Here is a 106,864-nt window from a genome sequence, read left to right as displayed (position 1 = left end):
GGCTACCCCTAAACATTTTTTCAAGTATTTTATGTTGTTTTTCACTTAGTTTTATCTCGACAGCTTGCTTAACCATTTCCATTCATCCCCTTGGTTATTTTTTACAAGTCAAGAATAACATGGAAGGAGGAGTGAATTCAGCCGTTCTGCACTAGTACGTCCTGGGACTGCGGTTACTCGCCCCATCAAAACCGTTGTACGTCGGAAAGCAAAACGTTCCGCCGCAACGGTGATTGACACCTTACCTTCTATTCTTTGTCAAGAGAGTTAACAAAGGAAAAATCAACTCTTGTTTCTCTGGAAATGAAGTTACTTTTGAAAGTGCGAAGTTGGGTTTTATGTAAAAGCCGCTCATTCCTTTTGAATAAGCGGCTTCTTTGGATACATTTATTCCTTATCTGCAACTTTGACCAGCTGCTTCCCAATATTCTCACCGGAAAACAGGCCTAAAAAGGCATCCGGAATCGCATGAAATCCTTCATGAATGGTCTCTTCAAACTTCAACTCATCATTTGCTACAGCTTCTTCCAATGCTTGATATGCTTCATCATAATGTTCTGCGAAGTCGCCAACCAGCAACCCTTGCATTTTTACACGAGATTTAATAAGAAATTGCTGTACACGCAGACCGATGTCTTGTTCTCCTTCTTCTAAGTTATAAGCAGAAATAGCACCGCATACAGGCACACGTGCAAACACATTTAATAATGGCCACACAGCATCTGAAATCTCCCCGCCGACGTTTTCATAATAAACATCGATGCCGTCCGGACATGCCTTTTGTAATTGCTCGCTGACATTTCCTTTTTTGTATTCTACCGCAGCATCCAGTCCAAGTGTTTCGGTGATATATGCGGCCTTTTTCTCGGACCCGACGATTCCAACAACACGTGCTCCTGCTTTTTTAGCCAGTTGTCCGGCAACTTGTCCGACAGCTCCTGCAGCTCCGGAGACAACAACTGTTTCTCCTTTTTTCGGTTCGCCAATATGCATCATTCCAAAATATGCAGTCAATGCTGGCATTCCCAATACACTCAAAGCATTGCTGGGACTTAAACCGTTTGTTCCAACTTTTCGAACCTGATCTCCTTTGACAACATTATACTCTTGAAAATCAAGGTTCCCTGTTACTAAATCACCTTCAGTAAATTGATCGCTGTTTGACTTCACTACTTGGCTGACATTCCCGCCTTGTAATGGAGAGCCGACTTCAAAAGGCGCTACATAAGAAGGCCCGTCAGACATTCTGCCTCGCATGTATGGATCGACGGAAACATAGAGTGTTTTTACTAACATTTCCTCTTCCGCCGGTTCATTTACTTCTACTTCTTTAAACTGGAATGTATTTTTATCTGGTAATCCATTTGGACGTTCTTTTAATAGTAATTGTTCTTGTTTCATTTCTATTTTCCTCCCAATGTTTGCTTAATCGATAAATTCCTTGTATATATATTTATCCTATTCCCCTTTTCCTTCTTAAATAAAAGTGTAAACATATGACATTCATTCTATTTATAATTTTTTCTGCATTATCCATGCATAAATACGTCTTATCAGGTAAAATAAGGGCTTCTTCTATTCAAATAGAAGTATTTACAGAAAGAAGGTTTTGATAGATTGAGAAAACAACAAATGTCTCCTATGCCTTTTTTAATCATAGGGGTATTATTTTTCATCTTATTTGGAACAGTTTCCTGGGGAGTATATTTTGATAATAATTGGGTTAACACATTGGATATTACGTGGATTGAGCGCATCCAAGGTACGATTTCGGAAGGACAAACAGCGTTTATCATGAAAATAACGGAACTTGGAAGTATGGAGCTGGTTATTGCTTTAACTATCCTCATTGCGATTATATTATTTTTTAAACGTATGTTTGCGGAAGGACTATGGTTCGGGGGTACCATCCTTTTTTGTGCGGCAATCGGAGGAAAAATACTGAAAAAAATATTTGACCGCGATCGGCCGGAGTTTCTGCAGTTAATTGAAAAAACGAACGAAAGCTTTCCAAGCGGTCATGCCACTGCAACAACAATTTTCTACGGATTAATCGGAACCGTGCTTGTTCTCGCCTCTGTACAACTGTGGAAAAAAGTAATTGTAAGTTTTATCACACTCATATGGATTGGTTTTATATTATTTACAAGAATTTACTTAGGTGCTCACTTTCCAACCGATGTACTTGCCGGCTTTTTATACGGAGCAGCAGCTGTATTGATTTCCATAGGTGTCTTTTTACTTGTTCAAGAGCCGCTTCGTCACCTGCTGCGAAAACTTCATTTAGTGGATCGAAGTAAGATTCTTAAAAGAGACAGGTAATCGAAAAAAGGCATCCGTACAAAATACGGGTGCCTTTTTTCACGAAATTTGCGGCGAAAGAACAGGCAGTTCACATCTGCCTATCATACGTTGTCTCTCGTCTTATGCAAATCAGCTCATCGCAACATAAAGTATAGCATTATTTTAGTTCAAACACCATACTTATCTTTCATTTCATACCTCATCATAAAACCTTACAACTTCAACAATCAACAGCTTAGCTATTGCTCTCATGCCATTTTTTCACGTACTCTAATCTTTCTTTAAATTTTTTCTCTTGCCCTTGCTCTGTCGGAAAATAATATTGCTGCCCTTCCAAAGAAGGCGGCATTGTTTTCATCGTTGTTAATTTATCTTTTTCATCATGGGAATATTGATAACCCTTTCCATAATCCAGTTCTTTCATTAATTGTGTCGGCGCATTTCTTATTTGCAGCGGAACAGGTTCATTAATCGATTCCTTGACGTCTTTTTTCGCTTTTTGTCGCGCTTTGTACACAGCATTTGATTTTGGCGCCAACGATAAATAAATGACAGCCTCTGTAAGATGGACATCACATTCCGGCATTCCGATATAATGGCAGGCTTGGAATACATCCGTGGTAATGGTTAAGGCTTTTGTATCAGCCAAACCGATATCTTCACTTGCAAAACGTATTAATCTTCTGGCTATATACGTCGGATCTTCCCCTGCTTCCATCATTCTGGACAGCCAATAAACCGCCGCATCCACATCACTGTTCCGCATAGATTTATGCAATGCAGAAATGATATTATAGTGTTCTTCACCGTTTTTATCATACAGAAAAGAAGTCCGGTTAATCAGCTGTTCCAGATTGTCTTCACTGATGTTTATGCCTCCGGAATGCGTATCGCTGTTTAAAACCGCCATTTCTAATGTATTTAAAGCTGTCCTGGCATCTCCGCCAGCAAATTGAGCAATCGCTTCTAGACTTTGATCTGTTATACGAATGTCCAGATCACCAAAACCGTCCGGGTGATGGATGGCATTTTTTAAGAGGCTTACAATATCAGACAGCTCCAGCTGATTTAAAACAAAAACCTTGCTTCGCGATAACAAAGCGGCATTCACTTCAAAAGAAGGATTCTCGGTGGTTGCTCCAATGAGTATAATACTCCCATTTTCTACATAAGGCAGAAAAGCATCCTGCTGCGCCTTATTAAACCGGTGTATCTCATCAATGAAAATAATTGTTTTTTCACCCAGGTCACGTCTTGTTTCCGCTTCTTTCATCAAATTTTTAATATCCTTAATACTGCTGTTTACAGCAGATAAATTAATAAATTTCGCTTCCGTCTTTTCAGCTATAATTTCAGCCAATGTTGTTTTACCAACTCCAGGCGGACCCCAAAAAATAATAGAACTCATCTGATCGTTCTCAATAATTTCACGCAAAACTTTTCCGCGAGCCAATAAGTGCTGCTGACCAACAAATTCATCCAGTGTTCTTGGACGGACACGGCTGGCCAGCGGCGCATTTCTCTTATTATCTTCTGAAAAGAGCGATTCCTGTTTCAATGGCCTCACCTCATGTTTATATAACTTGCCTTCAAAAGAACGCTTGTTCCTATTCTAACATATTCATGTTACCAAAAAAACGGTGCATGAAGAAAAAAGCTGTATAAAGGGTTAAACACAGCTCTTTTCTTCTATTCGCTTTTTTATTTACTCGACTTTCGAAACTAAGAATAAGCATATAACTCTTGCTGTATCAGGATGAACATGATTTCTATTAGCATGCTTGCTTTGATTTAAATCATCTTTTTATTTTTGAACAGGATATGGTGTATAGCGCCCGCTCCGGCCAACCACTACGCTTTCCGCCGTAGCGATCGCCTTACACTTTACCACTTTACCTTATTATTTTTGTCAATTCTTATTCTTTTGGAACGGAAGCTACTTTTTCAAGCGACAAAGTTGAGTTATTTAGTATTTCCTCATTCATTTTCCTGTTTTTTATTATAAAAAACTTCGAAATGCTTTACCCATCCCTTGGAACCTTTATTTTCCTACTACATGAGACGTCTGATAGGAATCTGGGGTAATTGTTAAACAATTCAACCTGCCTCCATACGCACACGCACCATCAATATCAATTTTCTTATTCCCGAAAAACACCCTGTTATCCTGTTCACCGCGAATGAACTGCGTTGGTGTATGTCCATGCACGATAGTGAAATTATAAGGATGATCAGATTCTAAAAATGGATAACGAATCCAAATTTTATCGTAGTCAGGCGTGTCCTTCCAATCATCTAACGTTGGATCAATTCCTGCATGGATAAAGAGATGATTTTCAGTTTCATAGTAATAAGGCAGATTGGACAGAAATTCCACATGATCTCTGTCATTTTCTTTAATCTGTTCTCTGACAGAAGGTAAATCCGCTCTGGTAACCCTTTCTGGAAAATGTTCTCTGCCAATATAAGATTTCAGCGTATCCATCCCGCCATTCATTAAATAAAGCTGCTCTTTATTTGCATCTTCGCTATTTATAAAATCCAAAAACATCTGATCATGATTTCCTCTTAAAGCAATAGCACCCTCTTCTACCAGTTCCATAATATAAGCAACGGTGCGTTTTGGCTCCGGTCCTCTGTCAATATAGTCTCCAAGTAAAATAAGCTGATCTTCTTCGGGATTATAATTATTTAATTGCAATAGCTCTACAAGCTCCTGATAGCAGCCATGAACATCACTGATGGCAAGGATTCTTTTATTGGACATGATAATCGCTCCTCCTCTCTTTGCGTATGTGTTTGACTAATTTTAATCACACGATGGCGCAATTTCCTGTATGAAAAATGATATTATTTTTAGAAATTAGCTTCCCTTTCTAGTTACATACTCCCTTCTTTACTATACCCTTATTCGCCCTCATATTAATCTTCAATCACTATTTCATTCCGTTTGCAGGTGTTTTCATTCAATCTGACTATTCGGCAACGACACAATAAAATGTACTCTGGTTATACTTCTCCTCCCTTTCCAGCCTATAAAGCTCCCTAAAATACAATCCTCCTACAATCACCAACTTGTCCTAAACGCTTACAAAGAAGGCATGCAAAAGCAAAGGAGAGCCGTGTATCGCAAGAACACAGCTCTCCTTCATTAATGACTATGTCCGTGATGATGTTCTGCACTTATTTCATAATCATTCTGACACATAATCGAATTTCCATGCGGATTATTTTCCGTTTCCACTTGAATCGTAATATGACCAATTCCTTGTTCGTTCAGAACATTCTCTACGTTACGAAGCAGTGCTTGACTTTCCTCCACTTTCATTTGACCATCTACAATAATATGACATGATAAAGCATTTAAACCACTGGTTATACTCCATACATGTAAGTCATGAATACCTTTAACTCCATCCACACGTTCAATAATTTTCACAATATCTTTTACATCTATATGAAGCGGTGTTCCCTCCATTAAAATATGGACGGAATCCTTTGTAACACGCCAGCCGCTGATTAAAATCAGCACCGCAACCAGTACACTGGCAACTGTATCTGCCCATGTCCATTGAAAAAACATAATAAGCAGTGCGGCCGCAATAGCACCGACGGAACCTAATAAGTCCCCCAAGACATGCAGAAATGCAGCACGCATATTTAAATTCCCCTTTGTGTCTCCACCACGCATCATTGTAAATGCCACAATGATGTTCACCAGTAAACCAATGACAGCAACTACAAGCATACCTGACGATGCCACTTCCGGCTGCTCAAACAGGCGATGGATTGCTTCATAAAAAATAAATATGGATACAGCCAGTAATGTTACCCCGTTAATAATGGCCGCTAAAATCTCAAAACGTTTATAGCCATATGTTTTTGCATAATTGGCAGCTCTTTCTCCCATTATAAAAGCAATCAGTGCAATAAATAGGGAAATCGAGTCACTTAACATATGTCCTGCGTCTGCTAAAAGCGCTAAGCTGTTGGTCAGGATTCCACCGATTACTTCCACAATCATAAACACAGTAATAATAATAAAACTGATCATCAACGTTTTTTTATTGGCACCATGCGTGTGATCATGATGATGTCCCGCTCCCATAGAAAAACCCCCTTCACAATTCGTTTAGAATAAAACAATAGATGAACTAACTATGACTCGCATGATCGATCATTTGTTTCAACAGCAGCATGACGTGTTCATCATCCGGAGAATAATAAATCGTCGTTCCTTCCCGCCGCTGTTTGACAAGTCTCAAATTCTTCAGAAATCGTAACTGATGGGAAACAGTAGATTGCCTAATATCCAACGTCTCTGCAATGGTATTAACAGAGCATTCTTTTTTATACAGCAAATGGAGAATACGGATTCGCGTCGGGTCACCTAATGCTTTAAATGTTTGAGAAACGATAAACAGCGTTTCACTGTCCAACACTTCAGAAGAATGATTTTCCATTGTATAATCCTTCAATATATACTGCCTCCTTGATTATAAGTTTGCGCATTTATGCGATGATGCAACCTGATTTTCTTTATATGAACATATTAACATATAAGCATATAACAACCAAGTATAAAAAAGTTTCCACCTTTGCTTTATTGATCACAATGCCTGCTTCTTAAAATGTTCTATCCAAATAATATTCCATTCTTCTGGACATCCTAACGTTATCCAGTTTTTTAAAAAAAGAGGGATAAACCATGAATAAAGTATTTACGATTTTCGTTTTCATCGGGCTGCCGCTTTCCATCATCGGTACGATCTTTCATTGGTCTGCCATCATGATGTTTCTCATCTATTGCTTAACAATTATTGCATTAGCAGGCTTTATCGGCAGAGCCACGGAAAGTCTAGCCATCGTCTTAGGACCACGAGCTGGCGGCCTGTTAAATGCCACTTTCGGAAATGCCGTGGAACTTATTATTTCTATTTTTGCATTAAAAGCCGGGCTTATCGGAATCGTACTAGCGTCACTAACAGGTTCGGTATTAGGTAACTTGCTGCTCGTCGGCGGCCTTTCCTTTTTTGTGGGCGGCTTGAAATATAAAAGACAGTCTTTCAGTGTTTACGACGCACGGCATAATGCAGGTATGTTAATTTTCGCTGTTATTGTTGCATTTGTTATTCCAGAAGTATTTACGAGTAGCATGAATACTCGTAATACAATGATTTTAAGTGTCGGTGTATCCATTATTCTAATTGTATTATATCTGGCAGCCTTATTATTTAAATTCGTTACCCATCGCGGCGTGTATCAAACAGAACATGCACCAAAAGAGTCTGAAGAGAAGGAAAAACCAGAATGGGGAAAAGGAAAAGCCATTGTCATCCTGGCACTTGCAACTGCGGCTGTTGCATACGTTTCCGAACATTTGGTATCAACATTTGATATTGTTGGCGCTACATTGGGATGGTCCGAATTATTTATCGGGGTCATTATTGTTGCTATTGTGGGAAATGCGGCAGAGCATGCTTCTGCAATCATCATGGCTTACAAAAATAAGATGGACGTGGCTGTTGAAATTGCCGTCGGTTCCACCTTGCAAGTAACCATGTTTGTTTTGCCAACTCTTGTCTTGTTATCTCTTTTCTTTCCAACATCCATGCCGCTTGTCTTTACCTGGCCGGAACTTATCAGCATGGTGACAGCCGTATTTTTAATGATTACCATTTCCAATGACGGGGATTCCAATTGGTTTGAAGGACTTGCACTGTTAGCTGCATATGTCATTATGGGAATCGGCTTTTACTTTATTTAAGGTATTAAAACGAACCAGAAAAGCCTGTACTGTACATAGACCACAGGCTTTTCTTTGTTTCGGCAGCGACTCTCTGCATACAGCACTTTTCAACTATATTTCCAGACCATTATGAAAGCTCTGTCCGTAATTCCCAAAGTTCCGGGAAAAAATATTGATCCAATACTTTTTTCAAATAACTCACACCGCCCGATCCGCCTGTTCCCTTCTTAAAACCGATAATCCGCTCGACTGTTTTCATATGACGGAAACGCCACTGTTGAAATAAATCTTCTATGTCCACCAATTTTTCAGCCAGCTCATATAACTCCCAGTATTGATTGACATTTTGATACACTATCATCCAGGCTTGTTTCACACTTTCATTGGATTGATGGGTTATGCGCATATCTCTGTTCAATACTTCTTTATCGACAGGTATCCCCGATCCAGCCAGTGCTTGAATAGAAACATCATAAAGGCTTGCTGCCTCGTACGCTTCTATTAAAGCTGAATGCCGTTCGGGATCATTTTCATATATTTTCAGCACATATTCCGTTTTATATCCGAAAGCAAATTCGATTAATCGATTCTGATAAGATTGAAATCCCGATGCATTCCCTAACTTATCGCGAAACTCCATATACTCACTTGGAGTCAGCGTGGAAAGCACATCCCATACACTTTTCAGCTGTTCCTGAATTTGCGCAACTCGTGCAAGTTTTTTAAAGGATGCCCCCAGCTGATTTGTCCGGATATTTTCCCTGGCAGCATGGACTTCATGCAGAATTAACTTCATCCACAGCTCACTGACATGGTGGACGATAATAAATAACATTTCATCATGATGGTTGCTTAAACGGTGTTGGCTCGACAATAACGTATCCAGACTCAAATAGTCTGTGTATGTCATTTTCTCTTTAAAATCTGTTTCAATCTCCGTTTCGTTTTCAAAAGCTTGGTGCCGATTAACTGATTTCATTTTACCACTCCCCTATTGGTTTGATAACAGCACGAACCGGACTTCCATCCCCTTCTTCCAGCGCCAGCGGCAATGCAATCAGTTCATAATCACCCTCTTCCACTTGATCCAGCATCACATTTTCTAAAATATAAATATCATGACGATATAATGCATGATGTGCTGTTAAGTCTTTACTTGAAATGGAATCGACAGAAGGGGTATCCACGCCTGCCAGTTTGACACCCAGCGACTTCATATAAGCAGCTCCATCCGCTGTAATCGCTGTTACTTCTTCCGGAAAACGCTCCGGCTTATTCGGAAGTACCGTTTTGATTAACAAGCGTTCGGCATATTCGATTTTTTTTGTTTTCAAAGCTTCTTCACTAATTTCATCAAAATCACTTAAATCAATAACCTTACAAGGGCCAATATAGCGCTCGATATCCAAGTCAAATATCCGCTTGCCATCATTTAAAAAATGAAACGGCGCATCCACATGTGTGCCAATATGGGCACTTGTTGTAATCCTGCCAATATTCACAGAGCCCGACATTTCTTTGGTTACAGGGGTATCATAGTGAAATGGCTCATCTTCCGGCCAATGTGCCAGCTTATTATTCAGAACTTGAGAAATATCTATCCATTTAGACATCAAGAAACAACCTCTCTTTCATTGGAAAATTGCTCATATGCTTTTTCTTCCATTATATTTTTCAGAGTTTGTACGCAGTGATAAACATCTTCAAAAGAATTATATAAAGCTACAGGGGCAAGACGGATACCGGACGGTTTTCTGAAATCAGGAATAACATTCTTCCATTTTAATGCTTTACAAATACGCGCCGCTTCCGGATGCTCCAGATAAATGTGCCCGCCACGTTGCTTTTCATTGATGGGATTACAAATAATAAAGTCAAATTCCCCCAGTTCATATTCGATTACATCCATCATATATGCTGTCAACTGCAGCGATTTTCTGCGTATTTTACCTATCCCTGCTTCCTGAAAGAGCTCCAGCGCACCAATCAGCGGAGCGGCACTTAACACATGCGGTGTGCCAATTTGGAATGCTCCAGCATCCGCTGCAGGTGTCAGTGTATGTTCCATATCAAACTGTTTTTCTTTATCGGAACTGAACCAGCCTGCAAGCCCCGGCGAAATACCGAAATGATTCTCATTCACAAAGAGCGCAGCTACACTGCCGGGTCCGGCATTTAAATGCTTATACGTACACCAAAACGCAAAATCAACATTCCAATCATGTAACTCATGCGGAATAGCTCCAATCGAATGGCATAAATCAAAACCTATTTTTATACCGCGTTCATGCGCAGCCTTTGTCAGCATTTCCATATCTAAGACTTGGCCGCTCCGATATAGCACACTCGGCAATACAATTAACGCGACCTCCTCTGTCATGGCGTTGATAATCGCTTCTTCATCCAGTGTATGGCCATCCTCGCTTGGAACTTGAATAAGGTGCGCGTCATCATATCCTTGCAATGCTAACTGCGCCTTTAAAGCATAAATATCACTGGGAAAATTAAGCGCATCTGCCAATATTTTGGTCCGTTTTCCTTCGGGTTGATAAAATGTAGACACAAGCTGATGCATATTGACTGTTGTCGATCCGGTTACGATAACTTCTTCTTTTTTCGCCCCAACCAGCCCAGCCATATTATCACCAAGTAATTCCGATAAATAGTACCAGGGAATCTCTCCTCCCGTCCATCCGTCAATGGCATGTTCCTTCCATGAGGCCATTACATCATAGACAGACTGCTCTGCTCTTTTACTCATCAACCCTAACGAATTTCCATCCATGTAAACGCATTCATTTTTGAGGTAAAATTCATTGCGAAAAGTCCGCAATGCATCCGCTGCATCCAATTTTTCAGCATAAGCTTTGGTATATTTTTCTTGCATTTTCTCCACTTCCCTTAGCGATTATTTGGAAAGGTTCATGATTCATCCTATTGTAGGATACCTCTTCATTTTACAACAGCCATGGGAGGAGATACAACTTCTGAGCAGCATCTCCTCTGCTTGGATAACTATTTCCTGTAAAACGGATCCTTTTCTACCTTTTTAGTCCTTACGTGCCACAAAACGTTTGATAATCCTGTTCTGGCGGGTCGGCAGCATATTTTTCTTGTTCTTCCGTATACGCATAAGGGTTTTCCAGTGCTGCTAACAAAGCTTGGAAAGGTTCATAATCTCCTTTTTCCACCGCTGCGGTCAATACCTCTTCCACCAGATAATTCCTCGGAATAATCGATGGATTATGCCGTTTCATTACTTGATAAGCTATTTCTAAAGATGCCGATTGCCTTTCAAGCTTATCCTGCCATGCTTGGTACCACTCTTTAAAAGCTGTTGATTGAAAAAGCGCAGAATCCACATCAAACTGCTCCAGGGTTAAGGAACGAAAAGTGTTCGTAAAATCGGCATGATATTCCTCCATTAAATCCAATAAATTTTGAATCAATGTTTTATCATTATCCTTTTTATCCACAATACCAAGCTTTTGTCTCATCCCGTCTAACCAATATGCTTCTACAGACTGAACGTATGTTTCTACAGCCTTTTTCGCCTCAGGAATCGCCTGTTCTTCATCCTCATCCATCAGAACTAACAAGGATTCTGCAAAGCGTGCCATATTCCAAGCGCCAATGCCCGGTTGATTGCCGTAAGAATAGCGCCCTTGATCGTCAATGGAACTAAACACCGTTTTCCGGTCATATTGATCCATAAAAGCGCACGGACCATAATCAATGGTCTCTCCGCTGATGGAGACATTATCTGTATTCATTACCCCGTGGATAAACCCTTTTAACTGCCAGTCTGCAATCAATGCAGCCTGCTTATCTGCTACCTTATATAAGAATGTCAAATAACGATTCTCATCCGCTGCAATCTCTGGATAATGCCGCTTGATACTATAGTCTGCCAATGCTTGTAAATCTTCTTTACTTCCCCATTGCCTTGCATATTGAAACGTTCCCACCCGAAGATGACTTTTAGCTACTCTTGTTAATATAGCGCCCGGCAGCGGAGCCTCACGCAATACTGTTTCACCTGTTGTGGCTACCGCTAAACTGCGGCTTGTCGGAATGCCCAGTCCATGCATTGCCTCACTGATTAAATATTCCCTGAGCATCGGACCAAGCACAGCCCTTCCATCTCCGCCGCGGGAATAAGGCGTTCTGCCAGAACCTTTCAATTGAATATCATAACGCTCTTCCTTTGGAGTCACTTGTTCACCAAATAATACAGCCCGGCCGTCACCAAGCATGGTAAAAGAGCCAAATTGATGTCCTGCATAGGCTTGGGCGATTGGTTCACTTCCATCGGGAAGCTGATTGCCTGCAAAGATTTCCGCTTCGTCTTTCAAAGCGGAACTGTCCAACCCTAATTCTGCTGCGAGCTTTTCATTATATACGACTAAAACTGGAGCGTCTGCTTTCGCTGGTTTTACATTTTTGTAGAAAAGATCAGGCAATTGCTGATAGGTATTTTCTAAATTCCAGCCTTGATTCTGTTTATCAGTCATCGTATCGCCTCATTTATTTAAAAATTTGTTTTCTTTAGGATAACATATGAATGGTTTAGGGAAAGAATCTGGTGTTTTGTGCTGTGTGATGAAACCTCTGAAGTCCCATACAAAGAAAGAAACAGAAAAAGCAACAAAATAAAAAAGCTATAACAAACCATCTAACAAACTTTATTAGTGTTATAGCGAAATTATTTTATGGAGTTGTTTTTTTGTCACTTTCTGACAGAGCAGTTTTTCTTGTAGAAAAGAACGAAAGAAGTTGAGAACCACTCCAACTTCTTTTATCATAATTTTTTTACCGCTCTTTTTCTTTTAAAAGAGCGGGTTTTTTTGCATAAAAAAAGTCGGGAGCCACCCAACTTTTTTCCGTCACCCTTGGGACGTAAAAACACCTAGTTCTAATAGACCCTTATTTTAATCCAAATATAAACTTGTGTCAATTCGATTTCAGCGGACAAAATGTCATGAAATACTTGATAAAATAAGGGTTCTATATATCTATTCCCTTTATCCTCTAAATTATTCTTAATCACAAAAGTTAGAAATACCTAAACCTTCTTTGTCGAACTACAATTTTTTAGCAGAAGTGATTAATCAAACTTTAAAGAGCAAATAAAGCGAGTAACAGCAATGACTTTCAACCTATAATAGTTATTAAGAATAGTACTGTCCTGCCTAACAGCACTACTCTTTTGTATTCTTATATCCAAAGAACTCATAGAGCAGAATGATGATGGCAGTTACAAATCCTATTACTATAAAAGTATTTACTTTAGGTATATCAAAAACAAACACTACAATAATAAATACAATTAAAACCATGAGTATCTGTCCATAATCTTTCTTTCTATTTTTCCTCTTATTACTCATAATGTATTTCAGAGCTCCTTTGGTTTTAATCTTTCCAGAAAAAATCAAATAATAAGTGTACATGTCAGTTATTTACCCGGTATATTATACTATAAACAAATGCATCATTTTTATTTTAAAGAAATACCTGCTCCACAAGATATCTGTATAATTAATCGAAGAAAGCGTGATAATATGGCAATCCTTCCTAACAAACTTGGAATTACCAGCCAAACTGAACTCAACCGTATAGAAGAGAAGGTTTCGAAGCAAAAAGCAAAACATCTCTTTGACTCTGGTGATATGAACTTTATAGAAATAGGAACTTTCAAAGGATTAAGCGAAGTTCATAGATATCTTTTTGAAGACATCTATGAACTTGCCGGTATGATGCGCGATGTAAATATAGCTAAGAAAGATTTCCTGTTTGCCCCCATCATGTATCTAAAGGATTCTTTGGATTATATAGACAAGATGCCTCAGCATTCCTTTGATGAGATTATTGAGAAATATGTTGAAATGAATGTTGCGCACCCCTTTCGAGACGGGAATGGCAGAAGCGCAAGAATCTGGCTTGATTTCATGTTAAAATCGGAAATTCGCAGCGTAATTGACTGGAATGTAGTAGATAAAAAAGATTACTTACCAGCTATGGAACGCAGTCCAGTACAAGATATTGAGATAAAACAAATCTTAAAAACCGCTTTGACGCCCAAAACAAATGATAGAGATCGGTTCATGAACGGAATCGATGCCAGTTTCTATTACGAGGGTTATTTTGCATACAAAATAAAAGAATTATAAGGAAACAGCGCTCATTTCAGAGTTGAAATAAGCGCTGCAAGAGAGTGCTCTTTAAACCACTGGAAAAGCAGGTAAATCATCCACAAAAGCAGAAATATCCTGCCTCGCTTCCTCCTCCGTCACTAAACAAGCATCCAACGACGCCGTAATTCCTTCCTTATCCATCTCACTGCCAATCAAAACAAGCTCTGTCATCCGATCCCCGGCCTGTTCATCCCAGTCCGCAAATAAAGAGGGGTCCTGTTCGTTTAATGCTTCCTGTTCTGCTTCTGAATAACTTGCCAGCCATCTGCCTGCTCCTTCCAGCGTCATCATCGAGCCAGCCTGTGATAAAAATCCTGCTACATCATTTCTGGTCACTAACCAGAAAAATCCTTTCGCCCGGAGAATTTGCTCCGGCCAATTTTCCAGCCATGCTTGAAAACGCTCGGGATGAAACGGTTTTCTGCTGCGATAGACAAAGGAACTGATTCCATACTCCTCTGTTTCCGGAATATGCTCTTCATTCAGTTCCTTGATCCAGCCAGCGCCATGCTTTGCTTCTTCAAAGTCAAATTGACCGGTTTGAAGCACCTGTAACGGGTCCACTTTTCCGAAGGCTGCTGTGATAAACTTCGCATCCGGGTTTAGCTTATAAAGTAAACTCTTTAATGAAGTAATCTCTTCCTCCGTCATCTGATCTGTTTTATTTAAAATAATCACATTGGCAAATTCAATCTGGTCTACCAGTAAATCGACAATCCCTCTTTCATCATCCTCAGCAACTTCCATCCCGCGGTCCATCAGCAGATCCTCTGATTGATAATCCTTCCAAAACTGATGACCATCGATGACCGTTACCATCGTATCAATCTGGAAAAAGGCATTTAAGTCGATTCCCAATTCATCATCCGCATAGACAAAGCTTTGCGCGACTGGAATTGGTTCCGACACACCGCTTGATTCAATCAATACGTAATCAATATCGAGTTCTGCTAATTTTTCCAGTTCTACAATCAGGTCTTCTCTTAATGTGCAGCAAATACAGCCATTAGTCATTTCCACCATATTTTCTTCCGTACGGATAAAACCGCCTTCTTTTACCAATTTGGCATCCACATTTATTTCACTCATATCATTCACGATAACGGCTATTTTCAATCCTTGCTGATTTTGAAGCAGATGATTCAGCAGGGTTGTTTTTCCCGCACCTAGAAATCCGCTTAAAACCGTTACTGGTATTTTCTTGCTCACTTTATTTCACGCCTTTCTTACAGATAGACTGCCTGCAATACCTCCCTTTCCAAACATGGAAAATGACAGTATTACAGTCACCTAAAAATCTTAATACCTATTTAGAAGATTTCTCTCCACGAAGGAAAGAATCAACCTCTTTCCTGATCTAAATAAACACGGCTCGGTGTCGTCCCTTGCTGATACAAATACTTTCCACTGTACCCTTTCGTTTTCTGATCCACCTTGGCAATCACCAGTTGGCAGATACGCATATCTGCTTGCAATTGAACAGGAACGCGGTTGGCATTAAACAGTTCCAAGGTAATTTGCCCGGAAAAACCCGGATCAATCCAGCCCGCATTTTGAATGAAAACACCAAGCCTTCCAATGGAGCTCCTTCCTTCCACAAAAGCTGTTAAATAATCAGGAAGTCCGATTTGTTCCAAGGTCGTACCTAATACAAAACTTTGTGGCGGAATAGTGATTGTTTCTTTATCTCCAATCTGTATTTCTTGGTAATCTGCTGGTTGATCAATCGATAAATAAGGTGTCGACATATCATCGACAACTAAAAATTCTTTCCCTAACCGTAAATCAATGGAAGCAGGCTGCACGCTTAATTCCTGAAAAGGGGTTACAGACAATTGCTTATCTTCCACATATTTTTTTATCGTTTGTCCAGATAAAATCATCTTACACGCTCGGATAACCGCCACGGGAATGGGTTTCTAAACGTGGACCAGTCCTCACCCATTTCTGATTCACTCAACAGGCAGCGTTCTAAATCCTCGGTTATCTGCTCCTTATCCAAGTCCATGCCGATGAATACTAGCTTCGTATGCCGGTCTCCAAATTGCGGATCCCACAGCTCTCTGACTTCTGGATTATTCTCTAATATTTCTCTCTGCTGGGCTTTTGGCAGCGAATCAACCCAATAAGCTAACGGCTCCACCTCGACAGAAGGACCTGCCTGTGATAATAATAAGGCCAGGTCATTATGTGTCGCACACCAGACGACGCCTTTCATGCGGACGATTTCTTTTGGTAAATCCTGATACCAGCTTACCAGCCGTTCCGTATGAAATGGCAATCTGGACCGGTACACAAAGGAACTGATTCCGTATTCTTCGGTTTCCGGCGTATGATTTTCCACGCCTGCATTTAACTCCTGTAACCAACCGGCTGACGCACTGGCCTTCTCAAAATCAAATAAATTCGTATGGACAATTTCCTGTAAATCAACCTGACAATGCTGCGTACGGATGATCTTTGCTTCCGGCTGTAGGGTACGAATCACTTTCTCCAGCTTTTCCAAATCCTCCGCTTTGACTAAATCGGTTTTATTCAAAATCAAGACATTACAGAATTCAATCTGATCGATTAATAAATCCGCAATATTTCGTACATCCACATCGCTCACTGCCTGTTTCCGGTCAAGCAGTGAATCGCCTGAACCGAAATCATGCCAGAAACGGTTCGCATCGACAACAGTAACCATCGTATCTAAATAGCAATATTGGGTTAAATCAATATCCAGGCTTTCATCAATATAAGAGAAAGTCTGGGCTACCGGAATCGGTTCACTGATACCAGAAGACTCAATCAATATATGGTCGAACTCTTCTTGTTTTACGAGTTTTTCCACTTCCACTAATAAATCCTCCCGCAGTGTGCAGCAGATGCAGCCGTTAGACATTTCAACCAGCTTTTCCTCTGTTCGTGAAAATCCGCCTTGCGATTGAACCAGCTCACTATCAATATTGACCTCACTCATGTCATTGACGATGACAGCCACCTTTAACCCTTCCCGGTTATGTAAGACATGATTTAATAACGTTGTTTTTCCAGAGCCTAAATACCCGCTTAATACAGTAACAGGAATCTTCTTCATATGTTCGCCCTCCTAATCGTAATCGTTACGGTTTGTTGACCAAAAAATTAAGCAAGGCAATATTGAAAGCCTTTTTCCAATTCTTGATGGTCCAAATGCTTCCCAATAATAACAACCTCGCTTTTCCGCTTTTCGTCCTTTGTCCATACATCGCCCTCTGTACCTGCAAACAACATATGCACTCCTTGAAATACCACTTTTTGATCCATTTGTTTAATGGAAAGAACACCCTTATAACGGTATAGACTCTCTCCTTTTATACGAACTAAGTACGCAAACCATTTATTCACTTTGTCCAAATCAAGCGGTCGTTCATCTTGAAATACAAAGGATGTCACGTGATGATTATGATGATGGTGATGCGCTTTTGTTAACAGGTCAGGGTCAATGTTTAACACATAATCTAAATCAAACGATTTTTTCCCGATTAAATCCTTGGTATCTACCTTTCCATAGGTTGTATAAAACTGCGCAGCATTTGGATTCATATGCGTCAATTGTGTTTCCAGCTGCTTTTTTTCATCTCCTGTAATCAAGTCTGTTTTGTTTACCAGCAGAATATCGGCAAATGCAATCTGCTGCTCCGGCTCTTCTTCCTGCAGGTGCTGCTCGATATGCTTGGCATCGACCATCGTAATCACACTGTCGATTTCAAAGGTATCAGCCATTTGCTCGTCCATCAAAAACGTTTGAATAACTGGAGCCGGATTTGCCATCCCTGTTGTTTCAATGACAACCCGATCCACCTTTTCTTCCTGTTCCATTAAATTAGTTAACAAGTTAATCAAATCACCGCGTACATTACAACAAATACAGCCGCTGTTGATTTCAACAATTTCTTCCTTTGTTCGTATCACCAGCTGACTATCAATCGATGTATCACCAAACTCATTAATGATCACAGCCACTTTCTCATCTGGCATATCGTGCAGCAGATTATTTAACAATGTCGTTTTGCCGGCACCTAAGAAACCCATTAAAATAGTTATCGGAATGGGCTTTCCTTCTTATCTAAGCTAAGCTTGTCCTATGTACATGAAAGAAAACAACTTTCCGCCAATCACTGACAAAAGCTTTTAATTCCCTTCATGTCTTGCTCATCAAAATAACGAAGGAGGCAAATAGGGTATTATTCTCCGACCCGATGTAATTACCAGCTTGCTTTTTTTACACCAGGCACTTGTCCTTTATGCGCATATTCTCTAAAAGCAATACGAGACATGTTGAATTTACGCAGATATCCACGTGGTCTTCCTGTAACCTCACAGCGGCTTTTTAAACGGGTCGGCGAAGAATCCCGAGGCAGTTTGCGAAGTGCTTCATAATCTCCTTTTGCTTTTAGCTCTCTTCTTAATTCTGCATATTGTGCAACCATCTGCTGGCGTTTTTTCTCTTTTACAACTTTCGACTTTTTAGCCATTTTGGATCTTGCTCCTTTCAACGTTATTATTTATTTTGTATTTCTTAACAATTTAAATCGTAATGACTACGAATAAAAATCATTATAAACTATTTTGTCAATCGTGTAAACAGTAATTATTACGTTTTATGTTTACCTGCTTTGATTTTCAAACTTCCCCTCCTAAAATGTTTAACCCCAAAGAAAGGTTGTTGAATTACCAACAGCCTTTCTTTTGGGTTTTGATTTTCCTTATACCATTCCCAAAAAATGCATTCTTTTTACGTTATCTGTGAAATAAACATCGTCGCAATCCCGAAGTATATCAGCAATGATAAAATATCATTGATTGTTGTAATCAATGGACCTGATGCAACAGCGGGATCTGTTTTAAATTTATGAAGAATTAATGGAATAATCGTTCCAGCAAGTGTTCCGATAATTAATGTAACTAAAAGAGAACTTCCTACAACAAATCCAAGCACCCAGCTTCCTCTCCATAGATAGGCTATAATAGTTATAATAATCGCACATGTGATGCCGATAATAATTCCTACCATGAACTCTCTCCATAAGAGCTTTGCAGTATTTTTTAAATTGAGTTTCTCAGAAACAAGACCGCGTACAACAACTGCAAGAGATTGTGTACCTGTATTCCCTGTCATCCCAGCAATCATCGGCATAAAAAACGCCAAGGCAACAACACTTTCTAATGTTTCTTCAAAACTGTCAATAATTCCTCCAGATATAAGTCCGATAAATAATAATAGAATAAGCCAAGGAAGTCTTCTTCCCGCTGCGATAAACGGACTTGTGTGAAAATCAATTTCTTTCCCTGATGCAGTAAGTTTTCCAATATCTTCATCCGCTTCTTGATGAATAACGTCAATAATGTCTTCTACATGGATGATCCCCATTAATTGTTTCTTATTATTGACCACCGGAATAGAAACCAGATCTCGATCACGAAAGACTTTTGCTGCTTCTTCTTGGTCTAGATCAACCGGAAAATAAACCAGACTCTTTTTCATAATATCGGAAATAATTGCTCTATCATCTGCTTCAAGTAATTCTCTTACCGATAAAATTCCGGTTAATTGTTGCTTCGAATTGATGATATAAACATAATGAATATTCTTTTTTCCCTGTACTTGTTCTCGCAAGTGAAAAATAGCTTCATTTACTGTATACGACTCATTCAAAGCAGCGTAACCTTGTTTCATTAATAATCCAGTTGTTTCTTGTCCATATTGATCAGGCTTCATTTTGAAACCTCCTTTCTACAGAAAATATGGAGAATAAAAAGTTTTATCTGCCATTTGCTTTCATCTTATCAAGTCTAATACAATTTTTAAAAATAAAGTACTTTTTAGGAGGATTCCAAATACAAATAATGATTACAGTACTTCTATTGATCTAGAATTTCCTGTTCAATACTTTTCTATCCCATAAATAAAATGAAATTTGTATCAAAATAGCAATAAGCAAAAGAACAGTAATAATTATACCTAAATATGCTAAATCAGCAGAAAGATCTCCACCACCATAAATCAAACTGAAATAACTGTTCACCCCATAAGTCGCCGGCAATATATCACCTATCTTTTGATAAAATGATGGAAGTAATTCGCGGGGAACGATTGCTCCAGAACTAACCAGCTGTGTTGCTGTTAAGGCAATATTAAAAATCATTCCTGGATTACCAAACAACATTACAAAAACTTGAGAGATCGTTAAAAAACTAAAGAGCAATACTGCTTGGAATCCCCACAGTGCGAAAAAGTGCTGGTCCATTTCTATATGAAATAGGTACATAAGGGAGACTGTCAATAAAGATATTCCAACCGCTAATAGAACATTAATTGCTTGCCTTCCAAGGAAAAGAGAAGTTCGTGAATAGCTGTTGGTTAATTTTCCATTAGCAAACTGTAAATATTGACTGATCAGCATGGCACTTATATAAGAAGCTAATACAATCAATAGTGGAACCATTGTAACAGCAAAGCCCTCTTTATCATTTGTTTTCACTATGTTTTCCTGTACAGGATTACCTTGCATGTTTTCCTCTACCAACTGCACTACTTGCGTTGCTATCTCCTCAGTCATTGCTTCCATCTCTTCATTTGGAGCTTCTGCTGCTGCCATTTCTGGAATACTTTCTGCCAATTGGCTGTCTCTTATTTCTCTGACTTGTTGATTGAATGAATCATTTAATTGATTTGCTGCTGTTTCCATCATTTGTTTTGTCAATGTTGGAGCTGACTGATTAATATAGTAATCAAACGTTATGTTTTCGTTTTCTGCTATTTTTTCCATTAATTGACCTGGAAGATGAATCAGCATATTGATATCTCGCTGATCTAATGCTTGTTTTGCTTGATTTAATTCTTCATACACCTCTACTTGAAATAAATTTCTCTCCTCTAATTCATTTATTATCTCTTCTCCCAGGGCAGCATCATTATTGACCATTCCAACCGAAAATTGATCTGTACGATCATAAACCCCATCGTATCCTGTTAACCAGACAATCACAAAAATAAGTTGAAACGCAATCGCTACCGAGATACCTAATAACGTTTCTTTCTGTTTGAAAAAGCTTTTTAATACGTTCATTGTGCATTCCTCCTTTTATTAATGTAAGTACTTGCTTGCATAACGTTCAAAAAAAATTATTGAAGCATTTGAATAAAGTATGCGATATTTTTATTTATAAAATCATCAACCGATAATTCCTCTGATCCAGAATTAATTCTGGTTTTTGTTAGAAAATAACCGAAATTAATAAAAACGAAATTGGTGGCAACAATATAAGGATCTACTTTTCTTATTTTTTCTTTTTCTACCATTTGTGTAAAATAATTTGTAATAATTTCAATATACTTTTGCGGTACTTGTTTTAATAAATTATTTAATTCTGCAAATTGTTCAGACTCTCTTAATGCTAATAAAATAACGTTTTTCTTTTTATCCAATAAAGCTTGATACTCTCTTACAATCATGTTTAAATCTTTTTCTAAGTCCCAAACTATTTTTTCTGCAAATGTATTTTCCAACAGTTCTACAAATGCATATTTTTGCATAGCTGCTTCCACAATCCCTTTCTTATTTCCAAAATGACGAAACAATGTCACCTCATTGACACCTGCCCGTTCAGCAATTTCTCTGGTTGTTGCCCCTTTGTATCCTTTTTCATAAACCAATTCTACTGCTGCTTCAATAATTTTATCTTCTGTTGATAATTCCAAACTACTTCCCTCCAAGATAATGCAAGTAACTACTTGCATATAGTATAGGAATAATTTTATGTGTTGTCAATCGTTGAATTAAAGGAAGCAACCTACTTCTTACCAAATAAGATAATCATTGCTGTAAAAAATAAATATATGGCAATCAAAAGGAGATGGAGTAATCTATCATACCATTTATGAACATATTATTCTTGAAGTACGCCAAGATGTTGTAGAAGATATTAATCTTCATGTTGGTATATATGATAAAAGACTTTGGCTATGGAGATATAAACGGACTGCTTGGTCTAGATCTGTTAATGAAAGCAGGGTTTACAATAAACTTTTCACAATTGAAACTACATCGTTAGAGTAGACTTTGTGAAAAAAACTTCTTTTACTCCATTCTGTTAACTATGGAAAATCTCATCCACTGTTGTTATTTTAAAATCATGTCATACATTTATTCAAAATAAATCCATCTATAGAAATTCCCACAAATTCTCCTACTCCTGTAGGTCAAACAGGGCGTTCTCATGTTCACTTACGGTTTTAATCATTAATGACAATCCACCATTTATCATCCTTCATAAATTTAAACCGTGATATGCATGAAACACACCACGGTTTAAAAATCATTTCTAATAAAGTCTATTTACTTGGTTTAATATCTTATAGGGTACAGTCAATGTTTCTTACTCTGACTCTTCATCTTCACCATCATCATCACCGTCATCTGAATCCTCTGCTTCTTCATCATGGTCTTCTTTGACTTCAAAATAGGAATCTAAAATTTGCTCACCTACTTTTAGATTAATTTCATTCCCTTCCCCTATTCCGACATGCGGGACAATAACAGCATAAGCAACTTCCGGATCATCAAACGGCGCATAGCCAACTAATGACAAATTATTAAGGTCAAAACGTTCGCCATCAACGTATTCAGCAGACTCTGCTGTCCCTGTTTTCCCGGCCGGATTATATGATTTATCATCGAAATAATCATTACCTGTTCCTTGTGATCCTTGATAGGAGAGACGAAATCCGTCCTGAACACGGCTGATTTCATCATTTGTCATTTCTATTCGATTCATCACCGTTGGATTGGTTGCATAATATAATGGCCCAAGCTCGTCCATCGAAGCAACTGGATCACGGGCCTCTTTTAAGAAATGAGGCTGAACACGATAACCGTCATTGGCGATGGTAGATACATATTGTGCCAGCTGTAAGGCTGTGTATGTATCATACTGCCCGATAGCAAAATCAAGAAGTGTACCCGGATCTTCCGGTGTTTGTCCTCTTAATCCGGTACTTTCATTCGGATAATCAACCCCTGTTGTGGAGCCTAGTCCAAATTGATTGAAATAATTTTGCAGGGTTTGCAGGGTTTCTCCCATATTTAAATCTATATTGGCATTTTGAGGCATCGGATGCCGATTGTCACCGCCCAAGCGCAAGGCAACATAGAACATATAAACATTGGACGACCTTTCCAGCGCCGTTAAATCATTTACTGTCCCCATATCTTGAACCGAACTTTTCGCTTCCGCTCCTGCTAAATTCATCGGTGCATCCCTAAATGTATCTCCCGGAGATATAGCACCTGAATCATAGCCCGTCAGGATTGTCGCCCCTTTAATACTAGATCCTGGTTCATGCGCATTATTAAGGGCCCCCAATCCGGCGTCATTATATTCATCATTCTCATCATCATATTCTACTCCAGAAACAGCTAACAGTTCTCCGGTTTGTGGGTTCATTACTACAGCATAAGCATTTGTAGCAAACCGATTTTCATAAGAATTGCTTGCTTTCATCGATTGAAATTCATCTAATAAAATGTCATCAACCTCTTGCTGAAACTCTAAATCTGTCGTTAATACTAAATCTTTTCCTCGTTCTCCATCAACAATCGTCTCTGAATCAATAATCGATCCATTTTGGCGTGTTGTATATTGAATTTGTTCCTTACGTCCGCGCAAAAAGTCTTCATATTGCTCTTCCAGTCCGCTCCTGCCAACACGATCATTCCTGCTGTATCCCTTTGTCAAGTAAGCACTCATATCTTCAGCAGGAATACCTTCTTCCTGACTGGAAACATTTCCTAGAATACTAGTTAATGTATCTCCATTTGGATAATTACGATCCCACTCTGTGGTAGCATTGATACCAGGCAATTCATCTAAATTTTCAGCTACAGCAGCATATTCCTCCGCTGTTACATCTTCATTTTTCACAACCTGTGGAGTAAGAGCGTACGCACTATCCAACTCTTTTTTGATCGCAATAAGTTCTAACTCTTCATCTGTGAAATCGGAAATTTCTTCATCCGTAATTAAGTCCAGCGTAGCATCATATACTTCGGAATTTTCCATTTCTTCTGTATTTACTGCTTCTAACCGCTCTTCTATTTCTTCCTCATGATGCAATAAATAATATTCTCTTCTATCTCTTTCTGTAATTTGATCAATATATTGGTCATCACTCATATCAATATATTGCGATAACGCTTCGGCCACCTCTAGACGATCCTCTGCTTGAACGTCATTCGAAGGCGTATACGTAATAGAATACAACGCTTCATTATCTACAATAATTTCTCCATTGGTATCAAATATTTTCCCTCGGGGTACTGGTACGCTCGTCGTATCTAAATTCGTCCTCTGAATTTCTTCTTGATAAGACTCCCCATTTAAAATCTGAACAACACCTAACTGAAGTACGAGTGCAGAAAATAAAAGGAAGATGGCAAAGAAGAGGATATTCATACGAACTGGAAGCAAGGCACGTTTTTTATTATTCTCCTTTTTGTCTTTCACTTTTCTCCTCCTTATTTTATATCAGGTATATTATCAATACGAATTCTCTGTAAACAGTTTTAATAACAAAACGAAAAGCATATCTATTTGTTGCTCTATATATTCATTTACGAAACTTACATTAACATATATGAACTTGAGAACCCAGTTTTAACTTTTTTTCAGAAATCTTATTTAGGCATGGCTGGATTTTTATTTTTGTCTATTCCTTTACCAATATTATAAGTAAACATACTTCATAAAGGAAACTTTAGGTCAATCAATTAGGCTATAATTTTAAATCTATCCTTTACAATAGATAGACTGCATCGTTTCTTGATCCTTGCACTTCACCCTATGCCTATGGAAAGGAAATTACTTTTAAAGTGCGCAAGTTGAGTTATAAGTAAAAAAGGTTATCCACTTTGTATCGCATTAAGCTCAAAGCAGATAACCTAAAGATGTTTTATTACTGTTTTACAGCATACCGGATCCATAATGTATCATGCGCTAATTCCTTAACAGATTTCAGTTGAAAAGCTGTCTCTTTTATACGGGAGTACGGGGATTTTGCGGCAAAGAAACGATGTCCATTTGGATCTCCATTTGCAATAGGAGCCAAGATAACACTCACTTCGTCTACCAAGCCATTCTGAATAAATGACCAGTTCATGATACCGCCGCCTCCAACCATCATACGCTCGATGTGGAACAGGTTATAGAATTTATCCAGCATGACATCATAGTCAATTTGCTCTTTCCCAGCAATAATATAGGATATTTCTTTCTTCCTGAGAAAAGCTTTATAAGCATTGGATGCCTGCTCTGTTAAGATTTCCACAATATGCGAAGGAACACCGCCATAGCCAAAAGTATTTTCTTCAAAAGCCAATTCCCCGCGTGGATCTATCGATAAATAATACATAGGCGCATCAGCATCCGCCACATAATCTCCTTCCGGAACAGGGGGTGCATTTTCATCTAACACTGGTGTTTTATAATGAGTAATGCCGTCTTCTGTCGTTGCCTTCCCGTTTAAATAGCCTTGTATCCCAAACCGCTGTTTTTCAGGATCTAATGCAAGCTCTTGATATTGCCTGCTTGCTTCTTCAAATTCGCTTAGATTCATAATATCCAGATTACCATCAATCGAGGTATGGGTGTGTATAATAATATATGGTTTATTCATTTTGCATCCTCCTAGTTATTAAATCAGTATGGAGACTGTTTCTTTGGCTGCATAATTTCATGTTTTTAACGAAATGCAGCAGGCTTGTCGCCATCTGTATTTGGCTGACTGATGCCAACATTCTCATTTTTGTAACGCTCCGGATTTTCAACGATTTCTGATATAAATTGAGCAAGACTGGCCCGGGAAGTCTCCGTTCCTTTGTACATTTCCCCTTTATCCGTCAATTGAACGTCTGTGATTGGTTTATTCGTGAGCCAGACAGGGCGTAAAATAGTATAATCCAACGAAGAATGTTCGATAGCTTCTGCTGCTTTTAAGTTTATTGGCCGTGTAGAACCGACCATTTCAAAGTCCCAGGTGTTAAAAGGTTCTGGCAATTCATCATAAATACCCCCTGCATTGATCGCAATGATTCGTTTGACGCCCGATTCGGTCATTGCTTGTCCCAACGTCTCTGTGGTATCTCCTAAATCCATTCCGCCCATCGCATTAATAACGATATCCTGTCCTTTAAGGGCTGCTTTCAATTCTTCTATATTTCTAGCATCCCCATCCACTATTGTTATATCTTGACTGGCTTTATCTTGCACTCGTTCAGCCTGGCGCAAAAAGAGCGTCAGCTTTACATCTATTTGTTCTTGTAAACGGGGGATGATTTCTCTGGCTGTACGACCGTTCGCACCGATAATCATAACGTGTTGCATGAAGGTATCCTCCTTTTTCATTGCGTTGCATCCAATTCTGTCTCCTTTTGGAAGGGCAGCTGGAAAGGCGGACTTTCCAGCTCCTGTCTCTCTAATGACAGTCCACATGTCAATCGTGTTGTTTAATCTCTTTGATGCTTTCTTCCAGAATAGAAATTCCTTTTTCTATTCCCTCTGCATCGATAATTAATGGAGGCAATAATTTAATGACATCATCATCCGCTCCAGAAGTCTCGATAATCAGTCCTTTTTCAAATGCTTTTTGCGTTATTTCTTCTGCGATACCTGGTGTTCCGCAGGCGATTCCCTGCATGAGTCCTCTTCCTCTTAATGTTCCATTCATAAATGGATACGCGCTGATTATTCTGGACAATTCTTGTTGGATAGTTTCTGCTTTTTCTTGAATATCTAGGCTGAAACGATGATCTTTCCAATAATTCAACGCTTCCGTTGCCGCTATAAATGCCAGATTATTCCCTCTGAAGGTGCCATTATGCTCTCCTGGGTTCCATCTGTCCCATTCCGGTTTAATCAATGTAACCGCCATTGGTAAGCCTATTCCTCCTATGGATTTGGATAGACATACAATATCCGGATTGATCCCCGCTGGCTCAAAGCTGAAAAAGGTGCCTGTCCGGCCGCAGCCTGCTTGTACATCGTCTACAATGAGAAGGATTTCTTTTTCTTTACAAATCTGTTCTATCTCTTGTAACCACGTATAGCTGGCTGTATTTAGTCCGCCTTCTCCCTGAACCGTCTCTAAAATAATCGCTGCCGGTAAATCTACCCCGCTTCCATCATCAGAAAGAAACCTTTTTACATAATCAATGGTATTTTCCCCTTCTACATAATGATCAAAAGGCATCACCGTTGCATTATTTAAAGGTATTCCGGCTCCTTTCCGTTTCATTGCATTGCCGGAAAGAGCAAGCGAGCCTATCGTCATCCCGTGGAATGCGTTACTAAAACTGATAATATTTTCTCTTCCAGTTACTTTACGGGCAATCTTGATGGCAGCTTCCACCGAATTCGTTCCCGTAGGACCTGGAAACATGACTTTATAATCTAGCCCTCTTGGACGAAGGATAATTTCATTGAATGCTTTTAAAAATGCTGCCCGAGTTTCTGTCCCCATATCCAAACTATGAATAATCCCGTCATTCTTGATATGCTCTATCAAAGCATGCTGCATTTTTTCATTATTATGCCCATAGTTTAATGCGCCTGCTCCAGCGAAAAAATCGATATATTCTTTTCCGTTTGTATCCCATAAATGGTATCCTTTCGCCTTTTCAAATACAGCAGGAAAACTCCGGCTGTAGCTTCTGACTTGCGATTCCAAATCATTTATTGTCTCTAATGTAGATGATATATTTACAGACATTCTGTACACCTCTTGCTTTTTATAATTTAACTGCTTATCTCAGATAATTTTTCATCCTTATGCATTTATCGTCCCTGTTCGATCCGGTAATCCAATTTATTTTCCATCCTGCTAATTTTATTCATCACTTCTGCATACCCTTTTCCTCTAATAATTGCTGTGGCCAAGTAACAAGATTCAAAATCTTTTGGAGGTAAAGCCACTTCATCCTGGATTTGCTTAACAGGAATAATCAAAATCACATCCTCATCCTCCATGACATCATCCAAACCGCGTATATCCGTAATAACACCTTCTTGATCTGCTAAAATTTCATAGTGACATACGCTATATGAGCTGATTTGGTCAAAATCCGGCCAGCTGTCCTGGATGCTTTCTCCAACAGCTACTTTTATAATAAACTCTAAATACGAAATGCCCGAAGCTTGTTCAATGACATGCGATGCAATAAAACCGCCTGCAGGACGACCCGCAACTTCTATCACTTTGAATCCCTCAGCTGTTACTCTGCCTTCCAAGTGAAAAGCACAATTATTGAATCCCAGCTCTTTCACTGCTGTTTCCGTACATTTCTTTATATTCTCGACAGTTTCATTATCTTTTTCAGATGGGAAAATCTCCATGTAATCCAATGAATAACCAGATGACACCAGATTATCCGCGACACCTGTCATATAGACATGATTATCCTGAACCACTCCGTCAATCGATACTTCCGAGCCATCCAAATATTCTTCGTAGATATATTCATTCGGATAGTAGGTATAAATTTTATCTTCTTCAGGAGAGGTCGATGCAATCATGACGTCATATATCTCACGAATATCCGTATCCGCTTCTATTTTAAAAATACCTTTACTCCCTGCTGCACCGACAGGTTTAAAAATAGCCGGTGTACCAATTTCTTCAGCTGCTTGTTTCAAATCATCGAAAGATTGAACACGTTTAAACTTGGGACAAATTCCAGGGACCTGACTTAGCGCATCTCTCATAAAATATTTATTCCTGGCTCTTTTGGCAGCTTCTACGCTAATAGCTGGTAAGTCTAATTCGGAACCGATTTTTGCCACCAGCTCCACATCTTTATCAGATCAGGTTAATACCCCTGCAATCATATGATCGTTTGCATAGTCTATACCCGCCTTAACGGACGCTTCCATATCATACGTATCTACTATAATAAGATCATCAATTAACCCTGCATCCAAGTCAGGATCTTCATCTGCCATCAAGGCGACCCGATAACCTAACTTTTTTGCAGCATAAATTGGTTTCATTCTTTCTACTTTATAGTTTCTTATATTTACATATATCAACGTCTTCAAAATAGATTTCTCCTCTGTACTTTGAATGGAATCTCCTCTAACAATAAGTTGAACCGTTACATTTTGTGACCCTCTTTTATATTCTCTCTGTATCTATGCTCGACGTTCTAACCGTAAAACAAAACGCCATTCAGCGGGATTTTTCAACCAAATATCTCAACCACAAGGCATCGTTTTGCTGATAAACAGGTAATTTGATTAAAACCCAATCCCCATTAGCATCCATCTCACCATAAAGCAAGCGGCTGCTTCGAAGCAGGTTTGGGAGAGACCGCATCGATATATTCAAGATCCTGTTGGGTTAATGGAATTTCAGCTGCCTTTACATTATTTAATACATGATCAGGATTACTTGATTGCGGTATAGCAATGGTTTCTCTGTTTCGGATACACCAAGCTAATAAAATTTGAAAAATATCTGCCTGATGCTTTTCGGCAATTTCCTTTAAAACACTTTGCTCTGTTAATCGGGTGCCGGAGCTATCATGCCGGTCAACCGGTGCATAAGCAATGACTGGCATATCCTGCTTGCTCATGAAAGGAACCAGGTCATATTCGATTCCCCGGTCCGCTAAATTGTAACGTACTTGATTTGCCGCACAATTTGCGCCTTCTGGAAATGATACTATTTTTTCGATATCATCTGTATCTAAATTAGAAACACCCCAAGCCTTGATCTTACCTTGGTTTTTAGCTTTTTCCAGTGCTTCCACTGTTTCTTGAAGCGGGATGTTGACGTGCCAGTGAAGCAGGTATAAGTCCAAATAATCCACATTTAATCGTTTTAAGCTATCATCCAGACTAATTGGCAACTGCTTTTCGGAAGCGTTGGAAGGAAGAACCTTGGAAATAAGAAACAAACCCTCCCGTTTTTGGAGATAAGGTTTAATAGCTTTACCCACCAAGCGTTCAGAATTACCGCTTCCGTACATTTCCGCTGTATCAATGACTTGAACCCCATTATCCAATCCGGCTTGTATGGCTTTTATTTCTTGATCAGCTTTATTTGGTTTATCTCCCATATTCAACGTACCTAAACCGATAGGAAACACTTCTCTTCCGGCAATTTTCACTTTTTTCATCTGTTATCTCTCTCCAAACTTTTATATCATATTGGAAAATCCTTATTATTTTCATCGTTCGGAATGACAGTTACTCTAATTCGGAAAGTGCAATTCGATAAAGCCTGTCATCACTATCCTCAGGCGAACCTCTGCCATCTCCGTTATTACTTACAAAATAGAGATAATCATCCTCGACCCGCACATCACGAATTCTTCCAAGATCACTTATTACTTCACGATAATCTCCTGTTTCCAAATCAAATGCTAATACAGCAGACCCTCTTAATGCCGCAACATATAAGGTATCATCGTCATAATCCATGCCTGATGGTGCCCATGTTTCTTCATTCCCAGAAGTGAATAACGGGGAAACGAACCCTTCTTGCTCTTCTTCCCCTTCAATAATTGGACAGCCATAGTTTTCACCAGGTTCAATCACGTTTACTTCATCATTGGCATTGTCCCCATGCTCACTGGCATACATCGTACCATCTTCAGCCCATGTAATTCCTTGTGGATTGCGATGGCCAAAGCTATAGACATAGGAATCAGAAGCAGGATTATCATCGGGGATGGAGCCATCTAAATGCATTCTTAAAATGTTCCCGCCCAATGAACTCTCATCCTGAGCTAGTTGCGTATCAGAAGCATCTCCTGTGGTTGCATAAAGCATTTCATCCGGCCCTATTTGAAGTCTTCCCCCATGGTGATAGGCACCGCTAGGGATTTCATCGAGAAGCAGATCATCTTCTCTCCATACCTCATCTTCCAACTGCAGGGTTACAATGCGGTTAAATTGCCCCTCGCCATTTTCATAGGTATAGTAAGCATAGGCTTGATTGGACTCAGAAAAATCAGAAACCAGTGTAAAACCCAGTAATCCCGCCTCTGAAGCTGTTGAAATCTCATGTTCTAATTCCACCTCTTGCCTTTTTGCTTCACCATCTTCTATTCGGACAATACCGCCCGTTCTTTCTGTTATATAAAACATATTATCCTCTACCATTTCCATCGACCATGGTACGTCTAAATTTTCTGCTATAATTTCTAAACCTTCCACAGGCATCGTTGTCTCTTCCTCTTGCGTATCTCCGTCATTATCAGTTGCAGCAGGATCCTCTTCATTTGCCAAGCATCCAATCAGTAAAAACACTCCGAGCAGATACCCTGATATGATTTTCTTCATGCACATTTCTCCTCTCCAATTTATTAATAACTCAACTTTCGCACTATAAAAAGTAGCTTCATTTCCAGAGAAACAGGAGTTGATCGTTCCTTTGCTAACTCCCTTGACAAGGAATAGAAGGTAAGGTGTCAAGCTACCGCTGCGGCGGACCGTTTTGACTCCTGAGGGATCAGCACCATCTGAAGATCCACTTTTGCCAAGCGACCTTCTTTGCAAAAGTTAGCTGAAGAGCGTGCCCCTATGCAGACTAAAGTCGCAACGTCCTGGGGTTGCGATTACTCACCCCATTAAAACCGTTGTTGCAACGTCTGCACTAGTACGTCCTGTACGTCGGAAAGCGGAGTGGTTGGCCGGAGCGGGAGCTACACTCCAAACCCTGTTCAAAAATAGAGGGATGCTTTAGCTAAAAGCAAGCATGCTAATAGAATCCATGTTCATCCTGGTACAGCAAGAGTTATATGCTTATTCTTAGGTGCAAAAGTCGAGTTAATAAAAAGCATAAAGGTATTTTTTCATTAAACCCTCTATCTCACTTTCTTTTGTTGGGATTCATGATACCCCATCAACCTGACTTTAGGGCAAATCATTTGCGCATATTTTTAGATAATTCATTTTGACACTCGCCAACTAGTATGATAAACTCCTTTCAACTATTAAGTTTACTTTAGGTTTATCTTTGAAAAGAGGCGATAAAATGACTTATTCTATTGGAGAAGTAGCAGAAAAATTAGATCTTACTATCCCCACCTTACGTTATTATGATAAAGAAGGACTCATTCCTTTTGTCGAACGCACCGATAATGGAACGCGCGTATTTAAAGATTCCGATATCGAGTTACTAAATGTTATTCAATGCCTGAAATCCAGCGGTATGTCTATCAAGGATATCAAGACATTTATTGAATGGTGTTCTATAGGAGACGCTTCCTTACAACAAAGATATGACTTATTTATCAATCAAAAAGCAGTTGTAGAAAAACAAATGGAAGAATTAAAAAATACCATGGCTCTCATCAATCATAAATGTCATTATTACAAAGTAGCGTTGGAAGCAGGAACGGAAGATGTGCATAAAGACAACAAAATAGGAAATACCGTTTTTTAATTCCTAAAAATAGCTGCACTTTATTATGTTATATATAAAGTGCAGCTATTTTTAGGTCTCGAATTCAGCAAACCCTTAAGAAGAGATGAATAAATTTGAAAGTGCACCGAGAAAATATATTGCAAGACAGCTTTGCTGAATTAGGAGCAGGCATTGATTTTAACGACGACAACCAACCATTTTATACCGAGAATTTTTTAAATGACCAATGGTTATACTAAAGTCAAGAAAATACGATAAAGCGCTAAATCTCCAATGATTCCGGAAGAGAAGATATCTATTTTGAACGAAGAAAGACTGTATATTGTTCTTCTCTTCCTACATAGAAGTAATCGGGAACATATTTAAAGGCTCCACGCTATGTTTAAGAGGTGAAAACACATGAACTTACAAAAACTGCTCCAAACAATCCGCACACAGATAAGCCTACCGGATAGGATCATTCATAACATAACAACAAATTCGCAATCCGTAGAAAAAAATGATTTATTCATTGCCATAAAGGGATACAGCTTTAATGGCCATGATTTTATTAACCAAGCAATCGAAGCTGGAGCTGTTTGTATTATAGGGGAAGAGGATATTCAAGAGCTGCCCGTGCCATATATTAAAGTTCCCAACAGCCGCATAGCTCTGTCTGAACTCGCTTCTGCGTTTTACGGAAACCCAGCAAAAGATAAAAAAATAATTGGGATTACCGGTACAAATGGAAAAACCACCACAGCATATATGATAAAACATATTTTAGAGAATGCCGGTCATACGTGTTCTATGTTTGGTTCCGTAAATACGATCATTAACGGGGATACATACCCTTCCCTGAATACGACACCTGATGCGCTGAACTTGCAAAAACATCTGGCCATAAGCAATGATGAATTTATTATTATGGAAGTATCTTCGCATGGAATAGCACAAGGCAGAATACATGGGATTACATTTGATTTTGGCCTGTTTACCAATTTAGATCATGACCATCTTGATTATCATGGTGACATGGAAGGTTATTTCTTAACCAAAGCAAAAATGTTTGAAAAATTAAAGGATAATGGATGTGCAATCATCAACAATGATAATGCATGGGGAGAAAAACTTAGCGGCATGCTCCAATCATGTGCTTTTTCATTCATTACGTTAGGAAATAAGGAAAACGATGAGCTGACGATAAATAAAATAACTCCTGGATTTTCTGAAATCTCTTATAAAGGACGGAACCTTCCCCTTCAATTAGCCATCTTAGGCCAGCATAATACGTATAATGCAGCAATGGCATTCCTGACAGCTTCACAAATAGGCGTCCCCGTCCAGCAAATTATGAAATCATTACGTACATTCTCTGGTGTCCCCGGAAGATTTGAAGTATTCAGACGTTCAAATGGGACGACTGTCGTTGTCGATTATGCGCATACTGCAGAAGCTTTTTCTAACTGTTTAACTACAGCTAAAACCCAAGGAGCAGGAAAAGTCTTTCATGTTTTTGGTTTTAGAGGAGACAGAGATGCAAGTAAAAGGAATAAAATGATCACCATTTCTAAAAAATTGGCGGATGAAACCATTCTTACATTGGATGATTTAAACGGCGTCCCTCCTGCTGCTATGTTGCAGGAGCTGAAAGAATGGAATGAAGGACAGGTTATTTCAGATCGTACATTAGCTATCCAGTATGCCCTTGAAAAAGCAAAGGAAAATGACTGGGTAATTATCACTGGGAAAGGGCATGAACCTTATCACTCCAAATTCACTTTGCCAGCGAACTCGGATAAAGAAACCGTTGAATATATTTTGCAGACAGATAACATCTATAATAAAACCTTATAAAGGCGAGAGAAACGTTATTGAAAAATGAAATGAACAGGCAATGTAAATAAGGATACTATTTTCCGTTATTGTCCTTTTTTTTCTCTCCTATCCATTACAAAATAAATACAGCGAATACAAAAGCATCAGATTAAAATCACTTTCGCATCCGCTGTTTTCATTCCATTTTACTTTATAAAGTATGTCACATTATCATACGACATCAGTTATTCCACCGATTCACTCTCATAAACAGGGGAAAGTTCCAGCTGTACTTCTTCCACATCTCCGCTGATTCCTCCACTGGATATCGGCCCTTCTGTATATTGCAGTTCCTCCCAAATCATGGTGGCGCCGCCGGACATATGATAGGAATGAGCAATGATAGCGCCTCGCACCGCTGCTCCGCCGGTCAGAGAAACTTCCGCATTGGGGGCAAATATAAGTGTAGGTGCTGCCCAGGAACCGCCGCTGATTTTTATATGATTACCACCTGAAAATATATTCCCTTTGACTCCTGCGCCAGCTCCCAAATCAATCTCTCCATTTTCGGCATAGACTGATCCGAATATTGTTTGACTGCCGGCCAACTTTAACTCCTGGTTCCCTTCCAGAAAAATATCTAGCTGTTTTACATCGCCATGATTATTTATTGTACTGCCGGAACCGAATGTTATTCTGTCCGTCACATAGATGGTAAGCTTTCCTGTACCTGTTATATTGATATGTCCATTTTCCATGTCAAGATGGTCAACTACGATTGCTTTATCTGAATCTCCGGTATGGATGTTCAACACTCTATTCGCATTGAAAGCCATGTTCTTAAATGCCAGATTGTCATCCATATTTAAAGTATAGTTATTCGCCCGATAATCTGTAATAAGCAGACTCCCATCGTTTACAACATGAAATCCATTCACTTCTGTATCCGGTAATACGCTATATCCTGCAGGAATATCCGGAAACGGAGGCAGCTCCGGATATCCTCCTTTTTCTGCTATATCATTGGCTCCTGGATAAAATACACTCCCGCCCCGATTAAGTATTTTTGCAGCACGAGCTTCGGATCCTCGTGGAGCAAAATAATCTCCATTTACTATTTCTTCTCTGCTGATGACCATCGTATCGTCACCCGGCATGACCGTGCCGATGTCTCCGGTAATCGTGCCATTATCTGCATAAATCGTTTCTTGCACCAAAACAGCCATTTCCGGGATGCTTCCCTCATTATTTTGTGTCCGGTTGACTTCAAATGTTTGTTCTAATTTCCTTGCATTCGTACCAATATGGCCGGCGGAAGTCATCACATAGGTCCCAGTATTCTCTTGATCAGCGACCTCTTCAATCGTAATAGCAGCGTAGGGCCTTTCGGAAATTCCCGAGACCATTTCAAATTGATTATATTCTTTATCAAGCTGTTCAAATGCTTCGAAGAGATTTTCAAAATAAGCAGAGGAATCGCTGATTACCTCCGTGTTGTCTATGATTTGTTTGACTTCTTCCATTTTCACTGTTAATCCAGCCTCGGCAATATAAAACGCAGATTGATCATGCTGTTCTCTCGTCGATGTTTTTACAGAATTCAACGTCATACTGATAATACTGACACCAAGTATCGCAATAATCGTGATGATTAAAACAACTGTCACCAACATATATCCTGATTCATTTGTTGATATGTATTGATTTTTTATCCATTTTTTCATAGGAACCAACCTTTTTATAGTAAGGGCGTGTTTCATTATATAATATCCATCATCGAAAGAGTGAGACGATCTGCATCTGCTGTTTCCCGCTTTGGCAGTCTTTCTGATAATCCTTGGTCTCCTGTCCTCTGTACAATTACCTCTGAATTAATTCGGTCTCCACCAATTTTCCATTGGCATTGCTTATTCGGACGACGTACATATCATCTTGCTTTGATACAGTAAAATCGGTCACTTCTCTCACAAAAGGAGTCCCATTTTTATACAGTATTTGTCCTGTTGCATGATAATGATAAGAAATTTCCGTACCATCCGGCTTCACAAATGTTACCTCTCCAGAGCTTTCTCCATCTGTAATTACTGTTTCAGCCATTCTGAAGTCTTTGGTTACTACTTTTGCTGCATAGGTCACATCGAATAGGGATTCCGATTCTGCGGATTGTTGTGTATACTGTTTTTGAACGCCTGTCATGACTTGAGACAACAACAATATGAAAATAGCACCAATGACGAAAACAGCGAGCAGTTCAACAAGTGTCAGACCTTTTTCATTTGTCAGCAATTTTTTCATCGTGGCTCCTGCCCCCATGCTAATACATTTTGCATTTTCACCTGTTGAGCATCGTCATTCTGCTGGTATACTTCCACGACAACGCGATGAAGATGATCAGCGCCGTCCTTTTCTAATCTTATTTGGGTATAATAATCCTCCGTCTCTGGATCATCATGATGAAACGTATAATACATCCAGTCACTATCTTCCTCTACTTCTGTATAACCAGCGGCTTCCATCGCCGTCCTATAATCGGTTGTTCTCTGACTGAGAGCATACAGATTTTCCATTTCTTTTTGAGCAAGATAAGATGCATCTACTACTTCCTCCGATGTTTTATTGATTGCAGCTGACTGTGTAAATACAGTTAAAAATATTGTCAGTACCAAGCCCAGGAGAACAACGGAGACAAGCGTTTCCACCAGTGTGAAACCTGACTCGGCAATTATCTTTAATCGATGCTTTGCTTTCAACAGCTCCCTCTCCTGTTCTTGAGATAATACCTTCCCTATCCTAAATCGCATTGACCAAAGGCTATCAACTTATTCTTCTCCTTCATAATAAAACGTTGTAATATCAACGGTAGCCGTCATGGTTTCGCTGCTTTCTTCTATCACCAGCTCCCGTTCTGCCGGTTTTTCAAATTCTAAATTTGTCACGAACATCGCTCTTTCTTGTTTTTCAATTTCTTGCAGAAACATTTGAAACTGTTCATAATCAGGGGATTGTATCTGTAATGTAACAATAATCGGTTGTAATCCTGCAGGAGTTTCTGTCATGTCGATGACCTGATTCTGTTCCTCATTGGCATTCTTCGTCTCTTCTTCTGCTGCTTCCACTGCTTCAGACGCTTCTGATTCTTCCGTATTCTGCTTGTCTTCAGCTTCTTCCTCTGTTGCTCCTTCTTCCTCTTGCTCTTCTGACACTTCACGCTCTGGCACTTCTCCGTCATACCCGAATGACATTTCATTAATCCGGCTGTTACTGAGCAACTCTATTTCATTTAAAGTAAGAAGAAAAGATTCAAGTTCCGCCGTATCTGGAATGATTTGCTCCTGCTTCAGCTTTTCCGCTTCCTTATTTTCTTCCGCAGTATCCATCTCCAGCTGTTCTTCCCTGGCTTCTAACTCGGCAATTTCATTTTGTATCGATGCTTCTTGGCTCGCAGCGTCTTGCAAATCTGCAGCTAATGGCCGGACAAAGAAAAAGTAAGTCGTAAAACTCAGGACAAACAACAGAATCAAAATGAGCAGGAATGCATTTCTATTCTCCTGAAATAGCTGTTTCATCGTTTTCTTCCTCTCCTGCTAAGCTTTGATGATCGACTTGTAACGAGTACGAGACACGGTAGCGGGGAACAACATCGTACATATCGTTCTGCAGTTCGGTTTCTTCTGCCTCTTCTTCAAGTGTAAATGTTTCCATATAATCCATTTCCACATTGTTCATATAAGCTGAATCATTCAAATGTCCAATATAGGCAGATGCATCCGACATTGTCTCAAATTCCGTTTCGACGGTGACAGAATCATAATCATATGCATATTCGCGGACATAACCGTTTTCCGGTAATAAGGTGATAAATGCATCAACGAATAGAGACGTTGGAGAATCATAATTTTCGACAAAAACAATCGCCTGATCGAACGCTGTTGTCTGCTCCGATTCCAAATTATTTATTTCAGCAGAGAGAATGTCTCGTTCTTGCGTCAGTGCATTTACGCTTTCCTCGGTATCTGCCAATGTCGCTTTTGTTGAAAAATAAAAGTAGCCTAGTACCGCAAACAGCAGAACGCAAAGAATCAATCCAGCAATAAATACCTTAAATAATATCGATTCGCCTCGTTCGTATTTAGGCAGTAAATCAACTTCTGGAAGCATCTTTCTTACCTCCTCTAAGCGCCAGACCAAAGGCAGGGATAAATACCGTATCGATTTGTTCTCCTATCGCCGGCGTCCACCGTTCCTGCAAGCGAGTAACAGAAACCCCTTCAAATCGATTTCGCATTGATTTATAAATGGTGTGCAATGCAGGATAGTCTCCTAATAAAACCATATCGGTAACGCTTTTTTCTCCTTTATGCAGAGAGAATCGATAAAAATTCATAACCCGTTCCAATTCGTTCACTTGATCCTGCATCACTTCCGCAACTGTTTCCTCATCCTGCACATATGTCCAGGCATGCCTTTGCATTTCCCAGTCCTGCTCCGGCCGTATTAAATCCAAATCCAGATCCTGATAGCGTAAAAATTCCAGCTGATGTTTATGAAATATCCCTAAATGAACCGATGTGACATTACATTCAATGATGAGATAGACACGGTCTTCCTGAACTTGATCCATATGTTCAAAATAACGGTAATCCCCAAGGATCCCGACATCGGCCGCAATTGGCTTTAAATCAGCGTCTGCAAATATTTCTGTATACTTCCTTAACTCTTCTCCCGGGGCGGCAAAAAAATAAATCTGTTCTGTTTCACGCTGTTCCGGATCAATCAAATCAATAATCGGGTCGGAAAATGGCAGGTGAATATGTTTTCCAATTTCCATTTGCAGATATTCTCGAATTTCTTCCTTCGCTTTCAATTTGGACGGAACCTCTGCTTGCCGCATAATCACAATCGGGTCAGGCACATTAAAACGCACTTGCCGATTTTTAATTCGCAGTTCTTTGACAGTCGTTTTCATAAATTCATAGAATGCTATTTCATCTATTATTTTCCCCTGCTCTATGATGCCGGCAGGGAGTACTCTTTCTTCTACAAATTTAACCAGGGAAATATCACGTCCATTGGTTTCCACCAGACGTATGGCATAATCTTTTATCGAGATATGAATCATTTTTTTGGATTTTGTTAAGGAAAACATTTCAAACACCTCTGCTTTGTTACGTTATAAGGAAGATTAGCAAGCCATCCTTTTCACCATGCCGCCAGCTATTATGACGGCATCGTGGAAAGAATTGCTTGTATCATGACAAGCATTCTCAGCGCAGCTTGCCGCTTGCGCTGAGAATACATTATGTTTTACAGCTTAATCACAAATATCCCGGCCTTGATCAGCTAATTCCGCTTTTGTACTTGCTCCAAACGTACATTGGCTCTGACTTGACTCCACCAGTATTTCGCCACTTTGTTTGCTTATGGAAAATACACTCAAGCCGTCTGAATTGCTGTTATCCCAAGGGTCGATAACTTCTTCGATTGTGTTCATATTACTATAATCATTCGAAGGAGAACTTCCTACCTCTCCCCCGCTGGCTTCATACAGCTCTCCTGCAGAGATGACTTGCTGCGCATTCGCAATATGTGCATCTTCCCTGGAATTATCAATAACATTCCCGATTGCCACGAACGCAATAACCCCGACAATTGCTAAAATAACTACTACTGCAAGCAGTTCAACCAGCGTCATTCCACGTTCATCTTTTTTTAGTCTTTCCATCCATCTTATAAGTGCTTTTTTCATTTTTTTCTCCTCCAAATCATGTACTCCGTATGATTGATCCTCAACAAATACTTACACATTCGCCTCTTCCGTTTACTCCAGCCTCACCTCCTCAAGTACCTTTTTCTACATCTGCTCAAAAATGGAGAACATCGGCAGCATCACCGCAATAACGATAAACCCGACGATACAAGCCAAAAGTATAATCATCATCGGTTCAATCAATGATTTGAGTGTATCCACCGTCCGCTCCACATCCTCTTCATAAAAATCAGCGACCTTTGCCAGCATGTAATCCAACTGTCCCGTCTGTTCGCCAATGGCTATCATTTGTCCGACAAGCGGCGGAAATACCCAGCTCTCCATGATGGGAGCCGAAAGCGGCTTTCCCTCTTCTAAATTTTCATAAGATGACCTGATGACTTTACGTATAACAGAGTTGCCAGCCACTTTTTCAACAATAGTCAACGCTTGTAATATAGGGACGGAGCTTGCAAATAAGGATGATAACGTCCGCGTCATTTGAGCAATCGCAGTTTTCTGAATCAATTTTCCGAATACAGGCATTTTCAGTACACCAACATAAAAGGCATGCTGGAATGCAGGGCTCTTTTTAAACAATGCTATCAGCAGACCAATCAGACCCAGCGATAAGAAAATAATGATATACCAGGAATGAACCATAAAATCACTCATTGCCATGACCATCTTGGTAATGGCAGGTAATTCTGCTCCAAATTGTTCAAAAGAAGAAACAATTTGCGGAACAATGGAAACCATCAAGAAAATAACAACGCCTATAATGACCACAAGCAGTACAGCAGGATAACTAAGCGTGGATTTAACTTTCTTCATAATGGCATGTTGTTTTTCAAAATGATTGGCCAGCCGATCAAGCGTCGCATCCATATCTCCAGAAACTTCCCCGGCACGCACCATGTTGATAAAAAGAGCCGGAAAAGCTTTAGGGTGTTTCGATGCAGCTTCTGAAAACGCGTGTCCCTCCCGGATATCGGCTTCCACTTCCAGCAACACTTTATGTAATCCTTTACTATCGGTTTGCTGCGCTAAGATATTCGTAGCATCAACAATGGAAATCCCCGCTCTGATTAACGTTGCAAATTGACGACAATAGACAACAAAATCTTCATTTTTTACTTTTTTTCCGCCAATAGCTAAATCCTTATTAAATAGATTCGCTTTCGTTTCAGTTAATTCCCGCGGACGAATCCGTTTTTCACGCAATGCCGCAAGGGCCTGATTTTTGGTTGCGCCCTCTACCGTTCCCTTTTTTAACTTTCCTTTTTCGGTACGCCCGACATACTTATACAATGCCATCAAAAACCACCAATGCCTGTTGCAAAACCAGCAGCATGCTCCGGATGGATTCTTCCGCTTGTCGTGAGCGCATGCAATGAGGCTTCCAGGGTATGCATTCCTTCAGCACGGCTGGTCTGCAGCACATTATCAATCTGTTCAACTTTTTCATTACGGATTAAGTTTGCAATCGAAGGCATATTGATAAGCACTTCCGTTGCTGCTACTCTGCTTTTTCCATCCATCGTCTTTATCAGCCGCTGCGATAAAATACCTGCCAGTACCATAGATAATTGCGTACGAATTTGGCCTTGCTGATAAGGCGGAAATACATCAATAATTCGATTGATTGTCTGTACAGCACTGCTTGTATGTAACGTAGCTAACACGAGATGGCCGGTTTCCGCAGCCGTAATAGCTGTAGAAATCGTCTCATGATCACGCATTTCTCCAACTAAAATGACATCAGGATCCTGGCGGAGCGCTGCTCGAAGACCACTCGCGAACCCGTCTGTATCTACACCGACTTGCCTTTGATTCACAATTGATCGATGATGCAGATGCTCATATTCAATCGGATCCTCCAGCGTGATAATGTGTTTCGATGCGTGCTTATTCACGTAATCTATCATCGCTGCCAGTGTAGTAGACTTCCCGGACCCAGTCGGCCCAGTCACCAGAAACAGCCCTTGTGGCTTCTCAGCAATCTCCTGCAAAACCAGCGGCATATTTAACTGGTCTAACGACGGTATTTTGCTCGGGATGACACGGAAAACAATCCCCACTTGCTGACGTTGACGGTAGACATTGACACGAAACCTCGATACATTTTCTATCCGATAAGCAATGTCCAGTTCCCCTTTTGATATAAACTGTTTCCATCCTGTATCTCCAGTAATTTTCTTTGCCATCGCTTCTGTTTCTTCTTTTGTGAGCGGGATTTGTCCTTCAGGCTGCATCGTGCCGTTGATTCGTAAAATAGGCGGAGATCCTGCTGTGATATGCAGGTCAGAAGCTTTTTTTCTGCAAGCCGTTTCTAATAATTGGTCAATCATATCATCCATTGTCTCTCCTCCTAATCTATTGAAGTCACACGCAATACTTCTTCTACAGTAGTCAGACCATCAGCCGCTTTTTCCAATCCATCATCCATTAAAAATGTCATACCCGTTTGTTTGACATATTCATAGATTTCAACAAAACCAGCTTCGTTCATCACAAGCCGATTGATCTGATCATCTATTTCCAGTACTTCCTGAATAGCAATTCTTCCTCTATATCCTGTCATATTGCAGTTAGGGCATCCGGTACCTCGTTGATATTGATGAACATGGATATTTGCTTGATGAAATAGTTCCAATTCATGTTCGGACGGGTCCACTTGTTCAGCACAATCCCTGCACACCCGTCTGACCAGCCGTTGAGCAATAATTCCCGTTAAAGAAGAGGTAATCAGAAAAGTTTCCACTCCCATATCTATTAATCTGGTTAATGCTGCAACCGAATTATTTGTATGCAGTGTACTTAATACTAAATGTCCAGTCAAAGATCCGCGAACAGCAATTTGTGCCGTTTCTTGGTCCCGTATTTCACCGATCATGACAATATCAGGGTCCTGACGTAAAATCGAACGCAGGCCGCCGGAAAAAGTCATGCCAATTTCTTCTTTTACCTGTACTTGATTAATACCTTGCAGCTGATATTCAACGGGATCTTCAATCGTAATAATATTTACTTCTTCTTTGTTTAATTCGTTCAGAGCTGCATACAAGGTGGCTGACTTCCCGGAACCGGTCGGACCGGTAACAAGAATCATCCCGTTCGGTTTGCCAATCATCCCTGTAACCTTGGCATAGTTATCAGCTGAAAAACCTAATTTATTCAATTGCCCCAGCGAAGACCCTAAATCAAGTATCCGCATCACGATTTTTTCGCCGTAGACAGAAGGCAGACTGGATAACCGGATATCAACCGGTTTAAAATGGATATCCATCTTGACTCTTCCATCTTGTGGCAGTCGGTTTTCGGTGATATTTAAATTTCCCATGATTTTAATCCTGGCAAGCAGGGTATTTTGCATATATTTCGGTAAGGTCCGCTCTGTTTTTAACATACCGTCTACGCGGTAACGCACGCGTATTTCTGTTTCCTGCGGGTCAAAATGAATGTCGCTCGCCCGCTGCGCTACAGCATTGGCAATAATCTGATTAACCATCCGGACAACTGGCGAATCTTCATCAGCCAACCCGTAATCTTCTATTACATCATCCTGCTGATAATCATCCAATACTTGATCAATAGACTCCTGTAAGTCATAACATTTCGTAATCATTTGAAAAAGCGCATCCTTGGTCGCAATCCCGGGAACGATTTGAAATCCTGTTGCCATCCGAATCTCTTCAATGGCAAAGTAATCCATCGGATCTGCCATAGCAACAAATAATTTATTTCCATTTACGCGAAACGGCAGCACTTGATGCCGTTTTGCCAACTCCCTGGGAACGAGCTGGATAACCTCTTGTTCGACCGGATACTGCAAAATATTGATATGCGGGATACCCAGCTGCATCTCAAGAACTTCAATTAACTGTTGTTCGGTAATATATCCCTCTCGTAACAGTGCATCTCCCAGCTTTTCCTCCGTACGTTTGCTTTCCAATGTCGCGGTAAGCTGTTCATTGGTAATTAAATTGGATTCAACAAGTAAATCTCCTAATCGTTTCCTGGCCAAAACCTGTTCCACCTCATTTTTTTCGTGTAGCGCATGATTACAATGCCTATTTCACACAGTCTGACTCTTCTTCCGTGTCCTCTTCTGGTTTCTCTTTTTCCGTTCCTTCTGTGTCCTCTGTTTCGGACTCCTTATCTATTTCTTCCTCTGGAGGCATTTTTTCAATGTTTTCCTCAAACTGCTCCACAGGAAGTTCTGCTTCCGATTCCTCCACTTGTCGCCCATCTTCTTCCGTTGTTCCTTCCTCCATTATTTCTTCTTCCTCTGTCCCCTCTTCCGGTATGTACAGTTCATCCGACAGATGCTCTTCCGCCGTCATTTCTAAAAGCAGACGGTATAACAGAAGTGCATACAAACTGCTTTCCGGCTCCTGTTCCAAGGATTCTACGGCTTCTATACATGCTTCTTCCCCTTCTTCACAGAGCTGTTCCGATTGTATGAAATCGGAATATATCCGATCCATGGCATCATCCGTATCCTCTGAATCCGGGTATTCTTCTTCCCCTATTATCACCTCTTCTATCTCTTCATCTGGATCAGACACAGCAACCTCAACAACTTCAGGAGTCGGCGGGTAAAAATCCTGTCCTACCAAATCTTTGCCGGTTACCGTATTACCTTGTTCTTTGGAAATACGATATACTTCCACGCTGATTCCGGATTGGCCCTGCTGTACTATATGCTCCTCTCCATCAGCTAAATTACTGTTGTATCGATATACTTTTCTCGGAGCAATTTCTCTTCTATTCTCAATCGAATATTCAAATTCCGATTCAGCAACCATCGCTTGTAATGACAATTGCAGCATGTTGTTTTCTACATCCGCCTGCAGGGTGTAAGCGGAGTCGCCAGGATTATACAATTGTAAGTCCATCTCTTCCTCCAGGCTGACTTCAGCATCCAAGCCAGCTTCAGCATAACCGGCAATATGGCTTTGCGCATGGCGCTCGATGATTTCCATATTGGATTGCAATGCTAATTGATAAAGGCCTGAGGCCACAAAACTTAATTCTCCCGCTTCATTTTCTAATCCATTCACGGAATCGATGTCATCCAATAAAGAAAATATCTGGTCCGACTCCAGCAGTCTGCCATCTATGTTTTGAGCTATAAGCCGGACCATCGCAGGAGACATATCGGAAATATCTAAATTCACTGCAGCAATATCTTCCTGTTCGATATTTTCCTCATCCATATATGTAAGCGGAATCGTCTTTTCGGATAAATTTTTTGCCTGAATCAACGCTTTATCCATCGTTTGATCTATGTCTATCCGTTCTGGCAAATTTAATGTTTCTAATTGTTCCTCTGAAATACTTACCAAGAGTCTCTGCTGCACATTTTGAGGCTTTTTAAAAAAATTGGTCCAGCTTCTGGCCATCCTATCTTCTAATTGATTCATAGAGGACTCCACATCAAAATGAAATACCGATCGCGGTATTTCAATTGTTTCGTACGCATTCTCTGCTAGTAATGGTACTCCGTTTTGCCAGCTGGTAACAACTTCCTCCATCTTTTCCTCTGCTTCTTCTATTGTCAGATTTTCCAAGGAAACACTGCCAATGGAGGATCCGTCCGAAACCTTACCAGCCATCACTACAGACGGAACACCGAACAATACAAATGTAATGACCATAATCAAACATATGCCTGTTCTTCTTTTAAACCAATACATGTAAACTTTCACCAGCCTTCCGTTTCTCTCCTGTATTCTATACGGAGAAATGAACAGTAACATCTTTGGTTGAAAACAAAATGACAAAAAGCTATTTTCGAATGCTATCCAAGATAGGAAGAACGAGAGAATCGTATATTAGAAGATTCATGCTATTCGTCTCATAATAATCCGCGTAATATTAAAATCTTATTACTTATCTAGTCATTTTCAACGGATATTCATTTACTATCTCAATAAATAGTACCAATACTAAATAAGTAAGTCAATATACTTTTCCAAAAATTATTTTTAGTTCAAATTAAAGCAAAAATCTTTAAAATTCGACAATTTTCTATAATAAAACGAAATATTGGATTATTATGCAGGATTTTATAATAATCCAATATACCAGCTGATAATCCCATCACCATAAAAATATGCGATGAATGCACCAACTACAATATACGGTCCAAATGGAACCGGTTGCTTTCTTTCCATCCATTTGCATGCGATCAGCAACATACCAATCACCGCTCCAAGAAAAGCTGCTAAAAAGAAAGCAAGGATTACCTTCCCTGTTCCCAACACAATTCCTAAAACAAAGAATAACTTCATATCCCCCGCACCCATACCGCCACGGCTTACAATAATAATAAGAGCAAGTAAAACACTTGCAAGAACTGCCCCCGCAGCCGAGGACCACCAAGGGTCCAAAGGAGAAAGGATTCGCATCATAATAAATAATGGCAGAAAAAATAATAAAATTTTGTTTTCAATTAGCATATAACGGATATCGGAAACCAAAATAATCATCAACATCGATATGAACAACATAGCTGTAAGTAATTCCCAATCAAAACCAAACATCCAATAACTAAGCAGGAATAAAACACCTGTACTACATTCAATAATCGGATATAATGGAGAAATAGGATCCTGACACTTCCGACATTTTCCATTTTGTACAAGATAAGAAGCTATCGGAAGCAGTTCATACCAATGCAATGTTTTTTTACAATGCGGACAATAGGATCTGTCCGTTGTAAATGTTTCTCCTCTCGGCGAGCGTAAACCGACTACATTGTAAAAAGAACCAAATACTGCTCCAAATAAAAAGAAAAAAAGACTATAAAATACCCCCAACCAAAGACCTCCCTTCATTTATAATTAGGCAAAAAGAATTAACCATTTTATTATAGCAATTTTCACTCAAATAAGCTATTTGTTTTTTCAGCAAACAGCTTTGTGAAGTGATCTCCATTGCCACACTAATTTCAATAAAGGAAGGCTATTGACTGTACGACATGTATAAAAATCAATAGCCAGGTATTATATCGTCTTTTTCACATTTTCGTTTGAACTGTTTAACGGCTGGTATATCCTGCATCCGCATGTATCACTGTTCCTGTGATATAAGAAGCTTGATCAGATGCTAACCAAAGACTTGCTTCAGCAATTTCTCTGGCTTGGCCAAATCGACCTAAAAGGCTAAGCTGCGGAGCAAATTCTTCTTCTGTTTGTCCTGTTTCCTCTAATGCTCCTCTTAGCATTGGTGTATCAATTGCTCCCGGCGCAACGGTGTTGACACGGATATTTTGATCTCCGTTTTCTAATGCAGCCACTTTTGTCATACCAACCACGCCATGTTTAGCAGCAACATAAGCGATATTATTCGGCTGTGGACGATAACCGCTGACGGAAGAAATGTTGACAATACTTCCGCCCTCTCCTTGTTTGATCAATTGCTGTAATTCGTATTTCATACATAACGCTGTTCCAGTCAAATCAATGGAGATCAGTTTATCCCAATAATCTTCATCAAACGCAGCTGCCGGTGCATTGTCAGGTGTTAAGGCAGCATTATTAACCGCTACATCAAGACGTCCAAATTTTTCAACCGTTTCTGCAACCATCGCCTGTACTTGCTCAGATTTAGAAATATCTACTTTTATAAAGTGAGCAATACCGCCACTGGCTTCAATTTCAGCAACTGCTTCTCGTCCTTTTTCTTCGTTAAAATCTGCAACAACGACTTTCGCCTTTGCATCTGCAAAGAGTTTGGCTGTTGCAAGCCCCATCCCCATTGCAGAACCGGTTACAATCGCTACTTTATCTTGTAAAACTGGAAATGTCATAGAATCTCCTCCAAATTTAATTTATTTTAAACAAATGTCGCTCCTTGGCCGCTACTTATTGCGCCGTATATCCACCATCAACGGTCAAGCTATTGCCAGTCATAAAGGAAGAATCATCCGAAGCTAAGAATAAAACAGCTTTGGCCATTTCTTCTGATGTACCCAGACGTTTTAACGGGGTGGATTCTGCTAGAACCTGTTTGCTTTCTTCCGGGATAATCGGCGTATCAATATAACCTGGGCATAATGCATTGATACGGATGTTTTGTTCTGCATACTCCAATGCAAGAGAACGAGTTAAATTGATTACGCCGCCTTTTGCTGCGTTATATGCTGCAGATCCTGGTGATCCGACCCAGCCATACATCGATGCCGTATTGATGATAGTGCCTCCGCCGGTTTTTAGCATTTCTCGAATGGATTCACGAGCGACTAAAAATACACCATCCAAGTCTACATTGACGGTTTTACGCCAATCCGCATAATCTAAATCATGTGTAGATTGAATCGCGCCAATCCCAGCGTTGTTAAAGACAACATCTACTTTGCCAAAGGTTTCTACGGTTTGTTTAAAAATATTCGCAACCTCTTCTTCACTTGTAATATCTGCTTTGATAAAAAGAGCTTCGGCATGAAGTGCTTGCAGTTCCTTTTCAAGGGCTTTTCCTTTATCTTCATTTAAATCAACAACGACCACCTTTGCTCCTTCTGAAATAAATAAGCGTGCTGTTTCCGCTCCAATACCAGACACACCGCCAGTAATGATAGCGACTTGATCTTGTAATTTCCCCATCTTTTTTACCTCCTTCGTGATAAAAGCTTCTGCTACTTTCAAAAATGTAGTCAAATTTCAATTTTGCATTATTTTGTTATAATTAAATTGTACTATTCTTTTGAAACATACTACAATCATATAAAAAACGGAAAATGTCTATTAATTAGACATTTGAAATAAAAATGTTGAAATAATGGAGGGATTTTATGGACAATAACCAACAGATATTATCGGTGCGGAAAAACCGGACGAAAAAGCATTTTATGCTAGCATTCATGACGCTTATTAAGGAGAAAGGATACCACTCGGTTACTGTAAAGGACATTGTTGATATGGCTGCGTATAATCGCAGTACATTTTATATCCATTATCAAGACAAGGAAACACTGGCGGAGGATTTACTTACTTCTATGTTAGACGGGCTGGAAGCGTCCGTTGGCAAAGCCTATAAACCTGGCCGCAAAGTTTACACAACCTACTTGAATGCATCCCATTTCAATATTATTTCCTATATTTATAAAAATAGAGATTTTTTTGAACTCATTAATATCGACGATACATTACCGGGCTTGCATTTAGGGTTTCCACAAACCATACAAAAAATCTATAAAAATCACTTTATATTTGAAACCATTAACGATCTTCCAGTGAATATGGATTATTTTACAAATTATACGGCGTTTGGTTTTTGGGGGCTGCTTAAAGATTGGATACATAGCGATTTTCAAGTAAGCCAAGAAGAATTTATTCAAGAAGTCGTGCAATTATCGAAGACACATATTTACTCCATTAGATATATCGGAGAAGAATAAGCAACTGTAATCGTCATTCATTTGTTTTTTGGAAGTAAATTCTAATATATCTTCTGTGATTGTTGCCTCTAATGAAAAGATATATTAGAATATACAGCACTAAAAAAGGGAACAGTTTATATGAACACTGCTCCCTTTTTTAGACTATGGAAATCGAAAACCTTATCGTATTTACTTACATACAAGCATTTCCATTTCTTCTTTAGCTTAACACCTTTATGCCTTTCACGATATTCCAAATGAAATAATAGATATCAATGATAACACAGACGACTATCGCAATAATGGTTGTTATGAACAGCATACCGCCCGGATCACCCTGCCCGATTTTTCCGAGACTCATTAACAGGATAATTGTCCCTGCCAGGATGGTAGCGAGAATAGGAATCAGGTGTGTCCATAAGGCCTTTTTCGCATGTGCTTTCGTTTCTTCATCTCCGAGAATCCAGACCAAAATTGGAAATAAGAATGGTGCGAAAAAGATACTGAAATAACATAAAGATGATAGTAATTTATTTCCTTCCATATGAAAAGCTCCCTCAAAAAATTAAAAGGTTTCAGCCACATGGTCACTAAGTACGCTTATTGCGGCTTTGCTTCCCTCAGCCGCTGCAACAATTTGCTGAGGCAGACCACCGGCATTATCTCCTGCAGCATATACACCCTTCCTGCTCGTACGGCCGTAAGGGTCTATTTTAATCCCGCCCATGCCATTGGATTCTAAATCCAGACGACCGGCAAAAGGGGCAGCCTGTTGTAATTTATACGAAATAAACCCGGCTTGGCGATGGAGCTCGTTTCCATTCTTAAATTGAATGCTTTTTAATTGGCCGCCTTCTCCTTGCAAACGCAAAATCTCGTCTTCTATCACTTGGATATTCTTTTGAGATAAAATAGCTTTTTCCTGCGGGGAAATGGTTTCTTTCCCATTCGTACAAACGACAATGTCCTTACTCCAATTGGAAACCATTTTAATACTATTAAAGGCATGCGGATATGCAGCAATATAGACTAATGGAAGATCTTTCAGCTCCCATCCATCACAATATGGACATCCAAACAGACTCGTTCCGTAAAACTGATGCATGCCTTCTATCTCTGGAAGGATATCTTTTAATCCCGTTGTCAAAATAATCCTTTGTGCTTCATACTGCTGCCCTTTCTCTGTTTGAATTTGAAAATAAGAAGCAGTCGGAACAATATCAACCACGTGGTTCCTTTGAACGGAAATCGTTGGATATTTATTTAAATCTTCATAAGATGCTTTTTTAAATTCGGCAGGATGAACCCCGTCTCTGGAAATAAAATTATGCGATTCCTGGGTGACAGCATTACGGGGCGTATCGTCATCAAATAAAATAACTTGCTGCCTTCCCCTACCTAGAATAAGGGACGCATTTAATCCGGCAGGCCCTCCTCCTATAACTGCGCAATCATACAACATAATGATTTCCTCCTTCTTACTTATTGCAGGATGACGTTTCGTAACAGTGCATTCACTTTGAACCTCTCATGACTGAAATCACGAGATTCTTGGGAATAGCGTTTACTTGAAAGCATATTTCTTTACTCACAGCGGTTTCTCTTATTTACCAAGCTATCTCCGCAGTTCCTGCGGTTCTTATTATTTTTACACGAGGGGTTTTATTCGTAATCTCTCCGCTAAAATATTTTTGCTGGCGTTTACATCTCTGTCATGGTGCGTATGACAATGAGGACATGTCCAATGTCGGATATGGAGAGGTTTCTTGCCATCTTGATGTCCGCATTCTGAACAAATTTGACTGGACGGGAACCATCTATCTATTTTTATCATTGAACAACCAATTGTTCTAGAGATAAAAATTTTTTCTTCGTCAGGATACAATCTGAATTGGTAAGCCTTATGTTGAATCAACGCTTCTATCCCGCTTTTTTTGGTTTTCAATATACGTCCGTATCTGTTCTTCTGTGTTTTCGCTAACAGTGGCTACAAAGTAGCTGGGATTCCATAAGTGACCTCCCCACAGACGTTTCTTTAGTTCAGGATGATCCTTGAATAAGAATCTGGCAGACACGCCCTTAAAAGCCTTCACCAGGTTAGGAATATAATGTTGTGGTTTACATGCAATAAGTAAGTGAATATAATCTTTATCTGATTCCATTTCAACTATTTTAACGTCATGATCGTCAGCTATTTGTTGTAACAAGTTTTTAACGTCCGTATCGATTTTTCCATACAGAATATCCTGACGATACTTCACGCACCAAACCAAATGGTATTGAATCGAATAGACATACCCACGTCCATAATATACTTCAGACATACAAAGTCACCTCTACATACATTTTAACATATGCCATTGTTAAAACGTAATTTTAAAGGGGACATATACGATAATTTATTTAAACATATGTTGGTTGTTTAACATAGCTGAAACGATATCACAACCGAAGCCGATTCATCTACACGACTAAAGTCGCGCGTATTCCGAGCTTCTCAATAAAGCAATCACGGAGCTTTATCAAGAAAGAAAAACGAGGAATTTAGTGCCTCTTATTTCTGTTATTTTATCAAGTAAAATATCAAAATTGATTTCAAATTAGCGAGCAGGGAATTTGGTTACTTGAAGTTCACTCACTAGCAAGCTTTTTAATTTCTGCTTTACTTAAGTCTGTAATCTCTGCAATATCACTGGCTGACATACCTCTTGCTATCAGTTTCAAAGCTACTTCCTGATTCCTCTTTTTTATCCCTTCTTGCTTTCCTCTCTCAAAATAAGAATTCGGCAGCTGCATGACCATTTCTTTTTCCTCTTCCGGCAAGTTTTCCATTTTCTCCATCATTTGTTCCTCCTCCTTTTTGTTTAGTGTTAAATAAGTCTCGAAATAACCATAAAGGAACTCCATTTGCGCCGGATTGATTGTCATCCGAGTAATCATACGCAGAAATTCCAGCTTTACTTGGACACGCTCGTGTTCTTCATAGCCCATCTGACTAAGCAACGCTGCTGCAGCCGGGTTGTCTGATTGAATATATTCTTTCCAGTTTTTCTTTCTTAATTGTAATTGTAAAAAGTTAAATTGAAGTACTTCTTGGGTTGGTGTATCGACTTTGAATTGCGTCGGTTCTTCTTGTTTCCTATTATAACTCAAAACGGCGATAGGTTGAATTGGTTTGCGGTGTTTTGCATAGAGGTAAGCAAAGTAGAGAAACATTCTTTCAGGGAAATTTGCTTCATGGGTGGATTGTGCTTCGGTGTGAATATGGAGAATTTTATCCTCGTGATGCAACTTTACTTCTGCAAGTACGTCCATTTCCTTTTTGGAGCCTTCGATGTAGTCCAGGTAGACTTCCTGTTCAAGGAATGTGACATTGGAGAAATCAATGTAGGGGTGAAGGTCGGGGAAAAATCCTTCGATAAATTCTTCAAAAAATTCTTGTATCAGCTTTTTCGTCAGCCGATCATGTTTCATGTAATCTGCTTTTTCTTCGAATATAACAGGTGCTGTAAACAATAGAACACTTCCTTTCGTTGAATTATCTTTATTTTACCAATCATTTAAAAATAAAGCCAGTATTATTTTGAAACACATACCAATACATATATTAAAAGACGCTGCATAATGGCGCCTTTTAATCCTATAGTTAGAAAATAATGTTCCAACACTTTTATTTTCTGTTTTTTAACTCACAAAATCAATTCCATAATGTGTTAAAACAGCTAGTATAATACCGTATAATAAAATACTGCCTCCTGCAGACAGGAATAAATTTATTTTATTCATGCCAACTCCATTAGCAATTACTGCCATTGCCCATGAGCCGACAATAGGGGTAATAAGCAGGACAACAAGCGGACCTTGTTTTTCAATGCGTTTTTTATATTTGCTTTCCGCTAATTTATCCATCCATTTCTTAATACGTTTCGACTTCGCAAGCAGTGAATAAAAGAAGGCAATCAAAGGAACTGGCAGAAAATTCCCTATACTTGACCAGACAATTGAGGAAACTGTATCCAGTCCCATTGCCATCGTAACTGGAACCGCAATATATATTTCAGTCATCGGAAAAAAACCGATAAACCAAGCTGTAGCAGCTAAACTCAAATAATTTAACATAAACCAATCCCTCACTTATTTCGCATGACATTTTTTATTTTCTATATTAGAATATAAAGTATATGGTTACCATATACTCAAGTGAAAAGTTGGTGAAAAATGGACGCTTCTAACAAACTGATGACAACAGGAGAATTTGCAGCATTATGTAATGTCAAAAAGCAAACACTTTTCCACTATGATGATATTGGCCTGCTGGAGCCAGAATATAAAAACGAAAATGGTTATCGTTTTTATTCCATTCAGCAAGCTGAGGCTTATAGCTTGATTGACATGTTAAAGGAAATTGGAATGTCTTTAGCAGAAATTAAAGACTTTTTACAATCTAAGAATCCGAAAAAGATTACTGATTTATTAACAGAAAAAGAGAAATTGGTAGATAAGAAAATCCAGAAATTACAGCGAACACAACAGCTGATTTCAAATCAGAAAAAGCAAACGGAAAGGGCCTTACAGTTAGACCTTGATCAATTTACCATTACGGATATGGAAATGGAACAGATTGTATTAAGTGAAAATATTTTAAATTACTCGCATAAAGATATTACAAAAATGATAATAGCTTTTATGAAATATGTGAAGCAAGGCGAAATCAATGTTGAAAATTGGGGAGCTCTCATTCGCCAGGAACAAATAGAGACTGAGGATTACTTAAATTATTCCCACTTCTTTTTGCGTGAAAACTCGCTTCATTTAACGGAAACATACCATACAAAAGCTGGAAAGTATGTCGTTGGCTACCATAAAGGGAGCTACCTAAATACGTATAAAACATATGATAAAATAAAAGCTTATCTGGATAAGAAAGGATACCGTATTTGTGGCGACAGCTTTGAAGAGTACTTATATCTAATGGATGGAATCAGCTTGGAGGTAAAAGCAAACTACGTCATAAAGATAATGATTCAAGTAGAAGAAAAATAAATATATTTCAAGTACCAGCCAAATTGCACTTGAAACATATTTATCTTTCCTCATCCCTTCCATCCATTACTTCCAAAACATTATTCAGCAAATCTCTCAACTTCTCCATCTCCGGCACTGTGTTAGAAAGGTAATAATAATTCTTTGTCCCCTCCCTGCGTATAGCCACGATACCGATTTGTTTCAGTATTTTTAAATGATGAGATACCGCCGGCCGTGACAGCTTGGTTTCTTCCGTTAAATCATTAACACGCAGACCATTGCAAGCATGGTCATTCAGTAAAGCAATAATGATAATTTGACGTTTTTCATCTCCTAAAGCAATGAGAAGATCCTTTACTTCCTCCAATTCATATTTTAAGTTTTCTATTTTATTTGTTTTCATATATATCCTCGATTCATTTAATTAGTTCAATTGTCTAAATTATTAAACCATTAAATTTGAAATGAGTCAACAACATTGTCTTATACTAGCTTTTTTTAATAATTTGGAAGCTTCCTTTAAATTTACGAGTTGACATTTTTTTAGAATTCCTCTATTATTTATTACTAGTTTAATGGTTTAAATGTTTAAACTAATAAGAAGGAGGTTTTCTAAATGAAAAAACGAATGAAAGCAATGCTTATTCATAAATATGGACAGAAAAACGTTCAATTGAAAAACATCCCTGTCCCTAAAGTATCGAATGACGATGTATTAGTAGAAATTCATGCTGCCAGTATTAACCCAGTTGACTTTAAAATTAGAGACGGAAAATTAAGACCGCTTATCAAATATAAAATGCCATTGATTCTTGGAAATGATTTTTCTGGAACGGTTATAAAAACAGGAAAAAACGTAACCAAGTTCAAAGTCGGAGACCCTGTTTATGGGCGTCCAAGAAAATCAAGAATCGGAACGTTTGCTGAATATATTGCTGTTCATGAGGACGATATTGCCATCAAACCAGCAAATCTAACATTTGAAGAAGCAGCAGCTGTACCTTTAGTTGGCTTAACCACCTACCAGGCCTTTCATGAAATATTAAACCTGCAACCCAACGACAAAATTTTGATCCAAGCAGGCGCTGGCGGCATCGGAACCTTTGCAATTCAACTTGCAAAAGAAATAGGAGCTTACGTCGCAACAACAGCAAGCAATGCCGGAAAAGACCTAGTAGAAAGCCTGGGTGCAGATAAAGTAATAAACTATCGTGAAGAGAACTTTGAGGAAAAATTAGCTGATTATGATTATGTATATGACACTTTAGGCGGCGATGCTTTAATCAATTCATTTAAAATCCTGAAACCCGGCGGAAAAATTGTATCGATTTCTGACATTCCAAATGCACGCTTCGGAAAAGAAAATAACTATCCTTTTTGGAAAACAATTGCTTTTCGATTGGTTTCCAGGAAACTAACGAAACTGGAAAAGCAATACCACGTTCAATATAACTTTTTATTTATGAAACCCAGCGGTGAACAATTAAATAAAATTAAAGAACTTATTGAAGCAGAGAAAATCAAACCTCTAATCGATCAGATTATACCTTTTGAAGATACGCAAAAAGCAATGGAATATTCGGAATCGGGCAGAGCAAAAGGGAAAATTGTTATTAAAATCAAGTAACCTATTTTTGTTATTTGCGTTTAATAAAATAATTATATTCATTAACCAGCAGCGAAAAATCCTATTTAGGTACTTTTTCTATTGCTGGTTTGCTTTTGTCTCTATTCGCTGAAATAAATAACATCCACTTTAAAACCATAAATAAATTTTTTCTCTTCTTTACTTTCTAAATACATTCATGTACTATATATCTAAATGATACATATCAAAAAGATATAAGGTGAGATAGATGCAAAAATATAATGATACGACTTATGCTATTCTTGGCATTTTAACTACAAACTGCCGTTCAGGCTATGAGATTAAACAATTTATTGATAATAGCCTTAATCACTTTTGGAAAATCAGTTACGGTCAAATTTACCCGACATTAAAGAAACTGGAACAGGAAGAGTTAGCTACAATACAAGCAGCTTCCCAGGAGGGAAAGCCAGATCGCAAGGAATACTTTCTGACAGAGAAAGGGAAAGAAGTTTTAAAAGACTGGTTAGAACAACCGTTAAAGCAATTGCCAGTTGAAAGAAATGAAGTTTTGCTGAAGCTGTTTTTTGGCAGGCATCAAACAAAAAAACAAAGTCTCTACCTTTTAAAGGATTATAAGCAAAAGTTAGAGAACCTGTATCAAACGTATGAAGGAATTGAAGAAGGTATTGCCCGTTATAACAATAATCATAGTGATGCAAAATATTGGCTTTTCACATTGGATTATGGCAAACGGGTGACCGAAGCTGCTATTGCATGGTGTGATGCAACAATAAAAGCACTCTAACTTTTTAAAGGAGGTAAATACATGTTCTCTTTCTTTATTTTTATTCATGTCATTGCTGGATTTACTGCTTTAATTTTTTTATGGATGCCACTATTTTTTCGAAAAGGTGGCGCTTGGCACCGCATTACAGGTTGGATTTTTACCTATAGCATGTTTACCATCAGTGCTACTTCCGTGTATTTGTCATTATATAGAATTGGTTTTGATGAAAATCAGACAACAGCGCAATTTTCTTTCTCTATTTTTCTGATTTTTATTGCAATTCTAAGCTTTTCTACAGCAACATACGGATTACGTGTACTCCGATTTAAAAAACATGCAGGAAAACACCGTCAAGCTTTCGATTGGTTCATTCCATTCCTTCTTTTTACAAGTGCAACAGCTGTGAGTGTTTATGGATTTATACTTGGAGATTCTCTCTTGTCATGGTTTCCCTTAATAGGCATTTTTCTCTCTATATCTTATATGCTTTATTGGTGGCGTAGTCCTAAATTAAAAAAAGGCTGGGTGATAGAGCACCTGACAGGCATGTTAAGCTGTGGTATTTCGACAGTAACTGCTTTTGTTGTTTTTGGAGCTCCTCGTTTTTTTGGATTAAATGAAAGCACCATATTGTTATGGTTCGCACCTACCATTGTGCTTGTACCACTTATTATTTATTTTTCGGTTAAATACAAAAAAAAGTCTATGAAAATGGTGTGAAAGTAAACTGATACTTTTCTTCTCAATTACTATCAAAGGAGGCCTTCTTATGGAAACAAAAGTTTACACTGGCAGATACACTACAGAAAATGATCAAGACGTTGTTGTTTTTATTATTGGAATGTGCATCAATAAAATACTAGCAATTCGTAAATGGGGACCGGTTTTTATGGCAATGCCACGTATGATTCAAGAACTCTATAAAAATCAGGATGAATTAGGTTTTCTTTCTACGGAAAGCTATTTGGGTTTGCGAACTACGATGATGGTCCAATACTGGCGTTCTACAGAAGATTTACTAGCATACGCAAAGGGAAAAAAGCACCTGACTGCATGGCAGCATTTCAATAAAAAAGTGGGAGAAAACGATGCAGTCGGCTTTTATCATGAAACCTACCAAATAAAAGCCGGCACTTATGAGTCTGTCTACCGAAATATGCCACTATTCGGGATGGGAAATGCAGGAAATCATATCCCTATTGATGCACAGCATAATTCTGCTCGCAAACGTCTGCAAGGTATGAAAGCAAAGTAAACGGCAAATAACTTCTCAGTAGCTTTTCCCACAAAAATAAACTCCAAGATTTTTTGGAGTTTATTTTTGTGCATTTAACTTTTTTCTTTCTGATGCGTTTTATCTGTGTCATCTTCCATAATATCATTTGCTGTGCTTTTAAATTCCCTTAATGTTTGCCCTGCGGCTTTACCAATCTCCGGCAATTTCTTCGGCCCAAAAATGATTAATGCTAAAACAATAATAAGAATTAACCCAGGAATTCCTATGTTTTCAATGAATACTCCCGCAGAAATTACATATGAGAGATTTTATTCCTATAATAGCAGTAATACACTAAACGAACCTGAAAAATTTCCGGAAAACGATTATTATTTTGTTTCCAGGGAACGTTATAACATGTACGATAAAATACGTTATGGAAGGGTTTTTTTCATGTCACATCAACAACATCAACAACTTATCAACGCATTGCAGGATTGTATTGTTGCATGTAATCATTGTTATGATGCATGTCTGAAAGAGGAAGATATCAAGATGATGGCGGAATGTATTCGGCTGGACCGGGAATGTGCGGAAATCTGTTCTTATCTGGCACAAGCGCTATGCAGAGATACGCCTTTTGCCGCTGATCTGGCTTCTGTTTGTGCGACGATTTGTGAAGCATGCGGTAATGAATGTCAGAAACATCAGCATGAGCACTGTCAAAAATGCGCGGATGCATGCTTCGCGTGTGCAAAAGTATGTAAAAGTATTGCATAACATAGAAAAGAAGCAGCTCTTTACTCAAGAAAACTGCTTCTTTTCTATTTCCTATATTACCCTGCTTCCATCATCAGACGAAAGCGGAAAATTTTCATGCAGGATGGTTACCATCCCTTTATCAACCTGTATTCACTAATCCTGCAGCTACACCATTAATCGTCAGCAACACCTCTGTCACCAATTCATCAGAAGGGTTGGATGTCTCTCTTAATTGCCGCATTAAATCCACTTGCAGAAAATTGAGCGGGTCAACATATGGGTTACGAAGATAAACAGACTCTTGGATAGTCGGTGTATGACTGAGCAGCTCTTCATTACCGGAAATTTGCAGCAATGCGCTTCTGGTACGCTCATATTCATCTGCTATATCTTCATAAATCCGTTTTGCCACATTAGGATCTTCCACTAACTCCAAATATTCTTTGGCGGTTTTCATATCGGCTTTCATCAATGCCATTTGCAAATTATTGATTGTCGATTGGAAGAAAGGCCATTCTTTATACATTGTTTGCAAGGTTTCCAGATGGCTGTCGTCTTCTTCAATGAAAGATTGCAGACCTGTACCTGCTGCATACCAGGCAGGCAGCATATATCTGGATTGTGTCCACGCAAATACCCACGGAATCGCCCGCAAGTCTTCAAATTGCTGGCTGTTCTTCCTGCTCATCGGGCGTGAACCAATATTTAAAGCGCCTAACTCCGTCAACGGCGTTCCCTGATGGAAAAACGTCAGAAAGTCCGGATCGCCGAACACCAGGGATTGATATTTCTTCAATGATTTTTCCGACATCGATTCCATTGCTTTTTCCCATTCTTTTTGCCTCAGTTCTTCTTGGGCAGGGGTTTTCAACGTCTTGGCTGATCCTGTAAACAAGGCAGAAGCTGCTTGCTCTAAATTCCGATAAGCAATATCTTCGAGCAAATATCTGGAAGAAAGCACTTCTCCCTGTTCTGTAATTTTCACGCCATCCTCTAAAGTCTCGGCTGGTTGAGAAAGAATGCTGGTGCTTAGCGAACCGCCGCCGCGGCCAAGGGAACCGCCACGTCCATGGAAGAATTTCAGACGAATATTGTATTGTCTCGCCATATTATGGATATCCTCCTGGGCTTTAAACAAGTTCCAGTTGGCGCTTAACGTACCGCCGTCTTTACTTCCATCGGAATATCCAAGCATAATTTCCTGATGTTCCCCGCGTGCTTCGAGCTGTTTGCGATAGACATCCATTTCAAATAATGTCTTCATAATTTTCGGTCCTGCGATTAAGTCATCAATGGTTTCCAATAATGGAGCGACGTCGATATCACTTTCCACTGTGCCATCCGGATATAGACGGTAGACGCCGGTTTCTTTAGCGAGTACTAAAACTTCCAAAAGATCGCTCGGAGATTCTGACATACTGATTAAATAAACTTCAATCGCCCGTTTTCCAAATTCCTCATGCGCTTTTTTAATCGTACGGAAAACTTCTAAAATATTCCGTGTTTCTTTCGAATAGCCACCCTCAAAAAGCAGCAGCGGTCTCGGCTCATTCAATACCTCACGCAATACTTTCTGTTTATCTTCTTCTGGCAGGCCGGCATAATCATCCGTAATATGCGCAGCTGTCAGAATTTCATGAACAGCTGTTTCATGTTCTCCACTATGGTTTCGTACATCCAGTGTCGCTAAGTGGAAGCCAAACATTTCTACTTGACGAATCAACTTTCGGATGGTTTTCAATCGTCTTGGCTCCGGCAAATGCGCCTCTGCACTTTCTTTGATTTCTTTCAGATCCAGAACCAGCTCTTCAGCTTCATGGTAACCTTGAGAAGTTTTCCCTGTTGCGCGCAACCGTTTTAAGATAACTGCAAATTTGCGTCGATATACTTCCGATTGAATCGGCCACTTGTCCTTCTTATTCAAATACGTACGCTCTTCTTTTTCTACCTTATCAATAAACTGCTGATTAATCGTGATACGTTCACTGGATTGACTAAATCGTCTCATCAGCTCAACAAGAGAAGCATCATATTTTTTCAGAATCAGGTTCCGTTGCAGTTCCAGCGTCTCCCAGGTAATATCTGGCGTGACATTCGGATTTCCATCCCGGTCTCCTCCTATCCAGGAACCGAAATGAATAAAGTTAGGCACCTGCCAGTCTTTTTTCGTCGGAATGTATTCTTGTAATTGTGTTTCCAATTCTTGAAAGACATCAGGCAATGTTTCAAATAGCGTTTGATCAAAATAATAAAGTCCATTTTTCACTTCATCTAATACTTCTGGCTTCCGTTGACGTAATTCATTGGTATGCCATAAAGCAGTGACTTCATTAAAAAGGCTTTCCTCCACTTCTTTTCTTTCTCTAAATGTCGTAAGCGGGTTATCCAGCTTAGCTAGATGCGCTGATATCCGTTTTTGTATTTCTAATACTGTCCGCTTGGTTGCTTCTGTCGGATGTGCGGTCATAATCAATTCGATGGACAAATTATCCAAGACGCCTTGAACCTCGTCATTTGTCAAGTCACTTTCTTTCACTTTTGAAACGGCTCTTTCTAACGAAAAAGGCTGACTCTCATTCTCATCTTGTAGATATTGGCGTTTACGTCTGATTCGATGATTTTGTTCCGCAATATTAATCAAATGAAAATAAATCGAAAAAGCACGGATGACTTGTTGACGCAATGGCGGCTCTAAACTGCTGATTTCTTTTTTCAAAGTATCATATGTGTCTTCACCCGACCCGCTGCGAAAGCTTTTAGTCATTTCTCGAATGCTCTCTACTTTATCGAATAAATCTTTTCCTCCATGTAACGTCAAAACTTCCCCTAATATATTTCCAAGCATATTAACGTCATTTCGTAATGAGGCGTTTTTATCCTTTGTTTCAGTCATGCTGTTTTCCTCCTTGTCCAATCAGCGTAAAATAATCATAACTTTTTTATCAATAATAGTACATTCTCCATTCAGAAGGAAGCATGCAACGTAAATCTGAAAATTCACTCTATATATTGTTTTAAAAAGATTTTGGATCGTACCTTTGATTCAAATACCATGAAAATAGTACTTTTAACATAAAGGCATCCGTATTTTAATCGTTGATTTATACACTTCTTCCCTTTTTTGAAAAAATAAAACATAGATTACGTTCACCTAAGCATCAATCAGTGCTTCTCTCTACCTTTTATCTCTGTGTAATCAAAGATAAGTCCTTCCCTTCTCCTTCGTGAATAAAGAAAATGAAAAAGCAGTGTGTCTTATCAGAGAGACACTGCTTTTTCGGGTTAGTAGTAATTTAGAATGTCAGATTATCCAATTCTTTCCCGCTTGTTTCTTCATAGCCTTTCATATACTTGATTCGGCGTTGGGCAGAAGATTCGCTGACTTGTTCATCTGCATGGTAAGAAGAACGCACTAGCGGTCCCGCTTCACAATGTGTAAATCCTTTCGAAAGGGCAATTTCTTTTAATTCTTCAAATTCATCCGGATGATAGTAGCGTTCGACATTCAAATGTTTTTTTGTAGGCTGCAGATACTGGCCAATCGTTACAATATCCACGTTATGGGCACGAAGATCATCCATCGCCTCAATAAGTTCTTCTTTTGTCTCGCCAAGTCCAACCATAATGCTTGATTTTGTAGGTGTATCCGGTGCAATTTCTTTAACCCTTCTTAATAATTCCAAAGAACGATCATATCGGGCAATAGCACGAACTTTTTTCGTTAATCGTCTGACCGTTTCAATGTTGTGGTTAAAAATATCAGGTCCGCTTCCCATAAGTGTATGCAAGCTTTCATAATCGCCCTTCATGTCTGAAGGTAAAATTTCAATAGTACACCCAGGTACATTTTCGCGAATTTGACGTACCGTTTCTGCAAAAACAGCTGCACCGCCATCTTTTAAATCATCCCGGGCAACAGCAGTGACAACAACATGCTTCAATCCCATAATTTCTACAGACTCAGCTACTCGGCTTGGTTCATTCCAGTCCAGTTCATTCGGAAGACCAGTTTTTACTGCACAGAAGCGGCAGCCTCTCGTACATGTATCGCCAAGAATCATAAAAGTAGCTGTTTGGCGTTCACTCCAGCATTCATAAATATTTGGGCATTTTGCTTCTTCACAGACCGTATTTAAGCGTTTGTCTCGCATTAAATGTTTCAAATGATTATAAGATTTGTTCGTATTTAACTTAATTTTCAGCCATTCGGGTTTACGTAAATGTTCTTCTTGCTTTGCCACGTGATCAGCTCCTATCTGGAATGATTCCATTCATCTGTTACATATTTACTGTACATAAGCTCATGAATTTCCTGTTCTTGTTCATCAGAAAGGGTAAACGTTTCCAGTTCGATATCCAAACCTGTTTGAAATCCATCTTTTAACGCTGCCTTCGTTTCCTCCAAAGACACTTCTCTTCCAGCTGCTTCATCAATCGAAATCGCTTTATCGTCAAATCCTGCCCGGGCGCGCTGTTTGACTTTTTCATTACGATAAATAAATAAGTCATATAATGTATCCTTATCCACAGAAAGCGGAATAGATCCATGCTGCAATATAACCCCTTGTTTTCTAGTCTGTGCACTTCCTGCTGCTTTCTTATTGTCAATTACTAATTCATACCAGGAAGGTTCCTCAAAACAAACGGCAGATTGGGATGATGCCGCCTTTTCTTCTGGAACGGCAAAATCTGCTGCAATACCAAGATTACGATACCCGTCTAATAACCCTTTTGACAAAGTAAGATACGCGTCTTTAACGGACTTCGGCATCCGTGGATGCTGTTCTGAAATAATAACGCTGTAAGTCAGTTCCTTGTCATGCAATACGGCCCGGCCGCCAGTTAATCTCCGCACAAGTTGGAATCCATGTTTTTCCACTGCTTGCAAATCAATTCTGTTTTTCGTTTTTTGAAAATATCCAACGGAAAGTCCAGCAGGTAACCACTCATAAAATCGAAGAACCGGCGGTATTTTGCCTTGGCTATGCCATTGGAGTAAGCATTCATCTACTGCCATATTATAGGCAGGTGTTTGTTTACCGGTGTCTAAAAAATACCAAGTTTCAGTCATAAGAAAATTCTCTCAATAAAATGAGAAAACAGATCCCCCTTTGAATATGTATTTAAACCATTTATCAACGAATGATAACGTGCTCAAAAGCCTGTCTGCTGGTATCCTTTTTCACTTCTGGGGTGAAAGACTTTCTGGCTGCTTTACTTATGTCGGCATCTGTGAATCTGGAACTTTTGAACATGTACTTTTAATAGTAAATGTTTGTGTCATATATGTCAAAAATTCCAAAAAATTATCACTATTCATTTTCGTCTCTGCAAAGAAATGAACAAAGTAAATGACTGTATCCTTTTCAAATTCGATACAATAGTTCTTTATCACTTTATAACACAATCCTCATCAATTTACTTATGTTTAATAATAACACTTGTTTATTTATTTTGTAAAACAGAACTGTATAAAGTGAAAAAAGCAGAACACCACATTTTTTGCAGTGTTCTGCTATCTAAACAAGCCCTGTTTTATCCAATTGTTTCTATCATGGCTCGTAATTAAAATTATAATGCTGTAATTCCGCCGTCAATGACAAATTCAGGGCCAGTAGAATAGCTTGTTTGATTTGTTCAATCGTTGCTTTGGCATCTTCTCTATCCAGCATCGGTGTTTGAATCACACCAGTATGAACAGAATTTACATGAATATTGAGCAGTGATAATTCATGGCTTTCCGCTTTTGTCATACCACGGACAGCAAATTTCGTATCGGTGTATCCAACAGCTGCGCCGACTAGTCCATTCATGGAAGAAACATTAACAATCGATCCTGCTTCTTGCTCCTTCATAATAGGTGTGACAGCTTTCATTCCTAAACATACAGAAATTTAGTTAATATTTACGATTTTCATATACGCATCTAATGATAGTTCTTCAAGCGGAGTATTAAATGTAATGCCGGCGTTATTTACCAATGCGTCAATACGTCTCCACTTCTCCACGACAATATCTACGACCGTCTTCCGGTCTTCCTCACTGGCCACATCATGTTTAATGAAAATAACATCACCATCTGCCGTGCTAATGATGCATAACTTTGAAACGGGGCGGGAATATATATATGATTAATGAATTTGGGAAGGATGATAAAAATGGCGCAAGAAAAAGATTTCGAAGGAAAAGTTGTCTTAATTACCGGAGCCGCTTCCGGGATTGGTGAAGCAACCGCGCTAAAATTTGCTGAACGTGGAGCAAAAGTCGCGATTGGTGATATAAATGAAGATAGTGAGAAAGTTGTTCAACAGATTAAAGATAATGGCGGTGATGCAGTTTTCTTTAAAACAGATGTGAGCAACGCTGATCAGGTAAAAGCACTTATAGAAAAAACATCCGATCATTTCGGACAAATTGATTGTGCTTTTAACAATGCCGGGATTCTGCCAAAAATCGCTTCCTTTATTGAAACGGCAGAAGAAGACTTTGATAAAACGATTGCTGTTGACTTAAAAGGCGTCTTCCTCTGTTTGAAATATGAGCTCGAATATATGATGAAAGAAGGCGGGGGGAGTATTGTGAATACCGCTTCGGTTGCCGGATTGATAGCAGACCCCGATATGTCCCCTTACGTTGCTGCTAAACATGGCGTTGTCGGTCTGACAAAAGCTGCCGGGATTGAGTATGCGGATAAAGGTATCCGTGTTAATGCCGTCGCTCCAGGAGTTACAGCAACACCACTGGCTAAAGAAAAGCTGGAAGATCCGCAGATAAGAGAAGAAATGATAGGAAACGTTCCAGCAGACCGGGCAGCTACACCAGATGAAATTGCAGAAACCGTACTCTATCTATCATCCGATAAAGCAAGCTTCGTGATGGCTCAGACTTATGTCATTGATGGTGGTCAAATCGCCCACTAATAGAAGATGTCCAAAAAGTTTCTCAAATGATAAGGAGTGAATCTCTGCTTATTGATTCAAATTCAACTACTTTTGGAACATGTATGAATCACGTTAACTCTTACAACTTAGAACAGACATCAAAGAAAAAGGAGAAGACTATGAAGAAAAATTTTTTTCGATCATATGAGTTTCGTTTAATCGTATTTTTCTTTTTAACATGGGGATTTGTTTTTTTATCCCGCTCCTCCCTCGGATATTTATTACCAACCATGGTGGAGGATTTCGATCTAAATAATTCCCTGATTGGCCAAGCCAATATGTGGCAGACCATTGGTTTTGCGATTTCTGCACCACTTATTGGTGCGTTATCCGATAAAACCGGTTATCGAAAACGCATTTTAGTATTTGCCGTATTAGCAACTGGTATTTTTACTGTTCTTTCTGCATTAGCTCCAACTTTTTGGTTATTGGTCGTTATCCGGTTTCTCGTTGGAGCAAGCCTGGGACCGATTTTCCCGCTGATTGTTGCTATTATGGCGGATTCTTCCGGATCAAAGGGAATCGGACGCAATGTCGGTATTGTTAACGCAGGGGTTTCGATTATTGCTAATATGTTAGGTCCAACCTTGGTTACGCAACTGGTGACTTTTACAAATTGGCAAATGACATTTGTCTTTATTGGTATACCAAGTTTATTATTGGCTTTGATCATTTGGAAATTTACTAAAGAAGTCAACACTAAAGATACTGCTGCTTCCGAACCGGAACAAAGTACGAGCAGTTACAAAGATGTGCTAAAATACAGGAATGTAAAAATAGGTATTTTACTATCCGTTTTCTGTATGTCCAGCTTATGGATTCTGTATTCCTTTGGCCCACTTTATTTAACAGAAATCGGATTACTTTCCACCAGCAGAATGGGATTTAGCATGTCTGCGATGGGAGTTGTCGGCATTGCATGGGTTATCCTGATTCCGATGATTTCGGATTACGTCGGCAGGAAGCCTACTGTCATCTTCTTTTCTGCTGTGGCCATACTAGCTCCGCTCGGCCTGTTCCTTTTCCCTCAGACTTGGGTAGGTATTGCTGCATTAATTGGAGTTGGCGGCGTAATCGGCTCCCTGCCCCCTATCTTTATGAATATTGTTCCAACAGAAAGCCTGCCGGCGAATTTAAGCGCTACTGCCAGTTCACTTATTATGGGACTGGGAGAATTAGTCGGAGCGCTCGTCATTGGCTTGTCCGGAACATTAGCAGATACTTTCGGACTGAAAGTGGTAATGATTTCTGGAGCAGTGGCTCCACTGCTGATGGTATTCATTGCATTTGGCTTGATTGAGTCAAACAAGCAAAAAAAGAAGCAGAAGACTTCATCAGTATAAACACTACAACGGATAGGATAGATCTGGCGGATACAAATCCTGCTGCTCTATCCTTCTTTTGTTCAATCTATGTTCCAGCCAAGCATTATTTTCAAATCGGATGAATTGCTTTTATACACCTTGAGGGTATATCATTTACATAAATACTGACAGAAAGGGGATTTCATATGAAGGAAGTACATGAGTTAACGTCTATAAAAATGATAGAAGATTTTCTGGAAAATCACAATCTGAGCTTCCTTTTTGTATCCAGGCCGGATTGCAGTGTGTGTCACGCTGTATTACCGAAGCTAAGAACATTACTGGACGACTACCCCTTGATTCATTTAGGTCACATAGATGCTTCCAAAGTAGAAGAAGTGGCAGAAAAATTTTTGATTTTCACGGTTCCTATCATGATTTTGATTATAGATGGCAAAGAATATATACGCGAAGACCGCTTTGTCCGTTTTGAACAGTTGGAAGAAAAGTTGGATCAGATATATAATTTGTACAATAATTAAGTAGCTTAATAATATCAACTCGATTATATTATTATCAATATTGATTTTAAAATTTAAATTAAAAAGGAAGGTGGCAGAAATGAAACAATTTTCATCTCTGCCACCTTGCATATTTTAATGCCCCTTATTTGAATGAACCATTATTTTTACGGTTTCTTTCACGGAGTCAATTCCGTTTGATGTTAAACCCATGGGGAAAGTTGCATTAAAAATAAAACATTGATTATATCTGAGAATTACCACAATAAATCAAAATGCACAAACTATATTATCTGCTTTTGTATTTTTTATTTTATGTTACGTTAATGACTCTGCCTTAAAGCGATGGATAGCGGATAGTATTTCGTGTAACATGTTTTTTCAAACTGTTTCACACTACCATGAAGATATTAGTACTCCACCTATAGCTCCAATGACAACAATCATCCAAGGCGGCAACTTCCAATAGACTAGCATACTGAATAATATAGCCGCAAAAGCAAAATCAACCGGACTCAGGATAGCGCTTGTCCAAATGGGATGATAAAATGCGGAAATCAAAATTCCTACGACAGCCGCATTGACTCCCATCAGCGCTCCCTTCATGTTTTGATTTTGACGGATTTGATTCCAAAATGGCAATGTACCTAGAATAAGCAGAAACGCCGGCAAAAATATAGCTACAGTTGCCAACAATCCACCTGACCATCCACTAATAACAGAACCAATATATGCCGCAAAAGTAAATAATGGTCCCGGGACAGCCTGCGCAGCTCCATAACCAGCTAAAAAGGAAGTTTCATCCATCCAGCCTGTCAACACAAATTCTTGCTCCAGCAATGGCAAGACCACATGTCCGCCGCCGAAAACAAGCGAACCAGCACGGTAAAAACGATCAAACATATCGATCCAATTCAGCGCTGTCACTTCTTTTAAAATCGGAAGCAAAATAAGCAGTCCGAAAAAGAGCGATAGACAAATACTTCCCAGCTTTCGGGAAATCGGAAAAACAAATTGCGAGTCCTCTGTCTCCGCATGATTTTTATATACTGCATAGCCAATTAGACCTGCTAATAAAATAACACCAACCTGCGTAAAAGCTGTTTGCCATAATAAAGTGCATACTAAAGCAAATAATGCAATAGCTTTGCGTCCACGGTCTGGTGTTAACTTTTGGGCCATTCCCAAAATTGCATGTGCTACAACAACCACGGCAACGATTTTTAACCCTTGAATCCATCCTGCTTCTTCAAAAGATGTTCCTTGCAAAACCAACGCAAAAATAACCAGCGCAATCACAGAAGGAAGCGTAAAGCCGATAAAAGAAACAATTCCCCCAAGTATACCTCCGCGCATAACACCAATCCCGATACCGACTTGACTGCTTGCCGGTCCCGGTAAAAACTGACACAGAGCAACTAAGTCACTATAACTTCTTTCATCCATCCATTTTCTTTTCCGGACATATTCCTCGTGAAAATATCCAAGATGCGCAATTGGTCCGCCAAAAGAAGTCAGACCTAATCGCGTAGAAATAAGCAGGATTTCTAATAACCGTTTGAATTTCTCTTTTAATGTTGTATGATTCACTCAGTACACCCTTCCCTGTCCGTCTTTCATTTCTTTAAACGCTTCATATGCTGTCTCTCAAGCTTTCTTCAGCATCTATGTACGCCAAAAATCGGGAATTCATTGCAAGATAAAACATATGCATATGAAAACGTCCTAGAAATAACCTTCCCCTTATAGACTTCCTTCCTCAAGCATTGATATCAAATGTCGTCATTACTGTATCATTGAGGCTTAACCAGAACAATCCTCCTCTATAAAATTTACATAAACTTTACAAAAGAGGAAAAAAGCCAATTTACTCCATATACACATGAAATAAATTGACTTTTTATGGTTGCATGCAATACCTTTATTTGAGATTAAGCCCCTTCTATCATATCCCGTCTGCGATATCCGAGGTAACCAATAATCATCAAAGCAATACTGATCCCTGTTATAATCATAAAAACAGGTGCATCGAAGCTGTCCATCGGCATTTGCGGAATCCAGCTTTGTACAGCTGTCTTTAAAAAGCCCTCCGGCAAATCCAAAATACCATCAAAGTAATTCAAAATAAAGGAATAGCCAAGATAGGCATAGACGACTTTTCCTAATTTCGGTGCCCAGCCAAGCGCTACAGCTGCAAGACCTGTAAAGAATAGTACGGATGGAAAAAAGTTGTAGCCTGCAGCCAGAAAATCACGGATACCCAGCGTGGCATTGTCACCCATGACAGAGACAGCTGTACCTCCAAGACCACCGGCCGCCAGCAACGTCCCAATTAAACCTGCAAAAACGGCTAACCCGATCGTTGTCCAGTAAAGTTGTCCGCGAGTGACTTTTGTGGCATGAAGCTGACTTAAATGCAAGCGGCTCTCTTCTGCAAACAGCTTATTTACTATGACGATTGGCAAAATAGAAACCAAAACCATCATGACCATCATAATCGTTCCTGTAAAGGATTCTTCAATGGAAACACCTGATTGTGCAAACATTTCCGCCATCATCTCATTACTTTCCAGGAATGTCTGCATATCCCCATAAATAGAACCGTACGCTGCTCCCATCACGGCAAAGCCAATCAGCCAGCCAATAGTAACTCCCTTATTCAGTTTGGCAAACAATCCCTGCACCGATAGTAGAGACCGTCTTGCATGCTCTCTTCCTTCTCTTTCAGGCAAGTAACCGGCCCCCATATCACGTCCGCCTTCCAGCGTAAAAGCAAGGATTACCATCACTGCACTAAAAATGAAGGCAAAAATAATCGGCAGCCAGTTGTTCTCTGTAAATGGATAGGTCAAATACGTCCAGCCAAGCGGATTGAACATAGATAAATCCACATTCGATACATCCGTTCCGGCACGAATAATATAGAGCAGCCCAACCAAACCTAAGCTTGAACCTGTGGCACTGGAGGAAGCAGGCATAATTTGCGCCATCACCAGTCCAATCGCTGCCCCAATCATACCAGCTATGCCAACGGATGCTCCAAATAGAAAGGAACCCTGCACTGTAATCGTATCTGCACCGAAACTTATTAACAATCCGCTAATAAAAAGCGCCAATATCGCATTGATAACAATCACTTCAGTCGTTGCCGCAAGCGAGTTCGCCTGCCTTCCAATTTGAAAAGATCTTACAAGCTCTGTCAGACCGAGATCTTCTTCCTTTCTTGTGTGTCCAACAACATGCAAGACAGACATAATCATCGCAAACAATCCGCAGAATAATAACATTTCATGTGCATACATCGCTCCTAATGTATATTCTGCTGCGGTTTCAATTGGTGTCGGACCAACCATAGAGATCATCGCCGGGTTTTGCAGCGTTTCAAACATTCCTGCCAACCCTTGCCCTTTTGCAATTTCTTCAAAAGCAGGCACAAAGCCGCCAGAAAATAGACCAACTCCCAAAATCCAAAAAATTATCTTTTTCCAATCACGTTTTACATACTGCCAAAATAAGGTATCCCAACGCGCAAATTTTTCCTTCATGGTTCTTTCACCTCCTATATCCGCACTTATCCTTCATAATGCCGCATGAATAAGTCTTCCAATGTCGGCGGAACAGCTTCAAACTTCTTCACGCCCAGTTTCGTTGCTTCCAATAGAATCGTATTGATGTATTTATTGTCAGCAGAAAAAGTAGCTTGATTATCTTTTTGCGTAAAATCATGGACACCTTCTACAAATTCCATTGGCGAAACATCCGCTTCTGTGGATAAAGTAACTGCAGAACGGGTCAAATGCCGTAATTCATCCAATGTCCCGGACTCTACAATCTCCCCTTGGCGGATAATGACGACCCTGTCCGCTAATCGCTCTACTTCACTCAAAATATGCGATGACAGCAAAATGGATTTTCCTGCTTCCTTGATTTTTTCTACTTCTTCCTGAAAAACAGCTTCCATCAACGGATCTAGCCCAGAAGTCGGCTCATCAAAAATATATAAATCCGAATCCACAGATAAAGCGGCGATCAAACCAACTTTTTGCCGATTTCCTTTGGAGTACCCTTTAGCCTTTTTCTTCGGATCCAGTTCAAAACGTTTGATTAAATAATCCCGTTTTTGCTTATCTCCGCCGCCATGTAGCTTCATAAACAGGTCAATGATTTCACCGCCTGTCAAACTCCCCCAGAGCGCAACATCTCCCGGCACATAGGAAATACGTTTATGAATTTCCAAGCTTTCCTTCCAAACGTCCTTCCCAAAAATCTCTGCCTGGCCGGCATCCCTTTTAATAATTCCCAATAAAGCGCGAATCGTGGTTGACTTACCAGCGCCATTCGGACCGATAAATCCGACGACCTCCCCCGCTTCTACAGTAAAGGTCACATCACTTAATGCTTGAAACTTACCAAACTTCTTTTGCAAGCCTTGTAATTTCACAATGTTTGTCATAAGACTGACACCTCTTCTCTCCTTATTTCATATACGGTTTTATTTAGTTCTGTTCTTCACCCCTTGAAGCAGACAAAATAAAACCATTAATCATATAACAGTTCAAAAATAAAGATTAAACAAAAAGTTTAAAACCATTAATCTATAATATGGTTCAATATTATTCTTTTTTATCTTTGAAGTCAATATAATATATACTATTTTTTATTTGCCAGTTCATAATTAGACGGATATAATAAATAGGAAGAGAGACGTTCATTTACAAATTTTTTTATGAATGTTTGTTCAACAGAAAGCAGGTCATATATGTGAATGGTTTTGAAAAAAGAACAGAAGAAAAGAAAAAGCAGATTTTAGAAGCAGCTTTTGAACTGATGAACGGAGATACAGATACCGGCAATGTAACCATGGAGGAAATTGCGAAACATGCGAATGTCGGCAAAGCTACCCTTTTTAAATATTTTGGCAGCAAGGATAACCTGATTCGTGAAGTTTTCCAAGATTTTATTAACCGGCTGATTACGGATGCAAAAAATATTATGGCTGAAAATAAACCTTTTGAAGAAACATTGATTGCATTGAGTCAAAATAAAATCGGTCTGTTGGATAAAATCAGTCACCCCTTTTACATGCGAATGATGGATTTTTTTACAGCAAAGGACGAGGAAGGCTTATCTTTAATGATGCAGAAATTTAATGAAATAAATTATGGTATGTTGTTGGATTTATTTCACCGAGGCCGGAAAGAAGGAAAAGTGGATCTGAAATATTCGGATGAATTTCTGCTGCTGTATTTCCAGGCGATTGTAGAAGGGATTTCCAAGCCGCAGATTTATGAGAAAATTGCCCCTTATACCGAAGAATGGACAGAAATGCTTATTAAAGGAATTGCACCGAGGAAGGATTGATCTTGCTCGATGCTTTCTTTTAAAGTAATTGCAACAAAAAAAGCCGGGAATTATCCGGCTTTTTTTCTCAGCAGGACGCAAAAGGAATACCTTTCCTTTCACTTCATTCTTTTTTTTTCTGTCTTCCTAATATCCCACTTCGACAACAGCATTGACAATATACATTAAGTCATTTTTATCTTCTTGGTCACTTAGATAGACACCGCTTGTTGTAATCAGCCCGCCATCTAACTTTTCCACCGTCACCGTGCCATACGGTATCAATTGCTTTATCTTTCCTTCATCCAAATGTTCCATATCTCCTGGAATACCCAATTTCACATTTACCTTCATGTTGTTTAAGTCTTGATCAGGCAGCGCGCCTTGAATTCCCGGCATTGAATTAGAATGAATTGCATTTGTCACAGCACGTTTGGAAGCTTCGTTAATATTTTGCCCGTGTAAATCTACGCCTGTACCTGTCTGAATAAATATCATTTGTTCCATGTTTTTGCTCTCCTTCCTGATTTTTATCGTTTCTGCATAATTATTTTCTACATTCCCATTTCTCTGAAATCATACATACTACCATTCTTCCAGCCGCTTATACTTATTTACTGTGTTTTGATCCAGAAAATATAATGTATCCAACAATGCTGGAATAAAGGAACCGGGTCCTTCTGCTTTTTTCATTGCCAACTCCGCTGCAATTCCATAAGCAGCAGTTACCTCAACACTTGCCTCATACACATCTTCCCCAACGCTGACATACGGTCCGATCAGCGAAGTGAGCAGACATCCGCTCGTTGTGATATTCTGCAACATGGCATCCCCATTACTGCAAAATGTTGTACGAACACCATCGGTAATCACGTCTGTTTTTCCAGTTGCAATGACGACTGTATTATATTTTTTTGCTACTGCCTTTGCGATTTCCGGATCAATTTCCGCAATGGTGGAGTCAGGACTTTTCATGGATTCAAACACATTTCCTAGTACAGCAATTTCTCCTGCATTGGCCCGAATAGCTGTAAATTGAACTTTTTCCAGCAGCTTATCAATGACTTCTGTCCGAAATGTTGTTCCTCCAGCAGCAATCGGATCCAAAATAACAGGAACCCCTTCCTCATTCGCTGTTTTCCCTGCAATCAACATGGCCTCTGCACGTTCCTCCGTCAGTGTTCCAAGATTCAACACAACAGCTTGAGCATGTTGCGCATTCTCCACTGCTTCTTTTGGAGTATGCGAATTAGCCGGAGAAGCACCGATTGCAATCAATCCATTTGCGGCAAAATTCGTGGCTACTTCATTGATGACATTATAGATAAGCGGGTTTCTACTTCTGATTTTCCCGATATAATCCATAACAAAACACTCCTTTTTTTCTAATTATTCCAAATACAAAATTTGCAAGAATTGCTTTAATAAATTAAAAACCACCCCGAAATGGAGTGGTTACTTTTACGTAAAAGATATAAATACACCGTATATCCGCCATCTCCACTTTCCTACGCTAGTATGAGCTAGATCAGGTTCAAAGGGATTAAGATGCAAATCTTATCTCAGCCAGACGGCACCCCTAGTGGTTTATTATTCAATGTTACATTCATTTTAATATTATATTTTCATATTGTAAAGGGATACAATAGGTGTACACTATTAGCCTGTCTTTATTATAATCAATCATTGAAAATCGATATTTGAGACAATGTTTTTCTAAGATTAATAGCATCCCAAGGCAGATGTTCAGCTATCCCTAGTCCAACAATTTCAGCTTGTTCAGAAACATCATTTAATACACGAGCAACTTGTGCAAGTTTCATTTCACCAACTGCCGCAGGAAAATCTTCTGAGTCCGTATATGGCTCTGCCGGATAAATAGAACGAAAATCCTTCGGGGATAAAACATCCAAGTCAAAGTGAACAGCTAAATATGCAATGTTATTTTCTTTTATCCAATCCATAATCGGATCGCTATTTTCTTTTAACTCCTCCGGACCGACAAAGGGGACATGTAATTCTTTTACTAACTTGTCCCTATCACGTAAATCCTTTTCTATTAATCCTGCATACATCATATGGCTCAAGGGCACCGGGTTTTTTACTTCTGTAACAAATTGAGGCGCACCCTTTCCCAGCAAATTGGCCGCCACCATCTCATGAACATCTGTCGAATCATTTGTTGTTGCAATATCCGGATGTGCATCCAACCATAAAATCCCTAGTTTATCACCATATTTTCCGCTTAAATAATCAAATGGCACTTGATCCATGGAACAGTCTCCGCCAAATATAATGACTTTATCCGGCTGCTGTTCTTTCAGAATGTCAGCTGTTTTTTTCATTTGTTGCGATATGACGTGCTCACCTTTTACACCATTTTTCACTTCTAATTTCTTTTCAAAGTCTGTATCCACTTCTACTTCAAATGTTTCGCTTGTTTTACTTTTCGGCGCAATGTGTGCTAATAGTTCACCTCCAAAAGCATAATCGGGGTTATTTCCTCCTTGCCACTGCGGGAATAGCAGTCTTATAGTCTTTTTATTTTGTGCCATATTTATTCTTCCTTTCTTTGGTTTTCTGCTTTAAATAAGCTTGTTGATACATTAATGCTATATCTTCTTTTATTCATTCAAAATGGGTTGCTCTATTTCTACTTGTTTTCCCTAAATGCTTCTACTATTAACCAAGATAGCTAATATAACACGCCTTTATTGCAATACGGCTATTTGTTACTTTACCTTTAATACTACTGTATACGAATGAACGCAATCATTTTACAATTTGTTTCGTCAGTCTCAGTTGCCAGTTAAAAATTAAAAATGACAGTTTCTTTATTTCCCAGGAAATTACCTCCACTCTCAGCATACCATTCTCGAATAAATTTACAGAGTGATATCAACGAACAAGAATCGATTATATTATTCTATCCTTTATTCCTTACCTTTTGCTGAAGCTATTATTCCTTTATTATTTAAAATAGAACAATATAAGAGGAGAATATAACATGCACAAAAACCTATACTCCATCGGCGAGACAGCCAAATTAAATAATATTTCCATCCAGTCATTAAGGTATTATGACAAAATCGATTTATTCACTCCTGCTTTCATAGATCCTGAAAGTAACTACAGATATTATCATGAAAAGCCACTCCTCTTGTATACAATTCCACGTACGTTGTCAGTTCCCCTATTTCTTCTTGGGTTATACCGTTTTGTTTTAGTTCTAAGTGAAATTTTTTACGGAAAATACAACCAGATACAATTCGAACATCTGCAATAAACAGCGTTCGACAAATAAATAACAGGTTTACTTGCTTCCTTTTACGGTTATGTTAAAATAAAAAATAGCTTTCTTAGATTTAGGAGGAGAAAAATTTGTCATGACTAAAAAATCGAATAAAAACTTTTCCAGCGTATTTACGTATGCGTCGGTTATCGTCGGCATATTAGTTGTGCTGGGTGCTGTTTTTCCTGATCAATTTGGACATTATTCAGGAGCAATCGGCGATTGGGTTACAGAAACTTTCGGATGGTATTATATGGCAGTATTCACTGTCATCTTATTTTTCTGTATCTTCTTGGGTATCAGTCCTATTGGTAAATTGAAATTGGGGAAACCAACAGATAAACCGGAGTTCAACACTATTTCCTGGTTAACCATGTTATTTAGCGCTGGTATGGGAATCGGGTTAGTATTTTACGGTTCATCAGAGCCAATCTCCCATTACCTTGCACCGCCTACAACTGACCCGGAAACCAGAGCTGCCTTAGCGGAATCAATGCGATCCACTTTCCTGCATTATGGATTCCACCCTTGGGCTGTGTATGGGATTGTTGCATTGGCATTGGCTTATTTCCAATTCAGAAAAGGAGAAGTCGGCCTTTTATCGAAAACATTACGACCTATATTTGGTAATCGTGTAGACGGGCCATTAGGAAATATCGTTGACGTATTAGCTGTGTTTGCAACGATTATCGGTGTAGCTGTTTCCTTAGGTGTAGGAGCCATGCAAATTAACGGAGGTCTAAATTATCTCTTTAATGTTCCTAATAACATAATTACTCAAGGAATTATTATCGCCATTGTTACCGTATTGTTCTTAATCAGTGCTTGGAGCGGATTAAGCAAAGGAATACAGTATTTAAGTAATTTAAACATGATTTTAGCAGGGCTGTTATTCCTGTTTATGTTGATTTTAGGACCAACATTACTTATTCTCAACATGGTAACAAGTTCAACAGGCGATTACTTAACAACACTTTTATTTAGCAGTCTGGATGCAGCGCCATTAAACGATCAGAAACATGAATGGATGCAGAGCTGGACATTATATTATTGGGGCTGGTGGATGAGCTGGAGCCCATTTGTCGGCATTTTTATTGCTAGAGTTTCCCGCGGTAGATCTATCCGGGAGTTTGTTTTAGCCGTATTATGTGTTCCGACCCTTGTAAGTATATTCTGGTTCAGCGCGTTCGGTATGACAGGAATCGAAGCGGGCCAAGGTGCACCACAAATATTTAATTTGCCGCCTGAGACGCAGTTATTCGGTATTTTCAATGAACTGCCTTTGAGTATTATTCTATCTGTTATTGCGCTCGTGCTGATTGCATCTTTCTTTGTTACATCAGCAGACTCCGCAACATTTGTATTAGGTATGCAGACCGCTTTTGGAACCCTGCATCCGAAGAACTTTATCAAAGTGGTATGGGGCGTATCATTATCCGCAATTGCGTTTGTATTACTATTATCAGGCGGAGAAACCGGATTGGACGCCTTGCAGTCTGCCGCCATTATATCGGCATTGCCGTTTAGTGTAGTCGTCATATTAATGGCTATCTCTTTCTTCAAAGACGCAAACCGGGAAAGAAAATATTTAGGTTTGACTATTACGCCGAATAAAAGAAGAATGCAAGAATATATAAAACGAACAGAAGCAGAAGAGCGAGAAAATGATTAACCGAATGATTCAACAAATATATCATTGAAGCAATATTTCACCTAAAAACCCTTGTATCAAAGTGATACAAGGGTTTTTAGGTGAAATATGACATGTTAGTTCATTTCATCCAAAAATAAAATGTCGTTTTATATCCTCTTACTAATCAATTACAAAAGCAAACAGCATTTACCTTCTTATTTTATTCCTGCTTCTTGTCCATTTTATCTTCTAAATTGGACAAATGCTTGCAAAAAACAGCTTGACGATTCAATAATGCTATTGATAGACTGCATCTAGACCATAACTAGAAAGGTCGTTCTATCTAGTTTTACATTATTATTCAAGCATTTACAGAGTTAGGATGAACAACATGAAGTTTTCAAAATTAGTGCTGCCTGGTGTGACAATGATTGCAGTTGCCTACGGTTTGGCAAGGTTCAGCTTTGGTCTGCTTCTTCCGGCAATAAATGAATCGATGGAGATGACCGATTCTACCTCCGGGATTATTTCTTCTCTATTTTATGTTGCATATTGTGTAACAATTATTTACGCCACTGTTATGACTACAAGAGAAGGACCGAGAAGAATGATTATATTCGCCGGCTTGTCTGCATTTCTTGGTCTGTTTTTGATGGCCGTTACACCGAATGTCTGGGTGCTTGGATTAGGTGTTCTGCTTGCTGGCGGAAGTACGGGTCTGGTATCACCTCCTTATGGGGGTGCCGTTTCGCTTTGGATAAAAGAAAAGCAGCAAGGAAAAGCAAATACATGGATTAATTCAGGAACAGGCTTCGGTATCGCACTCTCTGGATTAGGAGCTATTTTACTCACGCCTCATTGGCGAATAACTTATGCAATCTATGCTGTATTAGCATTATTTATACTTATATGGAATTATAAAGTGATTCCGGAAATGGATACCGGATCAGGATCGAAACTGATGTTTAAAAAAGGAAATCTTTCGCTTCAGGGTGCAAAAGGGTCAACTAATTTGGTTATAGCTTCCTTCATTTTAGGTTTTTCCACAGCTGCATTCTGGACATTTTCCAGGTCATTTATTGAAGCTGCCGGGGACTACAATAACGTACTTCTCTCCGGATTTTGGGTGATGATTGGTATTTTCGGTGTGCTTGGAGGTTTTTCAGGATCAATGATTGAAAAAGGAGGCCTCCCTTTCGCTTATAAGATAGGGAGCTTAGCCATAGCTTCTGCATCCATTATCCTCGCATTGGCGCCGGAAAATCTGCTGACTGCTTATTTATCGGCCGGGTTATTCGGTTGCGCTTATATCTTTCTAACCGGTGTTCTGCTTGTTTGGGGAATCCGGGTTTTTATCAAAAATGCCTCCTTAGGCATCGGAGTTCCTTTCTTACTTTTAGCAGTAGGACAAGTAATCGGTTCCTCTTTAGCAGGTATGTTTATAGAAACATGGGGATATGCTCTCTCGTTTACGCTTTATGGATTCACTGGCTTAGCAGCTGCTTTTATCGGACCAAGAAAATAGCAAAAAGAAATCCCAACTCATTCGTTATTGGAATAAGTTGGGATTTTATCGTTTACCTGCTTTTATTCTATTTTATTCTTTCTGATTCGGATTCTCATCAGATTGGTCTTTTTCAGAATCGTCATTTGCTTCCTCTTTTTCTTGCTCAGAAGATGCAGCAGCTTCCTGTTGCTTTCTTTCATCCACTTGACGCTGTGTGATGATTTCTCCATCCGGCGTCATATATTTCTTGTTCATCTTTCTTGTTTCCGGATCAATAAAGCTATAGATAATCGGAATAACAAACAAGGTTAAGAATGTGCTCGCAGTCAATCCGCCAATAACAACAATTCCCATTGGCGCAATGCCTTCCATGCCTTCTCCAAGTTCCAGTGTTAATGGAAGCATACCGAGAATCGTGGTAATAGCTGTAATAAGGATTGGTCTGAATCTGTCCTGCACACTGACTTCAATTGCCTCGTAAGCGGACATTCCTTTTTCTTTCTGCTGTTGGATATAATCCACAATCAAGATCGCGTTGTTTACAACAATTCCGATAAGGAGAATGAGACCTACCATGGCTATCACACTCAGCGGATTATTTGTGATTAACAGAGACAGAGCAACACCAATAAATGCTAATGGAATCGTCATGATAACTGCAAACGGTGCTTTAAATGATTCAAATTGAGCAACCATGACAAGGTAGATAAATACAATTCCAAGCGCAATGGCTAACATTAATTGCGGAATCGCATCATTGAGCATTTCCATATCTCCGCCCATTGAATGCTCGGTATCTTCATGCAGGTCAAGATCATCAATCTCATTTTCAATCAGCTGACTCGCTTCATTCAATGAAAGACTGTCGCTGAAGGAAATGGTTAATTCTCTTGTATCTTCCATCTCATCTCTATTAATAAGTGTAGGTGATTCTCCTTCTTCCAGAGAAGCTACATCTCCCAATTCTACATAGTCGCCCTCCTCATTGGCAATAGAGATATTTTCAAACGCTGCTTCGCTTTCCAGTACATCAGCAGGATATTTCACATTAATGGTAGTAAAGCCATCATTTTCTTCAATCGTAGAAGCTTCAACACCATTGGTTGCTTCATACAATGCTTCTCCAACTTGCGCCGGTTGTAATCCATTAGCACGTGCTTCTTCACGATCAACAACTACCTGTAATTCTTCCACCGTTCCTTCATTGCTGGAAGTCACACTATTAATGTCTTCTTCCTCTTCCAATGCATCGATTACATCTGTTTCTGCTTCATCCAAGCGTTCTTCATCGTCATCCGATAGATTCAACACAACCGTATTTGGTTCTCCGGCACTTGCCTGGGACATCGGAACAACATCAATCTCTGCAGAGGAATCTATATCCTGAATATCATCTTCCACTTCATTGATAAAGTCGGAAGTCGTCATATCCCGCTCACTGGCATCCGTTAATTGTACGCTCACCGTTGCCGAGTTGCTTTCATCTGTAAAGGACATCATACCAGACGAACCAGTTGTACTTAGATAAGCATCCACTTCATTATGGTTATCCAGTTCCGCTTCAATATCTTCTACGGTGTCTTGCGTATCTTCCAGCAAGGTTCCTTGCTCTTTTTCAACCTCTACTGTCAAAAAGCCTTCATCTTGTTCCGGCATGAATTCCATTCCCTGCACTGTTAAGCCGACAGCTCCAGCGACAAATAAGACAACAGCAGTAACTAATACAGCAACTCTGTGTCTGAGCGTCCATGCAGAGGCTCTTCGCAGTCGCTTCATGTAGCCTTTTTGTTTCCGTTTCGATTCATCCATATTTTTCGGCTCTGTCAAAATACGGCTTGCCAGCATTGGCACAACAGTCACTGCCACAAATAAAGATGCAAGCAGACTGAACACCACGGTGATCGCTAATGGGGTAAATAATTGACCCACCAGGCCGGTAACAAACACAACCGGTAAGAAAACAGAAGCTGTCGTCAAGGTAGAAGCAAGTATCGCTGTAAATACTTCCCTTGTTCCTTCTCGAGCTGCTTGTTTAGGAGTTTTACCCATGGACAGATGTCTGTAGATATTTTCAATCACAACGATCGAGTTATCTAAGAGCATCCCGATTCCAAGTGCTAAACCACCCAATGTCATCATGTTGATACTGATATTTGTAAAGAACAATAACGCAAAGGTAGTAATAACAGAAAACGGAATAGACAGACCGATAATCAACGGCGCCTTCAAGTTTCTTAGAAATGCAAACAACACAAACATAGCTAACACCGCACCGCTGATAAGGGAAATATAGATACTGTCAATTGCCATATCTATATACTCCCCTTCGTCATAAAGCGTGCTGACAGATAGCTGTTCATATTCATCGTCTTCCAGTAAGGTGTCCAGTTCTTCATTAAATTCTGCATTGACAGAAGACGCGTTCGCACCATCTGCCAGCATCATTTCAAGCTGAACGGCATCTTCCTCGTTATAACGTGTAATCACGCCGCCATTATCTTCCGAGATAGATACATCTGCCACGTCATCCAACGTTACTTCTTCATCAGACATGTCAAGCAATACCAGATCACGCAGTTCATCCAAACCTTCTAGTTCATTCGTTGTACGTGTCGAAATATTATATCCTTGATCGGTATCCTCAATCGTATCGATAGGCATAGAGATATTATTCGACTCTATCATTCCGGCGATATCGGACTGTGACAGGTTATAGTCACTTAAGGAATCTGTATCTAATTCCACAGCTACTTCTCTATCCATCAACCCATTAATATTAATGGATGCGACACCTTGAATGGATTCCAGTTCATTTGCTAAATCATTAACTTGATTTTCAAATTCCACTGTATCTCCATTGGTTGATGTAGCTGCCATTTGTATACTTGGCATCATGGAAATATCAAATTCTATAAAACTCGGATCCTCTGCCTGTTCAGGCAACTCGGCCGAATCCATCGTACGGGTTATTTCATTCTCTACTTCATCGATAGTCATATCATAATCAAATTCTAAAAAGACCATTGAGGAAGCTTCTTGTGATTGAGAAGAAATATTCTGTAACCCGGTAACCGTAGAAAGGTCCTCTTCAAGAGGTTCGGTCACATTATCCAATACTTCTTCCGGCCCCGCTCCCGGATAACTTGTTGCCACAACAGCAACAGGCGGGTTAATATCAGGCATCATTTGAATCGGCAGCCTGGTTAATGAAACGCCGCCCAGAATTAAAAGGACCAACATCACAACGATCGTGAATTTTGGTCTCTTAATCGAGAAATTCGATAAATTCTTCACTTACAAAACTCCTTCTATTTAAATTTTAGTATAGACCTTTTTTATCGGCTATTTAAAAATTGAACAACGTGTTGTATTATTTATTATAAGGAGAATATATACAATAGACAATGAACAATTGAGCTTCATTTGTTGAAAAAAAGGAGGTACCTATTATGGGGGTCAAAGAACAGACAAAAACAAATTTGAAAGAAGCATTCTGGTCTATTTATAAAGAAAAACCGATTAATAAAATATCTATTAAAGAAATTACGGATACAGCAGGATATAACAGAGGCACCTTCTATAATTATTATAATGACGTCTACGATATTCTGAATGAAATTAAACAAGGGCTTGTTCCTTCTGAAGAGCTGCTCTCTTCGATTCTACAAAGCTTTCAAGATAATGACTTGCATAATCTGAAAGCAGAAAGAGAACAAGCCCGTTACGAGATAGAAAAATCCCAAGATCAGGAAATGAACGAAAAAATTATGGTACTGCTCGGCCCAAATGGCGACCCAGATTTTCTATACGAATATAAAAAAATGGCCCGGGAAAAAATACTGAATCAAGTCAAAGATTTAGATGAACAAAATCAGATTAAACTGGTATATATTATTGAATTTTTGATTTCCGGAATGATTCATACCTGGCTGCTTTGGGTTGAGAATAATGAAGATATGTCTGAGGAAGACCTGGATAAAATGTTGAACGAAATAGCTGAAAGTGGCTTCGAGAAGGTGCTGGTTGATATATTTCATGGAGGAAAGGAATAATAAGTTGGAATTTTTTAAACTTAGATACACAACTTTTGCAATTTAAGGCAATTTAAAAAGTAACTTTCATTCCATACAGCTATTGACAAAGAGGAGAAGGTAAGGAGTAAGGCTCCATTCACTCGCTTCCCTTCATTGAATCATTTTTTTAAATACCGATACGTTTGTTCTATTATCCAATCAATTAGAAAATCAACGTTTCAAAAAATTGATTTTTAGCATCGTCCAGGCTCCAATATCATTCTTTGGCGTCTGCTCTTCCTTGTTTTGTTCCTTATTTAATTCATCAGCTGTTAACTGCGGCATGCCCATCAAAGTGAAAAGAGTCAATATATATCATCCTCCTTTATTTTTCCCTAAGGAAACTTATTTATATATAAGAAACTTTAAAATGATTTTTTCATTTTGTCAACTATATTAAATAAAGGCTATTATTTTTCCTTAAGGAAAATAATAGCCTTTATACATTACTTTTTATATGACATTGGATTCACAATATAGATTATAATTTTAAGAAGTGACAACCTTCCCTACCAAAATCTTTTAATCCACTCGCAATACCCTTAACCCATTAAGAATAACTAGAATCGTGCTGCCTTCATGTCCAATCACGCCAAGCGGCATATTAATAACCTGCAGAAAATTGCTGGCGATTAGGACACCGATGACAGCCAGGGAAAAAATAATATTTTGCTTCACAATGGCATTCATTTTTTTAGAAACACGAATCGCATGAACCATTTTGGCTAGATTATTTTTCATCAGGACGACATTGGCTGTGTCTAAAGCAACATCACTCCCCGCTCCCATAGCAACACCGATATTCGCTGTAGCTAAAGCAGGTGCATCATTGACGCCATCTCCAATCATTGCTGTTTGCTGACCTCGCTGCCGCTGTTGTTTTAAATAGTTCACCTTATCTTCAGGCAGACAATTTGCGTGAAATTCATCTATTCCAGCTTCCTTAGCAATACTTGTCGCTGTAGCCTGATTATCCCCTGTTAACATAACCGTTTGCACTCCAAAACCTTGAAGTTCCCGAATAGCTTCCACTGCATCTTGCCGCAGCGTATCCTTTAATAAAAAGACTGCAATAACTTCCGGACCTTTTTTCACAAAGATATTTGTTGTTGCTTTTTCCTGCGTTTTCATAGCCCCAAGAATCTGTTCGGCATCTTGTTTCCCTACCATATCGGCATTTCCAATCATCCAGGTTATATCATCTGCTTGTGCGGACAATCCTCTGCCATTATGGTGCTCCACGTTGGCAACAACATCGCTTTGTCGGCCCCGCTCTGTCACGGCCCAATCTTTCATCGCCAAAGCCAGTGGATGAATGGACTCATTTTCTACGGCATAAATGATATTTGCTACATATCCTATATCATGATCTGGATAAATATAATAATCTACCACTTCCGGTTCGCCTTTGGTCAATGTCCCCGTTTTGTCAAAAGCAATTGCATCTAATTTGGCTAAAGCTTCTACATACACCCCGCCTTTAAACAGAATTCCTTGGCGTGCTCCATTGGAAATGGCAGATAGAGTTGCCGGCATAATCGAAGCAACCAACGCACATGGCGAAGCAACCACCAATAGAATCATGGCGCGATAAATCGTATCTGTCCAAGACCAGCCAAACAAAAAATGCGGGAGAAACATCATCACAGCAACCGTAACCAAAACAATATTGACATACATTCCTTCAAATTTTTCTATAAACTGCTGCGAAGGCGAACGCTCTTCATGTGCATTCTGAACTAACTCGATAATTTTTTGAAACATGGTCTCTGTCGGGAAGGTATTTATTTCAATTTGCAGACTGCCGCCAAGATTAACTGTTCCGGCATAAACCTCATCGTTTCTTGTTTTTGTAACAGGAATCGATTCACCGGATAACGCACTCTCATCAACTGTCGTATCACCTTTTGCAATAATCCCGTCAGCTGGAATTCTTTCTCCTGATTTAACAGTAATATGATCACCTGGCTTTAATTGGTTGATATTTACCACTTCCTCATTGAGCAAAGTGGCCATTTCCGGTTGCAATTTCATCAAGCTTTGCAATTCATTCTTATTTTTATTTTCCGTATAACTTTCCAAAGCGCCCGATAAAGAAAAAATAAAAATTAAAATAGCCCCTTCCGCCCAATAACCGATAGAAGCTGCACCAATAGCGGCAATAATCATCAGTAACTCTACATTTAATTTTTTTGTTTGATATGTCTCCGTAATCCCTTCCTTCGCTTTAAAGAAACCACCAATCAGAAATGCCGCAATTAATATACTGATCCATAAAGTATGACTGATATGACCGGATAATATCCAAGCAACCAAAATAAGTATTCCGCTTACTGCTGCGGCAATGATTTCCCCATGTACTTTGAAATAAGATAGGAAAGAAGTATACCTATTTGTTTTTATATCTGTCATTTCGTAATCCCCCCTCTTAAACGTGATTTCAACCTTTGATATTGATTATCGTTTTCATTTAATTATAATTAATATCAAATTATAATTATTATAAATAGTATATCATACTTTTCTTTCAATGATTTGTAGAAATGGTGACAAATTCATTACATGCTATATTTATAGAGAAGAGGTGTTTTTTCATGTTTATCGTAAACATAACGAAAGACAGTTGTAACGATGGGAAGAGCAAGGAAATATTCGAAAAAAAAGCTGAACAATCCTGCTGTTCAGCTCTCAAAAATTTAATCCTTCACTTTTAAAAGACGCAAGGCATTCAAGATAACAATTACTGCTGCTCCCGTATCACTCAACACAGCCATCCAGAGGGTTAGCCATTCTGGAAATATTAACGTTAAAGCAACCAGTTTAATCGCTAATGAAAACCAGATATTTTGCTTAATAATGTTTAAAGCTCTTCTGCTTAATTTTATGGTATGCGGTAATTTTTCAAGGTTATCTGCCATTAGCACGATATCCGCCGTTTCCATCGCCGTATCTGTGCCGGCACCGCCCATCGCAATTCCCAAATCAGCAGTGGCAAGTGCAGGTGCGTCATTGATTCCATCACCGACCATAGCTACCTTGTGTCCTTCGTTTTGCAATTGTTTAATCGCATCAACTTTATTTTCGGGAAGTAAATCTGCAAAATAGCGATTAACCTTTGTTTCTTCCGCAATATTTTTTGCAGTTCCTTCATTGTCACCGGTTAACATGACCAGCTGTTTTATACCAACTTGTTTTAGTCCTTTTAATGCTTCAACAGTGGTATGACGCAGATTGTCAGCCACAGAGATAATCCCTGTTATCTCCATTTCAGATCCAATCATGACAACTGTTTTTCCATCCCGCTGCATGTTTTCCACTTCATCTTTTACTTCAGGCTTCAAATCTATGTGTAAATCCTCAAATAATGCGAGATTTCCTCCATAGTAGGTGGTTCCATCTATTGTTGCCTGAACCCCTTTACCAGCAAGTGCTTTGAATGATTCTCCCTCTCTCAGTGAAATACCATAATCTTTCGCATATTGAACAATCGTTTTTGCTATAGGATGCTTAGAATAATCTTCTAATGTAAAAGCAATAGATAGTAATTCATGCTCTGTCGCTGTGAATGGTATTATTTCAGATATTTTTGGCTTCCCCTCTGTTAATGTGCCCGTTTTATCAAACGCAATGGAATGAATGACTCCTGCTTTTTCCAAAAAGGTTCCGCCTTTAATAAGGACACCGTTTTTCGCAGCATTGCCAATCGCAGAAACAATTGCAACGGGCGTCGAGATTACCAATGCACAAGGACAAGCAATAACTAATAAAGCGAGCCCTTTATAAATCCAGTCTCCCCATGCACCAAATCCAAAAAGAGGCGGGAAAATCATAACAGCCAATGCTGCCAGAAATACAATAGGAGTATAGATGCTTGCAAATTTATCAACAAATGCTTCTGTTGGCGCTTTTTGTTCCTGGGCTTCTTCTACTAAATGAATAATTTTTGAAATCGTCGTATCTTCTACCAGCTTGGTCACCTGCACTTCAAGAGAACCATGCTCATTGATGGTGCCTGCATAGACCGAATTACCAGCTACTTTATCAACAGGGATAGATTCCCCTGTAATCGGTGCCTGATTAATACTTGTCTCACCTTTGAGGATTTCACCGTCTAATGGAATACGATCCCCAGGTTTGATAATAATGGTATCTTTAACCGCTATCTCCTCTACTGGTTTTTGTATTAACTCCGAGCCTGTTTTTATCCATGCTTCAGAAGGTGCCAGTTCCATTAAATTACTGATGGATTTTCTTGTCTGTTCAATAGACCGGTTTTGAAGCACATTGCCAAGAGCAAATAGCCAAACAACCGTCGCCCCTTCAAACCATTCTCCAATGAATGCTGCGCCAATTGCAGCTGCTGACATAAGTACATTCATGTCTAAAGATCGGCTTTTCACGGCAAAATAAGCACTTTTTACAGGTTTATAGCCGCTGGTAACCATCGCAATAGCGTATAACATAGTCGTAAGCATTGCAGGCATATTATTATAGGAACCGATAAATCCGAGCAAGATAAGAAAGCCGCTGAAAATAATGAATCCATATCCTTGTTTATTTGATTTTTTCATCTTGTTTTGTTTATTTTCATTTGTATCCAAAGAAGCTTTATAGCCAATTTTGGATACTTCTGCAAGAATATCCTCCACCGGGTTATCATGGTCTACTGTCATTTTTCCAGTAGAGAAATGAACATGGACATCATGGACAGACGGGAGAGCGCGCAAATGATTTTCAATACTTTTCGCACAGCTGCCGCAATCCATTCCTTCTACATGATAGGTTCTGATATGTTTATGCGCTTGAATCGGTTCCAGTGTATATCCGAGTTTTTCTACTTCACGGGTCACTTCATCAAATGAAAGTGCTGATGCTCCAGCTACTTGCAGTTTAGCTGCAGGATAATTGACTTTTACTTCCTGAATATCTTTTACTTTATTTAAAGCTTTTTCAATGGTTGAAGCACAAGAGGGACAATCCATTCCCTGTACACGATATGCAGCTTTGTTTCCATGAACAGATGTTATCTGACCTGTTGGAGTATTACTGGTTGTCGCACAACAACTGTCAGATGCTTCCCCAGATGGATGGCTGCAACAGCTACCTGCTTTCCTTTGAATACTTAAATCTTTTGACATTTGTTCTTCAGTTGTTTTTTCCTTTTCTTGATGATTGCAGCATGTATCAGCCATGTTCTTTCACACTCCTAGACAATATGATTTTCGCAATGGTCCATATCCTCCTCTGTTTCATCCAGTACCACATCAATCATGGCAAGCAAATCCCGGACATGCTGGTTTCGTAGACTGTAATAAATATACTTTCCTTCCTGTCTGCCCTTAATGAGCCCGCACCCTTTTAAACAAGACAAATGCTGTGAAATATTGGATTGATTTCCTTCTATGTTCTCCACAATTTCCGAAACGGTTCTTTCTTTTTCCTTAATACAGTCCAATATTTGAATCCGTGTTCTATGTGAAAATCCATGCAAAAAGTTTACTTTTTTATCAAGTTGATTAGTAGACATCCTTATTCTCCTTTGACATATTAGTATAAATGAATATGTATTATGTTATCATATTAGCGGAAACGAATATGTGTGTCAAAAAAATGTTGCTGCCATCTTTCTTTTGATCAGTGCAGCAACAGGCTCTTTCATGTCAACCAAATAATCATCTCCTTAAAATCCATTACAATATAAACTTTTATTTTCCAGCGCTTTTTCTATTGAATGCTTTTTCCATAAAAACCCCCTGAAATTAGATACGATATCTTTTTCAAGGGGTTCCTCTATTTCTTCTTGCTTCCTTGTTCCTTTAAAAATTCAATAGATAATTGATTCATTTTTTATTTCATACAAACGAATCAACATATTATTTTTAATATCCTGGAAATTCCTCCGTACGGATATTATCTTCGTTCACACCGGCTTCTATTAACATTTCCTGCATTGCTTTAATCATGCCGCCAGGACCTGATAAATAGTAGATAGGTTTATTGATATCTGAAACATACCGTTTGAGCATGTCTGCATCAATATGACCGGTTTCGCCATTCCATTCATTTTCATCCGCTCTCGTCATTACAGGCACAAACGTAAAATGAGGATTTCTTTTTTCCATGTCTTCCAAATCTGATAAAAACGGTGCATCATCCGGTGTTTTATTGGAATACAGCAATGTAAGGTCATGATCCGTTTGCTGATTTGTAGCTTCCGCAATCATGCTTCGAATTGGTGTGATACCAATGCCGCCAATCAAAAATACAGCAGGTGTGGATTCCGTTTTATGCAGGGTGAAGCTTCCATTTGCCCCGTCGAATTCAACCTCACTGCCTTCTGGTAAGTCTTTCAACTCCCGTTTAAATGCGGAATCTCTCAGACGGGTTGCAGTAACCAGTTCGTTTTCACTTGGCGCATAAACCAGTGACAACGCTCTCTGCGTCCCTTCCTCATCTATCTCTTCCGGATTAATCAATTTGATATGCGTGAGCTGCCCAGCTTTAAATTCAAATCCTTCTGGCATTTCCCAATGAAAAGCCATTGTATCATTTGCTACAAGTTCTTTTTTCTTTAATTTAATGGTATTATTTGCCACTTTGATCTACTCCTTTACATAGAATCGTTTTCTTCACAAAAAATACTGATGTAAGCTATGAGGTTAATCTATAATATTTCTTCCCCTTTTTTTCTTTTTACAAACAAAAACGGCAAATGAAAATGCACAAACTACGATGCAACCGATTTATTCTGTATCTGCTGATAAAAAGTCTTGTAATGCTTGTTTATTTTGTTCTAAGTCAATTTCCAGCACCGCACCGGCTTCTGTCCGGGCATTTTGAAAGGACTGATCTACGGGAATGCTTAATGTGTCTATAGGATTCTCACTGCCAGCTATTAACCCTTTACCAATAGAGAGTATGGTTCTATTATCTACATTGGTGTCAATGTATGGATCTGCAATTCCCAACAATTTTGGCAATTTCATCAGGCTGTGAACACTCACCGCTTCATCTTTCAACTTAGCTATTGCTTCTTGCTGACGCTGTACTCTTCCGTGGTCGCCATCTCCATCTTTCCGGAATCGTACATACCCAAGCAGCTCTTCCCCGTTTAATACTTGTTTCCCTGGTTCAAGTGTCACGCCAATATCTTCTGACATTTGATGCGGTATATCTACTTCAATCCCATCGGGAGCAATAATATCTGTGATTTTCGAAAATCCTTCGAAATCCACCACCGCATAATAATGAAGATCGATATCAAAATTTTGCTTTAGTGTTTGCCTAAGCAGCTCCGGACCGTCAAAGGCAAAAGCTGCATTAATCTTTTGCATCCCGTGTCCAGGAATCTTTACATATGTATCACGCATAATGGAAGCAAGCTTGATATCATGGGTATCTTGATTGTAATTGGCAATCATAATGGTATCCGACAAGCCGTTTTCATCTCCGCGTGTATCACTGCCAATCAGTAACACATTGATTTCTCCAAACTGCGGTTCTGAACCCTCAAATGGAATAAAAGATGTGCCATCGTCTTTGTATTGTCCTTCTTCAGCTTCTGATAAACCTTGATAATACTGCGTTATTACATAGGCAACTGCTGCAATAATACATACGATTACCAATAATAAAACACGAGGTATCCATTTTCGTTTTGCACTTTTTCTTTCACGTCTTTTCATGTTAAATACTCCTTGTATATTTCTTTAGTTGGAAAGTTTTTTTAAAGCAATTTGTACAGCAATAGCGTCATCCATATACCCAATAGGGAAAATATAATCCGGAACTACATCTACTGGTGTAATAAAGTACAATAGTGCACCTCCCATGACAGTTAAAGTAAAGGGATCCCTTTTATATTGTGCAAATTGTGTATAAAAATCCTTTAGTTGATTAATAAAAGGTCCCTTGCTCCCTACCTCATCTACTTTTTTCTTAAATTGATTGTGAATGGTTTGGTTTCCTTCTTCCGTTTGAACTTGTTGTTCATAACTGGCTAATTGCTGTTGAACGGCATCCATACTTAAATTATCTTGATAAAGATCGGCTGCCTTTAGTGTCTGCTGAATCTCTTTCATGGATGTATGAATATCCGAAAGGTCATGAGATGCTTCGGCGTGAACAGAATAACCAGCTGCATGCATAAGTTCTGCGAGCGGTATATCCAAACAAGAAGCAAATTTCTTTAAATGTTGCATATTCGCTTCCCGCTTTCCATTGATAATACGTGAAATAGTCGCTTTATCAATACCCGTCTGCTCACTGCATTTTCTTATTGAAATGGCACGAGTGTGTAATAACGCTTTCAATCTGTTACCTAAATGATACGTGGACATATGTATTATCCCCTCATTTATCAAAATGTTTGATGATTATCCCTTTGAACCAACGTTGTTATCAAAATCTTTCATTATTAAGGCAACTGGCTGCATCATTCGAAATACGATCAACCAAGCAGATTAATGATAATCTATTACATAATATATCCGAGTGTTGACATGATGTCAACACTCGGATATATTACAATCTTTATTATTACAGAATACCATCTGTTTTTTTACAACATCGTTTCCTTTTCCGTTTTAAAGATTAATTTCATCCCTTCATGACTGGCAGAAAATCCTAACCTTTCATAAAAGCGATGAGCGTCATGGCGCTCTTTGTCGGTTGTTAATTGCACGAGACCGCATTTTTCAGCTTTCGCAATAGCAATTGCTTCTTGAAACAAAGCTTCTCCCATCTTTTTCCCACGATAATTTTTATCAACCCGGACTCCTTCTATCTGTGCTCGCTTCATTCCTAATCTTGCCAATCCAGGTATAATGGTCAATTGAATACAGCCAATGATCTCTTCTTCATCCAAAGCTAAAATAATCTGGTTACCAATCTGTGCTTCCATTGCCTCAAAAGCTTGATAATATTCTTCTGGTAATGGATTTTCATACCTTTCACGCCCGGAACCTAATTCATCGTCAGCTAATAAGCGAACAATTGCAGGTATATCTTCTTTCTGTGCCTTTCGAAAATGCATTATATTTCTCTCTCCTTTCATGCAGTCAATACATTTTTTAATTGAGAAGTCTCGCTCCTCTTATCCATCAACCTACTATTAATTAGTATAGAAGAAATTATTTCACATTCACATCATTTCCAATGTTTTATTTCTTCGGTGCGGTTTAACGAAAATAATTTGTGATGTAAAAGGGAGTCCTTTAATACGTTTGGTTAAAAGGCTCCCTTTTTTACGATTGAATCCTGTTTTGTGATGAAGCGATTAAAAGACTCCGTATTTATGAATATTATGAAGAGACATGATTTTCAACAGTGTGAAATTGGATTTTTATTCATATTTATGAACAATAATAGTTTACTTCATTATAGACTGATATGCTTTTCTTTATTTTGCTAAAAATTCTATTAATAAATCGTTAATTTTTTGTTTTTTTTCAAAGAACAATGCATGTCCAGCGTCTGAAACTCTAGTTAATTGATAGTTAGGCATTGTTTTTTCAAGTTCCTCAGAAAATTGGATAGGGCAAACTGCATCGTCTGTACCGTGTATACCATAAACAGGTAGGTCTATGGTATTAACATCTTTTCTTAAATCTTCATCACGTAATGATTCAGCAAGTTTTACTGTACCGATTAATGATGATGTCAATGTTAATCGATTAAAATAATCTTTGTAGGCATTAGATACATTTGTGTTTGAACTAAAGAATACTTCACCAAAGTCTGTGATTGCTTTAGGATGATCATCAGAAATTGCATTTACTAAATCCGTAACTTCATTTGCTTTCATACCATATGGGTAATCATCACGTTGAACGAAGCTTGGTCCAGCCGGTCCCAAAAGTATCATTTTTTGTAAATTAGGATTGTTATATTTCGAAGCATATTTTAATGATAATGCACCACCTACTGAAAAACCTACTATAATGTAGTTTTTAAGTTTTAATTCAGTAATGACTTTTTGAATATCATCTGCAATACTATTGTAATCATAACCTGATGCTGTTGTGTCAGATAAACCAAAACCTCTGTGGTCAATACCAATATATCTATAACCATTTTCTACTACGTGTTGTGCTTGATACTCAAACATTTTATTATTTGCTGGCCATCCATGTAAGAATACGACAGGTTGTCCTTCACCGATATCTTCTACGTTTAAATAAGCATTCTCTTCAATTTTAATTTTATGTGCCACTTGAATGACCTCCTTTTATTTCTGTGAACAAAATATATTGTCTTGCTAGCTTTGTTCCCAAAAAGAAACATGAAAAAACATTATTTTTGTATTCGTTTCTATTAATTAACATTTCAATAATTGACACCTTGACAAAATCATCCCTACATGATAAATTTTGAACGGTCAATCAAAAATATAATCTTTTAATCAAATTATATTTCACCCAATCAAAAAGGAGTTTATCATGATGGATAACAAAGTAGATGAATTTCATCATCTCCCCCGTTGGTTTCAACGCATCATCCCATTTATCAGTATTGTTTTATCCGTACTTGCATTTTCCTATGTTATTTATCTATATAACCTGGAATCATTCGCATTTGTGCAATGGATTCGTTTCATTATTTTTATCATTATAGGTGTGGCGATGATTCTTTCCGCCATTTTTTATATTTTTAATGCGGCATTCTCTTGGAAATGGTTCATTGGAACTTTAGGATTGCTGCCTATCTTGCTTCTATTGCAATTGATTATATTTCTGTTGACGGTTTTAAGAACGGTTATCGATTCTCTTTTTCAAGGGAGCCTTCCGGAACCGGTTCAAATGTTTATTGAAAATTATCCAAGCAAATTTGATGTTGTTATTTTGTCGGTGCTTTTCATTGTCGGAGTACTGTGGATGATTAATAAGTTGCGAAAGAACAAGGGATAAAAGATGAGGAGGTTTGTTTATGAGCCACTTAAAAACGGACAAAACAACGCAAACGAAACGTGCACTCTCTCTAGACCTTGCACGTGGATTCATGCTCTTTTTCATTATACTCTCGCATATCCCATTGTTTTTATACACAATAGAGCCAGGAGTCATCACCAAAGTTGCCGGCAACACACCATTAGATCATTTCTTCAATTTTTTAATGGAAATCATAGTAGATAACCGGGCGCGTCCATTATTCGCCGTCCTATTTGGTTATGGCCTCGTTATGATTTATCGTAAGCAATGCGAAAGAAAAGGCGCAGCGGAAGCGAAACGTATGATAAAAAGACGTTGCTGGTATTTGATATTGTTTGGCGCAATACTAGCCGGTGTTGCTGGCGGGCAGGACATCTTGATGACTTATGGTATTGCAGGACTTCTTGTCACCTTCAGCTTAAAAAAGGATAATAAGAAAATAAAGAAATATGTACTTATTTCTACGATTATATGTATCTTATATATCCCGCTTTTTTGGGGAGGTGTCCTCGTGGAAAATCAGTCTTACGGGTTACCGGTAGAATTAACTGGCCAGGAATCATATACAGGTACAATACTTGACCGGCTAATCTCTATCCCTCTTATTCCATTGTTTACGCATATTGCCTTTCCGGTAATTCCTTCTATCTTAATGGGAATTTGGCTGGGGAATATAAATATACTCCTTCAACCAGAAAAACATATCAAACTATTAAAACATTTAACCATTGGCAGCTTAACAATTTCTCTTGCTGGTGCTATACCATTGGTGTTGATTAACGATGTCTGGTTTCCTGACCTTTTCACTGCAGGACTTGTGTACGGTATTCAAATTATCACTGGTTTTGCAGGCGGTGCTGGCTATGCTGCATTGTTTGGATTATTGGGAGTTGCTATTCGAAAGCGTGGGTTGATCATCAATGCAATCGCAGCAATGGGGAAACGTTCCTTAACATTTTTCGTGATCCATGAGGTTTTGACAGTCATCCTATTATCTCCTATTGCTTTCAATTTAGGAGCACACTTAACTGTCACCACTTCCGTATTCGTCGGTACCTTGATGTGGATGTTAACTTTATCCATTGCGCACTTGATGGAACGTCAGCAAATAAAAGGGCCATTGGAAGTTTGTATGCGTTATTTGGTGTATAACAAATAACGGAACAGAATAATATCATGAGATGACAAAGTAAAAACTGCATTCCCGATAGAGCATAAAACGCTTAAGGAATGCAGTTCTTTTTAAAATATTTTATCTTATTTCTTCAGTTTCCAGCCAAATACAGGCATGTCGTTCGCTTCACCATAATTTTCAATACGCTCTGCCTTTTTCAAATCTTCCATATCTTCCTCTGAAATGGTAAAATCCACTCCAGCATTATTTTTCATATGAGCTGGATTTGCTGTTTTAGGCAAAGGAAGTAATCCAAGCTGCAACGTATAGCGGATACTTAATTGCGGGATGGAAACATTGTATTTTTCTGCAACCGTCTCCACTTCCTTATTTTTAAATAATTCACCGTGAGCAATTGGGGAATAAGCCTCGACAAGAATGCCTTGCTCTTGCGTATATGCAATTAAATCAAATGGGGTATTGCTGATATGGGCTAAGATTTGATTAACCATTGGCTTGACCTTGCAATAATCAAGAATATTGTCTAAATCTTCTTTTTCAAAATTAGAGACACCAATTGCACGAAGTTTTCCTGCTCGGTAAGCTTCTTCATAAGATTTCTCTTCTGCAGCAAGCTTTGTCGTGATAAATAAGTCTTCTCTACCCACTCCGCTATTTTTAACCCCTTCACCAATACCATTTTCGTTTCCATAGGCTTGCGCTGTATCAATATGCCGATAACCGATTTTCACTGTCTCTATAACAGCATGTGCGGCATCTTCATTATCAATAAACCATGTTCCAAGACCTAATTTAGGAATCTCAATCCCATTGGACAACTGATAATTTTCATTTAAAATCATTTGAACATCTCCTATTATATAATTTGACCAAAGTATATTTGGGGCAATGGCATTAAAATACATTATAATACCTAGAGTCTACTTCAGGTCAACAACTTCTTACTATAATCAAAAAATCAGCATATGAATCAGTCCAACCATTATGGATATAACAAAGCCTATAATTATTCCTCTTAAAAATGCCCTGAAATGAAAAGCATAATTATGATACTCGCTGACCATATCTTCCGTACCCGGAATACGAAACCCTTTCATATGGCGAAACATCAGCCAATCTATCACAATCAAATCATAAAGATTACCGATAGTAAACAAGATAAACATATGAATAAATGCTTCCAAAAATCCTTCTGCACCAGCCACCCTTGCAAGCAGAACACCCAGGAAAACAAATATAACGCCACCAATCATCTTCGCAACTATTTTATTATTCCTGGTCGGAATGCTTCCTTGGTATTCTTCCATTGATTTAACCCGTTCCTGTATTTTCGGAGGATAATTGTACAAACCTTTCATCGGATCATTTTTAAAGTATTTAAAAGCTATAACAATTGTAAATAACAAACACAAAATAACGCTCTGAATGAACAAAACCATTTTATCCCCCCTTTCTGTACTTCATCATTTTATTTATATAATGTTCTGTTAATTTCTAAATATATTTTTTTATAATGCATTCACACATTATTGATTATTGGTCGAACAACTCAAGTTTTAATGGAATACTTTCTTCTTAACCCTCTGTTATTCATTTTATGATTTGGCAGTACTCATCCCACAAATTTCCCTCATTAAAATAAGTTTACCTGAGGAAAAAATAAAGTAAAGAATATATAATCATTTTATAATTAAAAATGAAACAAAGTCACTATTATCGGATATTGAATGATAAACTGAGGCATCTTCATGCTTTTTATCATAAGGAAAATGAAACAAAAGATAAACGACCAAGAAAACCTAAAAAGTTATTTAAAACATGAGAAACTCCCTTACAGTAGATACTTTTAAAAAGTAACCTACTGTAAGGGAGTTTCTTCCAAAATGCTTCTGGTATATTGGTAAATATTCTGCTTATCATATACCCAGAGCAAGAATCGTTAAGGCAAGCTCAACTGGGTCGTCCTGCCTCCATCCACGGTATAAACCTGTCCCGTAATAAACCCTGCTTCCTCAGCAGCGAGAAAAGCCACAAGTGCTGCTACCTCTTCTGGTTTACCAGTCCGACCGGCAGGATGAATTTTTCCAAGGTCGCGTTTAAATGCTTCAGGATCCGGTGAATTTTCGATAAGATTGATGTTCAGGTCCGTATCAATCCACCCTGGTGCTACTGCATTGCAACGTATGCCTTCATGTCCATGATCAACAGCGATGGAACGGGTCAAGCCAAGAATACCTGACTTCGTCACACCATAGGCCGCATGGTTAGGGTTTGCAGCCATTCCTTCCACAGAGCTGGTATTAACGATACTGCCTTGTGTCTTGCGCAGATAAGGCAAAGCTGCACGAATCAGCAGGAAAGGTGCTGTCAGGTTCAAATTGATGTTACGCTGCCAATCCTCTAGGGTCATTTCTTCGATTCCTGCTTCCATCATCATACCCGCATTATTAATCAGAACATCGAGCCGTCCTGCACGGTGAATAACTTCAGCTATCACGCGTTCCGGTGTCTTCGAATCAGAAAAGTCAGCTGTAATCGAGTCAAATGTCTTATCTTCACCGCGTTGTGCAGTGATGACAGTTGCCCCCTCATCGTGCAGGCGACGGGCGATAGCTTGCCCAATCCCAGAGCGTCCCCCTGTCACTAAAGCCACTTTGCCTTCGAAACGCTTCATTTGATCTGTCATTATCATCTTCCCCCTTTGCCTAATTATGTTACACATTTGAATGGATGCTGTAAATTAAATAGAGTCATTTTCAACATTATCGGAAATAGCTATTTTAACGATTAAAACGGTCTGTAAAAAAAGGTACGAATAGACAACATTGGCACTGTCTATTCGTACCTTTTTCAAATTCAAACAACATTTGTAAATACTTGTTTTCACTCAATTTTCGCACTTTTAAAAGTAACTTTGGATTCATAGGAACAAGGGTTGACCATTGAATACAGCATGCTTACACGGTCAATTCTATCAAATTGCCTTCCGGGTCTTCGAATACACTTTCATAATATCCATCTCCAGTAACACGCGGACCATTGACAAGCAGGTAACCATCCTTGTTCAATCTGGTTGTCATTTGATCAACGATTTCTTTACTATCTAATGAAATCGCAATATGAGCCCAGCCGAGCCGCTCATTGGAATCGGTTTGATCCATACCCGATTTACGCATAATTTCTAAACGTGCAGATGTATCAAATGTTAGAAAATAGGATTCAAAGCCCTTCTTTTCATTACAATATTTTTCACCAGCAACTGCTTGAAAATATGTTTCATAAAAAGCCTTCATTTTTTCTAAATCCTTCACCCAAATTGCAACATGTTCTATTTTCATATTCCTTCTCCCCCTTCAGACAGTCTCTGTTATCATGAGATGCAGTCCAAGACTTTGTAATCAATATAAATAATCCTGTTCCCAATCGTTGACAAAATGGTGGAAAAGTTCGTGTTTCCCCCACACAATCACAACATTCATTTTGTTCTCTGCCTCCTGCCTAAAAAGAAAAACTTCTTTCGGAAATGCGTTAAAAAAGCTGTATGTCGCACGTCTTTGAGCAAGTACATATTCCTTTTTTCTTTCATACCAAGATTATACGGTGAATCTCTTTATTTGTACAAGTACATCCTGCTACTTGAATTTCCAGTTATAACCTCAAGAAAAAATTGAAAAATAATTCCCTTCACATAATACGGTTACTAAAGGGTTATGTTAAAGGAAAGCATCTTTTTATTAAATAAAAGATAAAAGGAGAACATTTTCCATGAGCAAAAATAAGAAGCATTTTTCTAGTGTGTTCATATACGCATCCATTATTGTCGGTATATTGGTGATATTGGGTGCTGTTTTCCCTGACCAATTCGGTAACATTTCTGGTGCAATAGGAACATGGGTTACAGAAACATTTGGTTGGTATTATATGACCACTTTTACTTTTATTCTGTTTTTCAGTATTTTCCTTGGTCTCAGTCCAATTGGCAAACTCAAATTAGGTAAACCAAATGATAAACCGGAGTTCAATACAATATCTTGGCTAACAATGCTATTCAGTGCTGGTATGGGGATTGGTTTGGTCTTTTATGGATCATCCGAACCTATTTCCCATTATTTAGCTCCGCCGAATGCCGATCCGGAAACGCAAGCTGCCTTAGCGGAAGCAATGCGCTCTTCTTTCCTGCATTATGGACTCCACCCTTGGGCCGTATATGGTATTATAGCACTGACATTGGCCTATTCGCAGTTTAGAAAAGGGGAGCTTGGTTTAATTTCAAAAACACTCCGTCCCATTTTAGGAGATAAAGTAGATGGCCCTATTGGAGATATTGTTGATGTATTAGCCGTATTTGCAACCATTATCGGGGTAGCCGTATCCTTAGGTGTCGGCGCGATACAAATTAATGGAGGTTTAAACTATCTCTTTGATGTACCTAATAATATATGGATGCAGGGAGTGATTATTGCTGTTGCGACCGTGTTGTTCTTAATCAGCGCTTGGATCGGATTAAGTAAAGGGATGCAGTATTTAAGCAATTTGAATATGATATTAGCTGCCTTATTATGTCTTGCTGTGTTAATCCTGGGCCCTACCTTACTGATACTTAATATGATTCCGAGTGCAGCCGGAGATTACTTCAACACTTTAATATTTAACAGTTTGGACCCAGCACCATTAAACGAGCAAAAGCACGAATGGATGCAGGAGTGGACAATATATTATTGGGGCTGGTGGATGAGTTGGAGTCCTTTTGTAGGTATTTTTATTGCAAGGGTTTCACGCGGCAGATCCATCCGGGAATTTATTCTGGCCGTATTATTCGTTCCAACCGTTGTAAGTTTTCTTTGGTTTAGTTCTTTTGGATTAACAGGGATTGATACAGCACAAAGTGTACCGCAAATATTTGACATGCCACCTGAAACACAGCTGTTTGGCATTTTTAATGAAATGCCTTGGGGTATTGTTTTTTCTATTATTGCTTTAGTGTTGATATTATCTTTCTTTGTTACTTCAGCTGATGCTGCCACATTTGTGTTAGGCATGCAAACTGCTTTTGGAACGCTTCATCCCAAGAACTACATCAAAATCACATGGGGAATCTCATTATCCACCATTGCATTTGTATTACTTTTATCGGGTGGAGAAACCGGATTGGAAGCCTTACAGTCTGCCGCTATTATCTCTGCACTTCCTTTTAGTCTGGTCGTCATCTTAATGACGATAGCCTTCTTCAAAGATGCCGAGAAGGAAAGAAAATATTTAGGATATGCACTAACGCCTAACAAAAAAAGAATAAAGGAATATGAAGAACAGACAAAAGACGAAGAAAACGATACAAATCAAGAGTAACGTTATTTAGCAGGTGTTAAATGAGCCTAAGAAAAACGTTGCTATAATATATTTAAAAAATTACAGTCAATAAAGGTATCAATGGACACTGTCTTTCATATCCTATTTTAGAGGTGAGATAATGGGAAGAGTAGCTTACCGAGAAGCAGATGTTGACTTAATGGCAAGGATGATGCGGGCGGAAGCGGAAGGCGAAGGAAAACAAGGAATGCTGTATGTTGGAAATGTTATTGTTAACCGCGCAGTAGCAGATTGTACCGATTTTACAAATGTAAGAACCGTCGAAGAAGTTATCTTTCAAATTCAAGGAGGAAATTACTCTTTTGAAGCCGTTCAAGAAGGAAATATGTTTTACCAACGGGCAAGACCATTTGAAAGAAGATTAGCAAGACAGAATTTGGAGAGTTGGAGAGATCACCCGGCGAAGTTTGCACTTTGGTACTTTAACCCATATGCACCCTGCCCTCCTACATGGTATGACCAGCCTTTTTCCGGTCAATTTAAGCAGCATTGTTTTTATGAACCAGCTCCTGGAACATGTGAAAGTGTTTATATGGGATAGTAAGCTTGTGTCCTATATGAGATTAGAATATGTATTGCATCAATTGGAAGAAGTCCAGCCCCCGTTTAGTGAGAAAAGGCGGCTGGACTTCTTTTTCGTGTTTTATCTAACTCTTTCTGTCTAATTAACAGTTTAAAATATGATTTATCATCTACTTTTAACCAATCACTTTTCAGTCTAGATAAAGCTCTCTTAAAGCGGACCAACTATCAGATGAGGTACATAAGGCTCTTCTAAAAATGCAACTTCTTCCGGTGTTAAATGAATGGAGAGCGCAGCTACCGGATCTTCAATATGATACAGTTTTGTAGCACCAATAACCGGCGCTGTTACAGGTTCTTTCTGAAGCAGCCAAGCAAGTGCGATTTGAACACACGGTACACCACGCTTTTTTGCGATTTCTGCAACGCGCTCTACTATCACCCGATCTGTATCTTCTGTCGCACCATATTTCGACTTTTGAGACTTGTCTGTTTCAGAACGTTTCGTTGTTTCAGACCAATCACGAGTTAATCTGCCTGAAGCAAGCGGACTATATGGAGTAACGCCAATTTTTTCTTCTTTACAAAGGGGAAGCATCTCTCTTTCTTCTTCGCGATACAAAAGGTTTAAATGGTTTTGCATGGAGACAAATTTGGTCCACCCATTTTTCTCTGCCACATGATTTGCTTTTAAAAACTGCCAAGCATACATGGCAGAGGCTCCAATATATCTTGCTTTTCCTGCCTTCACCACATCATGCAATGCTTCCATTGTCTCTTCAATCGGTGTGTTATAATCCCAGCGGTGAATAATGTAAAGGTCCACATAGTCGGTTCCGAGACGCTCCAGACTTTTATCTATTTCACTCATAATGGCTTTTCTGGAAAGCCCGACTGCATTTGGTCCTTCATGCGTTGGAAAATAGAGCTTTGTTGCAATGGCAATTTCATCCCGATTGGCATAGTCTTTAAGAGCTCGTCCCATAATTTCTTCACTTATTCCATTAGAGTAAACATTGGCCGTATCAAAAAAATTAATGCCAAGTTCAAGCGCCCTCTTAATAATGAGGCGGCTGTGCTCCTCATCAAGCACCCACGGATGAATCCATTTTTCCGGGTCACCAAAACTCATCCCGCCTAAGCACAGCCGTGAGACATCTAACCCCGTATTTCCAAGTTTCACGTATTCCATTCTGAAACATCTCCTTTCATTTCATGTACACACTATACCCTTTAAAGCGAACTTTGAGTCAATTTTATTAATTTATTATGAATTGAATTGAAAGTGGTTTTCTTTCTTCATTCATTTCTTCTATATAGAAATGTACTTTTAAAAAGAGAACCAGTTTTAACATCCAAAATATGGTTCGCTTTCTGTGTTGACCTGAAGTCAACTTTAAATGATATTATTTAGTTAATGCTATACAATGAAAGTTTTTGTCATCTACCTTTGTAATATAATATAAATAAAGTATGCGAAAGGAAGTAAATATAATGATACTGACATTGGTCATTTCCCTTATTTTAATCGGCGGGTTTTTAATCGGTTTAAGACAAGGTTTAGTTTTGCAATTTGTGAATCTGACTGGTTTTATTATTTCACTTGCCGTTGCTTATCTATTTTTTAATGATATTGCTCCGCATTTAAGCTGGATCCCTTCCCCTGGTGCAGATAGCACATTTGAACCCATTTTTTATCAAACGATTGCTTTCCTGCTCTTGCTTATTGGTACACAAATTCTATGGAACGTTTTAGGTTCAACTTTGAATTTATTGGCGAATTTACCTTTAATAAATATTGTAAATCGCTGGCTTGGCGGTGCATTTGGTTTTGTAAAAGTATATCTCATTCTTTTTCTATTTCTAAATCTTGTTTCTTTTGTCCCAATTGTTTCTTTACAAGATTCTGTTTCTGAATCAGCGCTAGCACAGACGATGCTTCAGGATACACCGGTTCTTTCCGAGAAAGTAGAAGAAATTTGAATAATTACTGCGATCCCTTTTTCTTGACCTAAAGTCAACTTGAAGTATTAGAATAGTACTCACAATAATAAGGAGGTAGTAATCATGCAATCAAATTGGACACAAGAACAACTGAACACTTTCTCAGCAGCGGATGATATGTATATTTCCCCTTTTTACAGTGACGGAGAGACACCTGGAACACCGACTTGGATTTGGTCTGTTGTAGCAGATAACAACCTGTATGTCCGTGCTTATAACGGCCAGCGTTCCAGATGGTATCAATCAGCCGTTGAACAAAAAGCAGGGAAGATAAAATTAGCTGGTCAAGAATATGACGTGACGTTTGAGCCAATAAATAATGATGCTGCATTAACGGAAAAAATAAACGAAGCTTATCGAGAAAAATATGGCTCCAGCGTATATCTTCCTCCGATGCTCGGAGAAGGACCTGTCAGTGCAACAGTAAAAATAGTACCGTGCAACGCAGAATAAATTGATACCAAACCGCCTCAATCCATGATCGATTGGACGGTTTTTTTGACGATAGAAAAATATAACATAAGTATTCGATAAAGAGGTTTAACTATATTCCTTTTCAAGTTTATTTCTTTTATGTATATATGTAACAGCCTGCACTGCCTTCAAGGTCTATGCTTAAAAGGCATCATCTTTGATATATCAGGCATTACACACATACACCTTTCTTTGTTAACCTTAACTGCACAAGTAAAAAAAGAATAGGGTGAATGAATAATATGGAATCAGCGAAAAGCCTTTCTAAAAATACCATTTCAAATTCCAAAAAAATAGCTATAAGTACCTTATTAGGTACCTTAGCAGCTTTTGGTTCACTGACAGTCGATATGTATCTGCCGAGTTTTCCAACGATTGCTAATACGTTTGGGACAAGTGCTTCAAATGTCCAGTTAAGCTTAACCTTTTGTTTACTAGGCCTTGCAGCCGGACAAATTATTTTTGGACCGTTAAGTGATAAACGCGGAAGAAAAGTTCCGCTTATTTCTGCTCTAATGCTCTATATAGTTGCTTCTGTTTTATGCATTTTTGCCCCCTCCATTTGGTTATTCATCGCTGCCAGATTTTTTCAAGGATTAACTGCTTCAGCAGGCGTGGTCATTTCCAGAGCAATTGTCCGGGATATCTATTCTGGCAAAGATTTAACCAAACTCTATGGATTAATCACCCTCTTTGTAGGAGTCGGGCCTATTATAGCTCCAATTATCGGCGGGGCAGTTCTCAACTTCACAAATTGGCAAGGCATTTTTCTATTGCTTGGCTTGCTAGCTTTGTCCATATTGGCAATTATCTTTATCGTTTTACCCGAAACCAACCCTTCTTCCAATCGAGTGCAGGGAAATATGAAACAAACATTGGCGACGTTTGGGAAGTTAACAAAGAATAGACGCTTTTTAGGATATGGACTGACACAGGGATTGGTCATGGCTGGTGTATTTGCCAATGTTTCCGGCACGCCATTTATTTATCAGTCTATTTATGGCGTATCACCGCAAATGTTCAGTTTCTTATTTGCTTTAAATGGCGCTGGAATCATACTCGGTACCAGAATCATTGGAGGGATCACGAAAAAAATAGAGGAAGATAAGTTGCTCTATATCGGGCTTTGCATCTCTACCTTATGTAGCATTGTCTTATTTTTCATGACTTGGATACAAGCACCTTTACCTTTGATTGTTATCCCTTTATTTGTCGTTGTTTCCTGCACGGGCATCAGCACACCTTTGACTTTTTCTTTAGCCATGCGCAATCAGAAAAAACATGCCGGGAGCGCCTCTGCTTTCTTAGGAATTCTCCCTTATCTATTAGGGGGTATAGCCATTCCTTTTGTGGGGATTGCTGGAGAAAGTACGGCTGTTCCGATGGGGATAACGATCGTGGTTGCCAATCTGGGCGGATTGTTAAGCTATCTGTTACTTGTGCGCAAACATGCTTCAGCGTAAAAGTATACTAAAAGGCATTCCAAGCTGTTTAGCTGAGAATGCCTTTTTAGCGGTTATCCGGGTTTCAACGTTTATTTTCGGAAGCAGTTTGATTTTTAACACAGTCTTTTCTAAAGATAATTATATCTACGTTAAATCAACTGCTTATCTGCCCAAAATACAAACTTAAGTAAATCGCTTGTTTCCAGCATTAATCTTCAAATGATTCCCGGAGTATCCTTACTTCTTTCACTTCGAGACTGGTTAATTCAGCTATTTCTTCATCCGAATAATTCCTGCTCAACAGCTTTTTGGCAATATCCCGTTCCGCTTCTATCCTGCCTTGTTCCATACCTTTTCTGATTCCTTCTTCCTCGATTTCTCTATACACTTTGCCAAACGTCGGAGTGTCCCTTAACTTTTCCAAACCCATGATTTTTTCCTCCTCTTTTTTGTTTTGTGCGATGGGTAACGTTTCATACAGTTGTTCCTGTAAGTCTGAGGGAATCAGCATCATATAATCTATGAAATACACTAATGCGGCGAGATAGTTGGTGCGGTGCGAATATTTTTCAAATGCCAGGCGGAGAAGCTGCTGTTTCAACCGGTATCTTTTTTTGTCATCTTTGACGGTTTTGTCAGTGTTTTCACTGATATACATGCCGGCAAGCACCGCTAAAGCAAATGGATTATCCAATTTTTTCAGTTCTTCTTTATCTTTTCCATGAAATCGATAAGTGTTATAGGTATAGGTTAATTCGGTGCCGTAAAAAGAATAGCCGAATGTGTCTTCATGCTCTTTCTGGCTGGTATCTGTCAACAAGGCGATGGAGTAGATCGGTTGATTCGTTTTGCCACGGAGAATCGCCCGTAAACCTCCCGTCTCAAAATAGAGCATGAAGATTAAACGTATGCAGGCGGGAGGTAACGGGCGCTAACTCCCTGATTCACTCAACTAACCTTCAGCGGGAGAAAAGCAAAAACTCCCGCTGAAGGAAGTTTCGTTTTATCGTAAATCCGGTAAAAATATTTAAACATGCGTTCTGCAAATTCTTTTTTCCAACCGCCTGTACTTCGATATGGATAAAGACGTATTTTTCTTTTCCATTCTTTAGATGCACTTTGACGATTTTATCTGAATACTTGGTTCCTTTTTTGGTTTTCCTTAAAAATTGAAAAAACTCCAGATTTTCGAAATGCATTCCTCGTTCAAAATCAATTTCCGGATACAGGTCCGGTGTTAAGAAAAACCGGGCAAACCCCGCCCGGTCCTTTTCTTTCTATCCAAATTAGAGAACATCTGATAATTTGTATTCCTGTCCATGGATGCCATTATAATATTCTGGATACATTTCTCCTCCGCAATTT

At 39.0% G+C, this 106,864-nt stretch carries 100 protein-coding genes, 2 pseudogenes and 1 riboswitch; of the genes and pseudogenes, 28 read left to right on the top strand and 74 right to left on the bottom strand.

Features of this window, described 5'->3' with window-relative positions; genetic code table 11:
• Positions 1–387: 387 nt before the first annotated feature.
• Positions 388–1,401 carry an NADP-dependent oxidoreductase gene (locus ACFQ19_RS11265; protein WP_379592178.1) on the bottom strand — a complete coding sequence of 338 codons (1,014 nt, stop codon included), beginning with the start codon at positions 1,399–1,401 and terminating at the stop codon, positions 388–390.
• Positions 1,402–1,617: 216 nt separating this feature from the next.
• On the opposite strand from ACFQ19_RS11265, the gene ACFQ19_RS11260 reads away from it, so the two are divergent.
• Positions 1,618–2,322: a phosphatase PAP2 family protein gene (locus ACFQ19_RS11260; RefSeq protein WP_379592177.1), complete on the top strand. Its 705-nt coding sequence runs from the start codon at positions 1,618–1,620 to the stop codon at positions 2,320–2,322.
• Positions 2,323–2,539: 217 nt separating this feature from the next.
• Here ACFQ19_RS11260 and ACFQ19_RS11255 read toward each other — a convergent pair whose 3' ends face one another.
• From ACFQ19_RS11255 to ACFQ19_RS11240, 4 genes are all read right to left on the bottom strand, one after another.
• Positions 2,540–3,862: a replication-associated recombination protein A gene (locus tag ACFQ19_RS11255; protein ID WP_379592176.1), complete on the bottom strand. Its 1,323-nt coding sequence runs from the start codon at positions 3,860–3,862 to the stop codon at positions 2,540–2,542.
• 483 nt (positions 3,863–4,345) lie between these two features.
• Positions 4,346–5,071: a metallophosphoesterase family protein gene (locus ACFQ19_RS11250; RefSeq protein WP_379592175.1), complete on the bottom strand. Its 726-nt coding sequence runs from the start codon at positions 5,069–5,071 to the stop codon at positions 4,346–4,348.
• 384 nt (positions 5,072–5,455) lie between these two features.
• Complete coding sequence (locus tag ACFQ19_RS11245) at positions 5,456–6,412, bottom strand: cation diffusion facilitator family transporter (protein ID WP_379592174.1); 957 nt, start codon at positions 6,410–6,412, stop codon at positions 5,456–5,458.
• 46 nt (positions 6,413–6,458) lie between these two features.
• On the bottom strand, positions 6,459–6,767 hold the full coding sequence (locus tag ACFQ19_RS11240; RefSeq protein WP_379592183.1) for an ArsR/SmtB family transcription factor: 309 nt from the start codon (positions 6,765–6,767) through the stop codon (positions 6,459–6,461).
• 245 nt (positions 6,768–7,012) lie between these two features.
• Here ACFQ19_RS11240 and cax point away from each other — a divergent pair, with 245 nt between their 5' ends.
• Positions 7,013–8,071, top strand: a complete 1,059-nt coding sequence (cax, locus tag ACFQ19_RS11235; protein WP_379592173.1) for a calcium/proton exchanger — start codon at positions 7,013–7,015, stop codon at positions 8,069–8,071.
• 109 nt (positions 8,072–8,180) lie between these two features.
• Here the strand turns inward: cax and kynA are convergent, their stop codons facing one another.
• The 4 genes from kynA to ACFQ19_RS11215 form a co-directional block, all read right to left on the bottom strand.
• A complete protein-coding gene (gene kynA / locus ACFQ19_RS11230) occupies positions 8,181–9,032 on the bottom strand; it encodes a tryptophan 2,3-dioxygenase (RefSeq protein ID WP_379592172.1) in 852 nt (283 codons plus the stop codon).
• Position 9,033: 1 nt separating this feature from the next.
• Positions 9,034–9,666 (bottom strand): arylformamidase, encoded by a 633-nt coding sequence (gene kynB, locus ACFQ19_RS11225; protein WP_379592171.1) that lies wholly within the window; start codon positions 9,664–9,666, stop codon positions 9,034–9,036.
• Complete coding sequence (kynU, locus tag ACFQ19_RS11220) at positions 9,666–10,940, bottom strand: kynureninase (RefSeq protein WP_379592170.1); 1,275 nt, start codon at positions 10,938–10,940, stop codon at positions 9,666–9,668. The genes kynB and kynU overlap by 1 nt, the downstream gene beginning before the upstream one ends.
• Before the next feature lie 169 nt (positions 10,941–11,109).
• A complete protein-coding gene (locus tag ACFQ19_RS11215) occupies positions 11,110–12,567 on the bottom strand; it encodes a protein adenylyltransferase SelO (RefSeq protein ID WP_379592169.1) in 1,458 nt (485 codons plus the stop codon).
• A 1,053-nt stretch (positions 12,568–13,620) separates the two neighbouring features.
• On the opposite strand from ACFQ19_RS11215, the gene fic reads away from it, so the two are divergent.
• Positions 13,621–14,223, top strand: a complete 603-nt coding sequence (gene fic, locus ACFQ19_RS11210) for a protein adenylyltransferase Fic (RefSeq protein WP_449290091.1) — start codon at positions 13,621–13,623, stop codon at positions 14,221–14,223.
• Between the two features lie 51 nt (positions 14,224–14,274).
• Here the strand turns inward: fic and ACFQ19_RS11205 are convergent, their stop codons facing one another.
• The 16 genes from ACFQ19_RS11205 to ACFQ19_RS11130 form a co-directional block, all read right to left on the bottom strand.
• The gene (locus tag ACFQ19_RS11205; protein WP_379592167.1) at positions 14,275–15,456 is read right to left on the bottom strand and encodes a GTP-binding protein; all 1,182 of its coding nucleotides are present in this window, start codon (positions 15,454–15,456) and stop codon (positions 14,275–14,277) included.
• A 131-nt stretch (positions 15,457–15,587) separates the two neighbouring features.
• Positions 15,588–16,130: a dCTP deaminase gene (dcd, locus tag ACFQ19_RS11200; RefSeq protein ID WP_379592166.1), complete on the bottom strand. Its 543-nt coding sequence runs from the start codon at positions 16,128–16,130 to the stop codon at positions 15,588–15,590.
• Entirely contained in the window at positions 16,127–17,329 is a 1,203-nt protein-coding gene (locus ACFQ19_RS11195) for a GTP-binding protein (protein WP_379592165.1), read from the bottom strand. The genes dcd and ACFQ19_RS11195 overlap by 4 nt, the downstream gene beginning before the upstream one ends.
• 47 nt (positions 17,330–17,376) lie before the next feature.
• Positions 17,377–18,324 (bottom strand): CobW family GTP-binding protein, encoded by a 948-nt coding sequence (locus ACFQ19_RS11190; RefSeq protein ID WP_379592182.1) that lies wholly within the window; start codon positions 18,322–18,324, stop codon positions 17,377–17,379.
• 155 nt (positions 18,325–18,479) lie between these two features.
• Positions 18,480–18,749, bottom strand: coding sequence for a 30S ribosomal protein S14 (gene rpsN, locus ACFQ19_RS11185; protein WP_379592164.1), 270 nt, complete (start codon positions 18,747–18,749; stop codon positions 18,480–18,482).
• Positions 18,750–19,009: 260 nt separating this feature from the next.
• Positions 19,010–19,993 carry a magnesium transporter gene (gene mgtE / locus ACFQ19_RS11180; protein WP_379592163.1) on the bottom strand — a complete coding sequence of 328 codons (984 nt, stop codon included), beginning with the start codon at positions 19,991–19,993 and terminating at the stop codon, positions 19,010–19,012.
• 151 nt (positions 19,994–20,144) lie between these two features.
• Complete coding sequence (locus ACFQ19_RS11175) at positions 20,145–21,344, bottom strand: YhgE/Pip domain-containing protein (protein WP_379592162.1); 1,200 nt, start codon at positions 21,342–21,344, stop codon at positions 20,145–20,147.
• A 56-nt stretch (positions 21,345–21,400) separates the two neighbouring features.
• On the bottom strand, positions 21,401–21,976 hold the full coding sequence (locus ACFQ19_RS11170; protein WP_379592161.1) for a TetR/AcrR family transcriptional regulator: 576 nt from the start codon (positions 21,974–21,976) through the stop codon (positions 21,401–21,403).
• A gap of 677 nt (positions 21,977–22,653) precedes the next feature.
• Positions 22,654–24,780, bottom strand: coding sequence for a peptidoglycan D,D-transpeptidase FtsI family protein (locus tag ACFQ19_RS11165; RefSeq protein WP_379592160.1), 2,127 nt, complete (start codon positions 24,778–24,780; stop codon positions 22,654–22,656).
• Positions 24,781–25,228: 448 nt separating this feature from the next.
• Positions 25,229–25,948 carry a dihydrofolate reductase family protein gene (locus ACFQ19_RS11160; protein ID WP_379592159.1) on the bottom strand — a complete coding sequence of 240 codons (720 nt, stop codon included), beginning with the start codon at positions 25,946–25,948 and terminating at the stop codon, positions 25,229–25,231.
• A gap of 65 nt (positions 25,949–26,013) precedes the next feature.
• Complete coding sequence (locus ACFQ19_RS11155) at positions 26,014–26,655, bottom strand: SDR family oxidoreductase (protein WP_379592158.1); 642 nt, start codon at positions 26,653–26,655, stop codon at positions 26,014–26,016.
• 109 nt (positions 26,656–26,764) lie between these two features.
• A complete protein-coding gene (gene ectB, locus ACFQ19_RS11150) occupies positions 26,765–28,039 on the bottom strand; it encodes a diaminobutyrate--2-oxoglutarate transaminase (protein ID WP_379592157.1) in 1,275 nt (424 codons plus the stop codon).
• A gap of 65 nt (positions 28,040–28,104) precedes the next feature.
• Positions 28,105–29,109 (bottom strand): ATP-grasp domain-containing protein, encoded by a 1,005-nt coding sequence (locus ACFQ19_RS11145; protein ID WP_379592156.1) that lies wholly within the window; start codon positions 29,107–29,109, stop codon positions 28,105–28,107.
• 21 nt (positions 29,110–29,130) lie between these two features.
• Positions 29,131–29,364, bottom strand: a complete 234-nt coding sequence (locus tag ACFQ19_RS11140) for a hypothetical protein (protein ID WP_379592155.1) — start codon at positions 29,362–29,364, stop codon at positions 29,131–29,133.
• Positions 29,365–29,591: 227 nt separating this feature from the next.
• Positions 29,592–30,446, bottom strand: a complete 855-nt coding sequence (locus ACFQ19_RS11135) for an aldo/keto reductase (RefSeq protein ID WP_379592154.1) — start codon at positions 30,444–30,446, stop codon at positions 29,592–29,594.
• 70 nt (positions 30,447–30,516) lie between these two features.
• Positions 30,517–31,614: a PQQ-dependent sugar dehydrogenase gene (locus ACFQ19_RS11130; protein ID WP_379592153.1), complete on the bottom strand. Its 1,098-nt coding sequence runs from the start codon at positions 31,612–31,614 to the stop codon at positions 30,517–30,519.
• A gap of 694 nt (positions 31,615–32,308) precedes the next feature.
• Here ACFQ19_RS11130 and ACFQ19_RS11125 point away from each other — a divergent pair.
• The 3 genes from ACFQ19_RS11125 (at position 32,309) to ACFQ19_RS11115 (ending at position 34,537) form a co-directional block, all read left to right on the top strand.
• Positions 32,309–32,719: a MerR family transcriptional regulator gene (locus ACFQ19_RS11125; RefSeq protein ID WP_379592152.1), complete on the top strand. Its 411-nt coding sequence runs from the start codon at positions 32,309–32,311 to the stop codon at positions 32,717–32,719.
• A 95-nt stretch (positions 32,720–32,814) separates the two neighbouring features.
• On the top strand, positions 32,815–32,940 hold the full coding sequence (locus ACFQ19_RS11120) for a hypothetical protein (protein WP_379592151.1): 126 nt from the start codon (positions 32,815–32,817) through the stop codon (positions 32,938–32,940).
• A 160-nt stretch (positions 32,941–33,100) separates the two neighbouring features.
• Positions 33,101–34,537 (top strand): UDP-N-acetylmuramoyl-L-alanyl-D-glutamate--2,6-diaminopimelate ligase, encoded by a 1,437-nt coding sequence (locus tag ACFQ19_RS11115; protein WP_379592150.1) that lies wholly within the window; start codon positions 33,101–33,103, stop codon positions 34,535–34,537.
• A gap of 206 nt (positions 34,538–34,743) precedes the next feature.
• Here ACFQ19_RS11115 and ACFQ19_RS11110 read toward each other — a convergent pair whose 3' ends face one another.
• From ACFQ19_RS11110 to ACFQ19_RS11040, 15 genes and pseudogenes are all read right to left on the bottom strand, one after another.
• The gene (locus ACFQ19_RS11110) at positions 34,744–36,222 is read right to left on the bottom strand and encodes a pilus assembly PilX N-terminal domain-containing protein (protein WP_379592149.1); all 1,479 of its coding nucleotides are present in this window, start codon (positions 36,220–36,222) and stop codon (positions 34,744–34,746) included.
• Positions 36,223–36,358: 136 nt separating this feature from the next.
• Positions 36,359–36,793 carry a PilW family protein gene (locus ACFQ19_RS11105; RefSeq protein WP_379592148.1) on the bottom strand — a complete coding sequence of 145 codons (435 nt, stop codon included), beginning with the start codon at positions 36,791–36,793 and terminating at the stop codon, positions 36,359–36,361.
• Positions 36,790–37,248, bottom strand: a complete 459-nt coding sequence (locus tag ACFQ19_RS11100; protein WP_379592147.1) for a prepilin-type N-terminal cleavage/methylation domain-containing protein — start codon at positions 37,246–37,248, stop codon at positions 36,790–36,792. The genes ACFQ19_RS11105 and ACFQ19_RS11100 overlap by 4 nt, the downstream gene beginning before the upstream one ends.
• Before the next feature lie 69 nt (positions 37,249–37,317).
• Positions 37,318–38,064 (bottom strand): hypothetical protein, encoded by a 747-nt coding sequence (locus tag ACFQ19_RS11095; protein WP_379592146.1) that lies wholly within the window; start codon positions 38,062–38,064, stop codon positions 37,318–37,320.
• Entirely contained in the window at positions 38,039–38,656 is a 618-nt protein-coding gene (locus ACFQ19_RS11090) for a hypothetical protein (RefSeq protein ID WP_379592145.1), read from the bottom strand. Before ACFQ19_RS11090 ends, ACFQ19_RS11095 begins: the two co-directional genes overlap by 26 nt.
• A complete protein-coding gene (gene pilM / locus ACFQ19_RS11085; RefSeq protein ID WP_379592144.1) occupies positions 38,640–39,644 on the bottom strand; it encodes a type IV pilus biogenesis protein PilM in 1,005 nt (334 codons plus the stop codon). Before pilM ends, ACFQ19_RS11090 begins: the two co-directional genes overlap by 17 nt.
• A gap of 165 nt (positions 39,645–39,809) precedes the next feature.
• Positions 39,810–40,244, bottom strand: coding sequence for a type II secretion system protein (locus tag ACFQ19_RS11080; RefSeq protein WP_379592143.1), 435 nt, complete (start codon positions 40,242–40,244; stop codon positions 39,810–39,812).
• 105 nt (positions 40,245–40,349) lie between these two features.
• A complete protein-coding gene (locus ACFQ19_RS11075; RefSeq protein ID WP_379592142.1) occupies positions 40,350–41,561 on the bottom strand; it encodes a type II secretion system F family protein in 1,212 nt (403 codons plus the stop codon).
• Positions 41,561–42,604 (bottom strand): type IV pilus twitching motility protein PilT, encoded by a 1,044-nt coding sequence (locus ACFQ19_RS11070; RefSeq protein WP_379592141.1) that lies wholly within the window; start codon positions 42,602–42,604, stop codon positions 41,561–41,563. Before ACFQ19_RS11070 ends, ACFQ19_RS11075 begins: the two co-directional genes overlap by 1 nt.
• Before the next feature lie 11 nt (positions 42,605–42,615).
• Entirely contained in the window at positions 42,616–44,271 is a 1,656-nt protein-coding gene (locus tag ACFQ19_RS11065; RefSeq protein ID WP_379592140.1) for a GspE/PulE family protein, read from the bottom strand.
• Positions 44,272–44,317: 46 nt separating this feature from the next.
• Positions 44,318–45,946, bottom strand: coding sequence for a VanW family protein (locus ACFQ19_RS11060; RefSeq protein WP_379592139.1), 1,629 nt, complete (start codon positions 45,944–45,946; stop codon positions 44,318–44,320).
• 372 nt (positions 45,947–46,318) lie between these two features.
• Entirely contained in the window at positions 46,319–47,071 is a 753-nt protein-coding gene (locus tag ACFQ19_RS11055) for a prepilin peptidase (RefSeq protein ID WP_379592138.1), read from the bottom strand.
• Positions 47,055–47,216, bottom strand: a pseudogene (pqqA, locus tag ACFQ19_RS11050) (pyrroloquinoline quinone precursor peptide PqqA); the annotation flags it as partial. The pseudogene pqqA and the gene ACFQ19_RS11055, both read right to left, overlap by 17 nt.
• Positions 47,217–47,292: 76 nt before the next feature.
• Positions 47,293–48,063: an SDR family NAD(P)-dependent oxidoreductase gene (locus tag ACFQ19_RS11045; protein ID WP_379592137.1), complete on the bottom strand. Its 771-nt coding sequence runs from the start codon at positions 48,061–48,063 to the stop codon at positions 47,293–47,295.
• Positions 48,064–48,118: 55 nt separating this feature from the next.
• Positions 48,119–48,856 (bottom strand): SDR family NAD(P)-dependent oxidoreductase, encoded by a 738-nt coding sequence (locus tag ACFQ19_RS11040; protein ID WP_379592136.1) that lies wholly within the window; start codon positions 48,854–48,856, stop codon positions 48,119–48,121.
• Between the two features lie 188 nt (positions 48,857–49,044).
• Between ACFQ19_RS11040 and ACFQ19_RS11035 the strand changes: the two genes are divergently transcribed.
• Positions 49,045–49,650 (top strand): TetR/AcrR family transcriptional regulator, encoded by a 606-nt coding sequence (locus ACFQ19_RS11035; RefSeq protein WP_379592135.1) that lies wholly within the window; start codon positions 49,045–49,047, stop codon positions 49,648–49,650.
• Positions 49,651–49,852: 202 nt separating this feature from the next.
• Here the strand turns inward: ACFQ19_RS11035 and ACFQ19_RS11030 are convergent, their stop codons facing one another.
• The 6 genes from ACFQ19_RS11030 to ACFQ19_RS11005 form a co-directional block, all read right to left on the bottom strand.
• On the bottom strand, positions 49,853–50,176 hold the full coding sequence (locus ACFQ19_RS11030; protein WP_379592134.1) for a DUF4870 domain-containing protein: 324 nt from the start codon (positions 50,174–50,176) through the stop codon (positions 49,853–49,855).
• Between the two features lie 21 nt (positions 50,177–50,197).
• The gene (locus ACFQ19_RS11025; protein WP_379592133.1) at positions 50,198–51,094 is read right to left on the bottom strand and encodes an NAD(P)/FAD-dependent oxidoreductase; all 897 of its coding nucleotides are present in this window, start codon (positions 51,092–51,094) and stop codon (positions 50,198–50,200) included.
• A 186-nt stretch (positions 51,095–51,280) separates the two neighbouring features.
• Positions 51,281–51,466 carry a zinc ribbon domain-containing protein gene (locus tag ACFQ19_RS11020; protein ID WP_379592181.1) on the bottom strand — a complete coding sequence of 62 codons (186 nt, stop codon included), beginning with the start codon at positions 51,464–51,466 and terminating at the stop codon, positions 51,281–51,283.
• 67 nt (positions 51,467–51,533) lie between these two features.
• Positions 51,534–51,956 (bottom strand): IS200/IS605 family transposase, encoded by a 423-nt coding sequence (tnpA, locus tag ACFQ19_RS11015; RefSeq protein WP_379592132.1) that lies wholly within the window; start codon positions 51,954–51,956, stop codon positions 51,534–51,536.
• 307 nt (positions 51,957–52,263) lie between these two features.
• The gene (locus tag ACFQ19_RS11010; protein ID WP_379592131.1) at positions 52,264–53,148 is read right to left on the bottom strand and encodes an Rpn family recombination-promoting nuclease/putative transposase; all 885 of its coding nucleotides are present in this window, start codon (positions 53,146–53,148) and stop codon (positions 52,264–52,266) included.
• 168 nt (positions 53,149–53,316) lie between these two features.
• Positions 53,317–53,751 carry a small multi-drug export protein gene (locus ACFQ19_RS11005; RefSeq protein WP_080873533.1) on the bottom strand — a complete coding sequence of 145 codons (435 nt, stop codon included), beginning with the start codon at positions 53,749–53,751 and terminating at the stop codon, positions 53,317–53,319.
• A gap of 99 nt (positions 53,752–53,850) precedes the next feature.
• Here ACFQ19_RS11005 and ACFQ19_RS11000 point away from each other — a divergent pair, with 99 nt between their 5' ends.
• The gene (locus tag ACFQ19_RS11000) at positions 53,851–54,675 is read left to right on the top strand and encodes a MerR family transcriptional regulator (RefSeq protein ID WP_379592130.1); all 825 of its coding nucleotides are present in this window, start codon (positions 53,851–53,853) and stop codon (positions 54,673–54,675) included.
• Positions 54,676–54,715: 40 nt separating this feature from the next.
• Here the strand turns inward: ACFQ19_RS11000 and ACFQ19_RS10995 are convergent, their stop codons facing one another.
• Complete coding sequence (locus tag ACFQ19_RS10995) at positions 54,716–55,060, bottom strand: ArsR/SmtB family transcription factor (protein WP_379592129.1); 345 nt, start codon at positions 55,058–55,060, stop codon at positions 54,716–54,718.
• A gap of 225 nt (positions 55,061–55,285) precedes the next feature.
• Here ACFQ19_RS10995 and ACFQ19_RS10990 point away from each other — a divergent pair, with 225 nt between their 5' ends.
• The 4 genes from ACFQ19_RS10990 (at position 55,286) to ACFQ19_RS10975 (ending at position 58,290) form a co-directional block, all read left to right on the top strand.
• Complete coding sequence (locus tag ACFQ19_RS10990; RefSeq protein ID WP_379592180.1) at positions 55,286–56,284, top strand: NADP-dependent oxidoreductase; 999 nt, start codon at positions 55,286–55,288, stop codon at positions 56,282–56,284.
• Between the two features lie 229 nt (positions 56,285–56,513).
• Entirely contained in the window at positions 56,514–57,053 is a 540-nt protein-coding gene (locus tag ACFQ19_RS10985; protein WP_379592128.1) for a PadR family transcriptional regulator, read from the top strand.
• A 21-nt stretch (positions 57,054–57,074) separates the two neighbouring features.
• Entirely contained in the window at positions 57,075–57,755 is a 681-nt protein-coding gene (locus ACFQ19_RS10980; RefSeq protein WP_379592127.1) for a DUF2306 domain-containing protein, read from the top strand.
• A gap of 49 nt (positions 57,756–57,804) precedes the next feature.
• On the top strand, positions 57,805–58,290 hold the full coding sequence (locus ACFQ19_RS10975; RefSeq protein ID WP_379592126.1) for a DUF4188 domain-containing protein: 486 nt from the start codon (positions 57,805–57,807) through the stop codon (positions 58,288–58,290).
• Positions 58,291–58,364: 74 nt separating this feature from the next.
• Here the strand turns inward: ACFQ19_RS10975 and tatA are convergent, their stop codons facing one another.
• Entirely contained in the window at positions 58,365–58,547 is a 183-nt protein-coding gene (gene tatA, locus ACFQ19_RS10970; protein WP_379592179.1) for a twin-arginine translocase TatA/TatE family subunit, read from the bottom strand.
• A 157-nt stretch (positions 58,548–58,704) separates the two neighbouring features.
• On the opposite strand from tatA, the gene ACFQ19_RS10965 reads away from it, so the two are divergent.
• Entirely contained in the window at positions 58,705–59,031 is a 327-nt protein-coding gene (locus ACFQ19_RS10965; RefSeq protein WP_379592125.1) for a four-helix bundle copper-binding protein, read from the top strand.
• Between the two features lie 121 nt (positions 59,032–59,152).
• On the opposite strand, the gene ppc is transcribed toward ACFQ19_RS10965, so the two are convergent.
• The 4 genes and pseudogenes from ppc to ACFQ19_RS10945 form a co-directional block, all read right to left on the bottom strand.
• A complete protein-coding gene (gene ppc, locus ACFQ19_RS10960) occupies positions 59,153–61,906 on the bottom strand; it encodes a phosphoenolpyruvate carboxylase (RefSeq protein WP_379592124.1) in 2,754 nt (917 codons plus the stop codon).
• A 400-nt stretch (positions 61,907–62,306) separates the two neighbouring features.
• A complete protein-coding gene (lipA, locus tag ACFQ19_RS10955) occupies positions 62,307–63,254 on the bottom strand; it encodes a lipoyl synthase (protein ID WP_379592123.1) in 948 nt (315 codons plus the stop codon).
• An 11-nt stretch (positions 63,255–63,265) separates the two neighbouring features.
• On the bottom strand, positions 63,266–64,084 hold the full coding sequence (locus tag ACFQ19_RS10950; RefSeq protein WP_379592122.1) for a lipoate--protein ligase family protein: 819 nt from the start codon (positions 64,082–64,084) through the stop codon (positions 63,266–63,268).
• Positions 64,085–64,565: 481 nt separating this feature from the next.
• Positions 64,566–65,063, bottom strand: a pseudogene (locus tag ACFQ19_RS10945) (SDR family NAD(P)-dependent oxidoreductase).
• Between the two features lie 108 nt (positions 65,064–65,171).
• Between ACFQ19_RS10945 and ACFQ19_RS10940 the strand changes: the two are divergent.
• The 3 genes from ACFQ19_RS10940 (at position 65,172) to ACFQ19_RS10930 (ending at position 67,800) form a co-directional block, all read left to right on the top strand.
• Positions 65,172–65,933, top strand: coding sequence for an SDR family NAD(P)-dependent oxidoreductase (locus ACFQ19_RS10940; protein WP_379592121.1), 762 nt, complete (start codon positions 65,172–65,174; stop codon positions 65,931–65,933).
• 140 nt (positions 65,934–66,073) lie between these two features.
• Entirely contained in the window at positions 66,074–67,297 is a 1,224-nt protein-coding gene (locus tag ACFQ19_RS10935; protein ID WP_379592120.1) for an MFS transporter, read from the top strand.
• Between the two features lie 167 nt (positions 67,298–67,464).
• Positions 67,465–67,800, top strand: a complete 336-nt coding sequence (locus tag ACFQ19_RS10930) for a thioredoxin family protein (protein WP_379592119.1) — start codon at positions 67,465–67,467, stop codon at positions 67,798–67,800.
• Between the two features lie 375 nt (positions 67,801–68,175).
• On the opposite strand, the gene ACFQ19_RS10925 is transcribed toward ACFQ19_RS10930, so the two are convergent.
• The 3 genes from ACFQ19_RS10925 to ACFQ19_RS10915 all read right to left on the bottom strand — a co-directional run bounded on the left by ACFQ19_RS10925 (position 68,176) and on the right by ACFQ19_RS10915 (position 72,232).
• Positions 68,176–69,369: a chromate transporter gene (locus ACFQ19_RS10925; protein WP_379592118.1), complete on the bottom strand. Its 1,194-nt coding sequence runs from the start codon at positions 69,367–69,369 to the stop codon at positions 68,176–68,178.
• Between the two features lie 341 nt (positions 69,370–69,710).
• Positions 69,711–71,324, bottom strand: coding sequence for an ABC transporter permease (locus tag ACFQ19_RS10920; RefSeq protein WP_379592117.1), 1,614 nt, complete (start codon positions 71,322–71,324; stop codon positions 69,711–69,713).
• 26 nt (positions 71,325–71,350) lie between these two features.
• Entirely contained in the window at positions 71,351–72,232 is an 882-nt protein-coding gene (locus tag ACFQ19_RS10915; protein WP_379592116.1) for an ABC transporter ATP-binding protein, read from the bottom strand.
• A 308-nt stretch (positions 72,233–72,540) separates the two neighbouring features.
• Here ACFQ19_RS10915 and ACFQ19_RS10910 point away from each other — a divergent pair, with 308 nt between their 5' ends.
• Positions 72,541–73,140, top strand: coding sequence for a TetR/AcrR family transcriptional regulator (locus ACFQ19_RS10910; protein WP_379592115.1), 600 nt, complete (start codon positions 72,541–72,543; stop codon positions 73,138–73,140).
• 126 nt (positions 73,141–73,266) lie between these two features.
• Here the strand turns inward: ACFQ19_RS10910 and ACFQ19_RS10905 are convergent, their stop codons facing one another.
• From ACFQ19_RS10905 to ACFQ19_RS10895, 3 genes are all read right to left on the bottom strand, one after another.
• Positions 73,267–73,626 (bottom strand): Lin0512 family protein, encoded by a 360-nt coding sequence (locus ACFQ19_RS10905; protein ID WP_379592114.1) that lies wholly within the window; start codon positions 73,624–73,626, stop codon positions 73,267–73,269.
• A gap of 78 nt (positions 73,627–73,704) precedes the next feature.
• Positions 73,705–74,484: a hydroxyethylthiazole kinase gene (gene thiM, locus ACFQ19_RS10900; RefSeq protein ID WP_379592113.1), complete on the bottom strand. Its 780-nt coding sequence runs from the start codon at positions 74,482–74,484 to the stop codon at positions 73,705–73,707.
• Positions 74,485–74,607: 123 nt separating this feature from the next.
• Positions 74,608–74,710, bottom strand: a riboswitch (TPP riboswitch).
• An 88-nt stretch (positions 74,711–74,798) separates the two neighbouring features.
• A complete protein-coding gene (locus ACFQ19_RS10895; protein ID WP_379592112.1) occupies positions 74,799–75,674 on the bottom strand; it encodes an arginase family protein in 876 nt (291 codons plus the stop codon).
• Positions 75,675–76,126: 452 nt separating this feature from the next.
• Here ACFQ19_RS10895 and ACFQ19_RS10890 point away from each other — a divergent pair, with 452 nt between their 5' ends.
• From ACFQ19_RS10890 to ACFQ19_RS10880, 3 genes are all read left to right on the top strand, one after another.
• Positions 76,127–76,405: a MerR family DNA-binding transcriptional regulator gene (locus tag ACFQ19_RS10890; RefSeq protein ID WP_379592111.1), complete on the top strand. Its 279-nt coding sequence runs from the start codon at positions 76,127–76,129 to the stop codon at positions 76,403–76,405.
• A gap of 100 nt (positions 76,406–76,505) precedes the next feature.
• Positions 76,506–78,083 carry a BCCT family transporter gene (locus ACFQ19_RS10885; protein WP_379592110.1) on the top strand — a complete coding sequence of 526 codons (1,578 nt, stop codon included), beginning with the start codon at positions 76,506–76,508 and terminating at the stop codon, positions 78,081–78,083.
• A 352-nt stretch (positions 78,084–78,435) separates the two neighbouring features.
• Positions 78,436–79,569: an MFS transporter gene (locus ACFQ19_RS10880; protein WP_379592109.1), complete on the top strand. Its 1,134-nt coding sequence runs from the start codon at positions 78,436–78,438 to the stop codon at positions 79,567–79,569.
• Between the two features lie 72 nt (positions 79,570–79,641).
• Here the strand turns inward: ACFQ19_RS10880 and ACFQ19_RS10875 are convergent, their stop codons facing one another.
• Positions 79,642–82,845, bottom strand: a complete 3,204-nt coding sequence (locus ACFQ19_RS10875; RefSeq protein ID WP_379592108.1) for an efflux RND transporter permease subunit — start codon at positions 82,843–82,845, stop codon at positions 79,642–79,644.
• Positions 82,846–83,000: 155 nt separating this feature from the next.
• On the opposite strand from ACFQ19_RS10875, the gene ACFQ19_RS10870 reads away from it, so the two are divergent.
• Entirely contained in the window at positions 83,001–83,603 is a 603-nt protein-coding gene (locus ACFQ19_RS10870) for a TetR/AcrR family transcriptional regulator (RefSeq protein ID WP_379592107.1), read from the top strand.
• Between the two features lie 192 nt (positions 83,604–83,795).
• Here the strand turns inward: ACFQ19_RS10870 and ACFQ19_RS10865 are convergent, their stop codons facing one another.
• From ACFQ19_RS10865 to ACFQ19_RS10825, 9 genes are all read right to left on the bottom strand, one after another.
• Positions 83,796–83,933, bottom strand: a complete 138-nt coding sequence (locus ACFQ19_RS10865) for a hypothetical protein (protein WP_379592106.1) — start codon at positions 83,931–83,933, stop codon at positions 83,796–83,798.
• A 213-nt stretch (positions 83,934–84,146) separates the two neighbouring features.
• Positions 84,147–86,036 (bottom strand): heavy metal translocating P-type ATPase, encoded by a 1,890-nt coding sequence (locus ACFQ19_RS10860; RefSeq protein ID WP_379592105.1) that lies wholly within the window; start codon positions 86,034–86,036, stop codon positions 84,147–84,149.
• Positions 86,037–86,320: 284 nt separating this feature from the next.
• Entirely contained in the window at positions 86,321–88,816 is a 2,496-nt protein-coding gene (locus ACFQ19_RS10855; protein ID WP_379592104.1) for a heavy metal translocating P-type ATPase, read from the bottom strand.
• Positions 88,817–88,830: 14 nt separating this feature from the next.
• Positions 88,831–89,151 (bottom strand): ArsR/SmtB family transcription factor, encoded by a 321-nt coding sequence (locus tag ACFQ19_RS10850; protein WP_379592103.1) that lies wholly within the window; start codon positions 89,149–89,151, stop codon positions 88,831–88,833.
• 352 nt (positions 89,152–89,503) lie between these two features.
• Complete coding sequence (locus ACFQ19_RS10845; RefSeq protein WP_379592102.1) at positions 89,504–90,220, bottom strand: ferredoxin--NADP reductase; 717 nt, start codon at positions 90,218–90,220, stop codon at positions 89,504–89,506.
• Between the two features lie 147 nt (positions 90,221–90,367).
• Positions 90,368–91,309 (bottom strand): LCP family protein, encoded by a 942-nt coding sequence (locus ACFQ19_RS10840; RefSeq protein WP_379592101.1) that lies wholly within the window; start codon positions 91,307–91,309, stop codon positions 90,368–90,370.
• Between the two features lie 24 nt (positions 91,310–91,333).
• Positions 91,334–91,963, bottom strand: coding sequence for a DUF1232 domain-containing protein (locus tag ACFQ19_RS10835; protein WP_379592100.1), 630 nt, complete (start codon positions 91,961–91,963; stop codon positions 91,334–91,336).
• A gap of 221 nt (positions 91,964–92,184) precedes the next feature.
• Positions 92,185–92,658 (bottom strand): GNAT family N-acetyltransferase, encoded by a 474-nt coding sequence (locus tag ACFQ19_RS10830; protein WP_379592099.1) that lies wholly within the window; start codon positions 92,656–92,658, stop codon positions 92,185–92,187.
• A gap of 366 nt (positions 92,659–93,024) precedes the next feature.
• On the bottom strand, positions 93,025–93,837 hold the full coding sequence (locus ACFQ19_RS10825; protein ID WP_379592098.1) for an alpha/beta fold hydrolase: 813 nt from the start codon (positions 93,835–93,837) through the stop codon (positions 93,025–93,027).
• 229 nt (positions 93,838–94,066) lie between these two features.
• Between ACFQ19_RS10825 and ACFQ19_RS10820 the strand changes: the two genes are divergently transcribed.
• Together ACFQ19_RS10820 and ACFQ19_RS10815 are read left to right on the top strand one after the other, a co-directional pair.
• Positions 94,067–94,531, top strand: a complete 465-nt coding sequence (locus ACFQ19_RS10820) for a hypothetical protein (protein ID WP_379592097.1) — start codon at positions 94,067–94,069, stop codon at positions 94,529–94,531.
• A gap of 19 nt (positions 94,532–94,550) precedes the next feature.
• Complete coding sequence (locus ACFQ19_RS10815) at positions 94,551–95,711, top strand: DUF418 domain-containing protein (RefSeq protein ID WP_379592096.1); 1,161 nt, start codon at positions 94,551–94,553, stop codon at positions 95,709–95,711.
• Positions 95,712–95,809: 98 nt separating this feature from the next.
• On the opposite strand, the gene ACFQ19_RS10810 is transcribed toward ACFQ19_RS10815, so the two are convergent.
• From ACFQ19_RS10810 to ACFQ19_RS10795, 4 genes are all read right to left on the bottom strand, one after another.
• On the bottom strand, positions 95,810–96,529 hold the full coding sequence (locus ACFQ19_RS10810) for an aldo/keto reductase (protein WP_379592095.1): 720 nt from the start codon (positions 96,527–96,529) through the stop codon (positions 95,810–95,812).
• Positions 96,530–96,637: 108 nt separating this feature from the next.
• Positions 96,638–97,126 carry a hypothetical protein gene (locus tag ACFQ19_RS10805; protein ID WP_379592094.1) on the bottom strand — a complete coding sequence of 163 codons (489 nt, stop codon included), beginning with the start codon at positions 97,124–97,126 and terminating at the stop codon, positions 96,638–96,640.
• A gap of 500 nt (positions 97,127–97,626) precedes the next feature.
• Positions 97,627–98,340 (bottom strand): SDR family NAD(P)-dependent oxidoreductase, encoded by a 714-nt coding sequence (locus tag ACFQ19_RS10800; protein WP_379592093.1) that lies wholly within the window; start codon positions 98,338–98,340, stop codon positions 97,627–97,629.
• A 304-nt stretch (positions 98,341–98,644) separates the two neighbouring features.
• Positions 98,645–99,025 (bottom strand): VOC family protein, encoded by a 381-nt coding sequence (locus ACFQ19_RS10795; RefSeq protein ID WP_379592092.1) that lies wholly within the window; start codon positions 99,023–99,025, stop codon positions 98,645–98,647.
• Positions 99,026–99,452: 427 nt separating this feature from the next.
• Here ACFQ19_RS10795 and ACFQ19_RS10790 point away from each other — a divergent pair, with 427 nt between their 5' ends.
• Positions 99,453–101,033, top strand: a complete 1,581-nt coding sequence (locus ACFQ19_RS10790; RefSeq protein ID WP_379592091.1) for a BCCT family transporter — start codon at positions 99,453–99,455, stop codon at positions 101,031–101,033.
• A gap of 121 nt (positions 101,034–101,154) precedes the next feature.
• Positions 101,155–101,595, top strand: coding sequence for a cell wall hydrolase (locus tag ACFQ19_RS10785; protein ID WP_379592090.1), 441 nt, complete (start codon positions 101,155–101,157; stop codon positions 101,593–101,595).
• 192 nt (positions 101,596–101,787) lie between these two features.
• Here ACFQ19_RS10785 and ACFQ19_RS10780 read toward each other — a convergent pair whose 3' ends face one another.
• Positions 101,788–102,768: an aldo/keto reductase gene (locus ACFQ19_RS10780; protein WP_379592089.1), complete on the bottom strand. Its 981-nt coding sequence runs from the start codon at positions 102,766–102,768 to the stop codon at positions 101,788–101,790.
• A 302-nt stretch (positions 102,769–103,070) separates the two neighbouring features.
• Here ACFQ19_RS10780 and ACFQ19_RS10775 point away from each other — a divergent pair, with 302 nt between their 5' ends.
• The 3 genes from ACFQ19_RS10775 to ACFQ19_RS10765 all read left to right on the top strand — a co-directional run bounded on the left by ACFQ19_RS10775 (position 103,071) and on the right by ACFQ19_RS10765 (position 105,517).
• Complete coding sequence (locus tag ACFQ19_RS10775) at positions 103,071–103,559, top strand: CvpA family protein (protein WP_379592088.1); 489 nt, start codon at positions 103,071–103,073, stop codon at positions 103,557–103,559.
• An 84-nt stretch (positions 103,560–103,643) separates the two neighbouring features.
• Positions 103,644–104,033: a DUF2255 family protein gene (locus ACFQ19_RS10770; protein ID WP_379592087.1), complete on the top strand. Its 390-nt coding sequence runs from the start codon at positions 103,644–103,646 to the stop codon at positions 104,031–104,033.
• Between the two features lie 263 nt (positions 104,034–104,296).
• Positions 104,297–105,517 (top strand): multidrug effflux MFS transporter, encoded by a 1,221-nt coding sequence (locus tag ACFQ19_RS10765; RefSeq protein ID WP_379592086.1) that lies wholly within the window; start codon positions 104,297–104,299, stop codon positions 105,515–105,517.
• Between the two features lie 190 nt (positions 105,518–105,707).
• Here the strand turns inward: ACFQ19_RS10765 and ACFQ19_RS10760 are convergent, their stop codons facing one another.
• The gene (locus tag ACFQ19_RS10760) at positions 105,708–106,394 is read right to left on the bottom strand and encodes a hypothetical protein (protein WP_379592085.1); all 687 of its coding nucleotides are present in this window, start codon (positions 106,392–106,394) and stop codon (positions 105,708–105,710) included.
• Positions 106,395–106,864 lie beyond the last annotated feature (470 nt).

The organism is Oceanobacillus locisalsi (genome assembly GCF_042675985.1).
In the GTDB taxonomy this organism is placed as follows: domain Bacteria; phylum Bacillota; class Bacilli; order Bacillales; family Amphibacillaceae; genus Oceanobacillus; species Oceanobacillus locisalsi.
This window is presented reverse-complemented; position numbering and strand designations above follow the sequence as displayed.

What these genes read in the sequence shown, in the direction of transcription:
- ACFQ19_RS11265 (WP_379592178.1), bottom strand. Translation starts at nt 1,401, where the DNA reads ATGAAACAAGAACAATTACTATTAAAAGAACGTCCAAATGGATTACCA.
- ACFQ19_RS11250 (WP_379592175.1), bottom strand. Translation starts at nt 5,071, where the DNA reads ATGTCCAATAAAAGAATCCTTGCCATCAGTGATGTTCATGGCTGCTAT.
- ACFQ19_RS11245 (WP_379592174.1), bottom strand. Translation starts at nt 6,412, where the DNA reads ATGGGAGCGGGACATCATCATGATCACACGCATGGTGCCAATAAAAAA.
- ACFQ19_RS11240 (WP_379592183.1), bottom strand. Translation starts at nt 6,767, where the DNA reads ATGGAAAATCATTCTTCTGAAGTGTTGGACAGTGAAACGCTGTTTATC.
- cax (WP_379592173.1), top strand. Translation starts at nt 7,013, where the DNA reads ATGAATAAAGTATTTACGATTTTCGTTTTCATCGGGCTGCCGCTTTCC.
- kynA (WP_379592172.1), bottom strand. Translation starts at nt 9,032, where the DNA reads ATGAAATCAGTTAATCGGCACCAAGCTTTTGAAAACGAAACGGAGATT.
- kynB (WP_379592171.1), bottom strand. Translation starts at nt 9,666, where the DNA reads ATGTCTAAATGGATAGATATTTCTCAAGTTCTGAATAATAAGCTGGCA.
- kynU (WP_379592170.1), bottom strand. Translation starts at nt 10,940, where the DNA reads ATGCAAGAAAAATATACCAAAGCTTATGCTGAAAAATTGGATGCAGCG.
- ACFQ19_RS11215 (WP_379592169.1), bottom strand. Translation starts at nt 12,567, where the DNA reads ATGACTGATAAACAGAATCAAGGCTGGAATTTAGAAAATACCTATCAG.
- dcd (WP_379592166.1), bottom strand. Translation starts at nt 16,130, where the DNA reads ATGATTTTATCTGGACAAACGATAAAAAAATATGTGGAAGATAAGCAA.
- ACFQ19_RS11195 (WP_379592165.1), bottom strand. Translation starts at nt 17,329, where the DNA reads ATGAAGAAGATTCCTGTTACTGTATTAAGCGGGTATTTAGGCTCTGGA.
- rpsN (WP_379592164.1), bottom strand. Translation starts at nt 18,749, where the DNA reads ATGGCTAAAAAGTCGAAAGTTGTAAAAGAGAAAAAACGCCAGCAGATG.
- mgtE (WP_379592163.1), bottom strand. Translation starts at nt 19,993, where the DNA reads ATGAAGCCTGATCAATATGGACAAGAAACAACTGGATTATTAATGAAA.
- ACFQ19_RS11175 (WP_379592162.1), bottom strand. Translation starts at nt 21,344, where the DNA reads ATGAACGTATTAAAAAGCTTTTTCAAACAGAAAGAAACGTTATTAGGT.
- ACFQ19_RS11160 (WP_379592159.1), bottom strand. Translation starts at nt 25,948, where the DNA reads ATGAATAAACCATATATTATTATACACACCCATACCTCGATTGATGGT.
- ACFQ19_RS11155 (WP_379592158.1), bottom strand. Translation starts at nt 26,655, where the DNA reads ATGCAACACGTTATGATTATCGGTGCGAACGGTCGTACAGCCAGAGAA.
- ectB (WP_379592157.1), bottom strand. Translation starts at nt 28,039, where the DNA reads ATGTCTGTAAATATATCATCTACATTAGAGACAATAAATGATTTGGAA.
- ACFQ19_RS11135 (WP_379592154.1), bottom strand. Translation starts at nt 30,446, where the DNA reads ATGAAAAAAGTGAAAATTGCCGGAAGAGAAGTGTTTCCTATCGGTTTA.
- ACFQ19_RS11130 (WP_379592153.1), bottom strand. Translation starts at nt 31,614, where the DNA reads ATGAAGAAAATCATATCAGGGTATCTGCTCGGAGTGTTTTTACTGATT.
- ACFQ19_RS11125 (WP_379592152.1), top strand. Translation starts at nt 32,309, where the DNA reads ATGACTTATTCTATTGGAGAAGTAGCAGAAAAATTAGATCTTACTATC.
- ACFQ19_RS11115 (WP_379592150.1), top strand. Translation starts at nt 33,101, where the DNA reads ATGAACTTACAAAAACTGCTCCAAACAATCCGCACACAGATAAGCCTA.
- ACFQ19_RS11110 (WP_379592149.1), bottom strand. Translation starts at nt 36,222, where the DNA reads ATGAAAAAATGGATAAAAAATCAATACATATCAACAAATGAATCAGGA.
- ACFQ19_RS11105 (WP_379592148.1), bottom strand. Translation starts at nt 36,793, where the DNA reads ATGAAAAAATTGCTGACAAATGAAAAAGGTCTGACACTTGTTGAACTG.
- ACFQ19_RS11095 (WP_379592146.1), bottom strand. Translation starts at nt 38,064, where the DNA reads ATGAAACAGCTATTTCAGGAGAATAGAAATGCATTCCTGCTCATTTTG.
- ACFQ19_RS11090 (WP_379592145.1), bottom strand. Translation starts at nt 38,656, where the DNA reads ATGCTTCCAGAAGTTGATTTACTGCCTAAATACGAACGAGGCGAATCG.
- pilM (WP_379592144.1), bottom strand. Translation starts at nt 39,644, where the DNA reads ATGTTTTCCTTAACAAAATCCAAAAAAATGATTCATATCTCGATAAAA.
- ACFQ19_RS11080 (WP_379592143.1), bottom strand. Translation starts at nt 40,244, where the DNA reads ATGAAAAAAGCACTTATAAGATGGATGGAAAGACTAAAAAAAGATGAA.
- ACFQ19_RS11075 (WP_379592142.1), bottom strand. Translation starts at nt 41,561, where the DNA reads ATGGCATTGTATAAGTATGTCGGGCGTACCGAAAAAGGAAAGTTAAAA.
- ACFQ19_RS11070 (WP_379592141.1), bottom strand. Translation starts at nt 42,604, where the DNA reads ATGGATGATATGATTGACCAATTATTAGAAACGGCTTGCAGAAAAAAA.
- ACFQ19_RS11060 (WP_379592139.1), bottom strand. Translation starts at nt 45,946, where the DNA reads ATGTATTGGTTTAAAAGAAGAACAGGCATATGTTTGATTATGGTCATT.
- ACFQ19_RS11045 (WP_379592137.1), bottom strand. Translation starts at nt 48,063, where the DNA reads ATGACATTTCCAGTTTTACAAGATAAAGTAGCGATTGTAACCGGTTCT.
- ACFQ19_RS11040 (WP_379592136.1), bottom strand. Translation starts at nt 48,856, where the DNA reads ATGGGGAAATTACAAGATCAAGTCGCTATCATTACTGGCGGTGTGTCT.
- ACFQ19_RS11035 (WP_379592135.1), top strand. Translation starts at nt 49,045, where the DNA reads ATGGACAATAACCAACAGATATTATCGGTGCGGAAAAACCGGACGAAA.
- ACFQ19_RS11030 (WP_379592134.1), bottom strand. Translation starts at nt 50,176, where the DNA reads ATGGAAGGAAATAAATTACTATCATCTTTATGTTATTTCAGTATCTTT.
- ACFQ19_RS11025 (WP_379592133.1), bottom strand. Translation starts at nt 51,094, where the DNA reads ATGTTGTATGATTGCGCAGTTATAGGAGGAGGGCCTGCCGGATTAAAT.
- ACFQ19_RS11020 (WP_379592181.1), bottom strand. Translation starts at nt 51,466, where the DNA reads ATGATAAAAATAGATAGATGGTTCCCGTCCAGTCAAATTTGTTCAGAA.
- tnpA (WP_379592132.1), bottom strand. Translation starts at nt 51,956, where the DNA reads ATGTCTGAAGTATATTATGGACGTGGGTATGTCTATTCGATTCAATAC.
- ACFQ19_RS11005 (WP_080873533.1), bottom strand. Translation starts at nt 53,751, where the DNA reads ATGTTAAATTATTTGAGTTTAGCTGCTACAGCTTGGTTTATCGGTTTT.
- ACFQ19_RS11000 (WP_379592130.1), top strand. Translation starts at nt 53,851, where the DNA reads ATGGACGCTTCTAACAAACTGATGACAACAGGAGAATTTGCAGCATTA.
- ACFQ19_RS10995 (WP_379592129.1), bottom strand. Translation starts at nt 55,060, where the DNA reads ATGAAAACAAATAAAATAGAAAACTTAAAATATGAATTGGAGGAAGTA.
- ACFQ19_RS10990 (WP_379592180.1), top strand. Translation starts at nt 55,286, where the DNA reads ATGAAAGCAATGCTTATTCATAAATATGGACAGAAAAACGTTCAATTG.
- ACFQ19_RS10985 (WP_379592128.1), top strand. Translation starts at nt 56,514, where the DNA reads ATGCAAAAATATAATGATACGACTTATGCTATTCTTGGCATTTTAACT.
- ACFQ19_RS10980 (WP_379592127.1), top strand. Translation starts at nt 57,075, where the DNA reads ATGTTCTCTTTCTTTATTTTTATTCATGTCATTGCTGGATTTACTGCT.
- ACFQ19_RS10975 (WP_379592126.1), top strand. Translation starts at nt 57,805, where the DNA reads ATGGAAACAAAAGTTTACACTGGCAGATACACTACAGAAAATGATCAA.
- ACFQ19_RS10965 (WP_379592125.1), top strand. Translation starts at nt 58,705, where the DNA reads ATGTCACATCAACAACATCAACAACTTATCAACGCATTGCAGGATTGT.
- ppc (WP_379592124.1), bottom strand. Translation starts at nt 61,906, where the DNA reads ATGACTGAAACAAAGGATAAAAACGCCTCATTACGAAATGACGTTAAT.
- ACFQ19_RS10950 (WP_379592122.1), bottom strand. Translation starts at nt 64,084, where the DNA reads ATGACTGAAACTTGGTATTTTTTAGACACCGGTAAACAAACACCTGCC.
- ACFQ19_RS10940 (WP_379592121.1), top strand. Translation starts at nt 65,172, where the DNA reads ATGGCGCAAGAAAAAGATTTCGAAGGAAAAGTTGTCTTAATTACCGGA.
- ACFQ19_RS10935 (WP_379592120.1), top strand. Translation starts at nt 66,074, where the DNA reads ATGAAGAAAAATTTTTTTCGATCATATGAGTTTCGTTTAATCGTATTT.
- ACFQ19_RS10930 (WP_379592119.1), top strand. Translation starts at nt 67,465, where the DNA reads ATGAAGGAAGTACATGAGTTAACGTCTATAAAAATGATAGAAGATTTT.
- ACFQ19_RS10920 (WP_379592117.1), bottom strand. Translation starts at nt 71,324, where the DNA reads ATGAAGGAAAAATTTGCGCGTTGGGATACCTTATTTTGGCAGTATGTA.
- ACFQ19_RS10915 (WP_379592116.1), bottom strand. Translation starts at nt 72,232, where the DNA reads ATGACAAACATTGTGAAATTACAAGGCTTGCAAAAGAAGTTTGGTAAG.
- ACFQ19_RS10905 (WP_379592114.1), bottom strand. Translation starts at nt 73,626, where the DNA reads ATGGAACAAATGATATTTATTCAGACAGGTACAGGCGTAGATTTACAC.
- thiM (WP_379592113.1), bottom strand. Translation starts at nt 74,484, where the DNA reads ATGGATTATATCGGGAAAATCAGAAGTAGAAACCCGCTTATCTATAAT.
- ACFQ19_RS10895 (WP_379592112.1), bottom strand. Translation starts at nt 75,674, where the DNA reads ATGGCACAAAATAAAAAGACTATAAGACTGCTATTCCCGCAGTGGCAA.
- ACFQ19_RS10890 (WP_379592111.1), top strand. Translation starts at nt 76,127, where the DNA reads ATGCACAAAAACCTATACTCCATCGGCGAGACAGCCAAATTAAATAAT.
- ACFQ19_RS10885 (WP_379592110.1), top strand. Translation starts at nt 76,506, where the DNA reads ATGACTAAAAAATCGAATAAAAACTTTTCCAGCGTATTTACGTATGCG.
- ACFQ19_RS10880 (WP_379592109.1), top strand. Translation starts at nt 78,436, where the DNA reads ATGAAGTTTTCAAAATTAGTGCTGCCTGGTGTGACAATGATTGCAGTT.
- ACFQ19_RS10870 (WP_379592107.1), top strand. Translation starts at nt 83,001, where the DNA reads ATGGGGGTCAAAGAACAGACAAAAACAAATTTGAAAGAAGCATTCTGG.
- ACFQ19_RS10860 (WP_379592105.1), bottom strand. Translation starts at nt 86,036, where the DNA reads ATGACAGATATAAAAACAAATAGGTATACTTCTTTCCTATCTTATTTC.
- ACFQ19_RS10855 (WP_379592104.1), bottom strand. Translation starts at nt 88,816, where the DNA reads ATGGCTGATACATGCTGCAATCATCAAGAAAAGGAAAAAACAACTGAA.
- ACFQ19_RS10850 (WP_379592103.1), bottom strand. Translation starts at nt 89,151, where the DNA reads ATGTCTACTAATCAACTTGATAAAAAAGTAAACTTTTTGCATGGATTT.
- ACFQ19_RS10840 (WP_379592101.1), bottom strand. Translation starts at nt 91,309, where the DNA reads ATGAAAAGACGTGAAAGAAAAAGTGCAAAACGAAAATGGATACCTCGT.
- ACFQ19_RS10835 (WP_379592100.1), bottom strand. Translation starts at nt 91,963, where the DNA reads ATGTCCACGTATCATTTAGGTAACAGATTGAAAGCGTTATTACACACT.
- ACFQ19_RS10830 (WP_379592099.1), bottom strand. Translation starts at nt 92,658, where the DNA reads ATGCATTTTCGAAAGGCACAGAAAGAAGATATACCTGCAATTGTTCGC.
- ACFQ19_RS10820 (WP_379592097.1), top strand. Translation starts at nt 94,067, where the DNA reads ATGGATAACAAAGTAGATGAATTTCATCATCTCCCCCGTTGGTTTCAA.
- ACFQ19_RS10815 (WP_379592096.1), top strand. Translation starts at nt 94,551, where the DNA reads ATGAGCCACTTAAAAACGGACAAAACAACGCAAACGAAACGTGCACTC.
- ACFQ19_RS10810 (WP_379592095.1), bottom strand. Translation starts at nt 96,529, where the DNA reads ATGATTTTAAATGAAAATTATCAGTTGTCCAATGGGATTGAGATTCCT.
- ACFQ19_RS10805 (WP_379592094.1), bottom strand. Translation starts at nt 97,126, where the DNA reads ATGGTTTTGTTCATTCAGAGCGTTATTTTGTGTTTGTTATTTACAATT.
- ACFQ19_RS10795 (WP_379592092.1), bottom strand. Translation starts at nt 99,025, where the DNA reads ATGAAAATAGAACATGTTGCAATTTGGGTGAAGGATTTAGAAAAAATG.
- ACFQ19_RS10790 (WP_379592091.1), top strand. Translation starts at nt 99,453, where the DNA reads ATGAGCAAAAATAAGAAGCATTTTTCTAGTGTGTTCATATACGCATCC.
- ACFQ19_RS10785 (WP_379592090.1), top strand. Translation starts at nt 101,155, where the DNA reads ATGGGAAGAGTAGCTTACCGAGAAGCAGATGTTGACTTAATGGCAAGG.
- ACFQ19_RS10780 (WP_379592089.1), bottom strand. Translation starts at nt 102,768, where the DNA reads ATGGAATACGTGAAACTTGGAAATACGGGGTTAGATGTCTCACGGCTG.
- ACFQ19_RS10775 (WP_379592088.1), top strand. Translation starts at nt 103,071, where the DNA reads ATGATACTGACATTGGTCATTTCCCTTATTTTAATCGGCGGGTTTTTA.
- ACFQ19_RS10770 (WP_379592087.1), top strand. Translation starts at nt 103,644, where the DNA reads ATGCAATCAAATTGGACACAAGAACAACTGAACACTTTCTCAGCAGCG.
- ACFQ19_RS10765 (WP_379592086.1), top strand. Translation starts at nt 104,297, where the DNA reads ATGGAATCAGCGAAAAGCCTTTCTAAAAATACCATTTCAAATTCCAAA.
- ACFQ19_RS10760 (WP_379592085.1), bottom strand. Translation starts at nt 106,394, where the DNA reads ATGCTCTATTTTGAGACGGGAGGTTTACGGGCGATTCTCCGTGGCAAA.